The 114455-nt window shown below is 60.3% G+C and carries 104 protein-coding genes and 10 tRNA genes (2 of these 114 only partly in view); 28 read left to right on the top strand and 86 right to left on the bottom strand.

Going from position 1 to position 114455, the window contains the following annotated elements:
• The 5 genes from ACTJK7_RS03565 to ACTJK7_RS03545 form a co-directional block, all read right to left on the bottom strand.
• Positions 1-255: the start of an antibiotic biosynthesis monooxygenase gene (locus ACTJK7_RS03565; protein WP_011333415.1), read on the bottom strand. It extends 372 nt beyond the left edge of the window; only the first 255 of its 627 coding nucleotides appear in the window; the start codon lies at positions 253-255; its stop codon lies beyond the left edge, outside the window.
• Positions 248-664: a DoxX family protein gene (locus ACTJK7_RS03560; protein WP_039771512.1), complete on the bottom strand. Its 417-nt coding sequence runs from the start codon at positions 662-664 to the stop codon at positions 248-250. The genes ACTJK7_RS03565 and ACTJK7_RS03560 overlap by 8 nt, the downstream gene beginning before the upstream one ends.
• Before the next feature lie 145 nt (positions 665-809).
• Positions 810-1187 carry a DUF6124 family protein gene (locus tag ACTJK7_RS03555; RefSeq protein ID WP_064378892.1) on the bottom strand — a complete coding sequence of 126 codons (378 nt, stop codon included), beginning with the start codon at positions 1185-1187 and terminating at the stop codon, positions 810-812.
• A gap of 349 nt (positions 1188-1536) precedes the next feature.
• A complete protein-coding gene (locus ACTJK7_RS03550) occupies positions 1537-2460 on the bottom strand; it encodes a LysR family transcriptional regulator (RefSeq protein ID WP_011333412.1) in 924 nt (307 codons plus the stop codon).
• A gap of 45 nt (positions 2461-2505) precedes the next feature.
• A complete protein-coding gene (locus ACTJK7_RS03545; RefSeq protein ID WP_108560813.1) occupies positions 2506-3489 on the bottom strand; it encodes an MBL fold metallo-hydrolase in 984 nt (327 codons plus the stop codon).
• 248 nt (positions 3490-3737) lie between these two features.
• Here ACTJK7_RS03545 and ACTJK7_RS03540 point away from each other — a divergent pair, with 248 nt between their 5' ends.
• A complete protein-coding gene (locus tag ACTJK7_RS03540) occupies positions 3738-4139 on the top strand; it encodes a helix-turn-helix domain-containing protein (protein WP_064378890.1) in 402 nt (133 codons plus the stop codon).
• A 7-nt stretch (positions 4140-4146) separates the two neighbouring features.
• Here the strand turns inward: ACTJK7_RS03540 and ACTJK7_RS03535 are convergent, their stop codons facing one another.
• Entirely contained in the window at positions 4147-4716 is a 570-nt protein-coding gene (locus ACTJK7_RS03535) for a flavodoxin family protein (protein ID WP_108560810.1), read from the bottom strand.
• A gap of 333 nt (positions 4717-5049) precedes the next feature.
• Between ACTJK7_RS03535 and ACTJK7_RS03530 the strand changes: the two genes are divergently transcribed.
• Positions 5050-7836: an ATP-binding protein gene (locus ACTJK7_RS03530; protein WP_108560807.1), complete on the top strand. Its 2787-nt coding sequence runs from the start codon at positions 5050-5052 to the stop codon at positions 7834-7836.
• Here the strand turns inward: ACTJK7_RS03530 and ACTJK7_RS03525 are convergent.
• Both ACTJK7_RS03525 and ACTJK7_RS03520 read right to left on the bottom strand, forming a co-directional pair.
• Positions 7798-9270 carry an ATP-binding protein gene (locus tag ACTJK7_RS03525; RefSeq protein WP_108560804.1) on the bottom strand — a complete coding sequence of 491 codons (1473 nt, stop codon included), beginning with the start codon at positions 9268-9270 and terminating at the stop codon, positions 7798-7800. The two genes, ACTJK7_RS03530 and ACTJK7_RS03525, sit on opposite strands and share 39 nt — an antisense overlap.
• 90 nt (positions 9271-9360) lie before the next feature.
• Entirely contained in the window at positions 9361-10311 is a 951-nt protein-coding gene (locus tag ACTJK7_RS03520; protein WP_323151300.1) for a GlxA family transcriptional regulator, read from the bottom strand.
• Positions 10312-10522: 211 nt separating this feature from the next.
• On the opposite strand from ACTJK7_RS03520, the gene ACTJK7_RS03515 reads away from it, so the two are divergent.
• Positions 10523-11245, top strand: a complete 723-nt coding sequence (locus ACTJK7_RS03515) for a pirin family protein (RefSeq protein WP_108560798.1) — start codon at positions 10523-10525, stop codon at positions 11243-11245.
• A gap of 64 nt (positions 11246-11309) precedes the next feature.
• Here ACTJK7_RS03515 and ACTJK7_RS03510 read toward each other — a convergent pair whose 3' ends face one another.
• Positions 11310-12185 carry a LysR family transcriptional regulator gene (locus ACTJK7_RS03510; RefSeq protein WP_108560795.1) on the bottom strand — a complete coding sequence of 292 codons (876 nt, stop codon included), beginning with the start codon at positions 12183-12185 and terminating at the stop codon, positions 11310-11312.
• Between the two features lie 111 nt (positions 12186-12296).
• On the opposite strand from ACTJK7_RS03510, the gene ACTJK7_RS03505 reads away from it, so the two are divergent.
• The 4 genes from ACTJK7_RS03505 to ACTJK7_RS03490 all read left to right on the top strand — a co-directional run bounded on the left by ACTJK7_RS03505 (position 12297) and on the right by ACTJK7_RS03490 (position 16210).
• Positions 12297-13517 carry a YbfB/YjiJ family MFS transporter gene (locus ACTJK7_RS03505; protein ID WP_440780281.1) on the top strand — a complete coding sequence of 407 codons (1221 nt, stop codon included), beginning with the start codon at positions 12297-12299 and terminating at the stop codon, positions 13515-13517.
• A gap of 63 nt (positions 13518-13580) precedes the next feature.
• Positions 13581-14579: an NAD(P)H-quinone oxidoreductase gene (locus ACTJK7_RS03500; RefSeq protein WP_108560789.1), complete on the top strand. Its 999-nt coding sequence runs from the start codon at positions 13581-13583 to the stop codon at positions 14577-14579.
• A gap of 112 nt (positions 14580-14691) precedes the next feature.
• Entirely contained in the window at positions 14692-15636 is a 945-nt protein-coding gene (locus ACTJK7_RS03495; protein ID WP_108560786.1) for an alpha/beta hydrolase, read from the top strand.
• Between the two features lie 160 nt (positions 15637-15796).
• Positions 15797-16210 carry a VOC family protein gene (locus tag ACTJK7_RS03490; protein ID WP_108560783.1) on the top strand — a complete coding sequence of 138 codons (414 nt, stop codon included), beginning with the start codon at positions 15797-15799 and terminating at the stop codon, positions 16208-16210.
• 57 nt (positions 16211-16267) lie between these two features.
• Here ACTJK7_RS03490 and ACTJK7_RS03485 read toward each other — a convergent pair whose 3' ends face one another.
• The 5 genes from ACTJK7_RS03485 to ACTJK7_RS03465 form a co-directional block, all read right to left on the bottom strand.
• Positions 16268-16597: a hypothetical protein gene (locus ACTJK7_RS03485; RefSeq protein ID WP_064378879.1), complete on the bottom strand. Its 330-nt coding sequence runs from the start codon at positions 16595-16597 to the stop codon at positions 16268-16270.
• A 74-nt stretch (positions 16598-16671) separates the two neighbouring features.
• Positions 16672-17703 (bottom strand): RNA 3'-terminal phosphate cyclase, encoded by a 1032-nt coding sequence (gene rtcA, locus ACTJK7_RS03480; RefSeq protein WP_108560777.1) that lies wholly within the window; start codon positions 17701-17703, stop codon positions 16672-16674.
• Positions 17704-17711: 8 nt separating this feature from the next.
• Complete coding sequence (locus tag ACTJK7_RS03475; protein ID WP_108560774.1) at positions 17712-18500, bottom strand: nucleotidyltransferase domain-containing protein; 789 nt, start codon at positions 18498-18500, stop codon at positions 17712-17714.
• A 39-nt stretch (positions 18501-18539) separates the two neighbouring features.
• Positions 18540-19766, bottom strand: coding sequence for an RtcB family protein (locus tag ACTJK7_RS03470; RefSeq protein WP_108563658.1), 1227 nt, complete (start codon positions 19764-19766; stop codon positions 18540-18542).
• Between the two features lie 238 nt (positions 19767-20004).
• Positions 20005-21552 (bottom strand): RNA-binding protein, encoded by a 1548-nt coding sequence (locus ACTJK7_RS03465; RefSeq protein ID WP_440780280.1) that lies wholly within the window; start codon positions 21550-21552, stop codon positions 20005-20007.
• A gap of 205 nt (positions 21553-21757) precedes the next feature.
• Between ACTJK7_RS03465 and rtcR the strand changes: the two genes are divergently transcribed.
• Together rtcR and ACTJK7_RS03455 are read left to right on the top strand one after the other, a co-directional pair.
• Positions 21758-23359 (top strand): RNA repair transcriptional activator RtcR, encoded by a 1602-nt coding sequence (gene rtcR / locus ACTJK7_RS03460; RefSeq protein ID WP_108560768.1) that lies wholly within the window; start codon positions 21758-21760, stop codon positions 23357-23359.
• Positions 23360-23698: 339 nt separating this feature from the next.
• Positions 23699-23956 carry a hypothetical protein gene (locus ACTJK7_RS03455; protein ID WP_108560764.1) on the top strand — a complete coding sequence of 86 codons (258 nt, stop codon included), beginning with the start codon at positions 23699-23701 and terminating at the stop codon, positions 23954-23956.
• 88 nt (positions 23957-24044) lie between these two features.
• Here the strand turns inward: ACTJK7_RS03455 and ACTJK7_RS03450 are convergent.
• The 9 genes from ACTJK7_RS03450 to thrS form a co-directional block, all read right to left on the bottom strand.
• Positions 24045-24121, bottom strand: a tRNA-Pro gene (locus ACTJK7_RS03450).
• 89 nt (positions 24122-24210) lie between these two features.
• Entirely contained in the window at positions 24211-24567 is a 357-nt protein-coding gene (locus tag ACTJK7_RS03445; RefSeq protein ID WP_003179985.1) for a MerR family transcriptional regulator, read from the bottom strand.
• Positions 24548-24850, bottom strand: a complete 303-nt coding sequence (gene ihfA / locus ACTJK7_RS03440; protein ID WP_002553164.1) for an integration host factor subunit alpha — start codon at positions 24848-24850, stop codon at positions 24548-24550. The genes ACTJK7_RS03445 and ihfA overlap by 20 nt, the downstream gene beginning before the upstream one ends.
• Before the next feature lie 3 nt (positions 24851-24853).
• Positions 24854-27232: a phenylalanine--tRNA ligase subunit beta gene (gene pheT / locus ACTJK7_RS03435; protein ID WP_108560760.1), complete on the bottom strand. Its 2379-nt coding sequence runs from the start codon at positions 27230-27232 to the stop codon at positions 24854-24856.
• Between the two features lie 26 nt (positions 27233-27258).
• Positions 27259-28275: a phenylalanine--tRNA ligase subunit alpha gene (pheS, locus tag ACTJK7_RS03430; protein WP_011333387.1), complete on the bottom strand. Its 1017-nt coding sequence runs from the start codon at positions 28273-28275 to the stop codon at positions 27259-27261.
• Between the two features lie 109 nt (positions 28276-28384).
• Entirely contained in the window at positions 28385-28741 is a 357-nt protein-coding gene (rplT, locus tag ACTJK7_RS03425) for a 50S ribosomal protein L20 (RefSeq protein ID WP_002553161.1), read from the bottom strand.
• A gap of 30 nt (positions 28742-28771) precedes the next feature.
• A complete protein-coding gene (gene rpmI / locus ACTJK7_RS03420; protein ID WP_002553160.1) occupies positions 28772-28966 on the bottom strand; it encodes a 50S ribosomal protein L35 in 195 nt (64 codons plus the stop codon).
• A gap of 60 nt (positions 28967-29026) precedes the next feature.
• Entirely contained in the window at positions 29027-29578 is a 552-nt protein-coding gene (infC, locus tag ACTJK7_RS03415; RefSeq protein WP_169432615.1) for a translation initiation factor IF-3, read from the bottom strand.
• The gene (thrS, locus tag ACTJK7_RS03410) at positions 29578-31500 is read right to left on the bottom strand and encodes a threonine--tRNA ligase (protein ID WP_064378870.1); all 1923 of its coding nucleotides are present in this window, start codon (positions 31498-31500) and stop codon (positions 29578-29580) included. Before thrS ends, infC begins: the two co-directional genes overlap by 1 nt.
• Positions 31501-31871: 371 nt before the next feature.
• Here thrS and ACTJK7_RS03405 point away from each other — a divergent pair, with 371 nt between their 5' ends.
• Positions 31872-32174, top strand: a complete 303-nt coding sequence (locus ACTJK7_RS03405) for a hypothetical protein (RefSeq protein ID WP_011333385.1) — start codon at positions 31872-31874, stop codon at positions 32172-32174.
• A 290-nt stretch (positions 32175-32464) separates the two neighbouring features.
• Positions 32465-32677 carry a cold-shock protein gene (locus ACTJK7_RS03400; protein ID WP_007956027.1) on the top strand — a complete coding sequence of 71 codons (213 nt, stop codon included), beginning with the start codon at positions 32465-32467 and terminating at the stop codon, positions 32675-32677.
• 70 nt (positions 32678-32747) lie between these two features.
• Here ACTJK7_RS03400 and ACTJK7_RS03395 read toward each other — a convergent pair whose 3' ends face one another.
• Together ACTJK7_RS03395 and ACTJK7_RS03390 are read right to left on the bottom strand one after the other, a co-directional pair.
• Positions 32748-33065: an I78 family peptidase inhibitor gene (locus tag ACTJK7_RS03395; RefSeq protein ID WP_085655200.1), complete on the bottom strand. Its 318-nt coding sequence runs from the start codon at positions 33063-33065 to the stop codon at positions 32748-32750.
• Positions 33066-33230: 165 nt separating this feature from the next.
• Positions 33231-33536, bottom strand: coding sequence for a hypothetical protein (locus ACTJK7_RS03390; protein ID WP_064378869.1), 306 nt, complete (start codon positions 33534-33536; stop codon positions 33231-33233).
• Between the two features lie 129 nt (positions 33537-33665).
• Between ACTJK7_RS03390 and ACTJK7_RS03385 the strand changes: the two genes are divergently transcribed.
• A complete protein-coding gene (locus tag ACTJK7_RS03385; RefSeq protein ID WP_440780277.1) occupies positions 33666-33878 on the top strand; it encodes a hypothetical protein in 213 nt (70 codons plus the stop codon).
• Between the two features lie 33 nt (positions 33879-33911).
• Here ACTJK7_RS03385 and ACTJK7_RS03380 read toward each other — a convergent pair whose 3' ends face one another.
• From ACTJK7_RS03380 to ACTJK7_RS03345, 8 genes are all read right to left on the bottom strand, one after another.
• Positions 33912-34940: a nucleoside hydrolase gene (locus ACTJK7_RS03380; RefSeq protein WP_236195313.1), complete on the bottom strand. Its 1029-nt coding sequence runs from the start codon at positions 34938-34940 to the stop codon at positions 33912-33914.
• Between the two features lie 44 nt (positions 34941-34984).
• Positions 34985-35389, bottom strand: coding sequence for a D-ribose pyranase (gene rbsD / locus ACTJK7_RS03375; protein WP_085655202.1), 405 nt, complete (start codon positions 35387-35389; stop codon positions 34985-34987).
• Entirely contained in the window at positions 35386-36303 is a 918-nt protein-coding gene (gene rbsK, locus ACTJK7_RS03370) for a ribokinase (RefSeq protein WP_108560755.1), read from the bottom strand. Before rbsK ends, rbsD begins: the two co-directional genes overlap by 4 nt.
• Before the next feature lie 23 nt (positions 36304-36326).
• Positions 36327-37346 (bottom strand): LacI family DNA-binding transcriptional regulator, encoded by a 1020-nt coding sequence (locus tag ACTJK7_RS03365; RefSeq protein WP_108560752.1) that lies wholly within the window; start codon positions 37344-37346, stop codon positions 36327-36329.
• A 3-nt stretch (positions 37347-37349) separates the two neighbouring features.
• Positions 37350-38327 carry an ABC transporter permease gene (locus tag ACTJK7_RS03360; protein ID WP_007956013.1) on the bottom strand — a complete coding sequence of 326 codons (978 nt, stop codon included), beginning with the start codon at positions 38325-38327 and terminating at the stop codon, positions 37350-37352.
• On the bottom strand, positions 38324-39877 hold the full coding sequence (locus ACTJK7_RS03355) for a sugar ABC transporter ATP-binding protein (protein WP_064378864.1): 1554 nt from the start codon (positions 39875-39877) through the stop codon (positions 38324-38326). The genes ACTJK7_RS03360 and ACTJK7_RS03355 overlap by 4 nt, the downstream gene beginning before the upstream one ends.
• A 55-nt stretch (positions 39878-39932) precedes the next feature.
• The gene (locus tag ACTJK7_RS03350; protein WP_007956008.1) at positions 39933-40889 is read right to left on the bottom strand and encodes a sugar ABC transporter substrate-binding protein; all 957 of its coding nucleotides are present in this window, start codon (positions 40887-40889) and stop codon (positions 39933-39935) included.
• A gap of 200 nt (positions 40890-41089) precedes the next feature.
• Positions 41090-41542, bottom strand: a complete 453-nt coding sequence (locus ACTJK7_RS03345; protein WP_108560749.1) for a hypothetical protein — start codon at positions 41540-41542, stop codon at positions 41090-41092.
• 348 nt (positions 41543-41890) lie between these two features.
• On the opposite strand from ACTJK7_RS03345, the gene ACTJK7_RS03340 reads away from it, so the two are divergent.
• The 3 genes from ACTJK7_RS03340 (at position 41891) to ACTJK7_RS03330 (ending at position 44128) form a co-directional block, all read left to right on the top strand.
• On the top strand, positions 41891-42979 hold the full coding sequence (locus ACTJK7_RS03340; RefSeq protein WP_064378861.1) for an asparaginase: 1089 nt from the start codon (positions 41891-41893) through the stop codon (positions 42977-42979).
• 185 nt (positions 42980-43164) lie between these two features.
• Complete coding sequence (locus ACTJK7_RS03335; protein WP_371855269.1) at positions 43165-43434, top strand: DUF1654 domain-containing protein; 270 nt, start codon at positions 43165-43167, stop codon at positions 43432-43434.
• Between the two features lie 4 nt (positions 43435-43438).
• Entirely contained in the window at positions 43439-44128 is a 690-nt protein-coding gene (locus ACTJK7_RS03330) for an endonuclease (protein ID WP_108560746.1), read from the top strand.
• A 55-nt stretch (positions 44129-44183) separates the two neighbouring features.
• On the opposite strand, the gene ACTJK7_RS03325 is transcribed toward ACTJK7_RS03330, so the two are convergent.
• Together ACTJK7_RS03325 and ACTJK7_RS03320 are read right to left on the bottom strand one after the other, a co-directional pair.
• Positions 44184-45086: a siderophore-interacting protein gene (locus ACTJK7_RS03325; RefSeq protein ID WP_440780273.1), complete on the bottom strand. Its 903-nt coding sequence runs from the start codon at positions 45084-45086 to the stop codon at positions 44184-44186.
• Between the two features lie 87 nt (positions 45087-45173).
• Complete coding sequence (locus tag ACTJK7_RS03320) at positions 45174-45539, bottom strand: penicillin-binding protein activator LpoB (RefSeq protein WP_108560740.1); 366 nt, start codon at positions 45537-45539, stop codon at positions 45174-45176.
• Positions 45540-45789: 250 nt separating this feature from the next.
• On the opposite strand from ACTJK7_RS03320, the gene csrA reads away from it, so the two are divergent.
• Positions 45790-45984, top strand: a complete 195-nt coding sequence (gene csrA, locus ACTJK7_RS03315; protein ID WP_003179932.1) for a carbon storage regulator CsrA — start codon at positions 45790-45792, stop codon at positions 45982-45984.
• 207 nt (positions 45985-46191) lie between these two features.
• Here csrA and ACTJK7_RS03310 read toward each other — a convergent pair whose 3' ends face one another.
• The gene (locus ACTJK7_RS03310; protein ID WP_108560737.1) at positions 46192-46647 is read right to left on the bottom strand and encodes a DUF2214 family protein; all 456 of its coding nucleotides are present in this window, start codon (positions 46645-46647) and stop codon (positions 46192-46194) included.
• 57 nt (positions 46648-46704) lie between these two features.
• Between ACTJK7_RS03310 and ACTJK7_RS03305 the strand changes: the two genes are divergently transcribed.
• Positions 46705-46854, top strand: coding sequence for a hypothetical protein (locus ACTJK7_RS03305; protein WP_159085208.1), 150 nt, complete (start codon positions 46705-46707; stop codon positions 46852-46854).
• A gap of 343 nt (positions 46855-47197) precedes the next feature.
• Here the strand turns inward: ACTJK7_RS03305 and ACTJK7_RS03300 are convergent.
• Positions 47198-47274, bottom strand: a tRNA-Val gene (locus ACTJK7_RS03300).
• 184 nt (positions 47275-47458) lie between these two features.
• Here ACTJK7_RS03300 and ACTJK7_RS03295 point away from each other — a divergent pair.
• Positions 47459-48742 carry an NAD(P)/FAD-dependent oxidoreductase gene (locus tag ACTJK7_RS03295; RefSeq protein ID WP_440780272.1) on the top strand — a complete coding sequence of 428 codons (1284 nt, stop codon included), beginning with the start codon at positions 47459-47461 and terminating at the stop codon, positions 48740-48742.
• 52 nt (positions 48743-48794) lie between these two features.
• Here ACTJK7_RS03295 and ACTJK7_RS03290 read toward each other — a convergent pair whose 3' ends face one another.
• From ACTJK7_RS03290 to leuC, 23 genes are all read right to left on the bottom strand, one after another.
• Positions 48795-49766 (bottom strand): XdhC family protein, encoded by a 972-nt coding sequence (locus tag ACTJK7_RS03290; RefSeq protein ID WP_108560731.1) that lies wholly within the window; start codon positions 49764-49766, stop codon positions 48795-48797.
• A 2-nt stretch (positions 49767-49768) separates the two neighbouring features.
• The gene (locus tag ACTJK7_RS03285; protein WP_108560728.1) at positions 49769-51004 is read right to left on the bottom strand and encodes a c-type cytochrome; all 1236 of its coding nucleotides are present in this window, start codon (positions 51002-51004) and stop codon (positions 49769-49771) included.
• Between the two features lie 2 nt (positions 51005-51006).
• Positions 51007-51546 carry a (2Fe-2S)-binding protein gene (locus ACTJK7_RS03280; protein ID WP_007956473.1) on the bottom strand — a complete coding sequence of 180 codons (540 nt, stop codon included), beginning with the start codon at positions 51544-51546 and terminating at the stop codon, positions 51007-51009.
• Complete coding sequence (locus tag ACTJK7_RS03275) at positions 51539-54370, bottom strand: xanthine dehydrogenase family protein molybdopterin-binding subunit (protein ID WP_440780271.1); 2832 nt, start codon at positions 54368-54370, stop codon at positions 51539-51541. Before ACTJK7_RS03275 ends, ACTJK7_RS03280 begins: the two co-directional genes overlap by 8 nt.
• A 421-nt stretch (positions 54371-54791) precedes the next feature.
• Positions 54792-54868, bottom strand: a tRNA-Asp gene (locus tag ACTJK7_RS03270).
• Between the two features lie 93 nt (positions 54869-54961).
• A tRNA-Asp gene (locus tag ACTJK7_RS03265) sits at positions 54962-55038 on the bottom strand.
• A 55-nt stretch (positions 55039-55093) separates the two neighbouring features.
• Positions 55094-55169 (bottom strand) — tRNA-Val (locus tag ACTJK7_RS03260).
• 90 nt (positions 55170-55259) lie between these two features.
• Complete coding sequence (locus ACTJK7_RS03255; RefSeq protein ID WP_440780269.1) at positions 55260-56036, bottom strand: SDR family oxidoreductase; 777 nt, start codon at positions 56034-56036, stop codon at positions 55260-55262.
• A complete protein-coding gene (locus tag ACTJK7_RS03250) occupies positions 56033-57244 on the bottom strand; it encodes an O-succinylhomoserine sulfhydrylase (RefSeq protein WP_108560720.1) in 1212 nt (403 codons plus the stop codon). Before ACTJK7_RS03250 ends, ACTJK7_RS03255 begins: the two co-directional genes overlap by 4 nt.
• Before the next feature lie 80 nt (positions 57245-57324).
• A complete protein-coding gene (gene purF / locus ACTJK7_RS03245) occupies positions 57325-58830 on the bottom strand; it encodes an amidophosphoribosyltransferase (protein WP_007956466.1) in 1506 nt (501 codons plus the stop codon).
• 41 nt (positions 58831-58871) lie between these two features.
• Positions 58872-59432, bottom strand: coding sequence for a CvpA family protein (locus tag ACTJK7_RS03240; RefSeq protein WP_007956464.1), 561 nt, complete (start codon positions 59430-59432; stop codon positions 58872-58874).
• A gap of 98 nt (positions 59433-59530) precedes the next feature.
• A complete protein-coding gene (locus tag ACTJK7_RS03235; protein WP_440780268.1) occupies positions 59531-60199 on the bottom strand; it encodes an SPOR domain-containing protein in 669 nt (222 codons plus the stop codon).
• Complete coding sequence (gene folC, locus ACTJK7_RS03230) at positions 60183-61490, bottom strand: bifunctional tetrahydrofolate synthase/dihydrofolate synthase (RefSeq protein ID WP_108560717.1); 1308 nt, start codon at positions 61488-61490, stop codon at positions 60183-60185. Before folC ends, ACTJK7_RS03235 begins: the two co-directional genes overlap by 17 nt.
• A complete protein-coding gene (accD, locus tag ACTJK7_RS03225) occupies positions 61487-62407 on the bottom strand; it encodes an acetyl-CoA carboxylase, carboxyltransferase subunit beta (RefSeq protein WP_064378840.1) in 921 nt (306 codons plus the stop codon). The genes folC and accD overlap by 4 nt, the downstream gene beginning before the upstream one ends.
• Before the next feature lie 192 nt (positions 62408-62599).
• Positions 62600-63214 (bottom strand): phosphoribosylanthranilate isomerase, encoded by a 615-nt coding sequence (locus tag ACTJK7_RS03220; RefSeq protein WP_064378839.1) that lies wholly within the window; start codon positions 63212-63214, stop codon positions 62600-62602.
• A gap of 64 nt (positions 63215-63278) precedes the next feature.
• Positions 63279-64103, bottom strand: a complete 825-nt coding sequence (gene truA / locus ACTJK7_RS03215) for a tRNA pseudouridine(38-40) synthase TruA (RefSeq protein ID WP_199913022.1) — start codon at positions 64101-64103, stop codon at positions 63279-63281.
• A gap of 150 nt (positions 64104-64253) precedes the next feature.
• Positions 64254-66923 carry a FimV/HubP family polar landmark protein gene (locus tag ACTJK7_RS03210; RefSeq protein ID WP_108560711.1) on the bottom strand — a complete coding sequence of 890 codons (2670 nt, stop codon included), beginning with the start codon at positions 66921-66923 and terminating at the stop codon, positions 64254-64256.
• 209 nt (positions 66924-67132) lie between these two features.
• Entirely contained in the window at positions 67133-68143 is a 1011-nt protein-coding gene (locus ACTJK7_RS03205) for an aspartate-semialdehyde dehydrogenase (protein WP_440780266.1), read from the bottom strand.
• A gap of 273 nt (positions 68144-68416) precedes the next feature.
• On the bottom strand, positions 68417-69529 hold the full coding sequence (gene asd, locus ACTJK7_RS03200; RefSeq protein WP_003226428.1) for an aspartate-semialdehyde dehydrogenase: 1113 nt from the start codon (positions 69527-69529) through the stop codon (positions 68417-68419).
• 66 nt (positions 69530-69595) lie between these two features.
• The gene (leuB, locus tag ACTJK7_RS03195; protein ID WP_108560704.1) at positions 69596-70678 is read right to left on the bottom strand and encodes a 3-isopropylmalate dehydrogenase; all 1083 of its coding nucleotides are present in this window, start codon (positions 70676-70678) and stop codon (positions 69596-69598) included.
• Between the two features lie 69 nt (positions 70679-70747).
• Positions 70748-71512 (bottom strand): class I SAM-dependent methyltransferase, encoded by a 765-nt coding sequence (locus ACTJK7_RS03190; RefSeq protein WP_007956447.1) that lies wholly within the window; start codon positions 71510-71512, stop codon positions 70748-70750.
• Between the two features lie 145 nt (positions 71513-71657).
• Positions 71658-72302, bottom strand: a complete 645-nt coding sequence (gene leuD / locus ACTJK7_RS03185; RefSeq protein WP_007956446.1) for a 3-isopropylmalate dehydratase small subunit — start codon at positions 72300-72302, stop codon at positions 71658-71660.
• Positions 72303-72313: 11 nt separating this feature from the next.
• Entirely contained in the window at positions 72314-73732 is a 1419-nt protein-coding gene (leuC, locus tag ACTJK7_RS03180) for a 3-isopropylmalate dehydratase large subunit (RefSeq protein ID WP_011333350.1), read from the bottom strand.
• Between the two features lie 140 nt (positions 73733-73872).
• Between leuC and ACTJK7_RS03175 the strand changes: the two genes are divergently transcribed.
• From ACTJK7_RS03175 to ACTJK7_RS03165, 3 genes are all read left to right on the top strand, one after another.
• Entirely contained in the window at positions 73873-74763 is an 891-nt protein-coding gene (locus ACTJK7_RS03175) for a LysR family transcriptional regulator (protein WP_007956444.1), read from the top strand.
• 68 nt (positions 74764-74831) lie between these two features.
• Positions 74832-78110, top strand: a complete 3279-nt coding sequence (locus tag ACTJK7_RS03170) for a bifunctional diguanylate cyclase/phosphodiesterase (protein ID WP_064378833.1) — start codon at positions 74832-74834, stop codon at positions 78108-78110.
• A 107-nt stretch (positions 78111-78217) separates the two neighbouring features.
• Entirely contained in the window at positions 78218-79909 is a 1692-nt protein-coding gene (locus ACTJK7_RS03165) for a molecular chaperone HscC (protein ID WP_108560701.1), read from the top strand.
• Here the strand turns inward: ACTJK7_RS03165 and ACTJK7_RS03160 are convergent.
• The 12 genes from ACTJK7_RS03160 to gltX form a co-directional block, all read right to left on the bottom strand.
• Positions 79906-82602 carry a J domain-containing protein gene (locus ACTJK7_RS03160; RefSeq protein WP_108560698.1) on the bottom strand — a complete coding sequence of 899 codons (2697 nt, stop codon included), beginning with the start codon at positions 82600-82602 and terminating at the stop codon, positions 79906-79908. The genes ACTJK7_RS03165 and ACTJK7_RS03160 overlap by 4 nt on opposite strands.
• A complete protein-coding gene (locus ACTJK7_RS03155) occupies positions 82599-83294 on the bottom strand; it encodes a DUF1266 domain-containing protein (RefSeq protein WP_085747838.1) in 696 nt (231 codons plus the stop codon). The genes ACTJK7_RS03160 and ACTJK7_RS03155 overlap by 4 nt, the downstream gene beginning before the upstream one ends.
• Before the next feature lie 185 nt (positions 83295-83479).
• Entirely contained in the window at positions 83480-83923 is a 444-nt protein-coding gene (locus tag ACTJK7_RS03150; protein WP_011333344.1) for an Hsp20 family protein, read from the bottom strand.
• Positions 83924-84044: 121 nt separating this feature from the next.
• Positions 84045-85004, bottom strand: a complete 960-nt coding sequence (locus ACTJK7_RS03145) for a tRNA dihydrouridine synthase (protein WP_108560695.1) — start codon at positions 85002-85004, stop codon at positions 84045-84047.
• A 35-nt stretch (positions 85005-85039) separates the two neighbouring features.
• Entirely contained in the window at positions 85040-85501 is a 462-nt protein-coding gene (locus tag ACTJK7_RS03140; protein WP_011333342.1) for an acyl-CoA thioesterase, read from the bottom strand.
• Between the two features lie 47 nt (positions 85502-85548).
• A complete protein-coding gene (locus tag ACTJK7_RS03135) occupies positions 85549-86382 on the bottom strand; it encodes an alpha/beta fold hydrolase (RefSeq protein WP_440780263.1) in 834 nt (277 codons plus the stop codon).
• A 30-nt stretch (positions 86383-86412) separates the two neighbouring features.
• Positions 86413-86952, bottom strand: a complete 540-nt coding sequence (locus ACTJK7_RS03130; protein ID WP_064378827.1) for a TetR/AcrR family transcriptional regulator — start codon at positions 86950-86952, stop codon at positions 86413-86415.
• 183 nt (positions 86953-87135) lie between these two features.
• Positions 87136-87211, bottom strand: a tRNA-Glu gene (locus ACTJK7_RS03125).
• A 78-nt stretch (positions 87212-87289) separates the two neighbouring features.
• Positions 87290-87365 (bottom strand) — tRNA-Ala (locus tag ACTJK7_RS03120).
• 53 nt (positions 87366-87418) lie between these two features.
• Positions 87419-87494, bottom strand: a tRNA-Glu gene (locus ACTJK7_RS03115).
• 79 nt (positions 87495-87573) lie between these two features.
• Positions 87574-87649: transfer RNA gene (locus ACTJK7_RS03110), tRNA-Ala, on the bottom strand.
• A gap of 202 nt (positions 87650-87851) precedes the next feature.
• Entirely contained in the window at positions 87852-89333 is a 1482-nt protein-coding gene (gene gltX, locus ACTJK7_RS03105) for a glutamate--tRNA ligase (RefSeq protein ID WP_007956429.1), read from the bottom strand.
• A gap of 230 nt (positions 89334-89563) precedes the next feature.
• Between gltX and ACTJK7_RS03100 the strand changes: the two genes are divergently transcribed.
• Positions 89564-90613 carry an HlyD family secretion protein gene (locus tag ACTJK7_RS03100; protein ID WP_108560692.1) on the top strand — a complete coding sequence of 350 codons (1050 nt, stop codon included), beginning with the start codon at positions 89564-89566 and terminating at the stop codon, positions 90611-90613.
• Positions 90614-90662: 49 nt separating this feature from the next.
• Positions 90663-92153: an MDR family MFS transporter gene (locus ACTJK7_RS03095; protein ID WP_170928965.1), complete on the top strand. Its 1491-nt coding sequence runs from the start codon at positions 90663-90665 to the stop codon at positions 92151-92153.
• 60 nt (positions 92154-92213) lie between these two features.
• Here the strand turns inward: ACTJK7_RS03095 and uvrB are convergent, their stop codons facing one another.
• Complete coding sequence (gene uvrB / locus ACTJK7_RS03090) at positions 92214-94229, bottom strand: excinuclease ABC subunit UvrB (protein WP_108560689.1); 2016 nt, start codon at positions 94227-94229, stop codon at positions 92214-92216.
• 336 nt (positions 94230-94565) lie between these two features.
• Here uvrB and ACTJK7_RS03085 point away from each other — a divergent pair, with 336 nt between their 5' ends.
• Positions 94566-95762: an amino acid aminotransferase gene (locus ACTJK7_RS03085; protein WP_440780261.1), complete on the top strand. Its 1197-nt coding sequence runs from the start codon at positions 94566-94568 to the stop codon at positions 95760-95762.
• 112 nt (positions 95763-95874) lie between these two features.
• Positions 95875-96075 (top strand): hypothetical protein, encoded by a 201-nt coding sequence (locus tag ACTJK7_RS03080; RefSeq protein ID WP_007956421.1) that lies wholly within the window; start codon positions 95875-95877, stop codon positions 96073-96075.
• Here the strand turns inward: ACTJK7_RS03080 and ACTJK7_RS03075 are convergent.
• Entirely contained in the window at positions 96072-96302 is a 231-nt protein-coding gene (locus ACTJK7_RS03075; RefSeq protein ID WP_108560686.1) for a hypothetical protein, read from the bottom strand. The genes ACTJK7_RS03080 and ACTJK7_RS03075 overlap by 4 nt on opposite strands.
• A 228-nt stretch (positions 96303-96530) precedes the next feature.
• On the opposite strand from ACTJK7_RS03075, the gene ACTJK7_RS03070 reads away from it, so the two are divergent.
• Positions 96531-96606, top strand: a tRNA-Asn gene (locus tag ACTJK7_RS03070).
• Positions 96607-96729: 123 nt separating this feature from the next.
• On the opposite strand, the gene ACTJK7_RS03065 is transcribed toward ACTJK7_RS03070, so the two are convergent.
• A complete protein-coding gene (locus ACTJK7_RS03065; RefSeq protein ID WP_108560683.1) occupies positions 96730-98250 on the bottom strand; it encodes a nucleobase:cation symporter-2 family protein in 1521 nt (506 codons plus the stop codon).
• Between the two features lie 347 nt (positions 98251-98597).
• Here ACTJK7_RS03065 and ACTJK7_RS03060 point away from each other — a divergent pair, with 347 nt between their 5' ends.
• Positions 98598-98927: a BrnA antitoxin family protein gene (locus tag ACTJK7_RS03060; RefSeq protein WP_085655211.1), complete on the top strand. Its 330-nt coding sequence runs from the start codon at positions 98598-98600 to the stop codon at positions 98925-98927.
• A 3-nt stretch (positions 98928-98930) separates the two neighbouring features.
• Here ACTJK7_RS03060 and ACTJK7_RS03055 read toward each other — a convergent pair whose 3' ends face one another.
• From ACTJK7_RS03055 to ACTJK7_RS03040, 4 genes are all read right to left on the bottom strand, one after another.
• On the bottom strand, positions 98931-99758 hold the full coding sequence (locus tag ACTJK7_RS03055; RefSeq protein WP_108560680.1) for an arylamine N-acetyltransferase family protein: 828 nt from the start codon (positions 99756-99758) through the stop codon (positions 98931-98933).
• 101 nt (positions 99759-99859) lie between these two features.
• Complete coding sequence (locus ACTJK7_RS03050; protein WP_108560677.1) at positions 99860-100654, bottom strand: exodeoxyribonuclease III; 795 nt, start codon at positions 100652-100654, stop codon at positions 99860-99862.
• A gap of 75 nt (positions 100655-100729) precedes the next feature.
• Entirely contained in the window at positions 100730-102172 is a 1443-nt protein-coding gene (locus tag ACTJK7_RS03045; RefSeq protein ID WP_323151388.1) for a mechanosensitive ion channel family protein, read from the bottom strand.
• Positions 102173-102311: 139 nt separating this feature from the next.
• On the bottom strand, positions 102312-103178 hold the full coding sequence (locus tag ACTJK7_RS03040) for a pirin family protein (RefSeq protein WP_108563657.1): 867 nt from the start codon (positions 103176-103178) through the stop codon (positions 102312-102314).
• A 222-nt stretch (positions 103179-103400) separates the two neighbouring features.
• On the opposite strand from ACTJK7_RS03040, the gene dkgB reads away from it, so the two are divergent.
• Positions 103401-104204: a 2,5-didehydrogluconate reductase DkgB gene (gene dkgB / locus ACTJK7_RS03035; RefSeq protein WP_323151389.1), complete on the top strand. Its 804-nt coding sequence runs from the start codon at positions 103401-103403 to the stop codon at positions 104202-104204.
• A 4-nt stretch (positions 104205-104208) separates the two neighbouring features.
• Here dkgB and ACTJK7_RS03030 read toward each other — a convergent pair whose 3' ends face one another.
• The 7 genes from ACTJK7_RS03030 to ACTJK7_RS03000 form a co-directional block, all read right to left on the bottom strand.
• Complete coding sequence (locus tag ACTJK7_RS03030; RefSeq protein WP_108560670.1) at positions 104209-107421, bottom strand: ATP-binding protein; 3213 nt, start codon at positions 107419-107421, stop codon at positions 104209-104211.
• Between the two features lie 10 nt (positions 107422-107431).
• Positions 107432-108058, bottom strand: a complete 627-nt coding sequence (locus ACTJK7_RS03025; RefSeq protein WP_064378816.1) for a response regulator transcription factor — start codon at positions 108056-108058, stop codon at positions 107432-107434.
• A 108-nt stretch (positions 108059-108166) separates the two neighbouring features.
• Positions 108167-108601, bottom strand: coding sequence for a hypothetical protein (locus ACTJK7_RS03020; protein ID WP_064378815.1), 435 nt, complete (start codon positions 108599-108601; stop codon positions 108167-108169).
• Between the two features lie 109 nt (positions 108602-108710).
• Positions 108711-109427 carry an MgtC/SapB family protein gene (locus tag ACTJK7_RS03015; RefSeq protein WP_064594791.1) on the bottom strand — a complete coding sequence of 239 codons (717 nt, stop codon included), beginning with the start codon at positions 109425-109427 and terminating at the stop codon, positions 108711-108713.
• A gap of 55 nt (positions 109428-109482) precedes the next feature.
• Positions 109483-112182: a magnesium-translocating P-type ATPase gene (mgtA, locus tag ACTJK7_RS03010; RefSeq protein ID WP_108560665.1), complete on the bottom strand. Its 2700-nt coding sequence runs from the start codon at positions 112180-112182 to the stop codon at positions 109483-109485.
• A 588-nt stretch (positions 112183-112770) separates the two neighbouring features.
• A complete protein-coding gene (locus ACTJK7_RS03005; RefSeq protein ID WP_440780260.1) occupies positions 112771-114108 on the bottom strand; it encodes a lysine N(6)-hydroxylase/L-ornithine N(5)-oxygenase family protein in 1338 nt (445 codons plus the stop codon).
• A gap of 133 nt (positions 114109-114241) precedes the next feature.
• Positions 114242-114455: the end of a sigma-70 family RNA polymerase sigma factor gene (locus tag ACTJK7_RS03000; RefSeq protein WP_064378811.1), read on the bottom strand. The gene runs 269 nt beyond the window's last position; only the last 214 of its 483 coding nucleotides appear in the window; its start codon lies off the right edge, out of view; it ends in the stop codon at positions 114242-114244.

The raw sequence follows: 114455 nt of genomic DNA, 5'->3' as shown, positions 1-114455 counted from the left end.
CTGCGGCGAGTCGAGCCAGCGCTGCATCGCGTCGGTCGAGCAATAACGCAGCACGCAGGTGAACAGCGCGAGACCGCCCTGCTGGCTGCGCATCACATCCACGCCCAAGTGCCCTTCTTCGCGCCCCGCCACGCTGACGATATTGCGCAGCCACGCTTCGTACGGCTGTTCGAAACCGGCCTTGACCCGGTGCTTGACGATGAGCGTCACGGTTTCTTCGGGTCCCGGTTTTTTCGGGGTCTGGGCATCAGGCATAACGGAGCACTCCGGGCAAACGAACATTGAGCGCCAGCCGTCCCGGCCCGGCGATCAAAACAGTGGTAAACAGGATCAACAGCAACCAGCCGAACTGCCCTTCGGCCACACTCCATTGCGGATGCACAAGCAGCAGCGCCACCAGCAGCACAAAGAGAATAGGCAAGCACGCCAGACGCGCCAGCACCCCGGCGACGATCAGCAGCGGACAGAGGACTTCGGCGAAGATCGCCAGAATCAAAGTGAGGTGAGCACCGAGGTGGAACGGGTCTTCGATCAGTTGCAGCTGCGCGGTGAAGTCCAGCAGCTTGGGCAAGCCGTGGACGAACAGCAGAAACAACCCGCCGGTCACCCGCAGGAACAGCAGGCCGAGATCTTGCGCCTGGTCATTGCGTTGTACAGCGTTCATGGGCCCACCCTTGATTAATCATTGCAGGCCATGGTGCAGCGATTGATCGGGGGGAAATTGGATGGGTGTGCTCTATTTTTGAGACCACCGTCGATCGTTCCCACGCTCTGCGTGGGAACGATCAGGTGAGCAGTCGATCAGTCGATCAAGCTACAGCGGGCGCCTCAGCCTTCAGTTCCAGATTATCCAGCACTCGATTCACCGCCAGCTCCCCCAGCATGATCAATTGCGCAATCCCCAACAGCACATGCCGCTGCGGGCCGTCCACCAGCCCGGCGAAGTCATTGGCCATGACCTTGGCCGAGGTCAGGGTTTCGCAGGCGTCGGCCAGCAGTTCTTCGCTGTCGATGCCGGGGGCGATGAGGTAGCGGGTGTTGGGTTTGAGCAGCGGTTTTCTGGGGAGCAGCGGATTGAGGTAGTGGTCGAGGGCGCGCTCGGCGGCTTCGTGGAATTTCTTGGAATCGAGGGTTTCGTAGGGCGAAGTGGGGTCGGTTTCAGGCGGGTTTGGCGTTGGTTTGATCATGGATAAAGCCTCTAGAGTAGTGGAGGCGCCACGCTTCGCTGCTAAACGAAAGAGGTGGCGGCCGTACGCGGGTTAGCAGACCAGGACTCTAGAACCCGGCGCACCGAAGTGCCCCACGCAAAGCCGCCATAACGTGGACGGTCAGGCGTAAGCCTGATCACGAACGAAGGGCATTGTGCGTCTAGAGTAGATCCGGGCTGCTAAACCCGATCGCTGCTTTTCAGCGACCGCCAAACAATAGAACCCGCCCCCTAGGCGCACAAGCCGGCGGATTCTGGCGTACACGTAGGCAAAGGCGCAAGGCGTTGTGGCTTACCGGAAGTAACCTTAAACGCCTTTCAACACCGCGCTAAACCGCCGGAATATCCAGCGTCACCGACATGAACTGACTGATCCGCGACCGCAGCCATTTCTCCGCCGGGTCGTTGTCATGCACCCCGCTCCACGCCATCGACAGTTGCGCCGCATCAATCGGAAACGGCGGATCTTCAGCCCGCAACGCACAGCCTTCGACCAACGCACACGCCGCGTAATCCGGCACGGTGGCGATCATCTCGGTGCCCGCCAGCAGCGCGCGCAATCCGCTGAACTGCGGCACACCAAGCACCACGCGGCGGCTGCGGCCAACCTTGGCCAGGTCCATGTCGATGTTGCCGCTCAGGTCTCCGGAGAACGACACCATCGCATGAGGCCGCTCGCAGTATTCGTCGAGGGTCAGCGGGCCCGGACGGTTGTCGCCGCGCAGGACCTTGCAGGGAATGTCGCGCAATTTCTTGCGTTTGGCGTTGGCCGGCAGATCGGTGGTGTAGCTCACGCCGACAGAAATTTCTCCCGATGCCAGCAACCCCGGCATCAGCAGGTAATTGGCTCGACGTACCACCACGACAATCCCCGGCGCTTCTTCCTGCAATTGGCGCAGCAGCGGCGGGAACAGACCGAATTCGGCATCGTCAGACAAGCCGATGCGAAACACGTCGCAACTGGTCGCCGGATCGAATTCCTTGGCCCGGCTGACCGCGCCGGAAATCACGTCCATCGCCGGTTGCAGCTCCTGGAGAATCGCCAGCGCCCGCGCCGTCGGCTCCATGCCCCGGCCATTGCGCAGCAACAGCGGATCATCGAACAGATCGCGCAGACGCCCCAGCGCCGCGCTCACTGCCGGTTGGCCCATGAACAGTTTTTCGGCGACGCGGGTCAGGTTCTTTTCGAACATCAGCGCTTCGAAAATCACCAGCAGGTTCATGTCGACGCGGCGCAGATCGTTACGGTTCATGGGGCACGTTTTCCTTGTTTTAGCCTGACGTGAAAGGTGGGAACTTTACTCGATCAGCGGCACTTTGGCCGCGCGTTTGTAGGGGCCGTATTCGACCGGCACCCACTGGAAGTGCTTGTCGACCGCCGTGATGTGGCCGATGCCCGGGAATGGCAAGTGCGCGGCCGTGACCCAGGTCTTGCTGGCCGCCGCTGCACTGAACACGGCGTTACGACTCTTGATCGCCTGCTGACCGTTGACGTCGAAGCGGATCGACACCTCCGGATGATCGAACTGCACCGCCAGGTTATGCACCAGATCGCCCATGAACACGATGCTCTGGTTCTGCGAAGTGAAGCGGTAGGTGGTGCTGCCCGGCGTGTGCCCGGCTTCCAGTGTGGCTTCGACCACACCCGGCAAAGGCGACTGGCCCTCTGCGAACGTCTTGAAGCGCCCGGCCGCCACGTAAGGCGCAGTGGAATCCTGGGCGATCTTGAAAAACTCCCGGGCACCGGCCGGCGCCTTGGCCTCGGCCTGCGGATCGAGCCAGAAATCGGCTTCGGCCTTGGCTGCATAAACCGTGGCATTGGCAAAGATCGGCCGTTGCTGGCCGTCGACCAGCCCACAGACGTGATCCAGGTGCAGGTGCGTCAGCAGAATCGCGTCGACCTGCTCAGGCTTGTAACCCGCTGCCTGCATGTTCGCCGAGAGCTGGCCGGCGGTGGCGCCGATGCACTGGCCCGCGCCGGTATCCACCAGAATCAGTTGTTTACCGGTGTTGACCAGGAAAGCATTGAACGCGGTCTGCACGCCCGGCGTTTCAATCGAACGCCGGGCCAGCAGCGCGCGAATCTGGCTTTGACTCATGCCCTGCAACAGCTTCGGCGACAAATCGTTGTAGCCGTCGAACAGCGCCGTCACCTCGTAATCGCCCAGCGCCAGCCGGAAATAACCCGGCGCCTGCGTGCCGACCTGCGGTGCCTGCGCCATGGCGCCGGACATCACACCGACCAACGCCAAGCCGATTACGCCGCGTACCAAATCTTTCATATGCATCCCCTCGCCCGAGCCCGATTCTGCGGCCCCTTATGGCCCGCCCCCAATCGTCGCCATCCTGCCCGGTTCCCGTCATGGGGACTTGCAGCGGTGTGCTGAGTTGCAGCCGACGGTGGAATTAACAACGTTTAACTCGTCAGCACCCGCCCCTCGCCAAACAATGAATCCCTCTGCGCAGCGTTGTTTTTTTGACCTGAGGGAAAGCGCTGACCGTGCGTTCCCCACCGACACGGACCTTGGCCATGGCTCACTCACAGCAAACCGTCGCCCTCGCCCCTGCCAGCGAACCCCGCAAGCCCAGCACCGGCGGCCTCAGCCCGCAACGGGAACGGCTGGTGAAACAGCTGATTCTCGAACGCCTCGGCGACAGCCTTGAAGTCACCGAACTGGCCAACGCCTGCGCACTCTCGCGCAGCCATTTTTCCCGGGCGTTCAAATGCAGCACAGGGTACTCGCCGCAAGACTGGATCCGCACCCAGCGCATTGCCCGAGCCAAGCAGTTGATCCAGCACACCAACCACAGCCTCACGCAGATCAGCCTGGAGTGCGGCTTTTGCGATCAGGCGCACTTCTGCCACATCTTCACCCGCAGCGAAGGGATCAACCCGTTTGCGTGGCGTTGTCAGGTCATGAAAAACCGCTGAGGCGGTTTCACTCTCGAGCCATCCGCTGGGCCAGTCGCGCCACCCGCTCGCCCAGGTGTGCGGCGGTTTGTTGGTCTTCCAAAGGAGGTACCTGCTCGGGCGGTTGCTCGACGCAGGATTGGGACATCGCGCCGAGGGAGCTGCCAAGACGATTCAGTTGGCCATCGAAGACACCTGCGCACGCACGCGCCGGCAACAGATCGAGCCCGACCCAGATCATCGAATGCTGGGCCGCAAACACCGCCATTTGCAGCAAGGTATTGAGCTTGTCGCCGCACAGGCTGCCGGAATTGGTGAAGCCCGCCGCGAGTTTGTCGCGCCACGGCCGGGCGAGGTAGAACGAGGCCGTGGCCTCCATGAATTGCTTGAACGCCGCCGAAGCGCTGCCCATGTAGGTCGGCGCACCGAAGATGATGGCGTCGGCGCGATGCAGGTCATCCCAGTGGGCTTCCACGTCTTCCACGGCCAGCAACAGGCAGGTGCTGCCCATGTGGCGCTCCACACCTTGGGCCACAGCCTGGGCAATGACGCGGGTGTGCCCGTAGCCACTGTGATAAACCACTACTACCTTGCTCATCGCAGCGTCCTCCGGACGTATGCATTCCATTGCCGTGGAGTTTTGGCTCTGAAGCCGACGCGGACGAGTTAATCGTTGTTAATTTTCCCCGGCTATCGGGCAAAACGGCACGGGTTCCGGCCTTTGAATACAGTGGTGACGGTACTGGATGCCGAGTGATGCAAAGGCCCGAGTCCTTCGCGAAAGTTGCGCTGGCGTCAAATCCTGAGGAATATGCTCGGATACTGCGGATCAGACGGCTTGCGTGCCCCTCAAGCCTCTATTCGCCCTGCCCGTCACGGATTCTTCACCCTGACGGATCAGGATCATAAAAAGCGTCGAAGGAGTGAGCGGTTGAGTCTTTCCCCGAATCAGGCCATCGGTTTCGGCCCCTATCGGATCCACCCCGGCCAGCGGCTGGTGCTTGAAGGCGACCAGCCTTTGCGCCTGGGCCGGCGCGCCATGGACATTCTGCTGATCCTGCTGGCCCATGCCGGCGAGGTCGTGAGCAAGCAACAGTTGATCGCCGGAGTCTGGCCCGACAGCGTGGTGGAAGACATCAATCTGCGGGTGCACATGGCCGCGCTGCGCAAGGCCCTCGGCGACGGTCAGGCCGGGCAGCGCTACATCGTCACGGTGGCGCAGCGCGGATACAGTTTCGTCGCGCCGGTCGTGCTGCAATCGATTGAACAACGTCCCACCACCGCCAACCTCGGCCGGCATAACCTGCCGCTGCGCCGCACGCGGATGATCGGGCGCCAGTCGGTGGTCGACAGCCTGATGACGCAACTGCCGCGCCAGCGCTGCATCACCCTGGTCGGCCCCGGCGGCATCGGCAAGACCACCGTGGCCCTGCGCGTCGCCGAGCAACTGATCGGCCGTTATCGCGACGGTATTCGTCTGCTGGATCTGGCCCCGCTCAAACATCCGGGCTCGATCTGCTCGCACCTCGCCGCCCTGCTGGACCTTTCGCTGCACGACAGTGAACCGATGGCCTGCCTGATCAACAGCCTGCGCGAGCGGCAGATGCTGCTGGTGATCGATAACTGCGAGCACTTGATCGACGCCGTGGCGATGCTGAGTGAAAACATTCTGCGCGGCGCACCGCAGGTGCACATTCTGGCCACCAGCCGCGAAAGCCTGCGTGCCGAGGGCGAGTATGTGCAGCGCCTGGAATCCCTCGACTGCCCGCCGCCGATTGCGGTGCTGGATCGCGATCAGGCGATGGAATTCTCCGCGCTGCAGTTGTTCGTCGAACGGGCGATGGCGGCCCACGAACATTTTGAGCCGGGCAACGCTGATCTGCCCTTGATCATCGACATCTGTCGCCGACTGGACGGCATCCCGCTGGCACTGGAACTGGCCGCTGCGCAGGTGGCGGGCCTCGGGCTGGAGGGTTTGCTGAGTCAACTTCAGGGACGCTTGCCGGCGGGCAATCAGACTCGTCTGGGTCGGCATGAAACCCTGCGCGCTACGCTGGACTGGAGCTTCAACCTGCTCAACAGCTGCGAACAGACCGGGCTGCGCCGACTGGGGGTGTTTCGTGGTGCGTTCACGCTGGAGTCCGCGGCGGCGGTTATCGTCGGTCAGCACATCGAGTCGAACGAAGTGTTTGCGTCGATCACGCAACTGGTCGCCAAGTCGCTGCTCAACGTCGAGGTTGGCGATGAAGAAGTGTTCTATCGCCTGCTCGACACCACCCGCCGCTATGCGCTGGAAAAACTCGACCAGGCCGCCGAACTCGGCGAAACCCGCGAACGCCATGCCGAACGCAGCCTGGCGCTGATGTATCAGGCCCAGGCCGATTGGGAGAACACGGCGACTGAAGTCTGGATCGAGCGTTACGCCCGTGGCCTTGAAGACTTGCGGGCGGCCCTTGAGTGGACGCTGAATGACGAAGGCTCGCGCGCGCTCGGCGTTCGACTGACGGCGACCTCGGCGCCGTTGTGGCAGGAACTGTCCTTGCTCAAGGAGTACGGCGTTCATGTACGACGGGCACTGGCGCTGCTGGCTTCATCCGACGAGCCCTGCCCGCGACTGGAAATCGCCTTGAAACTGGCCCTGGGCAGCGCCTGCTATCACACCTGGGGCGGCACGCCGGAAACCATCGAGGCCTTCGTCAGCGCCCGGCTGCTGGCACAACAGCACGACGACATGGCCGGTCAGTTGCGCGCCGTGTCGGGGCACATGGCGGTCAATCTCAGTTGCGGGCATTACCGGATGGCGCTGGAGCAGAGCGAGCAATTCGAAAGCCTCGGAGTGCACGGCGATGCGCAGCTGTCCCTGAGTACCCACCGCTTGCGGGTGCTCGCGCTGCATTACGCCGGCGATCAGCACCAGGCGCGAATCCACGCCGAACAGGTCATTCAGCGCATGGCCCACAGCGGCCACCTCAACCGCTTCACTCACGGTTTCGGCGTGCAATACGACCAGAGCGTCGCTTCGCTGACCGTCCTCGCCCGTGTGCTGTGGCTGCAAGGTTTCCCCGAGCAAGCCTGGCGTACAGCACGGCAGGCGCTGGACATCGCGGTGCAGATCAATCACGGCACCTCGATCTGCTACACCCTGGCACTCGCTTCGTGCCTGATCGCCCATTACAACGGAGATACACAGAACGCCCGGGCGCTGCTGCAACTGTTGCTCGAACAGGCGCAGAAGCATTCGGTGCTGCTGTTCTACACGTGGGCGCGGCACTACGCGCAGGTGATCGACGCCGACAAATCCCCCACCATCCCGCCCGCCGACAGCGGTCTGGTCAGGGAAATCATGGTCACGCTGGATCCGGGCTTCGTTGACGATGCCCTGCTTGAACGAGCACAAAGCGGCGCGGCCGGCTGGAGTACTGCGGAAATTTTGCGGGCCCGGGCCGAGCGATTGCTGGCCGCTGAATCGCCCTGTCATCACACGGTCGAAAGCGCCTTGCAGCAATCGCTCGAGATTGCCCGGACTCAAGGTGCTCTGGCCTGGGAGTTGCGCAGCGCGACTTCGCTGGCACAGTGGTGGCAGCGCCAGTCGCGTTATCGTGAGGCTATCGAATTGCTGGCGCCGGTCTACCAGCGCTTCACCGAAGGCTATGCCACCCCGGACTTGCGCAAAGTGCGCTTACTGCTCGACGAACTGCGCGGTCAGTCGGCCGCTTGAGACGGGTCGGGTACGGCCCAGGTAACGCGCGTGCCGACGCTCGACATCATTGAGTTCGCCGCCCTGCTCCAGCTGTTCGCGGGCATAGCGGCGCGTGATGTTGAGCATTCGATAGCGCAGTGCTCCGCCGGACCGGTCCGTTGTCAGCAGCGATTTGGCCGCTAACTGTTCGACCACGCCCACCAGCGTCGAGGGCGGCAGTTGTGCGCAACTGATCACGCCGATGGCGGCATCCAGGGTGAATGCCATCTTGAACACCGACAACCGCTGCAGCACGCGCTGTTCCTGCTCGCTCAAGCGCTGATAGCTCCAGTCCAGCGCAGCCTTCATCGACTGGTGGCGCGGCACGGCGGTGCGGCGACCGTGACTCAGGACTTGCAGGCCTTGGTCCAGTTGCGTCTGCAATCCGACCAGCGCCAGCGCATCGATCTGCGCGGCTGCCAACTCGATCGCCAGCGGCAGACCGTCGAGCCGGCGACAGATATCGCGCACCGTTTCCAGATCCTGCTCACGCAGACTGAAGCCGTGTTGACGGGCGCGGGCACGACTGACAAACAGCTGCACCGCCGAATAGCCCATGACCTCGGCGACACTGTTGAGGGCCGAGGCTTTGGGAAGGGTCAGGGGCGGCAGTGGCTGCAGGACTTCCAGAGCGAGACGCAACGGCTCGCGGCTGGTGGCCAGGATCGACAGACGCGGCGCAGCATCGAGCAATGTTTGCAGCAGGCTCCGGCAGGCCTGGTGCAGGTGATCGCAGTTGTCCAGCACCAGCAAGGCATGGCGCGCTGCCAGAGTGGGGAAATCGAGGTCGAGGGTTTTCAGCAAGTGATCGAGGAGCGGGATGTTTTCATCGATCAGCGACAGATCCACCTGCCACACGCCGTCACGAAAATGTTGCAGCAGCAGTTCCGCTGCGCGCAGCGCCACGGTGCTCTTACCGACACCGGCAGGCCCCGTCACCGTCAGCAGCCGGGACAACGGCAGTTGGCGCACCAGACCGCCGACCAGTGAATCGCGCCCGGTGACCGGCGTCAGTCGTGCAGGCAAATTGTGCTGGGGCGCTTGCAGGTTTTCGAACACCACTTGGGTGACGCTGTCGCCCTGCACCGGAGCCACGAAGCTGTACCCGCGTTGCGGCACATTGACGATGTAGCGCTGACCGTTTTCACCATCTCCGAGGGCCCGGCGCAGCGCGGCGATGTGTACCCGCAGGTTGATCTCCTCGACCACCGAGGTCGGCCACACCAGCGCGATCAATTGTTCTTTGCTGACCACCTGGCCGGCGCGCTCGACCAGCACTTGCAGAATGTCCAGCGCACGACCGCCCATGCGCAATTGCCGATCCCCTTCGAGGATCAGCCGTTGGCGCAAATGGAAGGCGTACGGCCCGAAACGCAGGACCGACGCCGAGTTCAATTCGTTGAGGCTGTTCATGTCCGTTATCTTCGCAGGCCTCGATGACGGTACAACCACCACGCGGGGTCCAGCACGGACATCCGGATGCCCGTAACGGACAGAACCGCTCTAGCTGAACTGTTCGCGATACTGCGTCGGGGTCAGCCCGAGCTTTTCGCCGAACAGAAAACGCATGTGCCGCACGCTGCCGAAACCGCTTTTGTAGGCCACGGTTTTCAACGGCAGATCGCTGGTTTCCAGCAGATTGCGCGCGCAATCGATGCGCGCACTTTGCAGGAATTCCATGGGTGTCATGTTGACCTCACGGGCAAACACCCGGGCGAAGTGCCGCGCACTCATGTTGGCAAGACTTGCCATGCGCTCGACGGTAAAAGCTTCTTCAAGGTGCTCCAGCACATGGTTCTGCACCCGGGTGATCGGGGTTTCCTGGGGCGCCACTGCCGCCATCAACGGGCTGAACTGCGCTTGCCCGCCCTGACGTTTCATGACGACCAGCAGCACCTTGGCCACGTCCTGGGCAATCTTTTTGCCATGATCGCGAGCGACCACCGCCAGCGCCATATCGATCCCGGCGGTGACACCTCCGGAGGTGATCAGGTTGCGATCTTCAATAAAAATCTGGTCGGTCGCGACGTTTGCCTTCGGAAAGCCCTTGATCAAGCGTTCAGTGTAATTCCAGTGAGTGGTCACACGATAGCCGTCGAGCAGTCCGGCATGGCCCAGCACGAAGGCGCCGGTACAGATCGAGCCATATTGCCCGACGCGCGTGACCGCACCTTGCAGCCAGGCGAGCAACGGCGGGTGTTTTTCGTTGTAGGCGCCGGGGCCGCCCGGCACCAGCAGCAAGTCGTAGCGCTCATCGGCTTCGTCGATGTGCCGATCGGTGTGCACGAGCACGCCATTGGACGCACGTAACGGCCCGCGCTCGGTGCCCAGGGTGGTCAGGTGATAGTGGGATTGCGGTTTCAGGTAGCGGTTGGCAACCGAAAACACTTCCAGCGGCCCGGCCATGTCGAGCAGCAGAAAATCGGGAAACAGCACCATGGCCACGGTCTTCATGGGGGTATCACCAAAATCCATGCAAAGTCATAAGTTCGCGCATTATGGCCGGAACAGGCGAAATCGTTGGAAAAGAATGCGTGATCCAGCCCACACAACTGTCAACCATAAAGGGACAGTATTTCAATTTTCATCTACTTATTGCATCGCAGGGTAACCAGTAACCTTCTCCTCACTCGGACGAATCAACGTCCTGAAAGGAGATTTCATCATGCTGACCCTTCGCAAAGCTTCCGACCGTGGTCTGGCCAATCATGGCTGGTTGAAGTCGTTCCACACCTTTTCCTTCGCCAGCTACCGTGACCCGCGTGAACAGGGTTTCTCCGACCTGTTGGTCATCAACGATGACCGCGTCGCCGCTGGCAAAGGCTTCGGCCAGCACCCACACCGTGACATGGAGATTTTTTCTTATGTGCTCGAAGGTGCGCTGGAACACAAGGACACCCTCGGCACCGGTTCGGTGATCCGCCCCGGCGATGTGCAACTGATGAGCGCCGGCAGCGGCGTGGCCCACAGCGAGTTCAACCATTCGGCAACCAAGCCGGTGCACTTTCTGCAGATCTGGATCGTGCCGGACGTCAGCGGCGCGAAACCGCGCTACCAGCAAGAGCACTTCAGCGAACAGAAAAAACGCGGTCGCCTGCAACTGATCATTTCGCCCGAAGGCAGTCACGGCTCGCTGAAAGTACGGCAGGATGCACGGGTGTATGCCGGGCTGTTCGATGACCAGGAAAGCGCCACCCTCAAGCTGCCTGCCAACCGCTACGCCTATGTGCACGTTGCTCGCGGCAGCGTGGAATTGAACGGCATGCAGTTGAAGGAAGGCGACGGCGTTCGGGTTCGTGAAGAACAGGCACTGACCCTGAGCAATGGCCAGGATGCCGAAGTCCTGGTGTTTGATCTGCGCCCGCAGGAATTGCCGGAAATGCCATGAGGCGCAGGTTTCGGCGCCCACAAAAACGGCCTTCACTGAAGGCCGTTTTTTATTGGCAGAACAACTACTCGTTTTCCAGCACAAACGCTTCGACAATGTGTTCGATCACCGCCCTGACCCGCGCGGTGTGGCGTAAATCCGCATGGGTCACCAGCCACACTTCATAAGGTAACGGCCGCGTACGTTCCGGCCACAGCCTGACCAGACCATCACGCTCGCCCATGTAGACCGGGATTTCTCCTACACCCAGACCGGCGGCAATCGAGCGCCGCACCAACAGACTGGAACTCAGACCGGCGACGATCCGCCCGCGAGTCATGGGCTCGGACACCAGGGTCAGATCCTTGTTGCCCTGCAGATACGGCTCGTAGACCACCAGATCGTGGCCCTCGAACGCACTGCCCGGTGCCGGTACGCCATGGCTGTCGACATAGGTCTGCGAGGCAAACAGCCCCACCGGCCAACGTGCGATGCGCCGGGCGATCAAGTCCGGATTGTCCGGACGGGTATTGCGCACGGCGATGTCCGCTTCGCGTTTGGCCAGGCTGAGGATCTGTGTGGAGGCGTCCAGTTGCACGCGCACGTCCGGATGCTGTTCGTGCAACTGCGCCATCGCCGGGATCAGAAAGTCGATGGCCAGCGAATCGGTGGTGCTGACCCGCACGCTGCCGGTCAGGCGATCGTCCAGGCCCTGGATACGCCGCTCCAGTTCCAGCGCCGAATGCTCCATTTTTTCCACCGACTTGAGCGCCGCTTCGCCGACTGCCGTCAGTGCATAGCCCTCGGAGGTGCGCAGGAACAAGGTCGCGCCCAGCGACTTTTCCAGTGCCGTGATGCGGCGCCCGACTGTCGCCTGATCCACGCCCAGTACACGCGCGGCCCCGCGCAACGTCGACTCGCGACAGACCGCAAGAAATACCCGTGCGTCATCCCAGTTCATACCGTTCTCCATTGATGCATAAACGCATCACAACCACGCAAACTCGCTGCATTAACGCAGCAACGATAGCCGATATGCTGGGCGCCATAAACCTTTCAAAGGATTGCCGTGATGCACACTTCAATTGCTTCGCCCGAACGTCCGGACACAAGTGTCTGGCTGGCGATCTTCGCCGGACTCTGCGCCAGCCTGGTCAGCATCGGTCTGGCGCGTTTCGCCTACACACCGCTGATCCCTTCGCTGATTCAGGCGCAGTGGTTTTCCGCCCATGATGTGGTCTATCTCGGCGCGGCCAACCTGGTCGGTTACCTGATCGGCGCTCTCCTTGGCCGACCGCTGGCACGTCGGCTTACCCAGAGAAACGCTCTGCGCCTGATGATGCTGGCGGTGACCGTGGCGTTTTTCGCCTGTGCGTACCCGGTATCGGTGAGCTGGTATTTCGGCTGGCGCCTGCTGTCGGGAATCGCGGGCGGCGCGATCATGGTGCTGGTGGCCGCGACCGTACTGCCCCATGTACCCGCCGCACGCAAAGGTCTGGCCAGTGGCGCGATTTTCCTCGGCATCGGTGTGGGCATCGCCGGCTCGGGGACGATTGTTCCGTTGCTGTTGGGTCTGGGTCTGCAAGCGACCTGGCTGGGCTTGGGCGCTCTGTCGCTCGCGCTGACGGCATTGAGCTGGTTCGGCTGGCCCTCGGAGCTGCCCCATGCAACCACCGCAATGGCTGAGGTGGAACCGGCAGAACCAACACCGCCTGCTGTTTATCTGCTGTTTGCCCAGTATGCATTCATGGCTGCCGGGCTGGTACCGGCCATGGTCTTTCTGGTGGATTACGTCGCCCGTGGCTTGGGTGCCGGGGCGCACGTCGGCGCGCTGATCTGGGTCATGTACGGTCTGGGCGCCATCGTCGGCCCGGTGAGTTATGGCTTTCTCGCTGATCATCTCGGCGCGCGGACCGGCATTCGTCTGGTGCTGGCGGTGCAGGCGATCACCCTGGGTTTGCTGGCGGTTTCGCATTCGTTCCTGGCGTTGGCGCTGCTGGCGGTGGTCCTTGGTTCATTTCCACCGGGCATTGTGCCGCTGGCATTGGCTCGGGTGCATGAGCTGGTGCCGGATCACCATCGCCAACAGGTGGCGTGGAGCCGGGCCACAGTGTCGTTCGCCACGTTTCAGGCGCTGGCCGGGTTCGCCTATTCGGCGCTGTTCAACGCCACGGGCGGACAGCATGTGTTGCTCTTCGTGATAGCCGGCGGTGCCATCTTGATCGCTCTGATACTTGAGTACGCCATGAAATTGCTGCCCTCCTCCGTCGAACAACGCTGCTGCGCCGAATGACGGGAATCATTGCGCCCTGACTGCGTTCCCATCTACTGATCACTTTTTCAAGAGGAATCGAAAATGACGTTGCCCACTGAAATGACCCGAATCGAAATCACCGAACCGGGTGGGCCCGAGGTTCTGCAATCCCGACGCGTGCCGCTGCCGGTTGCCGCAGAAGGCGAAGTTCTGATCCGCGTGCACGCCGCCGGCGTCAATCGCCCGGACGCCCTGCAACGCGCCGGCAAATACCCGATGAAGCCCGGCATGAACCCGATTCCGGGCCTTGAAGTGGCCGGCGAGGTGGTGGCGATTGGCAGCGGTGTCAGCACATTCGCGGTGGGTGACCGGGTGTGTGCGCTGACCAATGGCGGCGGTTACGCCGAATATTGCGCGGTTCCGGCGGGCCAGGCCCTGTCGATTCCCGAAGGGCTGGACTGGATTCAGGCTGCGGCTATTCCTGAAACCTTTTTCACGGTGTGGGCCAACCTGTTCGGCCTCGGCGGCGCCAGCCGCGGTCAGCGCGCCTTGATCCACGGCGGCACCAGCGGCATCGGTACCACCGCGCTCATGCTGTGCCGCGAGTTTGGCATTGAAGCTTTCGCCACCGCCGGCAGCGCCGACAAATGTGCAGCGATCCGCAATCTGGGCGGCGACGCGATCAACTACCGAGAACAGGAGTTCGCGGCGGTCATCGCCGAGAAAACCGCCGGCCAGGGCGTGAATGTGATCCTCGATATCATGGGCGGCTCTTACCTCAACGGGAACATCAGCGCATTGGGCATGGATGGGCGGTTGGTGATGCTCGGGTTTCTCGGTGGCGCGCGGGCCAATGACATTGACCTGCTGGCGATCCTCGGCAAGCGTGCGGTGGTCACCGGTTCCCTGCTTCGCGCGCGTACCTCGGCGGAAAAGGCCGCCATCGCCGATCAATTGCGCGAACACGTCTGGCCGGTGCTGGCCGCCGGACGCTGCCTGCCGATCATCGACAAGGTCTACCCGCTCGCCGACGCAGCCAAGGCCCATGCGCACATGGAAGCGGGCGACCACATCGGCAAGATCGTGCTGAAGATCGACTGAGTCGTTGCAGCATTTTGTAATCGTTGCAGGCGTGCGGTGGTCGAAAATGTCACGCGCGGGTCCAGGCATCTGGTAAAAAGCGTTCTTTGTCCACGCCCTGGTGAAACGTTTAATGTTCCTTGCCTTCATGACCCGACTTCGACGCCGCCGTCTGGCGTTCGCCTGCATGGCCGCCCTGATCGTCGGCGTGCCGGCGAGTTGTGCCGTGCTGGAACACACCGAGCGCAAGCTGCTGTTTCGCATTGAACCGGGCACCGCCGGCTGGTATCACGGCTTGCCCGGCAGCGTGCAGGAACTCGACCTGCAACCGAAAAGCTTCAAGGCCGGGCAAAACATTCACGCATGGTGGTGGCCGGCAGAGCGCGCCGATGCACCGGCCATTCTTTATTTGCATGGCGTACGCTGGAATCTGACAGGGCAACTGTTTCGTATCGAACAATTGCGCGCGGCAGGTTATTCGGTATTGGCCATCGACTATCGCGGTTTCGGCCAGAGCCGTGGCGATCTGCCGTCGGAAAGCACGGTGTACGAAGATGCCCGGGTAGCCTGGGAACGCTTCCAGCTGTTGCAACCCGATCCGAACAAACGCCTGATCTACGGGCATTCATTGGGTGGCGCGGTCGCCATCGATCTGGCTGCCGAACTCGGTCGCGACGCCATCAGAAACCACACCCCACTGCCGGTGCGCGGACTGGTTATCGAATCCACCTTCACTTCATTGGCGGATGTTGCGGCAGCCGTGGCCAACACCTCCCTTCCAGTCCGCTGGTTGCTGTCGCAGAAATTCGATTCCATCGACAAGATCGCCGAAATCCACATGCCGTTGCTGGTGGTGCACGGACTGGCCGACGCATTCGTGCCGTCACGCTTCAGCGAGCAACTGTTCGCCGCCGCCCGGCAGCCGAAACGCCTGTTGCTGGTACCCGGCGCCACGCACAACAACAGCATGGCGCTGGGCGGACAGAACTATCGCAAGGCGATCGATGCGCTGATGCAAACCCGACCTGCCGCACGGGTGGCGGGTGCTGCGGTGCAAAAGAATCCGCGCGATTCCTGACGTCCCTCCCCCGCAGACCATCGGTCACCCCGAAAGGAAATTCTTGCAGCATCGGCTGGCAATCCGGCGATCTGACGCTTTGCTGGATGGAGTCCATCCATGACGCTGCTTCGGCACACCCGGCCGCGCAGCGTTCCACTGCCTATTCGGGAGCACCACCATGAAAATCAACCCGTACCTGATCTTCAACGGCGACTGCCGCGCGGCCTTCACGTTTTACGAGCAATGCCTGCAAGGCAAGCTCGAAGCGATGATGACCTTCGGCGAAACGCCAGCCGCTGAACATGTGCCCACAGAGCACCACAACCTGATCATCCACACCTGCCTGAAAGTCGGCGATCAGATGTTGATGGCCTCGGATACCACACCCGACCGCCCGACCCAGGGCATGAGCGGTTGCTCGATTTCGCTGAATGTCGACAGCATCGCCGAGGCCGAACGGGTGTTTAACGCCCTGGCCAGGGACGGTCGCGTCGACATGCCATTGGAAGCCACCTTTTGGGCCGCACGTTTTGGCATGCTGGTGGATCGTTTTGGTGTGTCGTGGATGGTCAATTGCGAAACTGACAGGTGACGCTGTCATTGCAGCGGACATGAAAAAGCCCGACCTCTTCAGGTCGGGCTTTTGCGTTCAACGCTGGGCCAGCTCGTGCCGTACGCACTGCTCGTAGTAGGTCTGCTTGACAGCCGCCGGCTTGAGCCGCGACGCGCTGTCATAGGTCTGCTCGGTAATGCCCATGGCGGTCATGCGCATCCACGGTTGCTGAAACTTGCGTGCCTGCAAGCGTTTGCGCGCGCCATACAGGGAAATTCCTGACAACTTCGATTGTTGCGCGCCGGCGGCGATGTCCGAACCCCAGGTACACGCGAAACGATGGCTCTTGCTCAGTTCCCTGGCCTGGGCCTCCACCGCGAACAGAGCGAGGGAAAGCGTTGCTACGGTGATGACAATCGTCCGCATATAGCCCACCTAACCTTTTGAAAAAAGGCGAGTTTGCCGGGACTTGAAACACTCGGGGGCCAGCAGTTTGCCGCCTATTGCTCCCGGGCGCAGACTTCAACCTTCAATCGGTCTGTGCCTTCTTCCCGGCACTGGATGACGATCGGGACAAAACGCTGGATTACCGAGATATTGCTGTGCAAATGCTCGGTCATCCTGGGCGTGCTAAACGATCCACCTCCGGCCAGCACCATCGGCAACAGCAACTGGTCGGCCAGATGCTCTGCCACCGCTGCACCGCTATGCAACCAATCGGCTGCCTGATCGATAGCGGCGTCCGCCACCTTCTCCAAACGCAGTGAAGCCTGACCGAAAGCGCTGAAAACCTCCGTGACGTGTTCAAACGCATATTCCAGCAGCAACACGTTGCCCGGGCCACAGGCCGGATCAAGGATGACGGCGTTCAATTCTGCTGAAGCCATGTTCAAACGACGCGCCACCCGGTCGAGCTCGCGTACACCGACACTTGGCGCCAGCCCGGCCGTCAGCGCGAACGCCTGTCGCGAGAGCGGCAAGCCGCGCTCACACAAGTGCAGTGCTGACAGTTTCGATGGTTGCACCCTGACGTCGATTTCACCGCCACCCGCCGGTACAAACCCGTGGCGCAGCAACGTCAGTTCAACCTCCGCGCCCATGCGTCGCAGCAACGGTAGCCAGCTGCGGCTGAGAAAATCGGTCGGGGGCGCCAGCGGATTATGCGTGCCGCCGCTGATCCGCACGCGGCTGGCTTGCGGCGCCAGTAACAAGGCGGGCAGCAAGGTTTGCAACACCAGGGTGCAACTGCCGGCGGTGCCAATGGCAAAGCGATAATCGCCGCCACGGATCGGCCCTGGCTCGAAGCTCAATGTCTGCGAACCCAGTTCAGCCCCCTGGACCTTCGCACCGCAGACCTGCGCCGCCGCCATCACGGCGGTCAGGTGCTGGCGCAACAGGCCGGGACGACTGCGCCGGGCCCGAATCCGCACTATTCGAAACGCCTGGCCCGTCACCATCGACAGACTCAGCGCACTGCGCAACACCTGGCCACCGCCGATCGCGCCGTCCAGTTCAATAACGTCCTGTTTCATTTTTTTCCTTAGGCGTACAGGCCAACGGTTTCCCGCAGGTATCGATCGAGCTGCCGCGAATCCTCCCGGGTTCTGGGCAATGTCGGCACCGCACGCTCAAGCTCCGCCTCGATGAACGCATGCAGCGCCGGACGACGAGGACCGTATGCGCTCTCATCGGCATTGCGCTTGAGCGCGAGCAGTTCATCAACTTCATCGAGCAAGGCTCGGTCATCGACGGTACTCAGCAGATCGCTGAACGTCATCGGCGGCCGACCTCGCCCCTGATCGATCCAGCGCACCGACAGCAGCGGCCGCAGTACGTAAAAGTACTTTTTGAACCGCACGCTTTCGCCTTGCAGATAACCACGGAAGTTCTTCTTCGCCATCGACAGATAATGATTGCGCGCGGCTGGCGGGCTGTAGAACGCCTCGGCCAGTGCCCGCAGCTGAGAAACCGCTGCAGTCTCGCTGCGATAAACCAGCGGGGAGTCGAGCCATTCGAGCAAGGTCGGGTTGGATTTGCGCAACAGCCCGAGGGTCTTGCGCAGCTCCCAACCACTGACATCCAGCTCGTCATCCAGCGGGCGCTCGATCACATCACTTGGTGCATCGACCTGGACGAACCACTCCGGTTTCTCCACATAAACGAAGCGCACATCGTAATCACTGTCCGGCGAGGCAAAGCCCCAGGCACGGCTGCCCGATTCGCAGGCATACAGCACCGTGACATTGCGTTCGCGCTCTATGCGCGTCAGTTCTTCCAGTACCCGGGCACGCATGGTGTTGCACAGCGGGTGACGTTCTTCGAATTTCATGTCCTTTAATCCTTGTTCCGGCGTGCCTTGCGGCACGCGTTATCCCTTGACGCACACCACCTGACGCAGGGTGTGCAGCACTTCAACCAGCTCACGCTGGGCGTGCATGACTTTGTCGATGTCCTTGTAGGCCATCGGAATTTCATCGATCACCGCAGCGTCCTTGCGGCATTCAACGTGCGCGGTGGCGCGGATCTGGTCTTCGACGGTGAAGGTGTTTTTGGCCTTGGTTCGGCTCATGGTCCGGCCGGCACCGTGGCTGCAGGAGCAAAACGATTCTTCGTTGCCCAGACCGCGCACGATGAAACTCTTGGCGCCCATCGAACCGGGAATGATCCCCAACTCGCCCTTCTTCGCTGACACCGCGCCTTTGCGGGTGACCAGAATGTCCTCACCGAAATGCCGCTCTTTCTGCACGTAGTTGTGGTGGCAGTTCACTGCCTCCAGCGCCACTTCAAACGGTTTGCGGATAATCTGCCGCGTGGCCTGAATCACCGCTTGCATCATCAGCGCACGGTTCTGTTTGGCGAAATCCTGGGCCCAGCCCACGGCTTCGACGTAATCGTCGAAATGCCGACTGCCTTCTTCGAAGTACGCCAGGTCACGATCCGGCAGATTGGCGATGTGCTGCCGCATATCCGCCTGGGCCATCTGGATGAACAGGTTGCCGATGGCGTTGCCGACACCGCGCGAGCCGCTGTGCAACATGAACCAGACCCGGTTGGCCTCGTCCAGGCACACTTCGATGAAATGATTACCGCTGCCCAGTGTTCCGAGATGCCCGCGGTTGTTGGTGTTGGCCAGTTTCGGGTACTTGTCGGTGATCGCCTTGAACCGTGGATTCAGCGCCGCCCAGGCCTGATCCGCCTGTTGCGGAATCTCGTCCCAGGCGCCTTTGTCACGGCGCGAGCGGGTCGAACTGCGGCCATGAGGCACCGCTTGCTCGATGGCACTGCGCAGCCCGTGCAGGTTGTCCGGCAGATCGGCCGCCGTCAGCGAGGTTCGCGCGGCAATCATGCCGCAACCGATGTCCACCCCGACCGCAGCCGGGATGATCGCGCCGACCGTGGGAATCACGCTGCCGATGGTCGAGCCCTTGCCCAGATGGACGTCCGGCATAACCGCCAGATGCTTGAAGATGAAGGGCATCTTCGCCGTGTTCATCAACTGCTCGCGCGCTTCGCTTTCCACCGGGACGCCTTCGGTCCAGAGCTTGATCGGTTTGCCGTTGGCGACTTCCAGCAGTTGGTAAGTGTGTTCTTTCATCATCTCGATTCTTCAGGTAGTCCCACCGGCAGTCGCCGGCAGCTTCTAAAAAGGTGGCACGACAAAGGTTGATGACTGTTGCGCGTTGCCGCGCACCGGGGTTAGCCGGCCTCAGATGTACAGCCATCGGCATTCGTGCCGTCACGCGCACTGACAAGGGTTTGGTGAGACGTCTTGGATGTAGTCCCACCGGCATTCAGTGCCCGTGACAAATCAATTCTTTGGGCGGCTCATCGCCTCACCCCATGCGTTCAATCGCTTCGACCCAGTGCTGCGGCCCATATCGGCCGGCAGTGAACTGTTCGATCACATCAAACACCGCGTCACTGAAACCGCCGACATTCAGGATGTCGTCACGATCCGCCGCCGGTGTCGCCCAGCCCGGTTGCAGGTCAATGCAGACCAGACGTGCCTGGGGGTTGATCCGCTTTATCCGTTCCCATTGCAGCATCGTCTCGCTGGCGCCCTGGCGTCGCGCATCGATCCAGGATTCGTTGTCCGACACCATGATCAGCGTATCGACCCTGGCCTTGCTGTCCGCCAGCTTCTTCAACGGCGCCGAGCAGCAGGTTCCGCCGCCGAAAATGCCCGCAAGCTTTTCGGCATTGCTGATCACACTGTCGCGCGGGTTGAGGGTGATATCCACCACCTTCCATTCGAACGGCATCACCCGCGCCGTCGTCTGTTTACGCAACACCGCCGCCGTAATCAGCGCCGCCACATCGATGCAGCGCACCGCGGTGGTCGCGCCCTGACGATAACCGGTCAGCGGGCTCCCCATCGAGCCGGAAACATCCGGGCAAACCACCACCGCACCTTGCAGCTTCGGCACATTGGTCAATGACAGCTCCAGCGCATCCTGCAAAGCCTCGCGTATCAGCGCCGGCACGTCATCGCCGACCATCCGGTACGCCGCCAGCAACTGGTACGGATACACCCGCGCCTTCGCAACGGCTTCAGGATCCGCCAACCGCGCGGCCACGTATTCGGTGCAACCCGGTACTTCAAAAGCACCGTGGCGCGCCAGCGTATTGAGGTTGATGCGCAGGCCCTGCCACCCCATATTTCGTGCCTGAGCCGCCCATTGCTCCTTGCTCAATGTTTCGTTACCGAGCAATTGAAAAGGCACTTCAGGCAATTGATCACTCGCACCGCTGCGAAAGGCCAGCAAATCGCGAGTCAGTGCGGGCAACGCCTGTGCATCCACCGATTTGCCGATCACCCAGGCGAAAAACGCTTCGCGCCAGGCCTCGGACGGTTTTGGGTGAACCATCTTCAGCACATCTGCCAGCGAAGGCTGATTGCCGATCGATGCCTGCAAAAGCTGTCGCTCGGTCGCGCTGTTCAGCCAGTTCTGCACCAGACGCTTGGGTTGGGAGCCGAGGGAGCGGCGACCGGTGGCGCCACTGCGCAGGATCTGCACGAAGTTGCGCAGCATCTCGCCGCTGTCCACGACCTGCCCGAACACCTCCGGCACCAGCGCCGAGCGCTGAGCCGCCAGCGCCGCCAGCAACAAGGCCGGCATGTCTTTCATATGACCCTTCTGGCGAGCATAAAGAGCGGCATTCGCCACGAAGCGGCTGTCCAGCTCTGCCACCAGTTTCAACACCTGATCCAACTGACTTTGAGCGGATGCGTAAAAGGTCGAATTCAGGCAACCGGTGACTGCCAGCTGGGCCAGCTGATGCTTGGGCGTGTAGGCATAAGCCGCAGCCCCGGAAGCATTCAAGGTGTCGCACGCCGGCAGGTTTTTCGATTGCGTGTTGAAGAGGTTGAAGTTGGCCATCGTGGCGTCTCGCTGTGTTGTCCTGTTCGTTGTGACAGGTATTGCAGCCGCTGTGCCAGCTTTTGAAAATGTTCATTAATCATTTTTATCTATTTGATTTTAAAGGTTTTTATTTTAAATCCGAGCATCTCTGAATTTTCGCCACGACAAATAACGCCGTCGAACACTATCATTGGTTATCGTTACTTATCTTTCAGGATAATCAATGTCCAGCAAGCGCACTGTCGCCATCGGTTTCATAGGCGCCACCCTCGATCGAGTAGGCAAAGGCGCCAACCGCTGGAACCATTGGCGGCCTAGCGTGGGCCTGTGCCAGCAGCCGGATGTCTTGATCCATCGACTGGAACTGATACACGGCACGGACGCCCGGGACGCGAGCCTGGCCGAACGCATTCGCGAGGACATCCGTCAGGTATCGCCGGACACAGAGGTACGGCTGCACCCGATGGCGTTGCGCAACCCCTGGGATTTCGAAGAGGTCTACGGCGCACTCCACGACTTCACCTCCGAATACACCTTCGATACCGAGCGTGAGGACTATCTGGTGCACATCACCACAGGAACCCACGTCGCGCAGATCTGCTGGTTCTTGCTGACCGAGGCGCGCTACCTGCCTGCGCGCCTGATCCAGACCTCCCCCGCCCGCCGCAAGAGCGATGAAGAGCCGGCCACCGGCACCCACGCCCTGATCGACCTTGATCTGTCGCGCTACGACCGGATTGCCTCGCGCTTCACCCACAAACGTCTGGAAGGCCTGGAGTTTCTCAAGTCCGGCATCGCCACTCGCAACACCGCGTTCAACCGTTCCATCGAGCAGATCGAACGCGTGGCCGTGCGCTCCAAAGCGCCGATGCTGCTGATCGGCCCGACCGGCGCCGGCAAGTCCTTTCTTGCCCGACGCATCTATGAGCTCAAACGCAGTCGCCATCAAATGCAGGGGCGTTTCGTTGAAGTCAACTGCGCCACCTTGCGTGGCGACGGAGCAATGTCCGCGCTGTTCGGCCACGTCAAAGGCGCCTTTACCGGCGCACAAGGCGCCCGCGACGGCCTGCTGCGGGCGGCTAATGGCGGCATGTTGTTCCTCGACGAGATCGGCGAACTGGGGGCAGATGAACAAGCTATGCTGCTCAAGGCCATCGAAGAGAAGCGCTTCTTCCCGCTGGGCTCGGACAAGGAAGTCGACAGCGACTTCCTGATCATCGCCGGCACCCACCGCGACCTGCGCAGTCGCGTCGCCGAAGGTCTGTTCCGGGAAGATCTCTACGCACGGATCAACCTCTGGACGTTCGACCTGCCAGGCTTGGCCGGACGCCGCGAAGACATCGAACCCAATATCGATTTCGAGCTTGAACGTCACGCACGCGAATACGGCCAACTGGTGCGCTTCAATCTTGAAGCCCGACGGCGCTACCTGAGTTTCGCCAGCTCACGGGAAGCTGCGTGGCTGGGCAACTTCCGCGAACTCTCGGCCTCGATCACGCGCATGGCGACGCTGGCCGACAGCGGGCGAATCGATGAAGCGCAAGTGGAAGAGGAAATTGACCGGCTGCGGTATGCGTGGGGGCTGGCGCAACCGGCCAGTGCGACGACTGACCTGCCGGGCGATGCCGACACGCTGGATCTGTTCGATCGATTGCAATTGAAGGCGGTACTGGAGGTTTGCAAACAGGCAGACAGCTTGTCGGATGCCGGCAGACGCCTGTTCGGCGTGTCGCGACAGGCCAAGGCGCAGCCCAATGATGCGGACCGATTGAGAAAATACCTTGGTCGGTTCGGCATTGACTGGAGCAAGTTGCGCGAGCAGTGAAGCGCGGCCGCAATCAACTAAGCCGTTGAGATAAACTGCGCCACACCGCAATACAAACATCGAGCGAAGGGCAGACACGGATGAGCTTACTGGAATTTTTCTCAGACCTGCTATCACTGTGCAGCTTCGAAACGTCCGGCCAAAAGCCTCGCAGAGTCTTCACCCGCGGATTTGTCGTGACCTGCGTCTTTGTGGCGATCATCGAGCTGTTCTTGCTGAACCACATCTATAGCGGGCGTCCGTGAACGAATAGCTATGAGTTCCCGCCCGTCAGTTGACCGGCACTTTACCCCGAGTCAGAACTTCCAACGCCTATCCACCTGACGCGGAAGCCCGACGATGAACAGAACCATTGCAGCCCTCATGCTTGGAAGTCTTTTATCTGCCACCGCACCGCTGGCGATGGCGGGAAGCACCGTTCCGCCTACGGGCATTCCAGGGGTCAATCAGGGAGGCACCGAATCCAAGGAAGACAAGGCCGATAAAAAGGGTGAAGAAGCCTCGGGGTCGAACTCCGGCGCAGAGGCCCATGAGACCGAGAAGGATGCGCAAACATCCAGCGGATCGAATGATAGGGTTAAAGAAAAGAAACTTTGAACGGTATTGCTGCATCAGTAGTTTTGCGCAGGCACAAAAAAGCCGATCTAGCTGATCGGCTCAAGTGTCTGATTTTACTCAGGAATTATGGTCGGGACGGAGTGATTCGAACACTCGACCCCTAGCACCCCATGCTAGTGCGCTACCGGACTGCGCTACGCCCCGACTAGGCGTGAAACTCGTTCTCCGTCTCGAAGAACGCTCAAGAATATATCGCAAGCTTTTGAAAACTGGAAGTATTTAAAAGCAGGAAATTATTTCTTGAGAACCACCAGAACATCTTCGAGCTCGGCGATCATCTGGCGGATCATTTGCTTGTATTGGGTGGTGTCGTCTTTGGCCTCATCGCCGGACAGTCGCAGACGCGCACCGCCGATGGTGAACCCCTGATCGTAAAGGAGCGCACGGATCTGCCGGATCATCAGCACGTCCTGGCGCTGATAATACCGGCGGTTTCCGCGGCGTTTGACGGGGTTGAGCTGAGGAAACTCCTGCTCCCAGTAGCGCAGCACGTGTGGTTTTACCGCACACAGCTCGCTGACTTCACCAATGGTGAAGTAGCGTTTGCCCGGGATGACGGGTAGTTCGTCGTTATGACTTGGTTCCAGCATAAGCCTCAACTCGGGCCTTCAATTTCTGCCCTGGACGAAAGGTGACCACACGGCGAGCCGTGATCGGGATTTCTTCCCCCGTTTTCGGGTTGCGGCCAGGCCGCTGGCGTTTGTCCCGAAGGTCGAAATTGCCGAAACCCGACAATTTGACCTGCTCGTTGTCTTCAAGAGCGTGCCTGATTTCCTCGAAAAACAGTTCCACCAACTCCTTGGCTTCCCGCTTGTTCAGGCCCAGCTCTTCATACAGACGTTCCGCCATCTCAGCTTTCGTCAAAGCCCCCATACGTCACTTCCTTAACGTGGCGTTCAACCTTTGTTCGAGCGAGGTGAGGATATCTTGCGTCGTCGAATTCACCTCATCGTCATTAAGAGTGCGCGATGGATGCTGCCAGGTCAAGCCGACTGCGAGGCTTTTTCTATCAGGATCAATGCCTTTACCCTGATACACGTCAAATAGCCTGAGGTCTGTCAGCCATTCGCCTGCATTTTCACGGATTACGTCCAGTACAGCCGAGGCTGCAACGTCTTTGTGCGCAATCAGTGCCAGGTCACGACGCACTTCAGGAAAGCGCGACAACTCGTGGAATTTCGGCATTTTCCCCAGAGCGACTTCAGCCAGAACCAGCTCGAAGACGAACACTGGACGGTCGAGACCCAGGGATTTCGACAGCTCAGGGTGAATCGCGCCGATAAAGCCGACTTCACGCCCTTCCCGCTCGATGCGTGCGGTCTGGCCTGGATGCAGTGCAGGATGCTTGCCCGGTGCAAAAGTGAACTGATCCAGCGCACCGGCAAAGCCCAGCACCGCTTCGACGTCAGCCTTGACGTCGAAGAAGTCGACGGTATCGCGGCCTTGCGCCCAGCCTTCCGGCAGACGGCTGCCGCACACCACACCGGCGATCATCGGTTCTTGCTTCAGACCTTCCAGCTGACCGACAAAGCGCAGACCGCTCTCGAACAGACGGACGCGATCCTGCTGACGATTGAGGTTGTGCTGCAGCGCCTTGACCAGACCCGGCCACAGCGACGAACGCATCGCAGCCATGTCGTTGGAGATCGGGTTCGCCAACAGCAGCGGCTCAACGCCCGGGTTGAACAGCTCGAACTGCTTCGGATCGATGAAGCTGTAAGTGATCGCTTCCTGATACCCACGAGCGACCAGCAGACGACGCAGTTCCGGCAGATCGCTGCGCGCTTCGGCCTTGGCCTGTGGCGCCAGACGAGCTTGCGGGTAACGAACCGGCAGGCGGTTGTAACCGTACAGACGCGCCAGCTCTTCGATCAGATCGACTTCCAGGCTGATATCGAAGCGATGGCTCGGCACTTCTACGCGCCACTGCCCTGCTCCGTCGGCGGAAACCTTCAGACCCAAAGCATTGAGCAGGCGCTCGACTTCGGCCGAATCCATTTCCATGCCCAGCATCTGGGTGATGCGCTGCGCACGCAGGGTGATCGGCGCGATCGACGGCAAGTGCTGCTCGTTGACGGTTTCGATGATCGGGCCGGCTTCGCCACCGGTGATTTCCAGCAGCAGGCCAGTGGCGCGCTCCATGGCTTCACGGGCCAGTTGCCAGTCCACACCGCGCTCGTAGCGGTGCGAAGCGTCGGTGTGCAGACCGTAGGAACGAGCCTTGCCCGCCACCGCGATCTGGTCGAAGAACGCACTTTCAAGGAATACGTCGCGAGTGGTCGCAGATACACCGCTGTGCTCGCCACCCATCACGCCAGCAATGGCCAGAGCGCGAGTGTGGTCGGCGATCACCAGCGTATCGCTACGCAGGCTGACTTCCTGACCGTCGAGCAGCACAAGCTTCTCGCCCTCTTCTGCCATGCGCACACGGATGCCGCCATTGATTTCGGCGAGATCGAAAGCGTGCAGCGGCTGGCCCAGCTCGAGCATCACGTAGTTGGTGATGTCGACGGCGGCGTCGATGCTGCGTACTTCGGCGCGACGCAGGCGCTCAACCATCCACAGTGGCGTCGGTTTGGACAGGTCAACGTTACGGATGACACGGCCCAGATAACGCGGGCAGGCAGCAGGTGCCAGGACTTCGACGGAGCGCACTTCGTCGTGCACTGCAGGAACGGCCATCACCACCGGGCGAGTGACCGGAGCGTCGTACAACGCGCCGACTTCACGGGCCAGACCGGCCAGGGACAGGCAGTCGCCGCGGTTTGGAGTCAGATCGACTTCGATGCTGGCGTCTTCCAGGTCCAGATAAACACGAAAATCTTCGCCCACCGGCGCATCAGCCGGCAGCTCCATCAGACCGTCATTGCCTTCGCCGATCTGAAGTTCGGCTTGCGAGCACAGCATGCCGTTGGACTCGACGCCGCGCAGCTTGGCCTTCTTGATCTTGAAGTCGCCCGGCAGCTCGGCACCGATCATCGCGAACGGAATTTTCAGGCCCGGACGCACGTTTGGCGCACCACACACAACCTGGAAAGTTTCCGCGCCATTGCTGACCTGGCAAACGCGCAATTTGTCGGCATCGGGGTGCTGCTCGGTGCTCAGCACCTCGCCCACCACCACGCCACTGAAAACACCGGCGGCCGGCGTAACGCTATCGACCTCAAGACCGGCCATCGACAGACGGGCAACCAGCGCGTCGCGATCTACCTGCGGGCTGACCCAGCCACGCAGCCATTGTTCACTGAATTTCATCCTGCTCTCCTAAGAATTCGTTACGACTAGCGAAATTGCGCGAGGAACCGCAAGTCGTTGTCGAAGAACAGACGCAAGTCGTTCACGCCGTAACGCAGCATGGCCAGACGCTCAACGCCCATGCCGAAGGCGAAGCCCGAGAACTCTTCCGGATCGATTCCGGACATGCGCAGCACGTTCGGATGAACCATGCCGCAGCCCATCACTTCCAGCCAGCCGGTCTGCTTGCAGACGCGGCAGCCTTTACCGCTGCACATCACGCATTCCATGTCGACTTCGGCGGAAGGCTCGGTGAACGGGAAGTACGAAGGACGGAAACGCACGGCCAGTTCTTTCTCGAAGAACACCCGCAGGAACTCTTCGATCGTGCCTTTTAGGTCGGCGAAGTTGATATCGCGATCGACCAGCAGACCTTCGACCTGGTGGAACATCGGCGAGTGGGTGATATCGGAGTCGCTGCGGTACACACGGCCTGGGCAGACGATGCGGATCGGCGGCTTTTTCGATTCCATGGTGCGGACCTGTACCGGCGAGGTATGGGTGCGCAGCAACATGTTGGCGTTGAAATAGAAGGTGTCATGCATCGACCGGGCCGGGTGGTGGCCTGGGATGTTGAGCGCCTCGAAGTTGTGATAGTCATCTTCGACCTCAGGGCCTTCGGCAATGCCGTAGCCGATATGAGTGAAGAACTGTTCGATACGTTCCAGAGTCCGGGTTACCGGATGCAGACCACCGGAGGTCTGACCACGGCCCGGCAGGGTCACGTCAATGGATTCGGCAGACAGCTTGGCAGCCAGTTCGGCTTCCTCAAACAGAGCCATGCGCGCATTGAGAACGCCTGTGACACGTTCCTTGGCAACGTTGATCAGGGCGCCGACCTGCGGACGCTCTTCTGCCGGCAAATTCCCCAGGGTCTTCATCACCTGAGTCAATTCACCTTTTTTGCCAAGGTATTGAACCCGGATTTGCTCCAGGGCATTGATATCTTCAGCGCTTTGCACAGCCTCTAGTGCTTGAGAGACCAGCGCATCCAGGTTTTCCATGTACAGACTCCAGATACAAAATAGGGGAAGAGCTTGAAGGCTCTTCCCCTATTTATGACGTTTAACACCTGGCCCCACAGAGGTGAGGCCGGGTGACTGTCGGGGGTACTTAAGCCAAGGTGGCTTTAGCTTTCTCGACAATCGCAGCAAACGCCGCTTTTTCGTTCACTGCCAGATCAGCCAGAACCTTACGGTCGATCTCGATGGACGCTTTTTTCAGGCCAGCGATGAAACGGCTGTAGGACAGACCGTTAACACGAGCACCAGCGTTGATACGAGCGATCCACAGAGCGCGGAACTGACGTTTTTTCTGACGACGGTCACGGTAGGCGTATTGGCCTGCCTTGATTACCGCTTGCTTGGCAACACGGAATACGCGGGAGCGTGCGCCGTAGTAGCCTTTAGCAAGTTTCAGAATTTTTTTGTGACGTTTACGGGCAATGACGCCACGCTTTACACGAGCCATGAGTTACTTCCTCTATTCTTGATCCAAAAATTAACGAAGGCGCAGCATGCGCTCGACTTTTGCCACGTCAGACGGATGCAGCAAGCTGCTACCGCGCAGTTGACGCTTACGCTTGGTCGACATTTTGGTCAGGATGTGGCTCTTGAAAGCGTGCTTGTGCTTGATACCGTTAGCAGTTTTCAGAAACCGCTTAGCAGCACCACTTTTGGTTTTCATCTTTGGCATGTTCGGATACTCCGCATTCAGTTGATAAACATAATCAGAAGGCCTGCCGTGCCCTGTTGATTACTTCTTCTTTTTCGGGGCGATGACCATGATCAGCTGGCGTCCTTCCATCTTAGGATGCTGTTCGACCGAACCGTACTCGAGCAGGTCTTGTTCAACCCGCTTGAGGAGTTCCATCCCCAGCTCCTGGTGGGCCATCTCACGGCCGCGGAATCGCAAGGATACCTTGGCCCTGTCCCCGTCACTCAGGAAACGTACCAGGTTGCGCAGTTTTACCTGGTAATCCCCTTCCTCCGTCCCTGGACGAAACTTGATTTCTTTTACCTGAATCTGCTTCTGGTTTTTCTTCGCCGCAGCAATCTGCTTCTTCTTTTCGAAGATCGATTTGCCGTAGTCCATCACACGGCAAACCGGTGGGACTGCGTCGGCAGAAATTTCTACCAGATCAAGCTTTGCTTCTTCAGCAATACGAAGCGCTTCATCAATCGAGACGATGCCAATCTGCTCGCCATCAGCGCCAATTAACCGAACCTCGCGTGCCGAGATATTCTCGTTGATCGGGGCTTTCGGTGCAGCTCGTTTATCTTGTCTCATTTCACGCTTAATAATAATTACTCCGAATCTGGGCGACCACGCCGGGAAACCGCTTGCGCGAGAAACTCAGCGAACTGGGCGACGGGCATCGAGCCCAGGTCAGCACCTTCACGAGTACGCACAGCGACAGTCTGCATCTCGACTTCCTTATCCCCAATAACCAAGAGATATGGAACCTTGAGCAAAGTATGCTCGCGGATTTTAAAGCCGATCTTTTCATTTCTCAAGTCGGACTTGGCACGAAACCCGCTTTCGTTGAGAGTTTTTTCGACCTGAGCGACGAAATCTGCCTGTTTATCAGTGATATTCATGATCACTGCCTGGGTTGGCGCCAGCCACGCAGGGAACGCACCTTCGTAGTGCTCGATCAGAATCCCGACGAAACGCTCGAACGAACCGAGGATCGCACGGTGCAACATCACCGGATGCTTACGGCTGTTGTCTTCGGAAACGTATTCGGCTCCCAGACGCACAGGCAGGTTGAAATCGAGCTGCAAGGTACCACACTGCCACACGCGGCCGAGGCAATCTTTCAGCGAGAATTCGATTTTCGGACCGTAGAACGCGCCCTCACCCGGCTGCAGATCGTACGGCAGACCCGCGCTGTCAAGGGCTGCAGCCAGTGCTGCCTCGGCGCGATCCCACAACTCGTCGGAACCGACGCGTTTTTCCGGACGAGTGGACAGCTTCATCTCGACGTCGGTAAAGCCGAAGTCGCGGTAAACATCCATGGTCAGCTTGATGAACGCAGCGGATTCAGCCTGCATCTGCTCTTCGGTGCAGAAAATGTGAGCATCGTCCTGAGTGAACGCACGCACACGCATGATGCCGTGCAGCGCACCCGATGGCTCGTTACGGTGGCAGGCGCCGAACTCGGCCAGACGCATCGGCAGCTCGCGGTAGCTCTTCAGGCCCTGGTTGAACACCTGCACATGGCAAGGGCAGTTCATCGGCTTGATGGCGTAGTCGCGGCTTTCCGACTCAGTGGTGAACATGTTGTCGGCGTAGTTTGCCCAGTGCCCGGATTTCTCCCACAGGCTGCGGTCAACGACTTGCGGCGTCTTGATCTCGAGATAGCCGTTGTCGCGCTGCACTTTGCGCATGTACTGCTCGAGTACCTGGTACAGCGTCCAGCCGTTCGGGTGCCAGAACACCATGCCCGGCGCTTCTTCCTGGGTATGAAACAGGCCCAGGCGCTTGCCGATCTTGCGGTGATCGCGCTTTTCAGCTTCTTCAATACGCTGGATGTAAGCAGCCAGTTGCTTCTTGTCAGCCCACGCGGTGCCATAAACGCGCTGCAATTGCTCGTTTTTGGCATCACCGCGCCAGTAGGCGCCGGACAGCTTGGTCAGCTTGAAGGATTTCAGGAAGCGAGTGTTCGGCACGTGCGGACCGCGGCACATGTCGACGTATTCTTCGTGATAGTACAGGCCCATGGCCTGCTCGTTCGGCATGTCTTCGACCAGGCGCAGCTTGTAGTCTTCGCCACGAGCCTTGAACACTTCGATCACTTCGGCACGCGGAGTGACTTTCTTGATGACGTCATATTCTGTATCGATCAGCTGGTGCATGCGCTGTTCGATGGCCGCCATGTCGTCCGGAGTAAAAGGACGCTCGAAGGCAATGTCGTAATAGAAACCTTCGTCGATAACCGGCCCGATGACCATTTTTGCAGTCGGGTACAGCTGCTTGACCGCATGGCCGACCAGGTGGGCGCAAGAGTGGCGAATGATCTCCAGCCCCTCTTCATCCTTTGGCGTGATGATTTGCAGCGTCGCATCGCTGTCGATGATGTCGCAGGCGTCGACCAGCTTGCCATTGACCTTGCCGGCTACGGTGGCCTTGGCCAGACCTGCACCGATGGAGGCGGCGACCTCGGCTACGGAAACCGGGTGATCGAATGAACGTTGACTGCCGTCGGGAAGAGTAATAGTTGGCATGGCGCCTCCTCTCCTAGTGGTGACCCCTACCAAAGGTCACGTGGGTTGGGATGAGCCAGTACAAGATCCGATCCAGGCCATTCAATGACGAACGCCTGCCTTACAGCGGCAGGAGCCTTGCGGCCAACCGGAAAACCGAACCAGAGTGACTGGGATTCAAATCGGAAAATTCGTGCGCTGCCGCTACCGGGACTGAAGGTCATCCGGAGCCTGCGAACGCCCGAGCCAGGCATGCTAGCACAGATGAACGGTCACCGATGCACTCAGGTTTTAGCGAGAGGCAAATCGTCTGTTTTATGCCAGAGTGCTGAACTTGATCGGCCTTTGGGCCCTCAGATAACAAGACATTGACCCACAAGGAGCATCCTCGCATGCGTCTTAACACCCTGCTTGCTGCAGTCGCCCCCCTCGTTTTGCTGCTGCCGCTGAGCGCCCACGCCGACTGGCCAAAGGGCGAGCGTGAGAAATACATGGCTCAGTGCACCCAGGCGGCCACTCCGCAAATCGGTGCCGCTGCCGCAAAATCCCACTGCGCGTGCGGTGCCGATGCCATCAAGTCCTACCCGGCCAGCGATATTCAGGCATTGATGGACAACAAGGCCACGCCTGAACTGCAACAGAAAGCCTTGGGGCAAATTGCCAAATGCAAGGCCAATACCCCGGCGAAAAAATGATGAAACAGGCCTTTTCACTGCCTCCAGCACCGCTGAAAAGCATCTGATTCAGGCCATTTCGTACGATTTATGCAGGTTTTACAGGTTTTTTTATTGTCTTTATTTTTCGCTCAAAGCCTTTTAAACCGGGGCCTCCAGCCGAAACAGGCAGTAAAGAAAACACGACTGATTGGCAAACAGCACGTCCGGGGGGCTACCAAAGCGAACATTTCGACTATGATACCCCGGTGTGCCCAGTTGGCCTGAGCAGCACAGTACTACTGAAAATATATGTTTCTTGGAGATACACCATGTCTAATCGCCAAACCGGCACCGTTAAATGGTTCAACGATGAAAAAGGCTTCGGCTTCATCACTCCTCAAGGTGGCGGTGACGACCTGTTCGTACACTTCAAAGCTATCGAAACTGACGGTTTCAAAAGCCTGAAAGAAGGCCAGACCGTCTCCTTCGTGGCTGAGAAAGGCCAAAAGGGTATGCAAGCTGCACAAGTTCGCCCAGAGTAATTTCCCGGCGCACTAAAAAAACCCCGTCCATGTGACGGGGTTTTTTATGGGTGAGACAAATGCCCGAAACTCAGCCGCAGCTGACGCGAGTGACCACCAGGTTCTGATCGGTATTCAGATTGAGGCGATCGGAGCGGTACTCCAAAGTAATCATGTCATTCGGCTTGAGGAACCGGGCGTTCTGCGCACCGGCTTTTTTGCGTGCTTGCTCCAACAGCTCTGGCGAAGCTTTCTTGCCGAGAGCGAACTCCGCAGCCGATACTTCACAACGACCATGTCCGGCCTCAGTCGCCACGGGATCCTTTTGCGATTCGCTGGAGGTCGTGGTGCAACCAGCCAACAAAGCAACGGCCATCAATGCACCCAGTGACGCGAACTTCCAAGGCATGAAGCCTCCTTATTCAATTTTTACCAGAGATCGTGCGACCACCAATACGGCGATTGGTTTCCCGATGAGTGCCATCACCCTGCCCCACCATCGGAAAAACGCCGAGTGTGCCTGAGCAACACCTGAAGCATCACCCCGAAAAACGTCACTGAATATTAATGACGCTCAGTAGACATCAATGTAGTCGTAGGGCGGATTCGGCCAGTTGTCCTTGAGCGCATTGAAAATCTGCATGACCCAGACTTCGTCGCTGGCTGCGACATTTCCCACATACCCTGAGCCTTTTGCCCAGGTCTCCAAGCGAAACAGCAGGCCATCAATGTCCTGACCACCAGTGACACCCGAAGATATATAGGCGATCCCGCCCTTGGTTACGCGCAGCTGGGTATGTTCGTCATCACTGGCCGACGCAAGCATCTGGCGGACAGCATCAAGGGTCAGGCCGTCGGGGCTATTCAAATCGATCTGCACAGCGCAATCCTTGTTTTTCTGCGTAAACGACCAAGTGTCGCATAGCGCTGTGCTCATGCCTAAGTCGCAGTGCCAACCGCCCGACAAAATGGTTAACTCAAGACTTCAATCCCGAGACCGAGCCTTGCCATGACCACCGTAAGCATTACCGCCGACATCAAGGCCACCTGGCCACAAGGGCACAGTTCTTACAGTCCGGGCAGTCCCGAGGAATTGGCATTGATCAGCATTGACTTGCTGGTGAAGACGTTGGGAACGCAACGCGCGCAGTCATTCATCGCCCAGCTGTTCGAGAAGTATCCCGATGACTTCAAAGGAACATCGGACACCGAGAGGGAGTAGAAGCCCGCAAGCTGGCACCTGCGGGCGTATGGCTTACTTCAGACGCTTCAGACGCTCGGTCAGCAGATCGAAGAAGCCCTGGGCATCGCCGTTCTCCACCCAGAACGCATTCTTCGGCGCCTTCAGGCCGTCATACCAGTCGACAACGGTCTGGCCGAAGGTCGGGCCTTCACGACTGTCGATCACCACATTCACCGAACGACCCGTGAACAGCTCGGGCTTGAGCAGGTAAGCCACGACGGTGGCGTCATGCACCGGGCCACCCGGAATACCGTAGTGCTCCATATCCCCTTTGATGTACTCGTTGAGGATGCCGCCGACAATCTTGCTCGCATTGTTGTTCAGCGCCGCAATCTGCTTCAGGCGCGCATCGCTGGTCAGGATCTTGTGGGTCACGTCCAGCGGCAGATAAGTCAGTTTCACGCCGCTTTTGAGCACAACTTCCGCGGCTTGCGGGTCGGCGTACAAGTTAAATTCGGCCACTGGCGTGATGTTGCCGCCATTGAAGTGAGCGCCACCCATGATCACGACTTCCTTGATGCCCTGAACGATCTCCGGCTCCTGGATCAGCGCCAGGGCCAGGTTGGTCTGCGGGCCGAGCATCGCGATGGTGATGCTGTGCGGCTTGGCTTTTTTCAGGGTGTCGATCAGATAGTTGACCGCATTGCCTTCGGCCAGGCCTTTCTTCGGCTCATGCACGGTGACACCCGACAGGCCTTCCTTGCCATGGATGTTTTCAGCGTAGATCGGCGTACGCATCAGCGGTTTTGGCGCCCCGGCGTACACCGGAATATCTTCCCGCCCAGCCCACTCACGGGCCAACCGGGCATTGCGCGAAGTCTTGTCCAGACGCACGTTGCCGGCCACGGTAGTCAACGCACGAATGTTCAGCTCCTCCGGAGAGGCCAGGGCAAACAACAGGGCGACCACGTCGTCGGCGCCCGGATCGGTGTCGATGATCAGGTCGATCTTTTCCGCCGCCTGGGCGCCGGTCGCGGTTATCACGGACAAAAGCAGCAGACTCCGAATCAATTGATGCAATTTTTGAGCATAGCGGTGCATGGCGCATTCCTTGTGCAGATGAAATCAAAAGGGGCGAACCCTGTTTAGAACGTAACTCCAGACACCAGCACGATGTTGCAGTACGGCTGGCATTCGCCCGTACGAACAATCGCTCGTGCCTGTCGGCTGAGTACCTTGAATTGCTCGTGACTGAGCAGGTCACGCCGCCCCAGCGAGCCTTCGTCATTCAGCTCGTCCAGCGTGGACAGCGCGGTCGGTTGCCTGTCGAAAATCTCCTTGGCCAGCGCGTGGCTTTCCACCTGCATTTCGCTGAGCACGACTTTCAGGGTGCTGACGAAATCCGGCACGCCGTGCGTCAACGCCAGGTCGATCAGCTCGACACCCGGCGGCACCGGCAGGCCGGCATCACCGATCACGACCATGTCGCCGTGGCCGAGGGAAGCAATCAGCCGCGACAGGGCGACATTGAGCAAAGGAGTCTTTTTCATGCGGGTTTGAATGCCTGTACATCGGAGGTGGTGGGAATGGACGGCTGGGCACCTGCCCGGGTGACCGACAAGGCCGCAGCAATCTGTCCAAAACGAATGGCCTCGGCCTCCGTTTTGCCGGCCGCCAGTGCAGCGGCAAATCCGCCGACAAAGGTATCCCCGGCGGCAGTGGTATCGACAGCCTTCACTTTGGGTGCAGGAAAATGCTGGTAACCCATACCGTTGGCGAACAAAGAGCCTTGAGCCCCCAGCGTGATGATGACCTTGCCGGCCCCCAGCGAAATCAGGTGCGCGGCGGCTTTCTCAGCGGTCTCCAGCGAGTCCACCGGCAATCCGCTGAGGGCGGCGGCCTCGCTCTCGTTGGGAATCAGGTAATCGATGGCGGCAAACCAGTCTGCCGGCAGCGGATGACTGGCCGGCGCCGGGTTGAGGATGACTGTCTTGCCCAGCTCACGTCCGCGCTTGAGGGCATGGCCTACGGTGGCATCAGGGATTTCCAGCTGGCAGATGATCACGTCGGCCGCTTGCAGCACGGCGTCGAACCGGTCGATGACCGCCGGGGTCATCGAACCATTGGCACCGGCAACGATGACAATCGCGTTCTGACTGTTGTCATCGACCACGATCAGCGCCACGCCACTGGAATCCTCGACCACGCTGACAGCCTGGCAATCGATCTGTTCGGCCAGCAACGCCTCGCGCAATTGCACGCCATAAGCATCGTTGCCGACGCAGCCGACCATCGACACTTTCGCACCCAGACGCGCAGCGGCCACCGCCTGATTGGCACCCTTGCCACCGGACACGGTCGCGAAGGAATGGCCGATCAGCGTCTCACCACCCCGGGGCAAGCGAGGCGCCCGGGTGACCAGATCCATGTTCAGGCTACCTATTACCACTACATTTGTGGACATACATCACTACTCTTCAATTCGTTTCAGCGGTATTCGGTGAACACGCCGGACAGCGGTGCAGTCGATTCACGCAAGACAATACTCGGCGTCACGATCCGTTGATCCGTCGCCAGACCCGGGGTGGCAATTCTTCGCAACAAGACTTCCGCGGCCATTTCGCCCAGTTGCAGGATCGACTGGCCCACAGTCGTCAGCGCTGGATACACGTAGCGGCTCATCTGGATATCGTCGAAGCCGATCACCGACAACTCGGCAGGCACGCGCACGTTGCGCTCCGCCGCCGCTCGCAGCACACCGATGCCGATCATGTCGTTACCGGCAAAAATCGCGCTTGGCGGTTTTCGCTCGAGCAGGACCGAGGCCGCGCTGTAACCGCCAGTGCTGGTGAAGTCGCTTTCCAGCATGCGCGACGGGGACACCTCAACACCGGCCTCTTCCAGCGCGCGACAAAAACCGGCCTGACGCATTTGCGCAACACTGGTACTGGCCGGACCACCGATCGTGGCGATATCGCGATGACCGAGCTCAAGCAGATGCCGCGTCGCAAGGTAGGCGCCATATTCGTGATCGATCCGCACCAGATCGGCATCCACGCCTTCGAGTCCACGGTCGACGATCACCATAGGCGTCTTCACACCCGCCAACCCTTGCGCCAGACCGCTGTCGCCACCCGCAGAGGCGACGATCAAGCCGTCGATGCGTTTTTCCAACAGGACCCGCAGGTAGCTGCGCTGCTTGTCCGGGTTGTCGTCGGAGTTGCAGAGAATCACGCAGTAACCGTTACGCTCGCAGTAATCCTCGATCCCGCGCGCCAGTTCGGCGAAGTATGGGTTAAGGCTGTTGGGCACCAGCAAACCGATGGTGGCAGTGGTTTTCGCCTTCAGCGAACGGGCCACGGCGCTCGGCACATAGTCGAGACTCTTGATCGCCGCCTCGACCTTGACCCGCACCTCTTCGCTCACCGGTCGGGTCTTGTTTACTACGTGGGACACGGTCGTATAGGAAATTCCTGCGAGTGCCGCCACATCCTTGATCGTTGCCATTTATCAGCCCCGTCGGCTTGCGCGTTGACTGCGATAGGTATCGAGCACCACGGCGATTACGATCACCGCGCCGGTGATGATGCGCTTGGTCGGCTCGGTCGCGCCAATCTGCGCCAGACCGGCCGCCAGGACGGAGATGATCAACACGCCGAAAAAGGTGCTGATTACCGAACCACGTCCGCCCATCAGGCTGGTGCCGCCGATCACCACGGCAGCGATCACTTGCAGCTCAAGGCCGGAACCGGCATTCGGGTCGGCCGCTTCCAGCCGGGAAATCTGGAACAGCGCCGCAATGCCGGCGAGCAGCCCCATCAGACTGAAGACCAGGATCTTGTAGGGTTTTGGATTGATCCCCGCCAGACGCACCGCTTCTTCGTTGGTGCCAATGCCGATCAAGTAGCGACCGAACACAGTACGGGTCAGAACGGCCTGGGCAATAAAGATGACCAGCAAGGCAATGATGAACGACGGCGAAATGCCGAAGGCGATCGGGTTCGACAGCCAGGCGAAGGAATCACCGATGTAGGCCGTACGCGAACCGGTCATCTGATAGGCCAGGCCACGGGCCATCTCCAGAACACCCAGAGACACGATGAACGACGGAATTCGCCACGCCACGGTAATCGAGCCAGTTACCGTGCCAGCCAACGCCGCGACAGCCATACCCAGCAAGGCCGCCGGCAGTACGCTCCAGCCCCAGCCAAGAATCGCCACGCTGACAGTGGAGGCCGCGAGTGCCAGTACCGAGCCCACCGACAGATCGATCCCGCCGATGATCAGGACGAACGTCATGCCCACTGCCAGCACCATCAGGTCGGGAATCTGGTTGGCCAGGGTGCTGAAGGTGTTGTACGACAGGAAATGGCTGCTCATGACCGAGAACAGCGCAATCATTGCCAGCAAGGCGCCGGCGAGGCCCAGATAAGTGCCAAGGCCGTAGAAATTGCCACTGGATTTGCCGGCGGAAGATGCAGTTTTCATGGGAGATCCCTAGGCGCTGCTTCGTTGAGCAACGCATCACGTTTCTGGTAGCCGGCGAACGCGGCGGCAAGCAAGTCATCCTGGGTCCAGCTGTCGCGCTCGAACGTGTCGATCAGGCGCCCTGCCGACAACACACCGATGCGGTCGCAGATCAGCATCAGCTCGCGCAAATCGCTGGACACCACGACCAGCGCCTTGCCCTGCCGAGTCAGTTCGCCGAGCAGGGCATAAATATCGAACTTGGCGCCGACATCGATACCGCGAGTCGGCTCGTCGAACAGCAGCACCGAACAGTCGCGCTCGAGCCAGCGACCGATCACCACCTTTTGCTGATTACCGCCGGACAGCTCGGACACCAGTTGCGTCGGGCTGGAACTGCGTATGCGCATGGCGTCGATCTGGCGTTGCGCGAGCTTCGTTTCATCGCCGTTGTTGACGAACCCGCCGCTGGAAATCTCCGGCATGTTGCCCAAAGCAATGTTGGCGCTGATCGATTGGCTCAGCAGCAGGCCTTCGCCCTTGCGATCCTCGGTGATCAGGGCGATGCCGTTGCGCACCGCATCGACTGGCGAGCGAATGCTCACCGTTTTCGCCGGTGAACCGAGTGCCACAGTGCCGCAGTCCGCGACATCGGCACCGAAGATCAGCCGCAAAAGCTCGGTACGCCCTGCCCCGATCAGACCCGAGATGCCAAAAATCTCACCGGCGCGAACCTCAAAGGACACGTCGCGCACCTTGTCGGAGCGGGTCAGGCCTTTGACCGTCAGGGCCGGCGCGCCGATGTTGCGAGTCCCCAGATCGATATGCTCGCCCAACTCGCGACCGACCATCAGGGTGACCAGTTGCTCGCTGTTGTAGTTGGCCATCGGTTCGACACAAACCAGATTGCCGTCACGCAGCACGGCAATGCGCTGTGCGACCCGGGCCAGTTCTTCGAGGCGATGGGAGATATAGATGATCGAGACGCCGCGCGCCTGCAAGCGGGTAATCTGCTCGAACAGCATCTCGACTTCACGGGCGGTCAGCATCGCGGTCGGCTCGTCGAGGATCAGCACGTGGCAATCGCCGATCAGGTTACGGGCGATTTCGACCATTTGCTGATGACCGATGCCCAGCTCACCGACCAGTGTGTCCGGATCGATGGCATCGAGGCCGACCTGAGCCATGGCTTCAATGGCGGCCTTGCGCAGCTGCTTGCGGCTGATCCAGCCACCGTTGCTCGGCAGGTTGTCAAGGAACAGGTTCTCCGCCACCGAAAGCGTCGGCAGCAGATTGAGCTCTTGCATGACCATGCGCACACCCAGCTCTTCAGCCTGCGTGCGGCTGCCGGGGCGATATTCCTTGCCCTGGAACTGCATCTGGCCGGTGGTAGGCGTGACCAGTCCACCGATGATCTTCGACAGAGTGCTTTTGCCGGCACCGTTCTCACCGGTCAGCGCCAGCACTTCACCGCGCATCAACGTCAGGTCGATGCCGGTCAGAACCGGTTGCGCATAGGTCTTGCCGATACCGCTGACCGAGAGGACAGCGTTCGGAGCGGAAACTGACATAAAAATCTCCATGCGCTCGCCCGGACGGACGAGCGCCATTGTGTCGCCAAAGAACTTACTTGGTGACCAGCTCGACCGGCGTTTCGATCACGCCATTGGCACCACTGTCGACTTTCTCGCCCTTGATGATTTTCAGCGCGGTCTCGATGCCGAACACCGCCTGCTTCGCAGCGTACTGGTCGGCCGTCGCCAGGACGCGACCGTCCTTCAGCATGGGCTTGATGGCGTTGATATTGTCGTAACCGACAACCTGCACCTGACCGGCCTTGCCGGCAGCGCGCACGGCGGAAACGGCACCTACGGCCATGCTGTCGTTGCCGGCCAGCAGCGCCTTCACGTCCGGGTACTCGCTGAGAATCGAAGCGGCAACCTTGTTGCCCTTGTCGATTTCCCAATCGCCGGACTGCAGCGAAACAACCTTGATCTGCGCGGCCTCCATCGCATCCTTGAAGCCTGCGGTACGCTGCTGGGCGTTGGTGGTCGTGGAGACGCCTTCAATGATGCCCACTTCGTCACCGGCCTTCAGTTGCTTGGCCAGGTATTCACCCACCAGACGCGCGCCTTTGCGGTTGTCCGGGCCTACGAAAGGAACGCTGATGTTCTTGCTTTTGATCACAGCCGGATCCAGCTGGTTGTCGATGTTGATCACGGTGATACCGGCATCGACGGCTTTCTTGATCACCGGCACCATGGCCTTGGAATCAGACGGTGCGATGACCAGTGCATTGACCTTCGCCAGAATCATCTGCTCGACGATGCGCGTCTGCCCCGCCGTATCGGTTTCATCCTTGATGCCGTTGGAGATCAAGTCGAAATCGGCGGAATGTTCTTTCTGGTAGGCCTTGGCGCCGTCTTCCATGGTCAGGAAGAATTCGTTGGCCAGGGATTTCATGACCAGGGCAACTTTGGGTTTTTCAGGGGATTCGGCGAAAGCCGAAGAGACAGGCAGTGCAGCGGATGCGGCAGCCAGCATGGCGACAGCAAGAAGACGTCCAGCGAATGGCAGCTTCATGGGTTCACTCCGATCTTATGATTATTGTGAGCAACGCTTGCGCTGGCGTAAGCTCGCTGCACCCCACGAAAATTCAATCCATCGCGAAGACCGCGCAAACGTTTGCGTAGACCGAACTATGCGAATCAGGCCGACATTTGTCAACAATCAGAAATCGGTATCTTATTGCAGGGCGAATCCACGGATTCGCCCTTGAGTGTTCAAGCCGTAGTGTTGACCACATTACCGGCAGAAGAACCCTTCGACATTTCCTTCACCAGTGCAGCCGAGACTTCCAGCAGGGCACCGCTGGTTTGAGCGATCTGCCCCTGGATGGACATCACCGCTTGCGACTTGGCTTCGGGGGTTGGATAACTCGCAGCCTGCGCGGCGGCCAGTTGTTGCTGCTGCTCCTGAAGCTGCTTCTGCAATTCCTGCATGCGCTTGAGCAACGTCTTGATAGTGACGCTCAGATTGTCACCGCCTTGAGCCTCGCTCGCGCTTGCTTCCTGGGCAGGACCACCGGTTCTGACCTGATTGGTTTTAACCTTTTCCGTACCCAGCGCCTCGGCGGACGCATCGGCCTCAGCTTCACTCATTGCATTGATCGTCGCTGCAGTTTTGCCGCCGATCGTGACCGAACCGGGATTTGAAAAACCGATCGTCAGTGACATGTGAACTCCCTAAGTTGCAGTGTCCTTTAGCACGCATCGGCCTGATTGACGGTTTCTTTAGCAGAAAACTCGAAACCGGCAACCTGATTGCGTCGACAGATGCAGTGGTACTTTTCGGAGAGCCGAACATGAAAGCTTCCATTGTTCGGAATACCGGATAAACGATTGCTGCAAAAAATCGTCAACCCGATAAATACTGATATAAATCAAAAAGTTAAACACTTCGCCAAAGCAAAGTGCGACTGGTACAGATCCTGCTCCCTCCCTGCACCCCTGGCATTCAGATCGGCCCGGGGCGCATCTAGATGAACCTGCATCAGCACCGTCTCACTACTAGAGAGAAAAATAATGACATCTGCTTTGAAGAGTTTCGTTCCGGGCGCTTTGGCCCTTCTGCTGCTCCTGCCAACCGCCCTCCAGGCAAAAGAAGCTGAAACCCAGGCCAAACTGGCCAACGTGGTGGTACTGGCCACCGGCGGCACTATTGCCGGTGCCGGCGCCAGCGCAGCCAACAGTGCGACCTATCAGGCTGCGAAAGTGGGCATCGAACAGTTGATCGCCGGCATTCCCGAGCTGAGCACGCTGGCCAATGTGCGTGGCGAACAGGTCATGCAAATCGCCTCGGAAAGCATCACCAACGAAAACCTCCTGCAACTGGGTCGTCGTGTTTCCGAACTGGCCGAGAGCAAAGACGTCGATGGCATCGTCATCACACACGGCACCGACACCCTGGAAGAGACCGCATACTTCCTGAACCTGGTGGAAAAAACCGACAAGCCGATCATCGTCGTCGGCTCCATGCGCCCGGGCACCGCCATGTCGGCGGACGGCATGCTGAACCTGTACAACGCCGTGGCCGTCGCCAGCAGCAAAGAAGCGCGCGGCAAAGGCGTACTGGTGACCCTGAACGATGAAATCCAGTCGGGTCGCGATGTCAGCAAGATGATCAACATCAAGACCGAAGCGTTCAAAAGCGCCTGGGGCCCGCTCGGCATGGTAGTCGAAGGCAAATCCTACTGGTTCCGCCTGCCAGCCAAGCGCCACACCATGGATTCGGAATTCGACATCAAAAACATCAAGAGCCTTCCTGATGTAGAAATCGCCTATTCCTACGGCAATGTCAGCGATACAGCCTACAAGGCTTTCGCCCAGTCCGGCGCCAAGGCGATCATCCATGCCGGCACCGGCAACGGCTCGGTTTCCTCCCGCGTGGTTCCGGCCTTGCAGGCTCTGCGCAAGGACGGCGTGCAGATCATTCGCTCGTCTCACGTCAATGCCGGCGGTTTCGTTCTGCGCAACGCCGAACAGCCTGACGACAAATACGACTGGGTGGTCGCTCACGACTTGAACCCACAGAAAGCCCGCATCCTGGCCATGGTCGCGCTGACCAAGACCAACGACAGCAAAGAGCTGCAACGGATGTTCTGGGAATACTGATTCGTCTTCGTCTGATCCTTCCTGATCGGTCACTGACTTCACCCTTCGTCAACTTGACGGAGGGTGGAGCTCCCACCTCCGCCAAAGAAAAATTACACCTGCGCGACACCAAAACCCGAAAACCGGTGTCAGAGGATTTTCTTGAATTTTAAGCAGTTGCGAAAATGCCTACAGTTAAATACTGTATGCACGTACAGCTTAATAAGGATAACCTCGTGGCCACTTCCCCTGATGCTCCTGACGCTTACGAACGTATGGGCATGCGCGTTCAAAAAATCATCAACTCCCCCACCGCACAAAAAGCCAAAGCCGCACTGATCTTCCGCCTTCCGGACGAACCGGCGGACGAGTGGGAGCGCTTACTGGAAGAGATCGACGAGAACGACAACGTCACCCTCGCCTACCGCGACGACGGTGGCGTACAGATTTTCTGGGTTGTGCCGAAGGAAGATTGATTCAATGATTCTGCGTTTTGCTGCTGTGCTGTTGCTGTTCATTTGCCTGGGTGCGCAAGCTGGCGCACCGCGTACGTTCACCGAGGCCAAGAAGGTCGCCTGGAAGCTGTACGCTCCACAATCGACCGAGTTTTATTGCGGGTGCAAATACACCGGTAACAAGGTTGATCTGGCCGCCTGCGGCTACGTCCCACGCAAGAACGCCAAACGGGCCTCCCGCATCGAATGGGAACACATCGTTCCCGCATGGCAGTTCGGCCATCAACGTCAATGCTGGCAGGAAGGCGGTCGCAAGAATTGCACCCGCTACGACCCTGGCTATCAGAAAGCCGAAGCCGACCTGCACAACCTGGTGCCGAGCATTGGCGAGGTGAATGGCGACCGCAGCAACTTCAGCTATGGTTGGCTGCCGGTCGAAAAGGGTCAGTACGGCTCATGCCTGACTCAGGTCGACTTCAAGGCGAAGAAGGTCATGCCCCGCCCTTCGATTCGCGGCATGATCGCCCGCACCTACTTTTACATGAGCAAACAGTACGGCTTGCGCCTGTCGAAGCAGGATCGGCAGCTGTACGAAGCCTGGGACAAGACTTATCCGGTGCAAGACTGGGAGCGTCAGCGCAACCAGAGCGTGGCGTGCGTGATGGGACGCGGCAACGAGTTTGTCGGCCCGGTGAACCTGAAAGCCTGCGGTTGATTGTTTGATCAAAAGAAAAGGCCTTGAGCGATAAACTCAAGGCCTTTTTTTGTACTCAACCTCCGGACTTGTTGTAACGCCAGTAGCCCATCAGATTGAGTGACTCTCGAGGGATGCCGCGCTCCTTGATCAGGTATTTGCGCAGGCTCATGACCGCTGCAGATTCTCCGGCGATCCAGCCATAGAATCCCTCGGTAGCCGTGTCGGCGATCTCCCAGAGAATCTCCTCTTCGATGTCGACATCCGCCAGTTCGACCGCTTGCCCAACAGGCGATGCATCCACAGGCAGCTTTGCCTGCCGCACGGCGTCCACCATCAACCTGCCAGCAACTGCATGATCGCGGATCAGCCATTGCACCGAAAGTCCGGGCCAGTCAGGAACGGCCAACCTGTCTTCACGACTGTCGACCTCAAAAAACGCCTGGGTCTGCGGCGGCTCAGCCAGAGTCGCCAGCTCTTCCAGAATACCCATGGCGGCCGGCAAGGCAGTCGCATCGGCGACCAATAGAAGTTGCTTGAGCGTTTGCGGTGGCTTCCATTCAAATCCCCCGGCCTCTTGTGCCGAGAATTGGCTGTCAGGTGCCAGAATCTGCATCGACTCGCCAGGCTGGGATCGCAACGCCCATCGGGAGGCCGGGCCGGTTTCGCCGTACAGGACGAAATCGATATCCACTTCGCCCGCTTCGGCACGCAAGTGGCGGATGGTGTAGGTGCGCATCGTCGGGCGACGATCAACCAGCATCGAGCGAAAACGGGCGTACCATCCTTCCGCCTGAGAAAGCCTGGCGGGTGAGCCGTCTGCTGCCGGGAAAAACAGCTTCACTCGCTGATCCGGCGCCCAGGTAGCCATCTCGGTGACCGCCGGGCTTGCGAGGGTGATCCGCATCAGATGCGGGCTCAGATGTTGCTTGTGACGCAAAACAACGTCGAACAACTTGTAAGGATTGGCGGAGGCCATGCGGAGCTCCTTCTGGGTATCTTCGGTGATTGCTTTAAAAACGAATCACGGGGGACACCCTTTAGTCAGCTCCGCCGAATGGATCGCTTATTGCGCCGACGTGCGCTCGATCACCAGCGTCTCGATGTTCTGCTTCTTCGCCTTGATCAGCGCTGCATTCACATCCGCCTGACGCGCCTCGGCGTCAGCCTTCGAATTGAAAGGACCGAGGAGAATCCGAGTCTTGCCGCTGGCATCCTTGACAACACTGGCCACAAAAGCATGCTCGATCAGCCAACCACTGAGATCGCTCACGGCTTGAGGGGTTTCACCGCGCACTTCCAGATCCCATTGAGGACCCACCGCAGCAGGCGCTGTTACCACAGCCGGTTTCGGCTTTTGTGCGTCCACACTCTTGCCTTCGCCACATCCTGCCAATGCCAGTGCCGCGACTACCCAGACCAATTTGCGCACAACGCTTCCCTCTGAATTTTCAAAGCGGCGATCTTAACATTCGAGAATACTTTCGCAGCCCCGCAAAATGGGCACAAAACTACGAGATTGATGCTGGCAGCCCCTGTATAGTTACGCGCTGGGAATTAATGCCGCTGCTGCGCGTCAGAAAGAGGCACCCAAACTGTAAGACTTCGCACTAATCTATACGTACCACCGACCTCTGCACTGTCTGAATCAGGTGCCCTACAAAGCAATCAAGGAGAAGACCATGCTGATACTCACCCGCAAAGTCGGTGAAAGCATAAACATCGGTGATGACATCACGATCACCATTCTAGGCGTCAGCGGCCAGCAAGTTCGAATCGGCATCAATGCTCCAAAGAACGTTGCAGTGCATCGGGAAGAAATCTACCAGCGCATCCAGGCTGGCCTGACCGCCCCGGACAAGCCACAAACGCCCTGAGCCCTATCGCAGTCAGTAGCCAGTTCGTTTGCCTGCGCGCAATGACTGGCTAAAGATTCAAGCGCCGTATTGCCATTCCCCCACCTCTTTGGTGACGGCGCGTGCTACGCCCCTTCCTGCCTCAACCCTTCTCGCAACCGATACTAACCGTCATTCCATGGACTGGCTGTCGGACATTTCCGAATAGCGGTTGGGAATCTCGCCCGCCTAGCCGAATGTAACGCCACGGGCCATCCCGGTGGCTGCCACGACCATCAATATCAACAGCAGCGCTTCGGCATGACTGATCCGTGCGAACACCTTCGCACGCCCTGTATCAGGGACAACGCCGCGCGCCTTGGTCAAACGCCATTTGACCAGGGTGATCATCGGCACCAGCTCCAAAAGCAGAATCAGCACAAACAGCGTCATCTTCAGATGGAACAGCGGCTGATGCAGGTAGTAGTCGGTTCCCTTCTCATAACCGGCAAAAGCGCGCATGCCACCGGTGATAAGCAACACCAGCGCCGAAAGCCCCCACAGATTGTCGGCAAGCAACACGCGCCCGACCTCAACCGCGCCGGACGCCAGACGACTGAAGGCAGCCCCACGCGTCAACACCGCCCAGAAACCCATGGCAAACGCCAGTAAATGAATCGCTGCAAGAAACCAATGAACCAGCATCGATGAACTTCCGTCCGGCAGAGTTGAAATCAGCCTGACAGTAGTAGTTGAAAAATTGTGAGCCTGCTTGTCACTCCTCCCGGAAAAACAGAAGCGGGCGAAGCGAGAGACTGGACAGAGGTGCAGGAAAGGCAAATCGCGGGCAAAAAAAATCCCAAGCAGCTGATGGAAGCTTGGGATTTAAAAATGCATAAACCGTGGTGGTGAACGCGGGGCGGATACTACTGATTTATTTGCCTCGTAACAACGATTTTTTGATAACCGGATGGTTAATAAAATCCGTAACCCCTTAAATATCCACACTATTTAAAAGGTCGCTCATGACATTCAGCGGACGAATGGATCAGAATCCATTGCGATCAGTACTTTCGATACCACCCGGGCCGGCGCGCCTGAGCTGGCGACTCATGAATACATCCCTGCAAATGCGCGAAGTGTAGCTGCGGTCGACCAAACCGGATTTTGCAAAGGTTTTGCAAATCGCAAAATGCAAAAAGGGGTCACCGTTTCCGGTGACCCCTTTAGACCGCCCAGCAGAGCGGATTTTGTTTGGTAGGCGCGATTGGACTCGAACCAACGACCCCCACCATGTCAAGGTGGTGCTCTAACCAACTGAGCTACGTGCCTGCTGTGAGGCGGCATTCTACGGAATTCCGGAGGGGTGTCAACACCTTTTTTTCACCTAACCCTATGAATATGCAAAATATTTAATTTCGACCCGGCGCAAGAAGATTTCCCGGTAGCTGGCGGAGGTTTTTCAACTGGGGTAGGATCGCTGCACTCGTAAAATATATTAAACAGAGGCTGCAGGATGGCGAACACCCCTTACCCAGAGTCTTATTACGCTGCGTCGGCCAACGCCGTACCACCACGCCCTGCTCTGCAGGATGACGTGGAGACGGATGTCTGTGTGATCGGCGCTGGCTATACGGGACTTTCCTCGGCCCTGTTCCTGCTTGAGAACGGTTTTCGCGTGACCGTGCTGGAGGCCGCCAAGGTCGGTTTCGGCGCTTCGGGGCGCAATGGCGGGCAAATCGTCAACAGCTACAGCCGTGACATCGATGTGATCGAACGCAGCGTCGGCCCGAAGCAGGCGCAACTGCTCGGGCAGATGGCGTTCGAAGGCGGCCGGATCATTCGTGAGCGCGTCAGCAAGTACAACATTCACTGCGACTTGAAGGACGGTGGCGTATTCGCCGCCCTCACCGCCAAGCAAATGGGCCACCTCGAATCGCAGAAACGCTTGTGGGAACGCTTCGGCCATACCCAACTGGAACTGCTCGATCAACGCCGCATCCGTGAAGTGGTGGCTTGTGATCAATATGTCGGTGGCATGCTCGACATGAGCGGCGGCCACATCCACCCGCTTAACCTGGCGCTGGGCGAAGCAGCCGCCGTGGAATCCCTGGGCGGCACCATCTATGAACAGTCGCCGGCCGTGCGCATCGAACGCGGCGCCAACCCGGTCGTGCACACACCGCAGGGCAGAGTCAGGGCCAAATTCATCATCGTGGCCGGCAACGCCTACCTCGGCAATCTGGTGCCGGAGCTGGCGGCCAAATCGATGCCATGCGGCACTCAGGTCATCACCACCGAGCCTCTGGGCGATGAGCTGGCGAAATCCTTGCTGCCGCAGGACTACTGCGTCGAAGACTGCAACTACCTGCTCGACTACTACCGCCTGAGCGGCGACAAGCGCCTGATCTTCGGCGGCGGCGTTGTATATGGCGCGCGGGATCCGGCAAACATTGAAGCGATCATCCGCCCGAAAATGCTCAAGGCCTTCCCGCAGCTCAAGGACGTGAAAATCGACTACGCCTGGACCGGCAATTTCCTGCTGACCCTGTCGCGCCTGCCTCAGGTCGGACGTCTGGGCGACAACATCTATTATTCTCAAGGCTGCAGTGGCCACGGCGTGACCTATACACACCTGGCCGGCAAGGTACTGGCCGAGGCTCTGCGCGGACAAGCCGAGCGTTTCGATGCGTTTGCCGACCTGCCGCACTACCCGTTCCCCGGCGGGCAACTGCTGCGCACACCGTTTGCCGCACTGGGCGCGTGGTACTACGGACTGCGCGACAAGCTCGGTTTCTGATGCGCGAAAAAAAGGGCCGCTGAAAAGCGGCCCTTTTTACATCCGGCATCAATCACAACTGATCCCGTGCAATCCCGCTGCGAATCCGCAGGATATCTGCGAGCACCGCCAAAGCAATTTCCGCCGGCGTCTTGCTGCCAAGGTTAAGACCGATCGGCGCATGAATCCGCGCCAGCTCGCCCTCCCCCAGACCGCCAATCCTACGCAAACGCTCGAAGCGCTTCTGCGACGTCTGCTGCGAGCCCATCACGCCGATGTAGAACGCTTCGGTGCGCACGGCCTCCATCATCGCCAGATCGTCGATGCGCGGATCGTGGGTCAACGCCACCACCGCTGTATCACGGTGGCAACCGCCATCGGCGATGAACACCGACGGCAATTGTCGGCGAATCTCCACGCCATTGAGCACCACGCCTTCCAGCACTTCATCACGCGGGTCGCAGAGAATCACTTCGAAGCCGAGACCGACCGCGAACTCCGCACAGGCCTGCGCCACGCTGGAATAGCCGGCCAGCAGCAAACGCTGGGCGGCCCCGATGCGGATCCGTACCCGGTCGATTTCACGCTCGATCCGCGCACCCTGCTCGCGATCGGCAAACAGGTTGCGCGCTCCGGTGGTCAGATCGACCTCGCGAATCAACCGGCGCTGCCCCAGCAACGCCGATTCGAGTTCACGCAGGTGCGCCTGCACATCGCAGCCGGCGTCAAATTTCTCTACCAGCACATCGAGAATACCGCCGCACGGCAGGCTGACCCGCGAACGCGGATCGTCACCTTCGCCATAACGCACGACATTGATCGAATCGAGAAACGCACCTTCGGCGACGCGCTCGAGAAAGTCTTCCTCGACGCAACCACCGGACAACGACCCGATCCACTGCCCGCCGTCGTTCACCGCCAGCAGTGAACCCGGCGCGCGGGGCGCCGAACCATAGGTGGTCAGCACGGTGCAGAGCCAGATGCGCTGCCCCGCCGTCGACCACTCCAGCGCCCGACGCACAACCTGCAGATCGAGATGCTGCATGATCAGTGCGCCTTGTGCTCGATGGACGGAGCGTCAGCCTGGAGCTTCTGCACATCGCCGACCGCCAGCTCGGCCGACTGACCACCCCAGCCCTGACGCAGGTAGTTCAGCAGATCGGTCAGTTGTTCGGCACTGAGCTTGTCGGCAAAACCCGGCATCGGCTGCATGTGTTCGAACCCGGCGAATTTCTGTTCGCCGATGCCATCCTCGATCACGCGCAACAGGTTGCGTGGGTCTTCCAGACGCAGCGTGGTGTTGCCGCGCATGGCCACCGCGATGTGCGGCTTGCCCTCGCCACCGGCCGCGTGACAGCCGGCGCAGACGTTCAAGTATTCCTGGCGGCCGCGTTGAGCGCTGGCACTGAGTTTTTCCACCGGCACGTCGGTCAGTTCTTTCGCTGCCGGAGGCTGATCGCCGAGCAGGAAAGTCGCCATCGCCGCCAGATCAGGATCACTCAGGCCCTGAGTGCTGTTGTGGAACACCGGAAACATCTCGTTGAACATCGTGCCTTGGGCGCTCATGCCATGCTTGAGGAACGTGCTCAGGTCCTGATGGTTCCAGCCACGCGCCGCCAGATCCGTTGCCAGCAGGCTCGGCGCCAGATAGCCATTGAGGATGCCGCCGGTCAGGCGCTTGTCCAACTGCATCGCGCCCGGCAGGCCGCGTGGCGTATGGCATTCGCCGCAATGGCCGAGCACTTCGACCATGTACTGGCCGCGTTTCCAGGCGTCGCTTTTGCCTTCGGCAGGCTCCAGCTTCAAGGCTTTGCCATACATCATGTTCCAGCCGATCAAGCCCGGACGCACGTTGAACGGGAAGCTCAGGCTGGTCACCGGTGCGGCACGCTCGATTGGCTCAATGGTTTTCAGATACGCGTGAATCGCATCCGAATCCGCACGCGGCATCAAGTGATACGAGGTGTACGGCATCGCCGGATAGAGGTTCGCGCCGTCACGACGCTTGCCTTCAGTCAGCGCAGCGAAGAATTCATCATCGGTGTAGAGACCGATGCCGTGCTCTTTGCTTGGAGTGATGTTGGTGCCGTAGATCGTGCCGAACGGCGACACGATCGGCAGCCCGCCGGCAAATGGCGCGCCACCCGGTGCGGTGTGGCAGGCCATGCAGTCGGCCGCGCGGGCAAGGTACTCGCCGCGCTTGACCTGATCATCCGCGTGCGCTGCCAACACAGGCGCAGCCAGCCCGACCGCCAGGGCCAGGCGGGTCAGTAGTTGCTTCATGCTTAACCCTCCTTGACCAGGCCGAGATCGGTCAACACGTTGCGGGTGGCGTTGTAGTAACGCACGTACCCGGTGCAACGGCAGACGTGATGGCCGAGGCTGTCCTCGATGACTTGTTCCAGCTTGCTTTTGACGATCGGCTGGCGTTGCAGCTTTTCCACCAGCACGGTCGCGGCGTTGACGAAGCCCGGTGCGCAGTAGCTGCACTGGAAGGCGAATTCGTCGACGAAGCGCTGCTGGATCGGGTTCAGCTCGGTCACCTGGCCTTGCTCGTCACGCTTGGCGTGGCCTTCGATGGTGCGGACTTTCTTGCCCTCGAAGTAATGCGCGCCGGTGATGCAGGTGCGCACTTCCTCGCTGGTGCCGTCCGGATTGTCGACGATCACCACGCAGGCGTGGCAGATGCCCTGGCCGCAACCCAGGCGCGAACCGGTGAGGTTCTTGTATTCGTGCAGGTAATCGATCATCGGCAGGTCATCAGGGATGTCCACCGGGCCGACGGATTGACCGTTGAGGGTCAGTTGAAGCGGACGGTTAGCCATTGAGGGCCTCCTTGATGCGCGCAGCAGTGATTGGCAGATCGCGAACACGTTTACCGATGGCGTGGGCCACGGCGTTACCGATGGCACCGACCACCGGGATCATCACCACTTCGGCGATGCCTTTGGACGGGTCGCTCGGGGACAGCGGCGGCAGGATTTCCGACGTCTGCTTCCACACCGCCACATGGCGCGCCATCGGCAGGCGATAACGGTTGAAGTTCCAGTCACCCTCCCCCGGCCCGCCTTCGTACAGCGGCATCTCTTCCATCAAGGCGTGACCAATGCCCATGGCGATCCCGCCTTCGAGCTGGCCACGAACCAGTTCTTCGACCAGCACCCGACCGCATTCCAGCCACGAGTGATGGTTCAGGACTTCGACTTCTGCCGACCCTTTGTTGACCTTCAACTCGACCAGCGTCGCGACCGGGCTGTAATAGGTCACGGCGGCGTTGTTCAGTTGAACCACCGGATAGGCAACATTCTGCCGATCCAACAGGTGGAAACCGGCACTGGTCATCTGTGCCTTTTTCGCTTTCGGGGCGCCGTCGCCGTACTTCACCGCCAGACCGTCGAGCGGCAAACGCTCGCGCACGCCATCGATGCTGTATTCGGCTTCAGCCCAGCTCCAGCGGTTGAAACCGTGAACCGTGGCGCCAGTGACCAGACCGCGCTCGTGGGCACGCTTGGCCAGCTCTTCGAAAGTCAGTGGCTGCATGCCGTTGGCGGTGAGTTTGCCGTCGACCCAATGCGCATCTTCGCGACGCACCACGTAAGGGTTGGCCTGACCGCCGTACGGGCCCTGACGCCAGATCTCCAGCGCTGCCGGCCACAGACCGTGGTTGAACAGCACGCGCGCCGCTTCACGGGTGGCGTGACTGAAGTAATAGGCGGAGTTGGTCGCGGACGAGGCCGACGCCAGTTTGCCGACCCAGCGCGGGTTACGCAGGAAGTTGTCCTGCTCGGCCTGGCTCATGATGTAAGGGTTGCCGGCGGTCACCAGCTGCATCTCATCCCACTCGGTTTCGCCGGTCTTCACATCGTGAGCCGCGCTGCCGAGGAAATCAGCCACCACCAATGCTTGCGAGGTGGACATGCCGGTGCCGATCTCGATGCCGATGTGACGCAGGGAAATGCGCCCGTCAGCGGTGAACTCGATGCTGGCCATCGGCGCTTCGGAACCGGTGCCGAAGTCTTTCTGGCAAATGGCGAAACCTACGCCGTACCAGTTGTCCGGGTCTGCAGCTTCGCGCTGCTTTTTGATCGCGTCGCGATTTTTCCAGACTTCGTGCAGCGAAGCCTTGTCGAGAATCTCGTGCAGGCGCAATGCACCGGCCGGGATCGCGCCCTGAGTGTTTTTCATTCCCGAGCGCAGCGCGTTCTTGCGGCGCAGATCAATGGCATCGACACCAAGGCGATCGGCGATTTCGTCGACCATCATCTCGGTGGAAGCCATGCTCTGCAGGGTGCCGTAACCGCGCATCGAACCCGCTTCAACGGCGCGGGAATGGTAAGCGGTGACCTGCAGGTCGTTCTGCGGCATGTAGTAGATCGACTGCGCCGCCGTAGCGCCAACGGCGGCCACCGACGGGCTGTAGTTGATCCGACCGCCACCGTCGACGCTCATCTCGGCACGGAAAATCTTGAAGCTGTGATCGGTCTTGTCCACTGCCAACTGGTAGCGGATGTCGAACGGGTGGCGCTTGATGCCGCTCTGGAACTGCTCGTAGCGGTCGTTGGCCAGGCGAATCGGTACACCCGCACCGTACAACGCCGCCAGGGCTGCGTAGTAGACGAAAATGTTGTGGTCCTTGGAACCGTAACCGACGGTGTAGCCCGGGTGCATGTTCAGGTTCGCCAGGCCGAAACGCGACGGCCCGATCATCTTCGCGGTCTCGGTGGCGGTTTCCAGCGGGCATTGAGTGGCGACGACGAAATGCAGGGTCTTGGTCGCCGGGTCGTACCAGCCGTTGCCGTTGTCCGGCTCCATCGCGGCCGGTTCGATCGACGGGGTTTTGTAGCGCTCGTCGAACACCAGCCAGTTGTCCGGCGGGGTATCGATCTCTTTCTTCATGCGGTCGGCGTAGAACAGGCCGCGCTCGGTCAGGTTGCCGTGCAGGTTCGGCTGGGAATTCCACACCGGACGACGGTTCTTCAGCATCGGGAACAGGATCGAGTCCTTGAGGCTGGCGAACTCGTCTTCGTCTGCCGACGTCGGGCCACCGACGCGCACGTAGCGGAAACTGCCATAGGGATCGCCTTCGTAGAACGGCACTTGCGCACCGTAACGAATCGCTTTGTCATTGAATTTGAGTTTGTTCTTGGCCTGACGGAACCGCTCGAAGTCGTTCCAGATCAGGATCGCAACCGGGTGGCCGATGAACATCGGCACTTTGCCTTCCGGCAGCAGCGGATCCGGCGCGTGCTCTTCAGGGAACACAATGCCGTCCTTGTCCAGGTCGGCGGCGGTGACGATGCGATCAGGCTGCAGATCAGCGCCGAGCCACGACAGGTCATAGCCGTCGTAGATGCGGTCAGCCTTGATGGTTTTCAGCAACATGGCGTGGCCTTGTTGCTGGGGCCAACCCGGCATGTCCTTGGAACGGATGTCGCGGGCAAACACTTTGCTGCCGCAGACCTTGGACAAGGCATCATTACGCTGGCGTGCCTTGCCGTTGCTGCCGAGCCATTGCTCGGACGGCACAGTCACGCTGTTTTCCATCAAGGCAGCCAGCGCCTGACTGCTGAGCGGCGTGAGCGTGACACTCACACCCGCCACCAGCCCGCCCTGGAGGAACGAGCGCCGGGATATTTCACGGTTGGACATGGATCATCCTCTGGACGGTTATGGATCCGCCCTTCTGGTTATCTACTGGGAATCTCGAGTCTTGCAGAAGCCCTTTTTGACGAAGCAAAGGGCGTGATGACAGTGCAAAGCTGACCGAAAGGTTAACTTTATAGGTTTCTGAGCTCGCAGCAAACAACCAGTTACAAAAATTTGACCAAAGAATCAAAAAATCAATGCGGCATTGCATCGCAGCGACTCAGAGACGCAGGTAGATTGCCCGGCGGCATCGAACGAGCCACGGCCAGGCTTCGTCGCCGGCTACAAGGGAGGAATTTGGGAAAGGTCAAATTTCAGACACAAAAAACCCCGGTCTTTCGACCAGGGTCTTTGCTATCGATGCCGAATCAACCAGAAGTTGCTTTCGGTGGTTCAAGGCGTTCAGTAGTCCTTGAAACAGATATGGCGCAGCGGACGGGACTCGAACCCGCGACCCCCGGCGTGACAGGCCGGTATTCTAACCGACTGAACTACCGCTGCGTATCGCTTTGAGCTTGCGCTCAAGTAACTCGTTTGACTGAAAGCTTCGGTGCTTTTCAATCGCGAACCAGACAGTGTCTGATTCGTTAAATATGGCGCAGCGGACGGGACTCGAACCCGCGACCCCCGGCGTGACAGGCCGGTATTCTAACCGACTGAACTACCGCTGCGCGTCGGTGCAGGCACTTTCAGCCTACGTTCTTGCTTGCGCAAGTCTCTCGGGAGTGGTGGGTGATGACGGGATCGAACCGCCGACATTCTGCTTGTAAGGCAGACGCTCTCCCAGCTGAGCTAATCACCCGTTTGCATCTCCGAGGCCGCGAAATTTACGCAGGTAGCGAACCTAAGTCAATAGCAGGATTGAAGTTTTTCTAAAAAAGACGAAATTGCTTCATTCCGTATAAATCATCTTCTTGGTCATGCCGCCATCGACCACGAATTCCTGGCCTGTCACAAACCCTGCATTCTTCGAAAGCAACCAAGCCACCATCGCCGCCACATCCTCGACCGTCCCTACCCTGCCCGCCGGATGCTGGGCATGATCGGTATCGGTCAGCGGTTCCGCGCGCCGCACGGATGGATCCCGCGCATCGATCCAGCCCGGGCTGACCGCATTGACGCGAATCTCCGGCCCGAGACTGATCGCCAGCGCGTGGGTCAGCGCCAGTAAACCACCCTTGCTCGCCGCATAGGCTTCCGTATCAGGTTCCGACTGCGCCGCACGGGTCGAGGCCAGATTGACGATCGCCCCGTTGTGCGCACGCAGATACGGCGCGCAGTGCTTGGCCAGCAACATCGGCCCACCGAGGTTCACCGCCAGCACCCGATTCCAATAAGCCAGGTCGAGGCTTTCCAGTGTGATGTTGTGCGGATCGGCCACGGCAGCGTTGCACACCAGCGCATCCAGGCGGCCAAACTGCCCCAGCACCTCAGCGACACCGAGCGCCACCTGACTTTCGTCCGCGACGTCCATGGCGATGAACCAGGCGTTTTCGCCGAGCACCTTCGCCACTTTCGAACCTCGCGCTCGATCCAGATCCGTCAACACCACCTGCCAGCCTTCGCTGATCAGCCATGCCGCGATGCCCAAGCCGATCCCGCGCGCGGCACCCGTGACCAATGCAACGCGGCCATGGGTGCCGATCTTTGGCGTAGACAACTCGATCACAACGCCGCCAGACCGCGCGACAGGTCGGCTTGCAGGTCAGCCACGTCTTCCAGACCGACCGCGATGCGGATCAGGCTGTCACGAATGCCGGCAGCTTCACGCTCCTGCGGCGCCAGACGGCCGTGGGATGTGGTGCTCGGGTGAGTGATGGTGGTTTTGCTGTCACCCAGGTTGGCGGTGATCGAGATCAAACGGGTCGCATCGATAAAGCGCCAGGCGCCCTCTTTGCCGCCCTTCACCTCGAAGCTCACCACCGCGCCGAAACCTTTCTGCTGACGCTGGGCCAGTTCGTGCTGCGGATGGCTCTTGAGACCGGCGTAATGCACTTTCTCGATACCGTCCTGCTGCTCCAGCCACTCGGCCAGTTGCTGAGCGTTGGCACAGTGCGCCTTCATCCGCAGATTCAGGGTTTCCAGGCCTTTGAGGAAGATCCAGGCATTGAACGGGCTGAGGGTCGGCCCGGCGGTACGCAGGAAGCCTACGATTTCCTTCATCCGCTCACTGCGACCGGCAACCACGCCGCCCATGCAACGGCCCTGGCCATCGATGAACTTGGTTGCCGAATGCACAACGATGTCTGCGCCCAACTTCAGCGGCTGCTGCAAGGCAGGCGTGCAGAAGCAGTTGTCGACTACCAGCATCGCACCCTTGGCGTGCGCGATTTCCGACAGCGCGGTGATATCCACCAGTTCAGCCAACGGATTGGACGGCGACTCGACGAACAGCAATTTGGTGTTGGACTTGATCGCTGCGTCCCAGGCCGACAGATCGGCCAGCGGCACGTAATCGACTTCCACGCCAAAACGCTTGAAATACTTCTCGAACAGGCTGATGGTCGAACCGAACACGCTGCGCGACACCAGCACATGATCGCCAGCGCTGCACAGGCTCATCACCACCGCCATGATCGCGGCCATGCCGGTGGCCGTGGCCACCGCCTGCTCGGCGCTTTCCAGCGCGGCAATGCGCTCTTCGAACGCGCGCACGGTCGGGTTGGTGTAGCGCGAGTAGACGTTGCCCGGCACTTCCCCGGCAAACCGTGCGGCCGCGTCAGCAGCGGTACGGAACACGTAGCTGGAAGTGAAGAACATCGGATCACCGTGCTCGCCTTCCGGCGTACGGTGCTGACCGGCACGTACGGCCAGGGTGTCGAACGCTACGCCTTCGAGGTCGCTGTCCAGCCGACCGGCATCCCATTCCTGACTCATGCTGTCACTCCTTGCCCTGTTCTCGATAAATAAAAGTCTTTTGCCAGATACAAAACCGGCCCCTAAGGGCCGGTTGAAACTCAGTTGTTGTACAGATCGATGATCGCACTGACCGCCTGGGTCTTGACCTTCGAGGCATCGTTGCGTGCCTGTTCGATCTTGTTCAGGTAAGCCTCGTCGACATCGCCGGTGACGTACTTGCCGTCAAATACTGCGCAATCGAAGTTTTCGATCTTGATCTTGCCGCCACCGACCGCTTCGATCAAGTCAGGCAGGTCCTGATAGATCAGCCAGTCGGCGCCGATCAGATCAGCGACATCCTGAGTCGAACGATTGTGCGCGATCAGCTCGTGAGCGCTCGGCATGTCGATGCCGTACACGTTCGGGAAGCGAACAGCCGGAGCCGCCGAGCAGAAGTAGACGTTTTTCGCGCCGGCTTCGCGGGCCATCTGGATGATCTGCTTGCAGGTGGTGCCGCGAACGATCGAGTCGTCCACCAGCATCACGTTCTTGCCGCGGAACTCCAGCTCGATGGCGTTCAGCTTCTGGCGTACCGATTTCTTGCGCGCGGCCTGGCCAGGCATGATGAAGGTACGGCCGATGTAACGGTTCTTGACGAAGCCTTCGCGGAATTTCACGCCCAGATGGTTGGCCAGCTCCAGCGCGGCAGTGCGGCTGGTGTCCGGAATCGGGATGACCACGTCGATATCGTGCTCTGGACGCTCGCGCAGAATCTTCTCGGCCAGCTTCTCACCCATGCGCAGACGGGCCTTGTAGACCGACACGCCGTCGATGATCGAGTCCGGACGCGCCAGATAGACGTGTTCGAAGATGCACGGAGTCAGGGACGGGTTGGTTGCGCACTGACGGGTGTGCAGTTTGCCATCTTCAGTGATATAGACCGCTTCGCCCGGTGCCAGGTCGCGGATCAGGGTGAAGCCGAGTACGTCCAGCGAAACGCTTTCGGAGGCGATCATGTACTCGACGCCTTCGTCAGTGTGACGCTGGCCGAACACGATCGGGCGGATGCCGTGGGGGTCACGGAAACCGACGATGCCGTAACCGGTCACCATTGCCACGACCGCGTAACCACCGACGCAACGGTTGTGCACGTCGGTCACGGCGGCAAACACGTCTTCTTCGGTCGGTTGCAGCTTGCCGCGCTGGGCCAGCTCGTGGGCGAACACGTTGAGCAACACTTCCGAGTCGGAGCTGGTGTTGACGTGACGCAGATCGGATTCGTAGATCTCTTTGGCCAACTGTTCAACGTTGGTCAGGTTACCGTTATGCGCCAGGGTGATGCCGTACGGCGAGTTGACGTAGAACGGCTGGGCCTCGGCCGAGGTCGAGCTGCCGGCAGTCGGGTAACGGACGTGGCCGATACCCATGTGGCCGACCAGGCGCTGCATGTGACGCTGCTGAAACACGTCACGCACCAGGCCATTGTCCTTGCGCAAGAACAACCGGCCATCATGGCTGGTCACGATACCGGCAGCGTCCTGGCCGCGGTGCTGGAGCACGGTTAGCGCGTCATACAGCGCCTGATTGACGTTCGACTTACCGACGATACCGACGATGCCACACATGCGACGCAACCCCTACTTAATGGATCTGAACTGAACAACACTCACTGAGGCGTTTTGGCCGACGGCAAGAGTTGCTCCTTGAACGGAATATCAGCGGGTACGCTGATTCCGCTGGCAAGCCACTGACTGCTCCACCCGAGAATCAGGTTCTTGGACCAGTCTGCGACCAATAGAAACTTTGGCACGAGCTGTGATTCTTTCCACCACCCGTCCTGCTGTACCGGCCCCAGGCTCAACAGCCCGACTGCCACGACCACCAGCAACACGCCACGCGCAGCGCCGAAGGCCATGCCGAGGAATCGATCGGTCCCGGACAACCCGGTGACGCGAACCAACTCGCCGATAAGATAATTGATCATTGCGCCCACGATCAGTGTGGCGACAAACATGATGGCACAGCCCGTGATCACACGAGCCGACGGTGTTTGAATGTATCCGGCGAGGTACTCGGACAGTGAGCCACCGAACATCCAGGCAACAGCTCCTGCGATGATCCAGGTCACCAGCGACAATGCTTCTTTGACGAAGCCGCGGCTCAAACTGATCAAAGCGGAGATGGCGATGATTGCAACGATCGCCCAGTCAACCCAGGTAAATGGCACAGTGCAGCCTACAGACGGATAAGGCGGCGCATTTTAGCAGAGCGCATGGCTGTCGGTAAGCTGCGATTTTCAGTGCATTTCTATCGAAGTGATAGATATCAGCCGCGTTCGGGCTGGAAGCGCACCACAAACCCCTTGAGGTTCTGCTGGCGGCTCAACAGATCACGCAGACGATCGGCTTCGGCGCGCTCGATCAGCGGGCCGACAAACACCCGGTTCTTGCCATCGGCCGAACGGATATAAGCGTTGTAACCCTGGCTGCGCAGGGTTTTCTGCAGACTTTCGGCGCTGGCGCGGCTCGACAGACTGGCCAGTTGCACCGACCAGCTCACCGACAGGCCATTGGCATCGACGCGGCTCTGGGTGGTATCCGGCTTGGTAGACAATGCAGCGATCGGCTGGGCCGGGGCCGTGGTTGGCTTGGCCGCTGAAGCCGGAGCAGGCGCCGGCGCAACCGGTTTGGCCACCGGCGCCGGAGCCGGGGCTGGCGCGGCGGAAGCAATCGGCGCCGTTGGCACAGCCTGCTCGGCGACTTCGTCATCGCTCGGCACTGGCTCTTGCGGCAGAACCTGAGGCTCCGGCACCGCAACGGTTTCCATCTGGATCTGCGCCACGGCGGGCGCTTGCGGCGCAGCCGGCGCCTCGACGGTCACCTGACGCTGTTCATCCTGACGGGAAAACAGCATCGGCAGGAAAATCACCGCCAGCGCCACCAGCACCAGGGCACCGACCATGCGCTGCTTGTACGCTTTATCCAGCAAAGCCATTTGCCGCTTCCTCCGTGGAGCGCCGAGACAGCCATTCAAGGGCCTCGGCGACACAATAAAATGATCCGAACAGCAAGATCTCGTCGTCGCTGGTGGCCACTGCACACTGCCCTTCCAGGGCGGCCGCCACGCTGTCATAAGACGTGACCGAGGCGCCAAGGTTCTGCAATGCCTGTTTCAATTCATCCACCGGACGCGAACGCGGCGAATCCAGCGGCGCCACCGCCCAGTGCTGGACGCTGGCATTCAACTCACCGATGACACCGTCCAGATCCTTGTCCGCCAACAGGCCGAACACCGCCAGACGCTTGCCGACCGGTGGACGAGCCGCCAGACGCCGCGCCAGATACTCCGCCGCATGCGGGTTATGGCCGACATCCAGCAGCAGGTTCAGACGCTTGCCGTTCCATTCGAACGAGCGACGATCAAGGCGACCGACCACGCGAGTCGCCTGCAGCGCCGCTGCAATCTGCCCGGCATCCCACGGCAAACCGAGCAGCAGATAAGCCTGCAACGCCAGCGCAGCGTTTTCCATCGGCAGGTCGAGCAGCGGCAAATCGCGCAGCTCGACAATCTGACCGTCAGTATCGGTACCGCGCCACTGCCAGAATTGATCAGTGATGCCGAGATCGAAATCGCGCCCGCGCAGGAAGAACGGGCAAGCCAGCTCGCGCACCTTGTCCAGCAGGGGTTGTGGAGGATTCAGATCGCCGCACAGCGCAGATTTGCCCTGACGGAAAATCCCGGCCTTCTCGAAGGCCACGGATTCGCGGGTATTGCCCAGGTAATCGGCGTGATCGACACCGATGCTGGTGACCAGCGCGATATCGGCATCGACCACGTTGACCGTGTCCAGACGCCCGCCCAGCCCGACTTCCAGCACCACCGCGTCGAGCCCGGCCTGTTGAAACAGCCAGAACGCCGCCAGGGTGCCCATTTCGAAGTAAGTCAGGGAAGTGTCGCCGCGCCCCGCTTCGACCGCCGCGAAGGCTTCGCACAGCTGCGCGTCAGTGGCTTCGACGCCATTGAGCTGCACCCGCTCGTTGTAACGCAGCAGGTGCGGAGAATTGTAGACACCAACGCTCAGGCCCTGCGCCCGCAGCAATGAAGCCACGAAAGCGCAGGTCGACCCCTTGCCGTTGGTGCCGGTGACCGTAATCACCCGTGGCGCCGGCTGGCCCAGTCCCATGCGGGACGCTACCTGTTGCGAACGCTCCAGCCCCATGTCGATGGCCGATGGATGCAACTGTTCAAGGTAGGCGAGCCACTCGCCAAGGGTGCGCTCGGTCATACGTTGGCAGGCACCGGCGGAACGACGATCGGCTCGATCGGCGCAGCAACGAATTTAGGCGTCGGTTTGCCGGTCAGTTGCGCCAGCAGGTTACCCAGACGCGGACGCAGTTCGCGACGGTCGATGATCAGGTCGATTGCACCGTGCTCCAGCAGGAACTCGCTGCGCTGGAAGCCTTCCGGCAGTTTTTCGCGCACGGTCTGCTCGATCACGCGCGGACCGGCGAAGCCGATCAGGGCTTTAGGCTCGCCGACGATCACGTCGCCCAGCATCGCCAGACTGGCGGAAACGCCGCCGTAAACCGGATCGGTCAGTACGGAGATGAACGGAATGCCTTCTTCACGCAGACGCGCCAGTACGGCCGAGGTCTTGGCCATCTGCATCAGCGAGATCAGGGCTTCCTGCATCCGCGCGCCACCGGAGGCGGAGAAGCAGACCATCGGGCAACGGTTTTCCAGCGCGTAGTTGGCGGCGCGTACGAAGCGCTCACCGACGATGGCGCCCATGGAACCGCCCATGAAGCTGAATTCGAACGCCGAAACCACGACCGGCATGCCCAGCAGGGTGCCGCTCATGGAAACCAGTGCGTCTTTCTCGCCGGTCTGCTTCTGGGCGGCGACCAGACGGTCCTTGTACTTCTTGCCGTCGCGGAATTTCAGACGGTCAACCGGCTCCAGATCGGCGCCCAGTTCGGCACGGCCTTCGGCGTCCAGGAAGATGTCGATGCGCGCACGTGCGCCGATGCGCATGTGGTGGTTGCACTTAGGGCAAACGTCCAGGGTCTTTTCCAGCTCCGGACGATACAGCACAGCCTCGCAGGACGGGCATTTGTGCCACAGACCTTCAGGGACCGAGCTCTTTTTGACCTCGGAACGCATGATCGAAGGGATCAGCTTGTCTACCAACCAGTTGCTCATGCTTTCTTTCTCCAGTACCGGCGGCCCGAACGCTCTGGTTCGCGGCCCCGCGTATGCCCTTCAGCTAAATTCATGTGTGGCGATGATCGGCCGGGCTGCCGGGTCAGCGGAACTGACCTGCGTACACCCCGAAAAGACCCTCAGCCTCTTTTCTACAGAGCTGTGGACGGCGGCAGTCTGCCAGCCGTCACATCAGCGTACGGCGTTGATGAATGCACGAATCTTTGCGTGATCCTTGATGCCCTTGCTCGCCTCTACCCCGCCGCTGACATCCACGGCATACGGCCGCACTTGGGCGATCGCATCGGCGACGTTCTCCGGCGTCAGGCCGCCGGCCAGAATCAACGGTTTGCTCAAGCCTTGCGGAATCAATGACCAGTCGAACGCCTCGCCGGTTCCGCCGGGCACGCCTTCGACATAAGTGTCGAGCAGCACGCCGCTGGCACTTGGGTAGGCATCGCAGGCAGCGGCAATGTCATCGCCCGCCTTGACCCGCAAAGCCTTGATGTACGGCCGGTGCCAGCCTTCACACTCGGCGGCGGTTTCGTCGCCGTGGAACTGCAACAGATCCAGCGGCACGGCATCGAGGATTTCCCCGAGCTCGCAGCGACTGGCGTTGACGAACAGCCCGACCGTGGTCACGAACGGCGGCAATGCGGCGATGATCGCCCGCGCCTGCTGCACGGTCACGGCCCGGGGACTTTTAGCGTAGAACACAAAACCGATGGCATCGGCCCCGGCCTCGACGGCTGCCAACGCATCTTCCATGCGGGTAATCCCGCAAATCTTGCTGCGAACGGCTGACATGTCGATAAAAACCCCAAGGCAAATCCGAGAAAGTCCCGGATGGTAACAAATGCGTTCGAGGGCGTCAGCCGTCAAGTTCCGCGAAACCCGTAAGGAAATGTGGCCCGATGAAACGCTCGGGCAACGGGAACTCGTCGTGATACTCGACCTGCACCAGATACAGGCCGAACGGATGCGCCGTGACCCCGCCGGAACGCCGCTCGCGGCTCTCCAGCACTTCTTTCATCCACTCCACCGGCCGCTCGCCGGCACCGATGGTCATCAGCACGCCGGCGATGTTGCGCACCATGTGGTGCAGGAACGCGTTGGCGCGGATGTCCAGAACGATCATTTTGCCGTGACGGGTCACGCGCAGGTGATGCATCTGCTTGATCGGCGACTTGGCCTGGCACTGGCCGGCACGGAAGGCACTGAAATCATGGGTACCGATCAGGTACTGCGCGGCCTCGGCCATGCGTTCGACGTCCAGCGGACGGTGATTCCAGGTGATTTCTTCGTTGAGATGCGCCGGGCGGATCTGATCGTTGTAGATCACGTAGCGATAGCGCCGGGCAATCGCCTTGAATCGCGCATGGAAATGCGCCGGCATGACCTTCGCCCAACTGACGCTGATGTCGTGGGGCAGATTGATGTTGGCGCCCATGACCCAGGCTTTCAGCGAACGGTCGACCTGGGTATCGAAATGCACCACTTGCCCGCACGCATGCACACCGGCGTCGGTGCGCCCCGCGCATTGCAGCGAGATCGGTGAGTCGGCGACCTTCGACAGGGCTTTTTCCAGGGTTTCCTGCACGGTGAGCACACCGGTGGACTGGCGCTGCCAGCCGCTATAGCGCGAGCCCTTGTATTCAACGCCCAGCGCGACGCGGAAAAAGCCTTCGGGTGCCATTTCGGCGGCCGGGTTATCTATGTTTGCCAAGTCGGTACAGCCTGCTGATCTACAAAGGCGGGCATTATAAGGCGGCGGGACGGGGAAACCAGACCCAAACAAAAACGGCAGCCTCATGGGCTGCCGTTCTGTTTAGCGCTCAATGCCGACTCAGGCCAGATGCGAAAGCATTTCGCTCGCTTCGCTCTTCTGCTTGTCGTTGCCCTCGCTGATGACTTCATTGAGGATGTCGCGCGCACCGTCGTTGTCGCCCATGTCGATGTAGGCCTGCGCCAGATCGAGCTTGGTCGCGGCTTCGTCGGTGCCGGACAGGAAGTCGAAGTCATCCTCACCCAGATCATCACCCAACGCAGCATCAGCTTCGGTGAAGCTTGGCTCGTTGATGCTGCTCGACAGGCGATCCAGCTCAGCGTTGACGTCATCCAGCTCGGCGGCGAACGCATCCGGCTCGGCTGGCGCAGCGTCCATTTCGTCAGCCAGGGACAGGTCGAAATCGGCTGGCAGCTCCAGATCGTCCTGCGGCACGTCGGTCACGGCCGGGGTTTCGACCAGCGGCAGATCCTTCACGCCTTCGTCCAGATCCAGCAGGAAGTCATCGTCTGCCAACTCGACCGGCGCAGGCGCAGGGTCGGCACCGAGATCCAGATCCAGGTCGAAGTCCGACAGGTCGTCGAGGTTTTCCTTGATGTCGGTTTGCTGTTGCAGCACCGACTCGAAGCTCAGGTCGTCGTCAGTCGGGAATGCGTCCAGCTCGACCGGCGTTTCCGGCTCGACAGCCGCCACAGGTTCAACTGGCGTGATGTTGTCGAGATCGTCGAGGCTCAGGTCAAAAGCGCTGTCCAGATCGTCATCTGCCGCAGCAGAAGCAGCCGGCGCTTCAGGCTCGTCGAGCAGCAGCTCCTTGACGTATTCCGCGTCCAGTTCGGCGGCAATCGCCGCTGCCGCCAGACCGCTGGCCGCGACGACCGCCATGGCCGGGAAGCGGCTTTTCAGCTCTTCGACCTTGGCGAAGTTGTCGCCATTGGCAACCAGTTGTCGCTCCTGGCCGACGAAGGCATCGCGATCACCCTGGCGACCGTAAACCTCCATCAGCTTCAGACGCAGATCGCTGCGCTGCGGCTCCAGGCTCACGCCCTCCTCCAGCAACGCGGCGGCTTGATTCAAACGACCGCCGTCGATGTGCGACTGCGCCTTGTCCAGCACGTCGTCGGAACGCTCGGCGGCCGGCGCCACCAGCGGCGCGGCGATCGGCTCGGCCATCACGACGGGCGCAACTACAGCAGCGGCGGCAGGCGCCGCAGCTGGAGCTGGAGCTGGAGCTGGAGCTGGAGCTGGAGCCGGGGTCAGCTTGACGCTGGCGGCTGGCACCTCCAGACCTTCGAAGCTGCTTTCCGGCAGATCGAGATCCTGGGAGAAGGACTGCTCCTCCAGCGCACGTGCCATACGCAGGTGTTTTTCGGCTTCCTGTTGCGCCTTGCGGCGACGGGCCAGCAGCAACAACAGGAGCAGCAGGACCACTGCACCGCCACCGACCAGACCCAACAGGATTGGATTGGTCAGCAGTTCATTGAAGGTTTTTTCGTCATTGGCGGCCGGCGTCGTTTCAACCACAGGCTCGACAACCGGCTCGACCGGGGCCGGAGCAGCGGCCTCAGGCGCAGGTGCGACTGGCGCAACCTCTGCAGCAGTCGCCGGTGGCGTGGTTGCCAGTTCCGCAGTGATCGCAGGAACAACAGGGGCCGTTGTGGCCGGAGCCGAGCCCGAACCTTCGGCCTGCATTTTCGCCAGTTGATTGTTCTTCAGCTCGATCAGGCGTTGCAGCTTGTCCAGCTGGCTTTGCAGATCGGCCATGCGGCTTTTCAGCTCTTCGTTGTCACGACGGGTGGTGTCGAGACTTTCCTGAGTGACCGCCAGTTTGTTGCTCAGGGCCTTGGCATCGCCGGCCGGACCCTTGCCACGCGCCTTGGCGCTTTCGGCTGACACCAGGCTCAGGTTGTCCTTGGCGTTTTGCGCAGCACCGGTATTGGCGCGACCACGATTGGTCGCATCGAGCTGCTGCTGACCGGTGCCCGGCTTGGCCACATAACGACGACCCTGCCGCCAGGCTTCGTTCTGCGCCGCCACTTCGGCAATCGCTTTGGACTGCGGCAGTGCGGTGCTTTGCACCTGGTCCGGCAGACGCAGCACCTGACCGGTTTTCAGGCGGTTGATGTTGCCGCCGATGAACGCGTCCGGGTTCAGGGCCTGGATCGCCAGCATGGTCTGCTGCACCGAACCGCCGGTGCGCGCCTTCGCGGCGATTTCCCACAGGGTGTCGCGCGGCGTGGTGGTGTGGGTTGAATGCGTGGCGCCGGTGGTCGGAGCGGTGATGGTTTGCGCCGGCGCAGGCTGGGCGGCGGCATCAGCGGTCTGCGGCGAGAACTTCGATGGATCCAGCAACACGCTGTAATCACGCAGCAGACGGCCGTTCGGCCACATCACCTGCACGAGGAATTTCACCATCGGTTCCGACAGCGGTTTGCTCGAGGTAACGCGCAGCACACTTTTGCCGCTGGCGTTGAGCACCGGCGTGAACGTCAGATCATTGAGGAAGGCCTGGCGATCGACGCCAGCCTTGGCGAAATCTTCCGGCGAGGCCAGGCTCGGCACCACTTCTGCAGCGGTCAGATCCTTGACATCGAGCAGCTCGATTTCCGCCACCAGCGGCTGGTTCAGGGTCGACTTCAGGGTCAGCTCCCCGAGCCCGAGGGCATGCGCCATACCGGAGGACAGCGCCGAGGCGGCCGCTATTGCTAACACCAGTTTGCGAACTTGAACCATAGCCTCTTCCTTTGTTTGAACGTTCCTCGGCCAGCGAGAAGATGTTGATAGTCGCTGCCGTAAGGCATTGCGCGCGACGACGACAGCATGCCGCGCGCGATCATTTCTTTGATGCCCCGGAAAGTCCCGGAGGGTGTCGCGTCATCAAGCGATCTGGCCAAGCATAGCGCCCGGCTAGAATCAGTCGACAAATTGTTGCCAAGTATCTTTTACAGCAGGTCTTTTATCAACAACTCGGCGACCTGCACGGCGTTGAGGGCCGCACCTTTGCGTACGTTATCTGACGTCAGCCACAGATTAAGTTCCGACGGCTCGTCGACACCGGCGCGCACCCGCCCGACGTAGACCACGTCCTGCCCGACCGCGTCACCGACGGCGGTCGGATAATCGCCCGCCTCGACCAGCTCGATGCCGTCGGCCTCTTCAAGCGCGGCGTTGACCTTTTCCAGGTCGACCGCGCTCGCTGACTGCAAGGTCACGCTAAAGCTATCGCCAAAAAACACCGGGGCTTGAACGCAAGTTGCGGAAATCTTTAATAAAGGCTTGGCCAGCACCTGACGCAGCTCGCGCACCAGACGTTTTTCCAGCAGCGTGTGACCTTGCGCGTCGGGCGTACCGACCTGGGCCAGCAGGTTGAAAGCCATCTGCCGGTCGAAGAATGTCGGCTCCAGCGGACGCATGTTCAGCAGCTCGGCGGTCTGGCGCGCCAGTTCGGTCATGGCTTCGCGGCCCTGGGCGGAAACCGCCAGATTGGCGGTGACGTGCACATATTGCAGCTCGATCAGATCGAGCAGCGGCGCCAGCACCACGGCCAATGTGGTGGCCGACGGGCTCGGGCTGCTGACCTGGAACGGTGCTTTCAAACCGGCCAGCACCTCGGCATTGGCTTCCGGCACCACTTGCGGCGCCTGATCCGCCGGCAAGGCGCCGGACAGATCGACCAGCGAGCAACCTGCCGCGTGAGCGCGGGCGGCGTAACTCAGGGTGATGGCAGGGCCGGCGGCGAAGAACGCCAGCTTGACCTTGCTGAAATCGAACTCGTCGACTTCACGCACGCGCACGTTCTTGTTGCGAAACAGCACCGAGCTGCCGGCGGATTCGCTGCTGGCCAACAGGTGCAAGGTGCCGACCGGGAAGTCGCGCTCCTCGAGAATCTGCACGAGGGTTTCGCCGACAGTACCGGTGGCGCCGATCACGGCAATATCAAGGGTCTGGGTCATGTTGCTACCTCTGGCGAAACGGGGGGAGCGGCACTTTACCGGCAGACTGGCGCACAGGCAATTTCTGCCGGGGATTAGTGCCACCTGTACCGACCTCATCGCTGGCAAGCCAGCTCCCACAGGTTTCTATGGTGCAATAAAAACCGGGGCCGACACCAAACACTGTGGGAGCTGGCTTGCCAGCGATGGGACCAGACCAGGCACCCGAGCACAGTCAGGCATAAAAAAACCGTACCTCTCACAAGGCACGGTTTTTTTCACAGCTTCAAGCGATCAACGCTCAAGCAGGATCCGCAGCATGCGACGCAGCGGTTCGGCCGCGCCCCACAGCAGTTGGTCGCCGACGGTGAAAGCACCGACGAACTGCGACCCCATGTTCAGCTTGCGCAGACGACCGACCGGTACGTTCAGGGTGCCGGTAACTTTCGTCGGACTCAGCTCCTGCATACTGATATCGCGATTGTTCGGCACCAGCTTGACCCAAGGGTTGTGCTGACTGATCAGCCCTTCGATGTCGGCGATCGGCACGTCTTTGTTCAGCTTGATGGTCAGCGCCTGGCTGTGGCAACGCATGGCGCCGATGCGCACGCAGATACCGTCGACCGGGATCGGGCTCTTGAAGCGACCGAGGATCTTGTTGGTCTCGGCCTGGGCCTTCCACTCTTCGCGGCTCTGGCCATTCGGCAGTTCCTTGTCGATCCACGGGATCAGGCTGCCGGCCAGCGGTACGCCGAAGTTTTCGGTCGGGTACGCGTCGCTGCGCATGGCTTCGGCCACACGACGGTCGATGTCGAGGATCGCGCTGGCAGGATCGGCCAGTTGATCGGCGACAGCGGCGTGGGTCGCACCCATCTGCTTGATCAGTTCACGCATGTTCTGCGCGCCGGCACCGGACGCCGCCTGATAGGTCATGGCGCTCATCCACTCGACCAGACCGGCTTCGAACAGACCGCCCAGGCCCATCAGCATCAGGCTGACGGTGCAGTTGCCGCCGATGTAGTTCTTGGTGCCCGCGTCAAGCTGCTGGTCGATGACCTTGCGGTTGACCGGATCGAGGATGATGACGGCGTCGTCATTCATCCGCAGGCTCGAGGCCGCGTCGATCCAGTAACCCTGCCAGCCGGCTTCGCGCAGCTTCGGGAACACTTCGCTGGTGTAGTCGCCGCCCTGGCAGGTCAGGATCACGTCGAGGGTCTTCAGCTCTTCAATGCTGTAAGCGTCCTTGAGCGGAGCAATGTCCTTGCCCACGGACGGGCCTTGGCCACCGACATTGGAAGTGGTGAAAAACACCGGCTCGATAAGATCGAAATCCTGCTCTTCCAGCATCCGCTGCATGAGCACGGAACCGACCATGCCGCGCCAACCGATCAGACCTACACGTTTCATCGCAACTACACCTTCTTGAAAAGTGGGCCGCTGCTTTGTATTGAATTTCGCAGCGGGCCCGAGAGATTACAGATTCCGCAGCGCGGCGACTACTGCGTCACCCATTTCCTGCGTACCGACTTTAGTGCAACCGGTCGAAAAGATGTCGCCGGTGCGCAGACCCTGATCCAGCACCACGCTGACCGCTTTCTCGATGGCATCCGCCGCGTCCTGCAGATTGAAGCTGTAACGCAGCATCATCGACACCGAGAGAATGGTCGCCAGCGGGTTGGCGATGCCTTTGCCCGCGATGTCCGGTGCCGAACCGTGGCAAGGCTCGTACATGCCCTTATTGTTGGCGTCCAGCGAGGCCGACGGCAGCATGCCGATGGAGCCGGTGAGCATCGACGCTTCGTCGGACAGAATGTCGCCGAACATGTTGTCGGTGACGATCACGTCGAACTGCTTCGGTGCACGCACCAGTTGCATGGCGGCGTTGTCGACGTACATGTGGCTCAGTTCGACGTCCGGGTAATCCTTGGCGACCTGCTCGACCACTTCACGCCACAGTTGGCTGGACGCCAGCACGTTGGCCTTGTCCACCGAGCACAGTTTCTTGCCACGCACGCGGGCCATGTCGAAACCGACACGGGCGATGCGGCGGATTTCACTCTCACTGTACGGCAGGGTGTCGTAGGACTGGCGCTCGCCGTTTTCCAGGGTACGGGTGCCACGCGGCGCGCCGAAGTAGATGCCGCCGGTCAGCTCACGGACGATCAGGATATCCAGGCCGGCAACGATTTCCGGCTTCAGGCTCGAAGCCTCGGCCAGTTGCGGGTACAGGATCGCCGGACGCAGGTTGCCGAACAGGCCCAGTTGCGCACGGATTTTCAGCAGGCCGCGCTCAGGGCGGATGTCACGCTCGATGGTGTCCCATTTCGGGCCGCCCACGGCGCCCAGCAGCACAGCGTCGGCAGCGCGGGCACGATCGAGGGTTTCGTCGGCCAGCGGCACGCCGTGCTTGTCGATGGCGGCGCCACCGATCACGTCATGGCTCAGCTCGAAGCCCAGGCTGTACTTGTCGTTGGCCAGCTCCAGCACCTTGACCGCTTCGGCCATGATTTCCGGACCAATACCGTCGCCTGGGAGAATCAGAATCTGCTTGCTCATGCTTTCCTCGTGTCTTCAGTCGGTGCGCCATCGACTGGCGCGCCCGGAAAAATACTTATCGTTTCAGGATTACTTTTCAGCCCAGAGCACCAGTACATCTGTACTGAACGAACCATCGGCCTCAATCTCAAAATATTCGCGCACTTCGTTGCCCATTGATTGCTGCAACTGGCGGATCGCGGCGCGCATCACCTCAGGCGTGCGCATCCGTTCGACCCAGCTGTTGTACTCCAGACGCAGGCGCTGACGCGTGGTGCTGCGGGTGTGCAGCCCGGCCTCGCTGACCTGGCGCAACCACTCACCGGCGGAATAATCGCGCACATGGCTGGTGTCGCGCAGCACTTCGACGCTCTGCAAATAGGTGTCGAACAGCGGACTGCCCGGCGACAGCACATCGATGAACGCCGCCACGCCACCTGGTTTCAGCACCCGGCGCACTTCGCGCAAGGCCACGCCGAGATCGCTCCAATGGTGCGCCGAATAGCGGCTGAACACGAAGTCGAATTCGCCATCGGCAAACGGCAGACGCTCGGCGGCGCCGTTGACCGTGGACACGTTGCTCAAGCCGCGATCAACGGCAGCGGCGGCCACCACGTCGAGCATCTGCTGCGACAAGTCGTAGGCCACCACTTCTTTCACCAACGGGGCGACGTGAAAACTCACGTGCCCGGCGCCACAACCCAGATCCAGTACCCGTGCCTCGCCCTGCCCCGCCAGCTCAGCCTGCAGCAGCGCAAATTCAGTGCCTTGAGCGTGAACGGCGCTGCTCAGGTAGGCGGCGGCCTGTTCACCGAATTGCTTTTGTACAACCTGACTGTGGGCGGTGCTGGTCATGGGGACTTCCCTTTGATCTTGGGTTGCTTGATCCGGCCTCATCGCTGGCAAGCCAGCTCCCACAGGTTTGATGAACACCGCAAACATTGTGGGAGCTGGCTTGCCAGCGATGGGGCCGGACCTGACTACATCAATCTCGAATCAATCACGCGTCGCGGAACAACCAAGGCTGGCTCGCGCGATGTTTGGCTTCGAATGCGGCAATCGCATCGCCGTCCTGCAGGGTGAGGCCGATGTCGTCCAGGCCGTTGAGCAGGCAGTGTTTGCGGAAGGCGTCGATCTCGAAGCGATAGACCTTGCCGTTCGGGCTGGTCACGGTCTGCTCGTGCAGATCGATCTGCAACTGATAGCCCGGCGCGGCCTCGACCTGCTTGAACAGCTCGTCGACTTCGGCGTCGCTCAGGATGATCGGCAGCAAACCGTTCTTGAAGCTGTTGTTGAAGAAGATATCGGCATAGCTCGGCGCGATGATGCTGCGGAAACCGTACTCTTCCAGCGCCCACGGCGCGTGTTCACGGCTGGAGCCACAACCGAAGTTCTCGCGGGCCAACAACACGCTGGCGCCTTGATAACGCTCGGCGTTGAGCACGAATTCCTTGTTCAGCGGACGTTTGGAGTTGTCCTGATACGGCTGACCCACATCGAGGTAACGCCACTCGTCGAACAGGTTCGGGCCGAAACCGGTGCGTTTGATCGATTTCAGAAACTGCTTCGGAATGATCTGGTCGGTGTCGACGTTGGCACGATCCAGAGGCGCAACGAGACCAGTGTGCTGGGTAAAAGCTTTCATGCTGCGCTCCTTTAGATCAATTCACGAACGTCGATGAAACGACCGTTCACCGCCGCCGCAGCGGCCATGGCCGGGCTGACGAGGTGGGTACGGCCACCGGCGCCCTGACGGCCTTCGAAGTTACGGTTGGACGTCGAGGCGCAATGCTCGCCGGACTCCAGACGGTCCGGGTTCATCGCCAGGCACATCGAGCAACCCGGCTCGCGCCATTCGAAACCGGCTTCGAGGAAGATCTTGTCCAGACCTTCGGCCTCGGCCTGAGCCTTCACCAGACCCGAACCCGGCACCACGATGGCCTGCTTGATGGTCGACGCAACCTTGCGACCCTTGGCGATCACCGCCGCAGCACGCAAGTCTTCGATCCGCGAGTTGGTGCAGGAGCCGATAAATACGCGGTCGAGCTGAATGTCGGTGATCGCCTGATTGGCGGTCAAACCCATGTATTTCAAGGCGCGGACGATCGAGTCGCGTTTGACCAGGTCCATTTCCTTGGCCGGGTCCGGCACGTTCTGATCAACGGCCAAGACCATTTCCGGCGAAGTGCCCCAGCTGACCTGCGGCTTGATCTGCGTGGCGTCGAGCTCGACCACGGTGTCGAAATGCGCATCGGCGTCGGACACCAGGTCTTTCCAGGACTCGACCGCCAGATCCCACTCGGCACCTTTCGGTGCGAACGGACGACCCTTGACGTAATCCACAGTCTTCTGGTCCGCCGCCACCAGGCCCACGCGGGCACCCGCTTCGATGGACATGTTGCAGATGGTCATGCGGCCTTCGATCGACAGATCGCGGATCGCGCTGCCGGCGAATTCGATGGCATGGCCGTTACCGCCGGCAGTGCCGATCTTGCCGATCACCGCGAGGACGATATCCTTGGCGGTCACGCCGAACGGCAACTGGCCTTCGACGCGCACCAGCATGTTCTTCATTTTCTTGGCGACCAGGCACTGGGTGGCGAGCACGTGCTCGACCTCGGAAGTGCCGATACCGTGGGCCAAGGCGCCGAACGCGCCGTGGGTCGAGGTGTGCGAGTCGCCGCAAACCACGGTCATGCCCGGCAAGGTCGCACCCTGCTCCGGGCTGATCACGTGAACGATGCCCTGGCGCACGTCGTTCATCTTGAATTCGACGATGCCGTATTCATCGCAGTTGTCGTCGAGGGTCTGGACCTGCAAACGCGAGACCTGGTCGGCAATGGCTTCGATGCCGCCCTTGCGCTCCGGGGTGGTCGGTACGTTGTGGTCCGGGGTGGCGATGTTGGCATCGATGCGCCACGGCTTGCGCCCGGCCAGACGCAGGCCTTCAAAGGCTTGCGGCGAGGTCACTTCGTGAATGATGTGACGATCGATATAGATCAGCGCCGAGCCATCGTCGCGCTGCTTGACCAAATGCGAATCCCAGAGCTTGTCGTAGAGCGTTTTGCCGGCCATCAGACGGTTCCTCATCAGCTTGTTTCTATGCCCTGGGCTTATCAATAACCCTTTGGCTTGTGAGGCCGATCCTATGGGGTTAGATTAAATAACTCAAATTCATATTTTTTATGCTTTGGATAACCAACTGGAATACGAACATGGACCTGGCCAACCTCAATGCTTTTATCGCGATTGCCGAGACGGGAAGCTTCTCCGGCGCCGGTGAACGGCTGCACCTGACGCAACCGGCGATCAGCAAACGTATCGCCGGGCTGGAGCAGCAATTGAATGTGCGGCTGTTCGACCGGCTGGGTCGTGAAGTGGGTCTGACCGAGGCCGGCCGGGCCCTGCTGCCACGGGCCTACCAGATTCTCAACGTACTCGATGACACCCGTCGCGCCCTGACCAACCTGACCGGTGAAGTCACCGGTCGCCTGACCCTGGCCACCAGTCACCACATCGGCCTGCACCGTCTGCCGCCCTTATTGAGGGAATACACCCGCCGTTACCCACAGGTGGCGCTGGATATTCAGTTCCTCGATTCGGAAGTGGCCTACGAGGAAATTCTCCACGGCCGCGCGGAACTGGCAGTCATCACCCTTGCGCCGGAGCCGCACACCCTGGTCAAGGCCACCCCGGTGTGGGATGACCCGCTGGATTTCGTGGTCGCCCCGGAACATTCATTGATCAGCAACGGCGCCGTCACATTGGCGGACATTGCCGGCCATCCGGCGGTTTTCCCCGGCGGCAACACCTTTACCCACCATATTGTCCAACGGCTGTTCGAGGCTCAGGGGCTGACGCCGAACATCGCCATGAGCACCAACTACCTGGAAACCATCAAGATGATGGTGTCGATCGGCCTGGCCTGGAGCGTTTTGCCGCGCACGATGCTCGATGAGCAGGTGGCGCGCATACCTTTACCGGGCATACAGCTCAGTCGCCAGCTAGGCTATATCCTGCACACTGAAAGGACGCTGTCGAATGCTGCACGGGCGTTTATGGCCCTGCTGGACGCTCAAATCGATCTGCCAGGGACTCTCGGCTAACTTGTGCTACTCCTATAGAGCTGCCGCCCCTGTGCCAAACGCCCAAATCAGCTCAAGGCCCCTTAACAATGCCGAAATCTGTTGACCGTATTCCGCCGATGCCGCGTATTCAGGCCATTGATCCACGGCGATCCGAGCAGAGCTGGGAGAGTGCGCCGCAATTGCTCGCGGCGCTCAACGGTGCCCGCCTCGGCGCCTGGTATTGGGACATCGAGCGCGGGCAGATCAGCTGGTCGCGCGGCACTCAGGCCTTGTTCGGCTTCGACCCGCGGCAACCGCTGCCCGAAGACCTGGAATACCTTGACCTGCTGCCGCCGGAAGACCGGGCGAAAACCATCCGCGCCTTCCACGCGGTGATTGCCGGTGCGCCGCTGGAACAGGCAATGCACCACCGCATCCGCTGGCCCGACGGCAGCCTGCACTGGCTGGAGATCAACGGCAGCCTGCTCCCCGACAAACACGGTCGCCCCCGAATGATCGGGGTGATCCGCGAAATCACCCACCAGCGGCAACGGGAACAGGCGCTCAGCAGTTCGGAGAAACGTTTTGCGACACTGTTTCATCTGTGCCCGAACATGGTGCTGCTGACCCGTCAGGAAGACGGCCTGATCAGCGAGGCCAACCAGTATTTCGAAAGCCTGTTCGGCTGGCCGGTACAAAGCGCCATCGGGCGCACCACCCTGGAACTGGGCCTGTGGGTGCATCCCGAGCAACGGGCGGAGCTGGTCAAGAAGACCAAGGCCAAGGGCGAACTGGTCAGCATGGAGGTGCAGTTTCGCGCCAGCAATGGCCAGATCCACGACGGCATCCTCAGTGCGCAAAAGGTCGAACTTGAAGGCCAGCCTTACCTGCTCAGCACTTTTCTCGACACTACCGAACGAAAAGCCGCCGAACATGCCCTGAAAGACAGCCAGGAACGCCTCGACCTGGCGCTGGATTCGGCGCAACTCGGCACCTGGGACTGGCACATTCCCAGCGGCATGCTCTACGGTTCGGCCCGCGCTGCGCAATTACACGGCCTGGAGCCGAAACCGTTCCATGAATCGTTCGAAGAGTTTTTCGAGGGCGTACCCGGCGAAGAGCGCGACAGCATGCGCGACGCCTATCGCAGCCTGCGCGAAGGCCCGGCGGGCAATTATCAGCTGACTTACCGCGTGCAATTGCCGGACGGCAGCTCGCGCTATCTGGAAAGCCGCGCCCGCCTCTATCGCGACGACAACGGCGTACCGCTGCGGATGGCCGGCACCCTGCTGGACATCACCGATCAGGTCGAGCGCGAGCAACGGCTGGTGGCTTCGGAAGAGAAATTCGCCACGCTGTTCCAGGTCAGCCCCGATCCAATCTGCGTGACCCGCCAGGAAACCGGGGAATTCATCGAGATCAACTCCAGTTTCTCCCAGACTTTCGGCTGGAGCGCCGCTGATGTGATCGGCCATACCGCCGAAGAAATCGGCCTGTGGGACGCCTCGGCGAAAAGCCTGCAACGCATCGAACGGGTGATCCGCGAACAGGGCCTGAGCAATGTCGCGATCATCGTCCAGCACAAGGACGGCCAGTCGCTGACCTGCGTGATTTCCAGCCGTCAGATCAGCGTCGGCAACCAGCCGTGCATCGTTACCACGCTGCGCGACATCACCCAGCAACAACGCTCGGAAGCGGCGCTCAAGGCCAGCGAAGAGAAATTCGCCAAGGCGTTCCACTCCAGTCCCGACGCCATCACCATCACCGAGCGCGACACCGGACGCTATCTGGAGGTCAACGACGGTTTCTGCCGCCTCACCGGCTACCGCGCCGACGAAGTGGTGGGCAAAACCGTGTACCAGGTCGGCATCTGGGCCGAGGAAAAACAGCGCTCGGCACTGCTGGCCGAACTGCAGATCAAGGGCCGCGTACACCATCAGGAAATGCTCGGGCGCAACAAGCGCGGCGAGATCCTGACGGTGGAAGTCTCGGTCGAACCGATCACTCTCAACGAAACCGCCTGCCTGTTGCTCACGGCCCGGGACGTCAGCCTGCTGAAGAACGCCGAGGCGCAGATCCGCCATCTGGCCTATCACGACCCGCTGACCAACCTGCCCAACCGCGCGCTGCTGATGGATCGCCTGAGCCAGCAAATCGCCCTGCTCAAGCGCCACAACCTGCGCGGCGCACTGCTGTTTCTCGATCTGGATCACTTCAAGCACATCAACGACTCGCTGGGGCATCCGGTCGGCGACACGGTGCTGAAAATCATCACCGCACGACTTGAGGCCAGCGTGCGCATGGAAGACACCGTGGCGCGGCTCGGTGGCGATGAATTCGTGGTGTTGCTCAGCGGTCTGGAGGGCACGCGCAATGAAGTCAGTGCCCAGGTGCGCGAGCTGGCCGACACCATTCGCGAGTTGCTGTCGGAGCCGATGTTCCTCGACGGCCAGCGCCTGCAAGTGACGCCGAGCATCGGCGTGGCGCTGATTCCCGATCACGGCTCGACCCCGACCGACCTGCTCAAACGCGCCGACATTGCGCTGTACCGGGCCAAGGATTCCGGGCGCAACACCACGCAGATGTATCACAACACCATGCAGAAAGCGGCCAGCGAACGGCTGCGCATGGAGACCGACCTGCGCCTGGCGCTGTCACGGGGCGAATTCGACGTGCATTACCAACCGCAGATCGACGCCCGGGACAATCGCATCATCGGCGCCGAAGCCCTGGTGCGCTGGAATCACCCGGAACTCGGCGCGCAATCACCCACCGAATTCATCAAGGTGCTGGAAGACAGCGGGCTGATTCTGGAGGTCGGCACCTGGATCCTCGACGAGGCGTGCGAAGCCTTCAAGCAGTTGATCGCCGAAAAGCTGATCGATCCCCTGGCCTTCAGTCTGTGCGTCAACATCAGCCCCCGGCAGTTCCGCCAGAACGACTTCGTCGAGCGCATCGAACACAGCATGAGCAGCCACGGCCTGCCCTGCTCGTTGCTGAAACTGGAGATTACCGAAGGCATCGTCATTCAGAACCTGGAAGACACCATCAGCAAGATGCGTCGTCTGAAAAAACTCGGCGTGAGTTTTGCCATGGACGATTTCGGCACCGGCTATTCATCGTTGACCTATCTGAAGCGATTGCCGGTGGACACGCTGAAGATCGATCAGTCGTTTATCCGCGACGCCACCAGCGATCCCAACGACGCCGAAATCATCCGCGCCATCGTCGCCATGGCCCGCAGCCTGGAATTGGAGGTGATCGCCGAAGGCGTGGAAACCCCGGAACAGCTGGCCTTCCTGCAGGGGTTGGGCTGCCATTTGTATCAGGGTTATCTGCACAGCCGGCCGTTGCCGCTGGAGGGGTTGAAGGGATTGCTGGAATGACCCGACACCTGCGATTGCTTGTCGCAAGTATTGACCCAGGCCGGTAATTGCCAGGGTTGGCGGCAACCTGTAGGGTCGCGTTTTTTCGCGCTGTTTCGAGATCGATCATGCAGGATGCAACCCTCCCCCGCCCGGCCCTGCTGGGCATTGACCTTGGCACCACCAACAGTTTGATCGCCGTGTGGCAGGACGGTCAGGCCCGATTGATTCCCAACGCCCTCGGCGACGTACTGACCCCGTCGGTGGTCAGCCTCGATGAAGACGAGACCATTCTGGTCGGCAAAGCCGCACGCGCACGCCTCACGACCCACCCGGAACGCACGGCCGCCGCGTTCAAGCGATTCATGGGCAGCGACCGGCAGATTGAACTCGGCACCAAAACCTTCAGCCCGGAAGAATTGTCGGCACTGGTGCTGGGCTCACTCAAGCAGGACGCCGAAGCCTTTCTCGGTCATCCGGTTTCTGAAGCGGTGATTTCCGTGCCGGCGTATTTCAGTGACGAGCAACGCAAACGCACGCTGTTCGCCGCCGAACTGGCGGGCCTGAAGGTTTCCCGACTGATCAACGAGCCGACCGCCGCTGCAATGGCGTACGGGCTGCACGAGCAAAAATTCGAACGCACGCTGATCTTCGATCTGGGCGGCGGGACGTTCGATGTCACGGTGCTGGAATATGCGTTGCCGCTGATTGAAGTGCATGCGTCCACCGGTGACAACTTTTTGGGTGGGGAGGACTTTACCGCTGCACTGCTGAACGCCTGTCTGAAAAGCTGGCAACTGGCCCCGTCGATGATTGATCCGCAAGGCATGGCCAGCCTGGGCGATGCCCTGGAACAACTCAAATGCAAACTCGGCGAAGGACCTCAATCGCTGAGCTGGCGCCATGCCGACGAACTGTACGAATGGTCGCTGGATGAAGCCGCTGCCGTGAAGATCTGGGAACCGTTGCTGGCACGATTGCGCGCGCCGATCGAACAGGCCCTGCGCGATGCGCGCCTGAAACCACGGGATCTCGACAGTCTGGTGCTGGTCGGTGGGGCAACGCGGATGCCTGCGGTACAACAGTTGGTCGCCACACTGTTCGGACGCCTGCCCTACCGGCATCTTGATCCCGACACCCTCGTTGCACTGGGTGCGGCCACGCAAGCGGCCTGCAAGGCGCGCGATGGTGCGATCGAAGAACTGATTCTGACCGATGTCTGCCCGTATACGCTGGGCATCGCAACCATGCGTGACAAAGGCATCGACGGCGCCTTTTCACCGATCATCGAACGCAACACCATCATCCCGACGTCACGGGTCGAGCGCTACCACACAACCCATCCCCGGCAGGAGCTGCTGCGCATTGCCGTTTATCAGGGTGAGCGGCCGTGGGTACGTGACAACATCCTCATTGACGCTTTCGATGTCACCTTGACGCCCACCGATAACATTCAGGAGTTGGACGTACGCTTCAGTTACGACATCAACGGTTTACTCGAGGTCGACGTCACGCTGCTAGAGACCGGCGAACGCCACAGCCACAGCATCGATCGCAGCCCCACCGGGCTGGATGAACAAGCACGCATAGACAGCCATAACCGTCTGTCGACTCTGAAGGTCCATCCACGCGACGCATTGCCCAACCGCACACTGCTGGCCCGTCTGGAGCGGGCATGGATGCAAAGTCTGGGCACGCAGCGCGAACACATTGCCGAGTGGCTGCACAACTTCACCACGGTACTCGGCGGACAGCAGCCGGCCGAGATCGCCAGCCACCGCTCAGAGCTCAACAAGGCGCTGGATCAACTGCGCCTCTAACCGTTGAGTCGCCGCAGAGCAGCCTGCAGACCACCGGACAGCATCTCGCCACCGCCGCTGTCCGGTGGCACCCCGTACCGGTTGGGCAACTTGTCACCGGGAAAGCCGAACAGCAGCAGCGGCAGAAACGGCAAGACCGGCGACACGGCCATGAATATCAGCAATGTGGGCAGGCCTCGTCCCATATCATGCAAACGGCGCAGAGTGGCACCGAATAACAGCAGAACACCCAGTAACAGGATCAGAATGCCAAAGAATGTGGTACCGCTGATCAATCCTGCCACCGGCGTAATCACCACACACCCCAGGACCTGGGCGATAAAAGCCTTGCGCCCCAGCCGCGACCCCAGGCGCCAGATCGCCCCTGCCGGCACCGGCTGAATATCACTTTTGGCCAACATCAAACGCTCCGACCAGGACAGCAAGGCACACAGCGCCAGGCGCAAGCCGATACTGTTCTTCACGTCATCCTTGCCCTGCTGCAATTGGCGCAGCACTCGCGTTTTCGGCACTCCGGCAGCGCCATAGCGAACCATGGCCTTGAGCGAATCGAGGGCCTCGTATGCCAACAGTTTGTCGACCCCAAAATCCGTCAACACCTTGCGCGGCGGCCACACCGGCTCGCCCTTGATCAAGCCGTCACGAAACCCTTCGAACCAGTCATCCTCGCAACTGACTGCCGCGATGGACTGCAGCAAGGCACGATGCTGCTCGGCGCTCAGGCTCGGGTCGTGATAGAGCACGCCCCAGAACATCAACAGCCCCAACAGATCGTCGCCACACGCAGCGCGGTCGCTCTCGATGCAGGTGTAAAGCAGGGTATTGGCAGGCAATCGGGCGCTGTCGAGTGCCTGCTGCACGCTGAACAATTGCTGCACCAACAAGCCGTGCACCGGATCATTGCCTTGCAGCCAGCCCAGTAAACCGTCGCAATTGCCTTGCTCGCGTTGCAACCGCCGCAACAGTGGCTGCAGTCGACTCAAAGGATGAGCCGGACTGAACGGCAGACGCTCCAGGCACTGCCCATCGATCATTGGCAGCCAGCGCTCCGGCTGATCCAGCAACGCCAGCAAAAACACGGTTTGAGCGTGCCACTCCCAGGCAGCCTCGCCCAGCCCGACCGGCGGCAACCCTATCCCGCGACGGCTCAACTGAAGGAGCAGATCGAGCTCGGACAAATCACAGTCGTCTTTGACGGCGCCCAATTTGAATGCTTCGGCGATGCGCTCCAGGGCGGTGTCACTGTAGGGCCGCAAGCGACGCAGCCACAGGCGACAGACCTTGTGCAGCTCGCCTGTTGTCAGTGCCTGCGGCAATTGCTGCGATATTGAATCCGCTTCGCTGAATACGCTCATAGCCTGCGCAATCGGCGCATTCTCCAACCAGCGCAGATGTTGTCCGGCCTGAACTTTGAACCCGCTCAACACCAGGCATTCAAGCGCATCGACCGGGAGCGGCTGATCCAGAATCCGCTGCAGCAAGACCGCATCACCGCGATGCAGCGCCCAGGCATGCCGGTACAGTTGCAGCAGCCTGCTGTCGGCATTCTCACCCAGCAGTTGGGCAAGCAACGGGAGCTCATCGCCTGTCATGCGCCAATCGACAAAACTTTGCGCCAGGCTATCGAGCTTCAACCGTCCAACACCCAACCAACGGTTCAGCGTCTCGGGGCGTTGTGACGGACTGCCGTATACCTGCGCGTCATCCCCGAGATCCGCAGGCCACTCGGAGAAATCGCCCAGACAATCGAACGCCTGAATCAGCAGAGGCAGAAAAGTCGGTTGCCGCTTGGCGCACAATTCCAGCAGACGACTTTCGGCCATCGGATGGCGGAACTCGTTCCACAGTCGGATCCAGCACGGCAATGCCTGATCGTCCCGCCCCAGCAGACTGCTCTGACACGCCAACAGGTAAAGCCAGTCCACGTCATCCGGTGCTTCCAGCTGTTTTTCGACACAGCACTGCAAAAATATCGGTGCACCGATGCCCGCTTGGGTGAACTGCACCAGTAAACGTTTCATGAACACAGCATCATCCGGCAACGGCAGACACGTGTGCTGGCTGGCGAAGTCGGCGAATTCATGGAGTGGACGCTGGGTGAAAATAAAGTCGAGGCTGCGTGCGTACCAGAGTGTTTCGGTCTGCGCAGCCTCTGACCAAGCGCTCATCAGATCGGTATCGAACGGGTCAGGCGTTTCAATTCGTTGCAGAAAGGCTTCAACCCGCTGTGCGTCTTCGAATTCCAGATCCAGCAACTGCTGATCCCAGGCCATTCGCCTGGCCAACAGATTCGCGCAGCGGTAGGACAGCGGACCGGCGTCGGCCAGCCGGTGGTAGAGCCCCCAACTGAGTTCATCAAGCTGTTCCAGCGACAGCTCATCAAGCGCCCGGACAAATGCCTGCCATGCCACGACATTGAACCGCCGCGCGGGATCGTCAAGTAATTCGCAGAAATCCACGAACGCCTGCGGGACCTCGACAACCTCCTGCCCTGACTCTTCAGTTTCTTCCTCGGGCGCTTCTTCCTCGCCTTCCCGCGCCAGACGCAACGCGTTTTCGTAGGCCATACGCAGCGCCTGAAAACCTTCCGGATCGGTTTCCGGATGATGCGACGGCAATCGTGCGCGGTAGGCATCGCGAATCAGGGTTTCGTCGGAGGTGGGCTCGATGCCCAGGCGAATCCAGCAACTCATGACCAGTCGAACTCCTTGAGCGATGCCGGACGGGGTAACGAATCAATTTCCATGTGCCAGGGCAGGTCGGCCAGAAAGTGCGGGATGTTCTGGGCGAGGCCGCGGGTGATCCGCAGGTTATGAGCACTGTCCCCCTGCCGCTCCAACTCCCAGGCTAACTCGTCGTCGCTTGTGTTCAGGCAGCACCAAAAGCTGCGACCCACAACAAAGCCATTGAAGTAGGACATCCAGTTACCGTAGTGAAACTGCGCCCTGACGGCCAAACGACTGTGCAGCCAGTTGCTTTCGGCCAGATCAATCCACTGATTGCGCACTGCGCAACGCAAGAGAAACCCCATCCGCCCGTAATCCCAGGACAAGATCCCTCCTGGACCACAACCGCCAAAAGTGCGACTGGCAAACTCATGCAGAACACGCTCGCGAGGGCTCAGCTCTTCGAGCAGGCGTTGCCATTCATTCGGCAGACAACGTTGCCACGCCGAATAGGCGCCACTCAGGTGCTTGGCATGTCCGTCGTCCGTCATCCATTGAAGCATGTCGAACAATTGTCGCCGGTCATCGATTCCCCAGCTGCCTTTCAGATCGATGTAGCGGTCGTCGCAGAAGGCAGGGTCGTCATACCCGGCGCCGGTGTTGAGCGCTGCCATTGGCGCAGAAAGGGCGCACAGCCAGCGCTGTTGAATATCGTCCATGAAAAAAGGCTCCAGGCCGACCGCTAAGGATGGGGTCGGCTAAACTGCGGCGGATTGTAGAGAAACCGCCGCTGGGGGCAAAGTCGAACAGCCATTTTTCTACGCCCACAAAAAAGGCCCCGACGTATCGGGGCCTTCATTCAGCGGCTTATCGCCCGTTCAGACGATTTGTTTCTGCAAGTGACTCAGTGTTGCAGAGCCGGCTGCGCCCCGTTGATCGGGATGCGCTTGGCTTTCGCCTCTTCCGGAATCACGCGCAACAGGTCGATGCTCAACAGACCGTTGCTCAAGCCGGCGGCCTTGATCTCGATGTGATCGGCCAGGCGGAAGGACAGCTTGAATGCACGCTGGGCAATGCCCTGGTGCAGGAACGTGACGCCTTCGTTGGCATCGCGCTTGCCGCCACTGATGGTCAGCACGCCTTTTTCGACTTGCAGTTCCAGGTCTTCTTCCTGGAAACCGGCCGCCGCCACGACGATGCGGTATTGATCGTCACCGTGTTTTTCCACGTTGTAAGGCGGATAGGTGCTGCCTGGCTCGTTGCGCAGGGCGGTTTCGAACAGGTCGTTGAAACGGTCGAAACCTACCGAGGAACGGAACAGTGGTGCGAGAGAAAATGCAGTACTCATGATTCAAATCTCCTGAAAACAATCAGCAAGTTTTTTTGTCTCCGCGACCCGAATTCGGCATCGCGTAACCCTTAGATAGGGACCTGCGTTTTGTTTTCAAGAGATCGTTTGAAGATTTTTTTCAGGCGGCTTCGGCGACCGGCAAACCCAGCAAACGCGAGACCTGATCCGGCTCGGTCTCCCGGCGCAGCACGGTGAAAAGCTCGACGGCTTCGGGATAATTGCGGGTCAGCATGGCCAGCCATTGCTTCAAACGGCCCGGCGATTGGCGCGCGGTCATTTGCGCTTTGGCTTGCAGCCAGAAGTCCTGAATCAGTGGCATCAGCTCGGCCCAGGTCATCTCGACGACGTCCTCGCCTGCACGGGCGGCGGCGATCTGACGGGCCAGGTCCGGGCGCGACACCAGACCGCGACCGAGCATGATGTCTTCGACGCCGCTGATTTCCCGGCAGCGTTGCCAGTCCTCGACGCTCCAGATGTCGCCGTTGGCAAATACCGGCACCTTGACCACATCTTGTACGCGCGGGATCCACTCCCAATGGGCCGGTGGCTTATAGCCGTCGACCTTGGTCCGGGCGTGAACCACGATGTGCTCGGCACCGCCCTCGGCCAGCGCCGTGGCGCAGACCAGCGAGCCGTCCGGGCTGTCGAAACCCAGGCGCATCTTGGCGGTAACCGGAATGTGTGCGGGTACGGCGCGACGCACGTGTTCGACAATCTGGTTGAGCAGTTCCGGCTCCTTGAGCAGTACCGCACCGCCACGGGACTTGTTGACGGTCTTGGCCGGGCAACCGAAGTTCAGGTCGATCACTTCGGAGCCCAGCTCGCAGGCCAGCGCCGCGTTTTCCGCCAGGCACACCGGATCGGAACCCAGCAACTGCACGCGCAGTGGCACGCCGGACGCCGTGCGCGCACCGTTGAGCAGTTCAGGGCCGAACTTGTGGAAATAGGCCGGAGTCAGCAACTGGTCGTTGACCCGGATGAATTCGGTCACGCACCAATCAATACCGCCGACACGGGTCAGGACATCGCGCAGGATGTCGTCGACCAACCCTTCCATCGGCGCCAGAGCAATTTGCATGGGAAACACACACTCAAGGAAAAACGTGCGGCAGTTTACTGGGTTTCGCGGGTTAAACCCATGTCCGCCGTCTGTATGGCCGGGCCATAGCCTTCGATGAATTCGGCGGGCATGCGCTTGGGCCGGCCGGTGGACAGCTCAATGCAGACGAAGGTGGTCTGGGCGCGCAGCAGCGTGGCGTTGTCGCTGGGGCGGATCAGTTGGAAGTGACGGGTCATTTTCAGGCGCTGGTCCCAATCAACGATCCAGGTCGCCAATTGCAGCTCGTCGCCTTCGTAGGCGGCGGCCAGGTAATCGATTTCGTGGCGTACAACGGCCATTGCCCGATCCAGCCGCCGGTACTCGACCAGATCCAGGCCCAGGCGCTGTGAGTGGCGCCAGGCGCAGCGCTCGAGCCAGGTCACATAGACCGCGTTGTTGGCGTGGCCCAGCCCGTCGATGTCCTCGGCGCCCACTTGCAGATCAATGGTAAACGGCGTTGCCCGATCCCAGCCCATGCCCTACTCCCGGTCAAATGATTCAACCGGGGCAGTGTAACGGATGACTAGGCCGATTGCCGCGCCTGAAGGCTGCGCCCGGCCAGCAGTGATAACACGCCATCAATCACCCGAGGGTCGGCCAGTACGCGTTGATGGCCGCCGGCCTCCAGGCGCAGCAAGCGACTGTCGAACCAGGATTCGTGGATCAATTGGGATTCCTTGACCGAAACGAAGGTGTCGTCCTCGGCATGCACGATCAGGCCTGGCATATCCAGTTGATAGTGGGCGACATCGAGGGTGGCGGCGCGCATGCCGACGTCCTGTTCAACCTCGCGAATGAACGCGGAACGAGCTCTGGGCGGCATGCCGACGTAGCGGGCAAATCCGCGCAACACCCCGAAAATTCGCGCTGGAGCGGCGATGCTCACCAGGGTTTCGGTGCGCAAGCCCAATTGCACCGCGAGCATGGCACTGGCACCGCCCATGGAATGGCCGATGACCGCTTGCAACGGCGGCAATTCGGCCGCGGCCTCAAGCATCGCACGGGCGAACAGCACCACATTGGCTTCGCGCCCCGGCGAGCGACCGTGGGCCGGACCATCCAGCGCGACAACCGTGTAGCCCGCGTCGACCAGCGCCGTGATCAACGCGGCAAACTGGGTGGGCCGCCCTTCCCAGCCGTGCATCAGCAAGACAGTCGGGCCTTGCCCCCAACGCAGGGCCGAAAGACCGAAACGCAAGGTGATGCGTTCGGATCTCGCCAGCAGCGGCAACTCCCAATCCCGCGGTGTATTCGCGCGAGGCGTCATGAACGCCAGCCGCATTTTGCTCGCCACCAGTTTCGGTGCGAACCAGCCCAAGGTGCCATTAACGCCGCGAACCCACTTCAACGTGCTCATCGCTCTCTCCTCGGGCTTGTAGCCTTCAGGTCAACGCACCGCCGACTTGGCAGCGCGCAGCAATCGATCGGATAAATCCCCAGGGCCCAACGCCCTGGCGAGCGCCAGGCCACCCACCATCAAGGCCACGTCGGCCAACGCTTTGTCGGTGTCTTCCGGCGTTGCGGCCAACTGCGCAATCATCAATTCCAAGTGTTCGTTCAACGCGATCCGGAACGCCTCTGGCAAACGGCCCAACTCGCCGATGGAGGCTGGAATCGGGCACGCCGAATCGCTGGAATCACGATGCTTGCGCGACAGGTAGAACGCAGCCACCAGCGCGCGCCGCTCTTCACCTGTCAGCTCGCTGTCCATTTCGGCAATCAGGTCGCGACGGCGACCGAGCAATTGCTTGAACGCCTCAAGCATCATTGCGTCCTTGCTTTCGAAGTGGGCGTAGAAGCCACCGACGGTCAGGCCGGCCGCCCCCATCACTTCACCCACGCTCGGTTCAGCCGGGCCGCGCTGGATCAGTGCAGCACTGGCGGCCTTGAGAATGCGTTCGCGGGTTTGAGCTTTCTTGTCGTTCATCGTCGCCTCCGAATATTACGATAGCAATATTATTCTCATAATAATATTCCGCAAGTCACAAGCGTGACCGCTGGTCTGAAGCACAGTGTTAAGGAAAAAGAGGATTTGGCCAAACGCCAGACAAACAAAAGGGCCATTCAATAATTGAATGACCCTTATAAAATCCCGCAGAGCGGGTAATCGTGGCGTCCCCTAGGGGACTCGAACCCCTGTTACCGCCGTGAAAGGGCGGTGTCCTAGGCCACTAGACGAAGGGGACACAAACCTTCTATACAACTGATCAGCGCTGAGAACTGATCGATTCAAGGCCGGTGTGGCCAGACCTTGAACTGTAAATTGGTGGAGCTAAGCGGGATCGAACCGCTGACCTCCTGCATGCCATGCAGGCGCTCTCCCAGCTGAGCTATAGCCCCGGATTTTTCGCCTCTCGGCGGAGCGACATCTTGCAACATCGCTTCTGTAAAACTGGCGTCCCCTAGGGGACTCGAACCCCTGTTACCGCCGTGAAAGGGCGGTGTCCTAGGCCACTAGACGAAGGGGACGCAAACCCTTCTATACAACTGATCAACGCTGAGTGTTGATCGCTTCGAAGCCGGTGTGGCCAGGCTTCGAAGTGTAAATTGGTGGAGCTAGACGGGATCGAACCGTCGACCTCTTGCATGCCATGCAAGCGCTCTCCCAGCTGAGCTATAGCCCCTCATCGTTGATGTCATCGCTGAGGACGGGGCGAATCTTAAGGGCGTATCGAAAGGCTGTCAAACTTATTTTTGAAAAATTTCAAAATTTTTTGTCGGCATTACAATCACTTACCGCCCTCCCCCCGTAAATTCGGGGGAAAACACCGAAGGACAGGATCAAAAGATCCTGACCTTCGGCGCGTCCTGCAGAGTCAAACGCAATCAGGCGATGGCGCCCAACAGCTTTTCCCACTCTTTGTTTTCTTTCTTCGACACGCCGCCCAGCAGGTCAATCGCCTGGCGCAGACGGAAACGGGTCAGGTCAGGCCCGAGGATTTCCATTGCATCGAGCACCGACACCGAACTCGCCTGCCCGGTAATCGCGGCAAACATCAGCGGCATCGCGTCACGCAGCTTCAGCTCAAGGGATTCAACCACCGCCTGAATCGTTGCGGTGATGCTGTCCTTCTCCCACTGACGCAGGCTTTCCAGCTTCCACAGGATCAATTGCATCAACTGACGAACCTGATCGCCCGAGAGCTTTTTCGATTCGAACAGCTTGGCATCCGGGTTCACGCCACCGGCAAAGAAGAACCCGGCCAGCGGTGCAACCTGGCTGAAGGTTTCGACACGGCCCTGAACATGCGGCGCGATCTTCATCATGTACTCGGAGTTGAACGCCCACTTCTGTACCCGCGCGGCGAACTCTTCCACCGGCAGATCACGCAACCACTGGCCGTTGAGCCACGACAGTTTCTCGATATCGAAAATCGGACCGCCCAGCGACACGCGCTTGAGGTCGAAGTTGTCGACCATTTCCTGCAGCGAGAACTTCTCGCGCTCGTCCGGCATCGACCAGCCCATGCGGCCCAGGTAGTTAAGCATCGCCTCAGGCATGAAACCCATGCGCTCGTAGAACGTCACCGAAGTCGGGTTCTTGCGCTTGGACAGCTTGCTCTTGTCCGGGTTACGCAGCAGCGGCATGTAGCACAGCTCCGGTTGTTCCCAGCCGAAATACTCGTAAAGCAGGATCAGTTTCGGCGCCGACGGCAACCATTCTTCGCCGCGCAGCACGTGAGTGATGCCCATCAGGTGATCGTCGACCACGTTGGCCAGGAAGTACGTCGGCAGGCCGTCGGTCTTCATCAGCACTTGCATGTCCATGCGATCCCACGGGATCTCGACGTCGCCACGCAGCATGTCCGGCACCACGCAGACGCCTTCGCTCGGCACCTTCATGCGGATCACGTGGGGTTCACCGGCAGCCAGGCGCCGGGCGACTTCTTCCTTGGACAGCAACAGTGCACGGCCGTCGTAACGCGGGGTTTCGCCGCGCGCCATTTGCTCGGCGCGCATCTGGTCCAGCTCTTCAGCGGTGCAGAAGCACGGGAAAGCATGGCCCATGTCGACCAGTTGCTGGCAATACTTCTGATAGATATCGCCGCGCTCACTTTGACGGTAAGGACCGTGCGGACCGCCAACGTCCGGGCCTTCGCTCCAGTCGATACCCAGCCAGCGCAGGGCATCGAAAATCTGCTGTTCGGACTCGCGGGTCGAACGCAACTGATCGGTGTCTTCGATCCGCAGGATGAACTCACCGCCATGCTGCTTGGCAAAGCAGTAGTTGAACAGTGCGATGTAAGCGGTACCTACGTGGGGATCCCCGGTAGGCGATGGCGCGATGCGAGTGCGGACGGTGGTCATGGCATGTCTCGAAAAGAATGAAAAGCAAAGAACGATCAAGCGGCGAATGGTAACAGGCGACACCCGCCCCGCTCCAGCGGGCAGGGCATTTAAGCCAAGTTTGCGCCTGGAACGCCCGTTGGCCGTGGTGAATGGCCGAATATCAACAGACGGCATTTACCGTTCATCGGCTGTATGCCAGATTCGCCTGCTGATAACTTTCCTTACAATTCCTCGACTACAGTTTGCCCATGCCTGCCCAACTCAAGCGTCGCCTGTTCATTTTCCTGCTGCTGGTCCTGCTGATTGCCGGGGGCTTTTTCGCCCATTGGTTTTTCAAGGGACGCTTTTATGAAAGCACCGACAACGCCTATGTCCAGGGTGAAATCACCCGCGTGTCGAGCCAGTTGAGCGCACGCATCGACGAAGTCCTGGTGCAGGACAACCAGCATGTGGAAAAGGGCCAGTTGCTGATCCGTCTCGAACCGAATGATTTCCGCCTCGCCGTCGATCGTGCCAATGCCGCCCTCGCCACACGCGAAGCCGAGCGCCTGCAAGCCCAAAGCAAACTGACCCAGCAAGCCAGCCTGATCGCCGCCAGCGATGCACAAGTGGCAACCACACAAGCCACCCTTGGGCGCTCGCAGATGGACTTGTCGCGGGCAGAAACCCTGCGCAAACCCGGCTACGTCTCCGAGGAGCGGGTCACCACCCTCTCCGCCGACGCCCATATCGCCCGCTCGCAGGTGGCCAAGGCCCAGGCCGATGCCCAGAGCCAGCGCCAGCAAGTCAACGCACTGACGGCCGAAATCAAACGCCTCGACGCGCAGATCGCCAACGCCCGCGCCGACCTCGCCCAGGCCGAACTGAACCTGACCCGCAGCGAAATCCACGCGCCGATCAGCGGCCTGATCGGCCAGCGTGCCGCGCGTAATGGTCAAGTGGTGCAGGCCGGTGCGTACCTGCTGTCGATCGTTCCGGACGAAGACATCTGGGTGCAGGCCAACTTCAAGGAAACCCAGATCGGCCACATGCAGCCAGGCCAGAAGGCCGAGCTGATTTTCGACGCCTATGGTGATACGCCGATAGAAGCCCGGGTCGACAGTCTGTTCGCCGCCTCTGGCGCGCAGTTCAGCCTGTTGCCGCCGGACAACGCCACCGGCAACTTCACCAAGGTGGTACAGCGGATTCCGGTCAAACTGACCTTCAAGGCCGATAACCCGTTGCGCGGCAAGATCCGTCCGGGCATGTCGGTCACCGCCACCGTGAATATCAAAGACGCCCCGGACAATGGCCGGTGATCAACTGATCCGCCCGGTCGGCGAACCGACCCGGCGGGACTGGATTGCGGTGATGAGCGTGATGCTCGGCGCCTTCATGGCGGTGCTCGACATCCAGATCACCAACTCCTCGCTCAAGGATATTCAGGGCGCCCTGTCGGCGACGCTGGAAGAAGGCTCATGGATTTCGACGTCTTATCTGGTGGCGGAAATCATCATGATTCCGCTGACCGCCTGGCTGGTGCAGTTGCTGTCGGCACGGCGGCTGGCGGTGTGGGTGTCGCTGGGGTTTCTGATTTCTTCGCTGTTGTGCTCGATGGCCTGGAGTCTGGAGAGCATGATCGTGTTTCGCGCGATGCAGGGCTTCACCGGCGGCGCGCTGATCCCGCTGGCCTTCACCCTGACCCTGATCAAACTCCCCGAACACCACCGTGCCAAAGGCATGGCGATGTTTGCCATGACCGCCACCTTCGCCCCGTCCATCGGCCCGACCCTCGGCGGCTGGCTCACGGAAAATTGGGGCTGGGAGTACATCTTCTATATCAACATCCCGCCGGGGCTGATCATGATCGCCGGGCTGATGTACGGTCTGGAGAAGAAAGAAGCGCACTGGGAGCTGCTGAAAAGCACCGATTACACCGGTATTCTCACCCTGGGTGTCGGCCTCGGTTGCCTGCAGGTTTTCCTTGAGGAAGGCCATCGCAAGGACTGGCTGGAATCGAGCCTGATCGTGACGCTGGGCAGCATCGCCCTGCTGAGCCTGATCACTTTCGTCATCGTGCAGATTTCCAAGCCCAACCCGCTGATCAACCTCGGCATCCTGCGCAATCGCAACTTCGGGCTGTCGAGTATTTCCAGCCTCGGCATGGGCGTTGGGCTGTACGGTTCGATCTATCTGCTGCCGCTGTACCTGGCGCAGATCCAGAACTACAACGCCCTGCAGATCGGCGAAGTGATCATGTGGATGGGCGTGCCGCAGCTGTTTCTGATTCCGCTGGTGCCGAAACTGATGAAATTCGTCTCGCCGAAATGGCTGTGCACAATCGGTTTCGGGCTGTTCGGGCTGGCGAGTTTTTCATCCGGGGTGCTCAACCCGGATTTCGCCGGGCCGCAGTTCAACCAGATCCAGATCATCCGTGCCTTGGGTCAGCCGCTGATCATGGTGACCATTTCGCTGATCGCCACGGCGTACATCCTGCCGCAAGACGCGGGCTCAGCATCGAGCCTGTTCAACATTTTGCGCAACCTCGGCGGCGCCATCGGCATCGCCCTGCTCGCTACTTTGCTGGATGCGCGCACCAAGACCTATTTCGATTATTTGCGTGAAGCGGTGGTGCCGACCAATCCGCAGGTGGCCGAACGCCTGGCGTCGCTGACCGATCGTTTCGGCAGTGACACGGCGGCGTTGGGCAAGTTGAGCGAGATCGTGCATCAGCAGGCGCTGATCATGGCCTACAACGATGCGTTTCATTTTGTCGGGATTGCGCTGGGGATCAGCATGTTGGCGATTTTGCTGACCAAGAAATTGCCCGCCGGACTGAAGGCCGGCGAGGCACATTAACCTTGAGCGGACGCAGAGCGTCCTGGGCTGCACTCCCACGCAGAGCGTGGGAACGATCCGTTAAACGGCCAACAGCCGCTCACGCAGCTTGGCGATTTCGTCGCGCATCTGTGCTGCCGCTTCGAATTCCAGATCGCGGGCCAGCTGGTACATCTTCTCTTCCAGTTGGCGAATGCGCTTGGTGATCTCGCTCGGCGAGCGCAGTTCGGCTTCGTACTTGGCGTTCTCTTCGGCGGCCTTGGCCATGCCTTTGCGCTTCTTGCTGCGCGAACCGGGCACGGTGGCGCCTTCCATGATGTCGGCGACGTCCTTGAACACGCCCTTCGGCGTGATGCCGTTGGCCAGGTTGAAGGCGATCTGCTTTTCGCGACGGCGCTCGGTTTCGCCGATGGCGCGCTCCATCGAACCGGTGATGCGATCGGCGTAGAGAATCGCCCGGCCATTGAGGTTACGCGCCGCCCGGCCGATGGTCTGGATCAGCGAACGCTCGGAACGCAGGAAGCCTTCCTTGTCCGCGTCGAGAATCGCCACCAGCGACACTTCCGGCATGTCCAGACCTTCACGCAGCAGGTTGATCCCCACCAGCACATCGAACGTGCCCAAACGCAGGTCGCGGATGATTTCGACCCGCTCGACGGTGTCGATGTCCGAGTGCAGATAACGCACGCGTACGCCGTGATCGGCCAGGTAATCGGTCAGGTCTTCGGCCATGCGCTTGGTCAGCGTGGTAACCAGCACCCGCTCCTCCAGCGCCACACGCTTGGTGATTTCCGACAATAGATCGTCGACCTGAGTCAGCGCCGGGCGTACTTCAACCTGCGGGTCGACCAGACCGGTCGGGCGCACCACTTGCTCGATCACCCGACCTGCGTGTTCGGCTTCATAATTGCCGGGCGTGGCCGAGACGAAAATCGTCTGGGGGCTCACCCCTTCCCACTCGTCGAAGCGCATCGGCCGGTTGTCCAGCGCCGACGGCAGGCGGAAGCCGTACTCCACGAGAGTTTCCTTACGCGAGCGGTCGCCCTTATACATCGCGCCGACTTGCGGCACGCTGACGTGGGATTCGTCGATCACCAGCAACGCATCGGCCGGCAGGTAATCGTAGAGCGTCGGCGGCGCCGCACCGGCGGGACGACCCGACAGGTAGCGCGAGTAGTTTTCGATGCCGTTGCAGTAGCCGAGTTCGAGGATCATCTCCAGGTCGAACCGGGTGCGCTGCTCCAGACGCTGGGCTTCCACCAGTTTGTTGTTGTTGCGCAGGTATTCCAGGCGCTCCTGCAACTCGACCTTGATCCCCTCGATGGCGTCGAGCAGGGTTTCCCGGGGCGTCACGTAGTGGCTCTTCGGGTAGAACGTGAAGCGCGGCAGCTTGCGGATGACTTCGCCGGTCAGCGGGTCGAACGCAGAAATGCTCTCCACCTCGTCATCGAACAGCTCGATGCGGATTGCTTCGAGGTCGGATTCCGCCGGGTAGATGTCGATCACATCGCCGCGCACACGGAAGGTCGCACGGGCGAAATCCATGTCATTGCGGGTGTATTGCAGGTCGGCCAGGCGCCGCACCAGCGCACGCTGGTCGAGCTTGTCGCCGCGATCGACGTGCAAGACCATTTTCAAATAGGTTTCCGGGCTGCCCAGACCGTAGATGCACGACACCGTGGTGACGATGATCGCGTCCTTGCGCTCGAGCAATGCCTTGGTCGCCGACAGCCGCATCTGCTCGATATGGTCGTTGATCGACGCATCCTTCTCGATGAAGGTGTCGGACGACGGCACATAGGCTTCGGGCTGGTAGTAGTCGTAGTAGGAAACGAAGTACTCGACGGCGTTGTTCGGGAAGAACGACTTGAACTCGCCGTACAACTGCGCGGCCAGGGTCTTGTTCGGCGCCAGCACCAGCGTCGGACGCTGCACCTGGGCGATCACGTTGGCGATGCTGAAGGTCTTGCCCGACCCGGTAACCCCGAGCAATGTCTGGTGCGACAACCCGGCTTCGATGCCTTCGACCATCTGGCGAATGGCTTCGGGTTGATCGCCGGCGGGGTCGAAACGGGTGACGAGCTGGAATTCAGACATAAACACCTCTGGAATCGCGACGCTGCGGACAAACCGCAGCACCACGAGAATGACCGCAAACGACCGATGTCGCGCAAGGAAAAACGAAGATTGTGCTGAATGTGGAGCCGATTGCCTCGCCTTTCAAGGCAAACGTCCTACATCCGGTAAAGTCTCTGACAGGTTCATTCGACTAACGGTCGAGAAATAATCGGAAAAACTTACCTTAAAAGCCGAATCGCCTGTCGCCATTGATCGATGATGGCCTCTATACTAGCTCCCCGTTTGTGCACCGCTCTAGTGCATTCGGCTGGAGCGCCACACGTCCCTCCACTCTCCAATAGAGCTGCCGTAAAAATGAGCCTGTTCTCCGCTGTCGAAATGGCACCCCGCGATCCAATCCTGGGCCTCAACGAAGCATTCAACGCCGATACCCGGACCAACAAGGTCAACCTCGGGGTGGGTGTGTACTGCAACGAAGAGGGGCGAATTCCACTCCTGCGCGCCGTCATCGAAGCCGAAACCCTTCGCGCCGCTCAGCACGCCTCCCGTGGCTACCTGCCGATCGACGGCATCGCGGCCTACGACCAGGCCGTGCAAAAGCTGCTGTTCGGCAATGATTCGCCACTGCTGGCAGCCGGCCGCGTTGTCACCACTCAAGCCGTCGGCGGTACCGGCGCACTGAAAATCGGTGCCGACTTCCTCAAGCAACTGCTGCCCAATGCCGTCGTGGCGATCAGCGACCCGAGCTGGGAAAACCACCGCGCGCTGTTCGAAACCGCCGGTTTCCCGGTGCAGAACTACCGCTACTACGACGCCGCCACCCACGACGTGAACCGTGCCGGCCTGCTGGAAGACCTCAATGCCCTGCCGAACGGCTCGATCGTTGTGCTGCACGCTTGCTGCCACAACCCGACCGGCGTCGACCTGAGCCCGGCGGACTGGAACAACGTGCTGGAAGCGGTCAAGGCCAAAGGTCACGTGCCGTTCCTCGACATGGCTTACCAGGGTTTCGGTGACGGCATCGCCGAAGACGCCGCTGCCGTGCGTCTGTTCGCTGAATCCGGTCTGACCTTCTTCGTATCGAGCTCGTTCTCCAAGTCGTTCTCGTTGTACGGCGAGCGCGTCGGTGCACTGTCGATCATCAGCGAATCGAAAGAAGAAAGCGCCCGCGTCCTGTCGCAAGTCAAACGCGTGATCCGCACCAACTACTCTAACCCGCCGACCCACGGTGCAAGCATCGTTGCCGCTGTGCTGAACAGCCCGGAACTGCGTGCTCAGTGGGAAGCCGAACTGGCTGAAATGCGCCTGCGCATTCGCGGCATGCGCGAGCAGATGGTTGCTCTGCTGGCGAAGAAAGCCCCGCAGCGTGACTTCAGCTTCGTCGGTCGCCAGCGCGGCATGTTCTCCTACTCCGGCCTGACCACCGAACAGGTTCACCGCCTGTGCAACGAGTTCGGCATCTACGCCCTGGACACCGGCCGCATCTGCGTCGCCGCGCTGAACCAGAGCAACATCGAAGCCGTGACGGACGCCATCGTTCAGGTCATCTGATCCGGCGTGGCAATGAAAACGGGAGGCTTTCGGGCTTCCCGTTTTTTATTTGTCTGAAGAAAACCCGCCATACCCTCTAGACTGCACACAGACGATATTTCAGAGAGACAACATGAAAAACGATGACCTGCGCGCCGACCGCGACGATCTGGATGACTTCATCCCCCGCGCTCCGGCCAAGCGCGGCAACAACCTGGTGCTGCAAGTCGCGGCCGGGGTGTTTCTCGGTGGGCTGGCGCTGTGGCTGGTGCAACTGGGCGCAACGATGCTGTACGCCAAACTGATGCTCGGCACCTTCACCTTCGGCGGCTAAACCAGTTCTGTTGCACGCTGAGTCGCCGCATCGTCATAAACGACGTAGAGCGATTCGGCGATCTGGCTCTTGATGGCCTTGGTGCTTTCCAGGCCGAGGACAAAACCTTCGGCCTTGCCGCCTGCGCGGTTCAGCTCTTCAGCCGTGGCGGCCTGGGTGATCGCGTCGAAGAGTTTTTCGGCGTGCGGGCCGACGCCTTTGGGCAGGCTGATTTGTGCGGTGCTCATGCGAACACCTCGACAGGACAATGGGTGAGGATGGGACTATTCATGGCGCATACCTTTTCGGCGAATGGCCGGCAGCGCGTGTGACCACTTCCGGGCGGCCATGGTAGACCTCTGCTACGGTTCTGGTAACCGCCAATCGCCGATAAACCGCCGCCCGTCCTGACCTTTCCAACAAATTTACATCTCGCGCTTGACTAGTCTTTTTAAATCAGTAACATACGCACCAATTCCGCAATAGCTCAGTTGGTAGAGCAAGTGACTGTTAATCACTGGGTCCCTGGTTCGAGTCCAGGTTGTGGAGCCAAATACAGAGCCCCTGAATCGAAAGATTCAGGGGCTTTTTAGTGGGCGCTGAAAAAAACGGCGGCATAGAAAAAGGGCCGATCAGTTTTCCATCTGATCGGCCCTTTTCATTCAACCACAACGGTCAGACGTGCTCGCTGCTCTTGGCATGTGCCTTCGGTACCCCATGACCGTGATCTGCATCCGGATCGATCACCGGCACTTCGTTGCCGTCGCAGTCATGCAGCTTGCCGTCGCTGAAGTAGTCGCCTTCACGCAACGCTGCCAGATCGCGATAACGCAGGGTCCGCTCTTCTGCTGCCGCGAACACCGACTGCTGATCCGAGTTACCCGCCGTGAAGTGGTTGAATGCCAGGTTCAGCAGGATCGCCATGATTGCCGACGAGCTGATGCCCGAATGGAAAATGGTCGCGAACCAGCTCGGGAAGTGATCGTAGAAGTTCGGCGCGGCAATCGGGATCATGCCGAAGCCGATCGAGGTGGCGACGATGATCAGGTTGACGTTGTTGCGGTAATCGACCTTGGACAGCGTGCGGATGCCGCTCGCCGCCACGGTGCCGAACAGCACGATACCGGCGCCGCCGAGTACCGAGGTCGGCACTGCCGCGATGACCCGGCCCATGAACGGCAGCAGGCCGAGGATCACCAGGAAGATACCGCCGGTCGCCACCACATAGCGGCTCTTGATCCCGGTCACCGCCACCAGCCCGACGTTCTGGGCGAAGGCGCTTTGGGTGAACGAGCCGAAGATCGGCGCAAACATGCTCGACAGCATGTCCGCCCGCAGGCCGTTGCCCAGACGCTTGGAGTCGACCTTGGTGCCGATGATTTCACCGACCGCCAGGATGTCCGCCGAGGTTTCCACCAGGGTCACCATGACCACGATGCACATCGACAGGATCGCGGCGAAGTGGAAGGTCGGCATGCCGAAATGGAACGGCGTCGGGAAGCCGAACATCGGGCCTTGGGTGACGCTTGAGAAGTCCGCCATGCCGAGGAACACCGCCAGCACAGTGCCGATCACCATGGCCAACAGGATCGACAGACGCGAGATGGTGGAGCTACCGATCTTGCTCAGCAGCAACACCAGCACCAGCGTGACCGCCGCCAGGCCGATGTTCTGCATGCTGCCGAAATCAGGGGCGTGACTGTTGCCGCCCATGGCCCAACGTGCGGCCACCGGCATCAGCGTCAGGCCGATGGTGGTGATCACGATGCCGGTGACCAGCGGCGGGAAGAACTTGGTGATTCGCGAGAACACCGGCGTGATCAGCAAGCCGATCAGCGACGCCGCAATCACCGCGCCGAGCACCGACTGGAAGCCGCCCTCCCCGCCACTGCTGACAATCGCCACCATGGTGGCAACGCCGGAAAACGACACGCCCTGCACCAGCGGCAACTGACAGCCGAAAAATGGTAAACCCAGGGTTTGCAGCAACGTGGCCAGCCCCCCCGCAAACAATGAAGCAGCAATCAACAGACCGATGTCCGCCGGCGAAAGCCCGGCGGCCTGACCGATGATCAGTGGCACCGCGACGATACCGCCATACATGGTCAGAACGTGTTGCAGGCCGTAAGCCATATTCGCGCCGACCCCGAGATTCTCGTCCTCGGGCCGTTGGTGTGAAACATGGGGCGTTTTCATGGTGGGGGAGTTCCCTGGTTTTTGTTATGCACACACTGTATGCAAGAGTCAGGACAAATGTCCATAGACTTGTATACAACTTATCAGTCACATAATGGTTAGCTAGCCACCCAACGTTCTATCCCGCTGCTTTCATCCCCCACAAATCCGGCAACACATCCCCGATCGAGTGCACGTTTTATCCGCCTGGGCTGAAGTGTTCATGGCGACCGACGGCGCGGTCGCACCCTTTTATACATATAAAGTATGCATAATGAAGTCATTCAAGATTCAGTTCGACAAAAGCAAGAATGCTGCCAACGCATTCGAGCCCAGCGAGCGATGGCAACTTTGCGCAGAGGTGATGAATGAAAGATGGATACAATTTCAGCGACGGTAAACGCGGCGACATTGCTCCCACCAAGGGTAAAACGCGCATCACCATCATGCTCGATGACGCGGTGATCGAAGCCGCGCGCGAGGTCGCTGAAAGCGAGGGGTTTGGCTATCAGACGGTCATCAACAACACCCTGCGCCACGCATTGCTTAACAGCCGTGGGGCGGCTGTTGAACTCGAAGATTCAAGCGGGCAATTCAAGCAAGGCATCACCGCCACCGACCTCAAGAGCCTTGAGAAAAAACTGTCGGCGGCCGTGAACGAGATCCGGCGAGTACTGGAACCGGACGTCAAACCGTAGCGTTCAAACTGGCTGAATCAAGCGCGCCAGAGCCTCTCGCGCACCGAGCTGGTGCGGCAGGCGCAAGCCGAATTCCCGTTCCAGCAATTCGATCAGTTCATCGACATCCGTCACTTCACGCCGCTCGCTCTCGGCGCCGATACGGTGGATCGCGAAACTGCCGTTGTTCAAGGTGCGCCGCCAGCCGTCGCCCGTACGCGCGACCATCAGGCGCTGGGCAAATGGTGAGTCCGGGTGGGTCGAGACGTACCAGTTGCCGAGGGTGTAATCGATGTCTTCCTGGCGCTGCAGATCGAACAGGTACATCGGCCGCCATTCGCCAGCGACTCTGGCCCGCAGCATGTAGCCATCGGCCTGCACTTCGATGCGATACGGTTCGTGCGGCGTGGATTGCTCGGCGTCGGTATCCAGCACCAGCGGCGCGGTCGGGACCATGCCGCCGAAGCCGACGTCGGTGATGTAGCGCACCCCGTCAATGGTCACCAGGCTCAAGCGATGGGTGCGCGCGGTCCAGCTGCCTTCGGGCTGATTCATGACCACTCGCCCGCTGATCCCCCGCGCATCGAACCCCAGCTCGAGCAGCAACGCCAGGAACAGATTGTTCAGCTCGTAGCAGTAACCGCCACGGGCGTTGTTCAGGACCTTGCGCTCAATGGAGGGCAGATCGATCAGGACGGGTTCGCCACTGAGCGTCGACAGGTTTTCGAATACAAAGGCGCCGGTATGGCGCAGTTGCAACAGGCGCAGGGTTTCAAGGGTCGGCGCCGGGGGCGCATCGAATCCCAGGCGTTGCAGGTACTGTTTCAGATTCGTCAGGCGTGGCTCGCTCATGGCTGGGTCCTTTTGCATGGGGGCGCGGATCGTTCCGCCGATGGTCGCCATGTATACGGGATCCGGGCATCGAATCGACAATTGAATTAACCAATCACCGGCTAGCGTCTTTTACGCGAATCGATGCGAATCCACGTCGGCGCGTGGTCGCTGGCATGCGGTTCGTTGCGCACCCAGGCATCCACACCGGCCTCGTGCAGATAAGGGCTCAGTGTCGGATTGAGCAGCAGATGGTCGATCCGCAGCCCGGAGTTCTTCTGCCAGTGCTGACGGAAATAGTCCCAGAACGTGTACAGCCGATCTTCGGGATACAGATGCCGCAAAGAGTCCGTCCAGCCCTGATCCAGCAGGCGCTGGTAGCACTCGCGGCTCTCCGGTTGCAACAACGCATCCTTGAGCCAGGACCGGGTGTTGTAGATATCCAGATCGGTGGGGACTACGTTGTAATCGCCGGCCAGCACCACCGGGTGGTCGCTGCTTTGTAGATCCCGGGCGTATTTGATCAGACGCTCGAACCAGGCCAGCTTGTAGTCGAACTTCGGCCCCGGTTGCGGATTGCCATTGGGCAGATACAGGCACCCCACCAACACCCCATGCACCGCCGCTTCGAGGTAGCGGCTGTGTTTATCGTCGGGATCGCCGGGCAAACCGCGCCGGCTCTCCAGCGGTTGCGCATCGCGGGCAAGAATCGCCACCCCGTTCCAAGACGCCTGACCGTGCCAGATGGCGCCGTAACCGGCGGCCTCCAGATCAGCAGCGGGAAACGCGCTGTCCAGCATCTTGAGCTCTTGCAGACAGACGATGTCCGGCTGCTCGCGCCTGAGCCATTCCAGCAGATTTGGCAGACGGGCACGCAGGCTGTTGACGTTGAACGTGGCAATGCGCATTTTTTTCATCGTCCGGGCTCCTGCCATTGACCGATAGAACCTGTGACACCGATTCCCCCGCGACGGTTGCGTTGGATCCTCCGTTTACACGCGATTGCGCAGCCATTGCAGGAAGCCTTTTTTCGGCACGACCACCGGCGTATCTTCCGTCAGGGATTGCGCCTTGTGCAGGCGGAAATCGAGCAGCGCCTTCATCGCATCGTTGATGTCGTGACGGGCATCAAGGCACGGCTTGAGATAAGACTTCTCGATGCGGTACAGCGCGCAGAAGGTCTTGGCGGAGAAGTCGGCCGGCAATGAGGTATCGGACACAATCCCCGCCTCGCCGATCACTTCGCCCGGCCCCATCCGTCCGGACTCGAACGGCGTGCCGTGGCGCTTGAGCGTCACCGAGACCACGCCGGACTCAATGATGAACAAGTGATCGCTGACCTCCCCACCCGCCAGAATCATCTCGCCGGCACGGAAGGTTTGCAGGGTCATGTTCTGGCTGAAGGTTTCTTTCTCCTCCTGACGCAGGGTGGAGAAAATCGGCGAGCTGTCGAGCAACGCCCGAGGTCGCGAGAGATTGCTCGGAACACCCGGCTCATTACTCGACAGCAGATTGACCCCGGACGCTTGCAGATGCCGGTAGGCCAGGTCGAACAGCTGATTGCGCACCACGCGCTTTTCACTCATCGAGGCGACGAACCCGCTGATTTCATATTCGGTGCCTGCACTGCTGGAGCTCTTCAGCGCAACACTCGGCGCGGGGTTCTCCAGCAGTTGGCGACAGCCCTGCATCGCGCGCTCCAGGGCATCGATCACCGAGCTCGGCCGCGCATGGGGGCTGACCTGCACGCTGACGGCAACCCCGAACATGTTGCTCGGCCGGCTGAAGTTGATGATCTTGGCCTTGGCCGCCAGCGAGTTGGGAATCACCGCCATGCTGCCCTGACTGGTTTGCAGGCGCGTGGCGCGCCAATCAATGTCGGTGACCCGGCCTTCGGTGCCGTCGATGGAAATCCAGTCATCCAGTTGATAAGGCTTGGTGGTGTTGAGCACGATCCCGGAAAACACGTCGCTCAGGGTGCTCTGCAAGGCCAGACCGACGATGATCGCCAACGCCCCGGACGTTGCCAGCACGCCTTTGACCGGCAGATCCAGCACGTAGGCCAGCGCCGCGATGATCGCAATCAGGAAGATCACCGCACCGAGCAAATCCTGCAACAACCGCCCGGTATGCCCGACCCGCTGCATCATCACCGCGCCGATCAACACCGTCAGAGTGCGCGCGCCGAACAGCCACCAACCAATCTGCAAACCGGTCGCCGCCAGATGCAACGGCACGTTGTCGGCCCACGGCGCAGGCTCCATCGGGTTGAGCCCTTCGTTGAACAACAGGATGCTGAACAGGGCGAAAATCAGCACCCGCACCAACAGTTTCCACGCGCTGCCGTGGGCGCTGATCAGACGCCACAGACCGAGATCGATCAGGATCAGGATCAAGGCGCAAAACAACGGATGATCGGTGAGCAGAGACAGCATCAAACAACTCCGACAGGGGCCAGTCGCGAGAAGATCGCACAGATTGGGCTCAGTGTAGGAGTAATTGATTTGGCGGGATGAGCGCCACTGCGCGTGCGCAAAAAAAACCGGCAGGCGCACGTGGCGCCTGCCGGTTTTTTCAGCCGTGCATCTGGCCGAAGCGACCGGACTGGAAGTCGGCGAAAGCCTGGTGGATTTCCTGCTCGGTGTTCATCACGAACGGGCCGTGACCGACGATCGGCTCGTCGATCGGCTCGCCGCTGAGCAGCAACACTACCGCGTCCTGGCTGGCTTCGAGGGTGATGCGATCGCCATCACGCTCGAACAGCGCCAGTTGCCCTTCGCGCATCGACTCCACACCGTTGATCTGTACCGAACCCTTCAACACCACCAGCGCGGTGTTGCGGCCTTCGTGCAGATCCAGCGTAAGCAGCTTGCCGGTGTTCAGGCGCAGGTCCCACACGTCGATTGGCGTAAACGTGCGGGATGGGCCCTTGTGACCGTCGAACTCACCGGCGATCAGGCGCAGGCTGCCGGCACCGTCCTTGAGCGCGATTTGCGGGATATCACTGTCCAGGATGGTCTGGTAACCCGGCGCGGCCATTTTGTCCTTGGCCGGCAGATTCACCCACAGCTGCACCATTTCCAGATTGCCGCCGGTTCGAGCGAAGTTTTCCGAGTGGAATTCTTCATGCAGGATGCCGGAAGCCGCCGTCATCCACTGCACATCGCCCGGACCGATGGTGCCGCCGCTGCCGGTGGAATCACGGTGCTGCACTTCGCCCTCGTAAACGATGGTCACGGTTTCGAAGCCACGGTGCGGATGCTGCCCCACGCCACGGCGCTCAGTGGTCGGGGTGAAATGCGCAGGCCCGGCATGATCCAGCAGCAGGAACGGGCTGATGTGCTTGCCCAGGTTGTCGTAGGAAAACAGGGTGCGCACCGGAAACCCATCGCCGACCCAGTGGCCGCGAGGGCTGGTGTAGATACCGATCAGTTTTTTCATGGTGGGCTCCGAAATCAGGTTGATCATGGGCTGATCATAAATTCGCCACGTATTTAGTACTAGTCAGCCAAAACCGTCCTCATCGTTCTATTGATGGAACGATGAGCGATCGCTGTGATTCGTGCTTTTCAGTCAACAGTACTTTGCCCCGACAGCGGTTTTTCCCAAGGAATCAGACGCGGATACTCCTGCCCATTCCCACTGCAACCCTGGAGTTCCTGCATGTCTGTTCCCGCTTTCGGTCTTGGTACGTTTCGCCTGCAAGGTCAGGTGGTCATCGATTCGGTGAGCACTGCCCTTGAACTGGGTTACCGGGTCATCGACACCGCACAGATCTACGAAAACGAGGCCGACGTCGGCGCAGCCATCGCTGGCAGCGGCATTGCCCGTGAAGAGCTGTTCATCACCAGCAAGATCTGGATCGCCAACTTCCCCAGGGATCGCCTGATCGAAAGCCTCAAGGCGAGCCTGCAAAAACTGCAGACCGACTACCTCGACCTGACGCTGATCCACTGGCCGTCGCCGGAAGATCAGGTGCCCGTCGAAGAGTTCATGGGCGCGCTGCTGGAAGCCAAACGCCTGGGTCTGACCCGGCAGATCGGCGTGTCCAACTTCACCATCGACCTGATGAAACAGGCGATTGCTGCGGTCGGCGCGGAAAATATCGCCACCAACCAGATTGAACTGCACCCTTACCTGCAAAACCGCAAGGTCGTGGAATTCGCCCAGAGTCAGGGCATTCAGATCACGTCCTACATGACCCTGGCCTACGGCGAAGTGTTGAAGGATCCGCTGATCGTGCAGATCGCCGAGCGTCTGCAAGCCACCCCGGCGCAAGTCACCCTGGCGTGGGCGATGCAATCGGGCTACGCGGTGATTCCGTCGTCGACCAAACGCGCCAACCTGCAAGGCAACCTCAGCGCCACGGCGCTGACCCTGAGCGACGCCGACATGGCGCTGATCGCCACACTGGATCGCGGCCATCGCCTGACCAGCCCCAAAGGCATCGCGCCGCAGTGGGACTGACCGATCAGGCCTGAAGCTGCTGCGCGAGGTCGCGCATGGCCACGCGCAGCGAATCGATGGCGGCCGTCAATGCCGCTGCGGGCTGATCGTCACGGCAGGCCTGCTCGAGTACCCGACACGCCGAGACCACGCGCTCGGCACCAATCATGTGCGCCCCGCCCGTGACGTGATGCGCCAGATCACGCAAGACATCACGATCAAGACCTGATGCGTCCAGACGCTGCAGGTCGAGGCGCAGACTGTTACGTACCTCCTCACGCAATTGTTCAATCAGCGGGTTGTCCGCGCCTGCCAGTTGCAACAGCGCACTCAGATCGAACTCGGCCACCGCCGACTCGTCCGGGCTCTCGACCTGCGTCTCTGCCCCGGCGGCCATCAGCGCCTGACTCAGTTCGCGCAGCAGCACCGGCTTGAACAGGCAATCGTTCATTCCGGCCGCCCGGCAGCGCTGCCTTTCTTCGATTTGCGCATTGGCGGTAAATCCGAGAATCAGGCAGGGCGCCCTGCCCGTCGCGGCTTCTTCCTGACGCACCGCGCGCGTCAGCTCATAACCATTAAGCCCCTGCATGTTGATATCAGTGATCAAAGCATCGAACGATTGCCCGCGCCACAGTGCCAGCGCGCGCTCACCGCCATCGGTATCAACGGGGCGATGGCCGAGTTCACTCAACTGCCGGCACAACAGCAGGCGATTGACCGGATGGTCGTCCACCACCAGCACGTTCAGTGAATTTGTCATTGTTACCGCAGGTGCCGCTGCGTCCTTCTGCACCCGCGGCGCCAGCACTGGCAGCTCCAGTCGCAGCATGACCTGCGTCCCCCTCTGCGGCTCGCTGGTCACCCACAAATCGCCGCCCATCATCCGGCACAGATTGCGACTGATCACCAGCCCCAGGCCGGAACCGCTCTGCGCCACAGAGTGAACGTCGCCGACCTGGACAAACGGGCGGAACAACCGCTGCTGATCGTCGCGACTGATCCCCCGACCGCTGTCTTCAATGATCACGCCCACATCAATCTGCCCGCTCTGCTCGCCGAACACGCGCAAACACAGGCTCACTTCCCCGGCATCGGTGAATTTGATTGCATTGCTCAGCAGGTTCGACAGCACTTGCTTGAAACGCAGGGGATCGATCATCACCTCGACGTTGCTGCGCTCATCGAGCTCTACGTTCCACAATAACGGCTTCTGTCGGGCCAGGCCTTCGAAAATCCGACACACCGACGCCACCACCTCGCGCAGGTTGGCGCGTTCGGGGGCCAGCGACAAATGTCCGGCCTCGATGCGGGCAATGTCGAGGATATCGCCGATCAATGCCAGCAACTGCTGCCCGGCGCTGGACGCCACTTCGATCGCCTGGCGATCGGTCACGCCTTCATCGGCACGCTTGAGAGCCAGTTCAAGCATGCCGATCAGGGCATTCATCGGTGTGCGGATTTCATGACTCATGGTCGCCAGAAACGTGCTTTTGGCACGATTGGCCTCATCGGCCGCCTCCTTGGCCTCACGTAACTGCAACAACCATTGCTGGCGCTGGCGAATCTGCCGGCGCTGAAAGGCGATCCAGCCCAATGCCAGCAACAGCAGACCGGCGGCTACGGCAAACCCGCGCAATATCTGCTCTCGATGGCGCTGCCAATAGCTGTCCTGCAGCACCACGTTACGACTCCATTTCGCGACCAGACCGTCGATTTCCTGAGGTGCAATGCCCAGCAGCGCCTTGTTCAGAATCGACTGCAGCTGCGGGGCATCGGGCGCCGTGGCCATGGCGATCCGGGCCGGTTGATCCCCCAGCGTAGAGGCTATGCGCAAGCGCTCACGGTACTGGTGATCGATCTGATAACGCGCCACCAGCAACGAGCTCAATGTCGCATCGGCCCGACCATCAAACAGCGTCCGCGTACCGTCCGCCGGGCTCGGCAATTCGATCAGGTTGATCTGCGGCACGTGTTCCAGCAGGTAATCACGCAGCGGATTGCCGCGATAGAGCGCCAGACGTTTACCCGCCATCTCTTCGAGACTGCGCGGTGCCTGCGCCTTCGACTCGGTGATCAAGACAAAGGGACTGTTGGCGTACGAGCGAGTGAACAACATTTGCGTTTCGCGCTCGCGGCTCGGTGTCATCACCGGCAACAGGTCCAGCTCACCGTTTCTGAGTTGCTCGACCTGACGATCCAGAGATTGACCGCGCACCACCTCGAATGTCAGGCCACTGCGCTGACTGATCAGGTTGAGCAATTGTGCGACCAGACCACTGAAGCGGCCATCGGTGTCGAAGAATGTCAGTGGCGCAAAATCATCGACAGCGCCGACCCGCACCACCGGGTGCTGATCCAGCCATTGTTGCTCGCTGTCACTCAGGCTCACCCGCGACTGCGCCGCTATGTCGGCTCGACCGGCGCTCCAGCGCAGTTCCATGGCCAGGCGCTGCTCCATGGGAATGGCCAGCAGGGCCTTGTCGACCAGACGTTTCAAGCGGATGTTGCTGCGAGCCAGGGCAAAGCCGAACGGGTTGGCGTCGAGGCCCGAGGGCCCGGCCAGTTGCAGGTCGTTTTGGAAATGGGTGTTGATCAGGTAGCTGGCGCTGATGAAGTCGCCGAGGTAGAGCGCATCCCGACCGAACGCGACAGCGCCGAGGGCATCGAGAATCGAGCGGTAACGCTGCAGGGAGGCATGCGGGTAAGCCTGCTCGATGGTCGAGGCTGGCAGGTAGTCGTCCACCATGGCGATTCGCTTGCCGGCCAGATCGCCAGGCAAAGGTTCGTCGAGCCGGGTCACCCACATCGGCTGATCCTCGGCGTAGGCACGGGACAATATCAAGTCCGGGTCGGCGAGTTCGAAGTTGTTCGAAGTGCCCAGCAGATCCAGATCCCCGGCCTTGAGCGCCACCATGGCGCTTTCGCGGTCCGGATAGCACCAGACCTCAACAGCGATGTTCAGCACCTGCGCGATCGCATCGGCGTAATCAGCCGTGAGACCTTCCAGTTCATGGCGCTTGCGGGTCTGCTCAAAGGGGGGGTAATCCGGCCAGGAGGCACCGATGCGCAATACCGGATGCGCGCTCAGCCACTGTCTGTCCTGCTCATCAAGGCGAACCTGCACGCCTTCCAGGCGGGTGCGGGAAACGATTTCAAGCCTTTGAGCGCCCGTCGCCGCCTGCGCTGTGCCCGCAAGCAACAGCATCAGCAGCAGGACGCATCGCAACAGGCTCTTCATGCGGATCCTCTCAGAGCAAATGATTGCGCAGGGCAAACTCTCGCAATACCACCGATGACTTGATCCCGAGCTTTAGCATCAAGCGGGTCTTGTAGGTGCTGATGGTTTTGTGACTTCGGTTCATATCCTCGGCAATCTGCTTGTTCGATATCCCTCGAGCCAGCTCCCTCAGGATGTGCAATTCGCGGTCTGACAGTGACGCGATCAGCGTGCGTTCATTACTGTGCACCTCGGGTTGCCCTGTAGTGACATTGGGCAAGTCCAGGAAATAGCTATAGCCCGCGCGGACAGCCTTGATCGCGTTCTGCAACTGCTGCAACTCGGCTGATTTGGTGACAAAGGCCATTGCACCGGCACGTCGACAGCGAACCAGATAATGAACAGGATCGGCAGAGGTAAAAACCACGACCTTGCAGAGCAACCCGGTGGCCTTTATATGCTCCAGCGTTTCCAGGCCTCCCTGGCCCGGTAACTTCAGATCGAGCACGATCAGATCCGGCCCGTGCAAACGAACCAGAGACACCACCTCGCTACTGTCTGAAGCGACGTAAATCGGACTGTAGCGGAATGACTCCAGCACCATGCGAACGGCATTTACCACCACCGGATGATCATCAACGATCAATGCTGAACCCATGACCACTCCCGGTGCGAATACATAGTGATGACGCCACCGATCTTGCATGAACGGGACTATTGATAACTGCGCTACAACTGTTGCACGGTGTGCACGCTGAATCACCTGTCAGATCTGACAGTTGCGCGCCAGACTGATCTGTGATCGGACACGCGATGGGCGCCCGAACGAAGCCTCGACCGAGGTCATCAACTGTTCGATGGCGCGGATTGAGGGCAAAGGCGCAGGGCTGGTGATGATCTTTGTCAGAAAATGCTCGGGAACACGTGAGGAATCCGCCGGCTCACCGTAGATCAGCGCACGACGGACTTGTGGATTATCGAACAGGAACCCCCGCAGATCCGCGATCCCGGTCGCCAGCTCGGCATTAATCACCAGGACATCAAACGGCTGACAGCCGTAATCGACCAGCGTCAGCAGTTCGGCAAGGCTCTGTACCGGTGCAATGCGGTAGTAATCGAGACCATTGAACAGCCGCTCGATCTTCATCCGGTGAAAATGCTGCAGATCGGCGATCAGGATGCGCAGGGTTTTGTCGGTCAACGTGAAAGTCCGGGTAGTTGCTCCAAGTGGCGGCAAGACTACCCAAGCATCGGGACACACTCTGTAGGACTTTTCCGAAAAACACAGTCATTCATCCGGATCGAATGTTTTATTCGGTCGTACTCGGACTCCAGAACGCCTGCACCACCAGCGCCGAGGTCGAGATTCGCGCCACCAGTGCGTCCAGCTCATCACCGTCCACCGAGGTGGTTGCCAGCGTCGCTTCGATCTCGATTTCATCGGCACCGAAGGCGTGCACATCGACATCGCTGGCCGGGTAATTGCTGCGTTCCAGCTCGGCCTCGAGCAAGGCGAACACGGCTTTCTGCTGCGAGCGCCGGGCAATGACATAAACGATATTGGTGACTTCTGCCGACACCACGTCCAGCGGCTGACGGTTGATGTTGTTGACGATCGGCCGCAGCAAGGTATTGGCGGCGAGCACGAACAAGGTGCCCAGCACCGCTTCGGCCAGCAGGTCGGCACCGGCACAGGCACCGACGGCTGCCGAGGTCCAGAGCGTGGCGGCGGTGTTGAGCCCGCGTACGTTGCCCTCTTCGCGCATGATCACCCCGGCACCGAGAAAACCGATGCCGGAGACCACATACGCGACCACCCGCACCGCGCCTTCGGCACCGGCGAGACGGTTGGCCATGTCGACGAAAATCGCCGCGCCGACAGCTACCAGCACGTTGGTGCGCAAGCCGGCCGTGCGTTGCCGGTATTGGCGTTCGAAGCCGATCAGGCCGCCGAGGATGAACGCTGCGCTGAGGCTGACCAAAGTGTCGAGCAATGAGGTGAGGTTGAGATTGTTGATCGCTTGCATATCGAACTCCTTGAAACCGCCCCCCTTGCTCCCACAAGGGGGGAATTCTTGCCTGTTACTGCCAGCCGAACCGGCGGATGTAGAAGCCTTTGACGGCTTGAGTCAGGGCCATGTACGCCAGCAGGATCACCGGCAGGAACACGAAGTACATCGACGGCAGCGCCTGCAATTTGAAGTAGTGCGCCAGCGGCCCCATCGGCAGGAAGATGCCCACGGCCATGATGATTGCGGTCATCACCAGCAGCGGCATGGCCGCGCGGCTTTGCAGGAACGGAATCTTCGGCGTGCGGATCATGTGCACGATCAGCGTCTGGGTCAGCAGCCCCACCACGAACCAGCCGGACTGGAACAACGTCTGGTGATCCGGGGTGTTGGCATCGAACACGTACCACATCAAGGCGAACGTTGTGATGTCGAAGATCGAACTGATCGGCCCGAAGAACAGCATGAAGCGCCCTACGTCGCCTGGCTGCCAGCGTTGCGGCTGTTTCAGCATCTCGTCGTCGACGTTGTCGAACGGGATCGCGATCTGCGAAATGTCATACAGCAGGTTCTGCACCAGCAGGTGCATCGGCAGCATCGGCAGGAACGGAATGAACGCACTGGCCACCAGCACCGAGAACACGTTGCCGAAGTTCGAGCTGGCGGTCATCTTGATGTACTTGAGCATGTTGGCGAAGGTCCGGCGCCCTTCCAGCACGCCCTCCTCCAGCACCATCAGGCTCTTCTCCAGCAGGATGATGTCGGCCGCTTCCTTGGCGATATCCACCGCGCTGTCCACCGAAATCCCGATGTCTGCGGTGCGCAGTGCCGGGGCGTCGTTGATGCCGTCGCCCATGAACCCGACCACGTGGCCGTTGCCCTTGAGGATGCGCACGATGCGCTCCTTGTGCGATGGCGTCAGCTTGGCGAACACGTTGGTGGTTTCCACCGCCACGGCGAGTTCAGCATCGCTCATGCGTTCGATGTCGTTGCCCATCAGCAGGCCTTGCTGGGCCAGGCCCACTTCGCGGCAGATCTTGGCGGTCACCAGCTCGTTGTCGCCGGTCAACACTTTCACCGCCACGCCGTGTTCGGCCAGGGCCTTCAGCGCTGGTGCGGTGCTTTCCTTCGGTGGATCGAGGAACGCCACGTAACCGATCAGCGTCAGTTCCTGCTCGTCGCTCAGGCTGTAAGTGTCACGACCTTGCGGCATCGAGCGTGCCGCCACCGCGACCACGCGCAAGCCTTCAGCGTTGAATGCTGCGGTGACCTGACGGATTTTCGCCAGCAATTCATCGCTCAAGGCTTCGTCGACTTCACCGTGACGCACCCGGCTGCACACCGCCAGCACTTCTTCCACTGCGCCCTTGCAGATCAGTTGATGCGGCTGGCCGCGCCCTTCCACCACCACCGACATGCGCCGGCGATTGAAGTCGAACGGGATCTCATCGACCTTGCGAAACGCCGTGCCGACCTTCAGCTCACGGTGGATTTCCACGTGTTCCAGCACCGCCACGTCCAGCAGGTTTTTCAGACCGGTCTGGTAATAGCTGTTGAGGTAGGCCATTTCCAGCACGTCATCGGAGTCTTCGCCCCAGACGTCGACGTTACGCGCCAGGAAAATCTTGTCCTGGGTCAGTGTGCCGGTCTTGTCGGTGCACAGCACGTCCATGGCGCCGAAGTTCTGGATCGCATCCAGGCGTTTGACGATGACTTTCTTGCGCGACAGGAACACCGCGCCCTTGGCCAGCGTCGAGGTGACGATCATCGGCAGCATTTCCGGGGTCAGGCCCACGGCAATCGACAACGCGAACAGCAGCGCTTCGGTCCAGTCGCCCTTGGTGAAACCGTTGATAAACAACACCAGCGGCGCCATGACGAACATGAAACGGATCAACAGCCAGCTGACTTTGTTCACCCCTTGCTGGAACGAAGTCACCGCGCGATCCGTCGCCCCGACCCGCTGCGCCAGCGCACCGAAATAGGTGCTGTTGCCGGTGGTGAGAATCACCGCCACCGCCGTCCCGGACACCACGTTGGTGCCCATGAACAGGATGTTGTCGAGCTCCAGCGGATTGCGCGTGTCACGATCGGCCTGACGCGGGAATTTTTCCACCGGCATCGATTCGCCGGTCATCGCCGCCTGGCTGACGAACAGATCCTTGGCGCTGAGCACCCGGCAATCGGCAGGAATCATGTCGCCAGCCGACAGCACGATCAGATCGCCGGGCACCAATTGCTTGATCGGCAATTCAGCGCGCGGCGCGTCCCGGCGCAGCACGGTGGCGGTGTTGCTGACCATCGCCTTGAGCGCGTCGGCGGCCTGGTTGGATTTGCTTTCCTGCCAGAAGCGCAACAGCGTCGACAGCACCACCATCGAGAAAATCACGATGGCGGCCTTGAGGTCTTCGGTCAGCCACGAGATCACCGCCAGCAAGGTCAGCAGCAGATTGAACGGGTTCTTGTAGCAGTGCCACAGGTGGGTCCACCACGGCAGCGGCTGCTCGTGCTCGACTTCGTTGAGTCCATGCTGCGCACGCAGCACATCGACTTCGAAATCGGTGAGGCCGTCGGTGTGAGTGCCGAGGTTCGACAGCAGCACGCCGCTGTCGCAATGGGCGGCGTCTACCAGCGTATTGGCCAGGGTGGGTGGCACTTCACGGCTGACCGTGGTGTCGTTGAGGGTTTCAAGCAAGGCCAGGCGACGGAAATGCCGGGCGATGTGGCGGGTCCGCAGGAAGCCTGCGAAAAATTCCTTGAGCGTAAGTTTCATGGCTGTTGCCCCTATGGTCAGCCGGGAAACCGTCGAGCAGGTACGTCCTCGTCCCGGGCACCGGAAAACCGGCACGGCAAGGCGTGGCGCGCCGGTCAGAAAAGACAGGCGTGTCGATAGGGCTGCAATGACGACGATGAAGTCGACTTCACAGGCTTTTCAGTGTCGATGAGAAGGACGTCGGGACATGACCGGGACCGGTCATGATCGGGATGCCGCTGCTCGCTGTTCGGCGAGACAACGGCACAAAGGAATGCGCGTTATCTTGCCGAGAATCCGCCGGTTACAAGGACCGGCCGACAACTGTCACTCGAACAAGTACCCACTGTGGGTCTCCGCTATTGATGAAAACGCGCGAAGCTTACGCCCCGATGTCTGGAGAGTAAACCCGCAAAAGGAAGTGTGTCGGGGAATGTGGCGGGTGTTCAGGAAGGGTTCAGGATTGCCCCCAAGATCGCCGAGATCGTTCCCACGCTCTGCGTGGGAATGCAGCCGGGGACGCTCTGCGTCCCATTGGAACGCGGAGCGTCCCTTGAGGCATTCCCACGCAGAGCGTGGGAACGATCAGTGTGGAGGCTGAAAGGATACTTAGCTGGCAGTTGCCAACAACAAGTCCATCACCGAACGGCTGTGCCCGCGGTTCTTGCCATGCTCATACAGCGAGCCGGCAATTTCGTCCGCGCGGATCGGCAGGATCGACAGCAGTGTATCGCTCAGACCGTGGCTGGCCTGGCAGAAGCCCTGCATGTACAGACCGGCCTTGCAGCGCTCGTCGGTGATCAGTTTGTAATTGCGATCGACCTCGAAATCGCCCAGGTACTCCTCCAGCGGCGCCAGCAGTTTGCGGTGCATCTGACGCTCGTAACCGGTGGCCAGCACGACCGCGTCATAGACTCGTACGGTGACTTCACCGGTGGCATTGTTGCGCACGGTCAGTTCAATGCCATGTTCGGTGGCAGTGGCTTTCTCGACCGTGGTCAGGGTGCGGAACGCATGGCGCGCAATCCCGGAAACTTTCTGCCGATAGAAGATGCCGTAGATGCGCTCGATCAGGTCGATGTCGACCACCGAGTAGTTGGTGTTGTGGTACTCGGTGACCAAACGCTCACGCTCGCTGCTGTTCTGCTGGAAGATCAGGTCGGTGAATTCCGGCGAGAACACTTCGTTGACGAACGGGCTGTCGTCCGCCGGCTTCAGCGCCGAGCCGCGCAGGATCATGTCGACCTGCACCGACGGGAACGAATCGTTCAGATCGATAAAGGCTTCCGCTGCGCTCTGCCCGCCACCGATGATTGCGATGCTCATCGGCTGGTTGTTCACGCACGGCTGCTTGGCCATTTCCGCCAGGTACTGCGAGTGATGGAACACTCGGCCATCCCCCTTCAGCGCCTTGAACGCCTCGGGAATGCGCGGCGTACCGCCGGCGCTGACCACCACCGAACGCGCGGTGCGTACGAACTGCTGGCCGTCGGTGCCTCGCGAGATCACCCGCAGCGCTTCAACCTGATGGTTGTGCAGCACCGGCTCGATGGTCAGCACTTCTTCGCCGTAGCGGCTCTGTTCGGTGAACTGTGCAGCCACCCAGCGCAGGTAGTCGTTGTACTCCATGCGGCACGGATAGAAGGTGCCGAGGTTGATGAAGTCCACCAGACGGCCGTGGTGCTTGAGGTAGTTGACGAACGAGTACGGGCTGGTCGGATTGCGCAAGGTGACCAGATCCTTGAGGAAGGAAATCTGCAACTCGCTCTGGGTCGACAGGGTGTTGCCGTGCCAGCTGTAGTTGGGTTGCTTGTCGAGAAACAGCACATCCAGTTCCCCCTGGGTCGGGCCGCGCTCTTGCAGAGCGATGGCCAGCGCCAGGTTCGAAGGGCCGAAACCGACGCCGATCAGGTCGTGAACGATGGGCGATGCAATTGCCTGTGTCATTTCCAGTGTCCTCTGGATGAACCCCCGAACAGCGCGGAGGAAGAGCTTGGGTGACCGGCCAGCCCGGAGCAGGACAGCAGGTCGTCTGTTGAGTAGGAACGAGGACAGTGAAATAAAATTTAACGACGACTTCTCAATGGGCATCCCATTGTTTGATTCGCAAGCGGCAATGTTTCATGGCGTTGACGATGTGCTTTTCCACCAGAGCCTTGGAAATCCCAAGGTGCTCGGCGATCTCGGGATGCGACAGGCCCTCGATCTTGCGCAACAGAAAACTCTCGCGGCACAGCGGCGCAAGCTCGGCCAGCGCACGCTGCAACATGTCCAGGCGCTGGCCATGATCGAGG

The organism is Pseudomonas sp. 22085 (assembly GCF_052045815.1).
Lineage (GTDB): Bacteria > Pseudomonadota > Gammaproteobacteria > Pseudomonadales > Pseudomonadaceae > Aquipseudomonas > Aquipseudomonas glycinae.
Note: the sequence above shows the minus strand (reverse complement) of the source record. Positions and strands in the feature narration are given on the sequence as shown.

Excerpts from the sequence above, each read along its gene's own strand:
- ACTJK7_RS03560 (WP_039771512.1), bottom strand. The coding sequence starts at position 664 with ATGAACGCTGTACAACGCAATGACCAGGCGCAAGATCTCGGCCTGCTG.
- ACTJK7_RS03555 (WP_064378892.1), bottom strand. The coding sequence starts at position 1,187 with ATGATCAAACCAACGCCAAACCCGCCTGAAACCGACCCCACTTCGCCC.
- ACTJK7_RS03550 (WP_011333412.1), bottom strand. The coding sequence starts at position 2,460 with ATGAACCGTAACGATCTGCGCCGCGTCGACATGAACCTGCTGGTGATT.
- ACTJK7_RS03545 (WP_108560813.1), bottom strand. The coding sequence starts at position 3,489 with ATGAAAGATTTGGTACGCGGCGTAATCGGCTTGGCGTTGGTCGGTGTG.
- ACTJK7_RS03540 (WP_064378890.1), top strand. The coding sequence starts at position 3,738 with ATGGCTCACTCACAGCAAACCGTCGCCCTCGCCCCTGCCAGCGAACCC.
- ACTJK7_RS03535 (WP_108560810.1), bottom strand. The coding sequence starts at position 4,716 with ATGAGCAAGGTAGTAGTGGTTTATCACAGTGGCTACGGGCACACCCGC.
- ACTJK7_RS03525 (WP_108560804.1), bottom strand. The coding sequence starts at position 9,270 with ATGAACAGCCTCAACGAATTGAACTCGGCGTCGGTCCTGCGTTTCGGG.
- ACTJK7_RS03520 (WP_323151300.1), bottom strand. The coding sequence starts at position 10,311 with ATGAAGACCGTGGCCATGGTGCTGTTTCCCGATTTTCTGCTGCTCGAC.
- ACTJK7_RS03515 (WP_108560798.1), top strand. The coding sequence starts at position 10,523 with ATGCTGACCCTTCGCAAAGCTTCCGACCGTGGTCTGGCCAATCATGGC.
- ACTJK7_RS03510 (WP_108560795.1), bottom strand. The coding sequence starts at position 12,185 with ATGAACTGGGATGACGCACGGGTATTTCTTGCGGTCTGTCGCGAGTCG.
- ACTJK7_RS03505 (WP_440780281.1), top strand. The coding sequence starts at position 12,297 with ATGCACACTTCAATTGCTTCGCCCGAACGTCCGGACACAAGTGTCTGG.
- ACTJK7_RS03500 (WP_108560789.1), top strand. The coding sequence starts at position 13,581 with ATGACGTTGCCCACTGAAATGACCCGAATCGAAATCACCGAACCGGGT.
- ACTJK7_RS03495 (WP_108560786.1), top strand. The coding sequence starts at position 14,692 with ATGTTCCTTGCCTTCATGACCCGACTTCGACGCCGCCGTCTGGCGTTC.
- ACTJK7_RS03490 (WP_108560783.1), top strand. The coding sequence starts at position 15,797 with ATGAAAATCAACCCGTACCTGATCTTCAACGGCGACTGCCGCGCGGCC.
- ACTJK7_RS03485 (WP_064378879.1), bottom strand. The coding sequence starts at position 16,597 with ATGCGGACGATTGTCATCACCGTAGCAACGCTTTCCCTCGCTCTGTTC.
- rtcA (WP_108560777.1), bottom strand. The coding sequence starts at position 17,703 with ATGAAACAGGACGTTATTGAACTGGACGGCGCGATCGGCGGTGGCCAG.
- ACTJK7_RS03475 (WP_108560774.1), bottom strand. The coding sequence starts at position 18,500 with ATGAAATTCGAAGAACGTCACCCGCTGTGCAACACCATGCGTGCCCGG.
- ACTJK7_RS03470 (WP_108563658.1), bottom strand. The coding sequence starts at position 19,766 with ATGAAAGAACACACTTACCAACTGCTGGAAGTCGCCAACGGCAAACCG.
- ACTJK7_RS03465 (WP_440780280.1), bottom strand. The coding sequence starts at position 21,552 with ATGGCCAACTTCAACCTCTTCAACACGCAATCGAAAAACCTGCCGGCG.
- rtcR (WP_108560768.1), top strand. The coding sequence starts at position 21,758 with ATGTCCAGCAAGCGCACTGTCGCCATCGGTTTCATAGGCGCCACCCTC.
- ACTJK7_RS03455 (WP_108560764.1), top strand. The coding sequence starts at position 23,699 with ATGAACAGAACCATTGCAGCCCTCATGCTTGGAAGTCTTTTATCTGCC.
- ACTJK7_RS03445 (WP_003179985.1), bottom strand. The coding sequence starts at position 24,567 with ATGCTGGAACCAAGTCATAACGACGAACTACCCGTCATCCCGGGCAAA.
- ihfA (WP_002553164.1), bottom strand. The coding sequence starts at position 24,850 with ATGGGGGCTTTGACGAAAGCTGAGATGGCGGAACGTCTGTATGAAGAG.
- pheT (WP_108560760.1), bottom strand. The coding sequence starts at position 27,232 with ATGAAATTCAGTGAACAATGGCTGCGTGGCTGGGTCAGCCCGCAGGTA.
- pheS (WP_011333387.1), bottom strand. The coding sequence starts at position 28,275 with ATGGAAAACCTGGATGCGCTGGTCTCTCAAGCACTAGAGGCTGTGCAA.
- rplT (WP_002553161.1), bottom strand. The coding sequence starts at position 28,741 with ATGGCTCGTGTAAAGCGTGGCGTCATTGCCCGTAAACGTCACAAAAAA.
- rpmI (WP_002553160.1), bottom strand. The coding sequence starts at position 28,966 with ATGCCAAAGATGAAAACCAAAAGTGGTGCTGCTAAGCGGTTTCTGAAA.
- thrS (WP_064378870.1), bottom strand. The coding sequence starts at position 31,500 with ATGCCAACTATTACTCTTCCCGACGGCAGTCAACGTTCATTCGATCAC.
- ACTJK7_RS03405 (WP_011333385.1), top strand. The coding sequence starts at position 31,872 with ATGCGTCTTAACACCCTGCTTGCTGCAGTCGCCCCCCTCGTTTTGCTG.
- ACTJK7_RS03400 (WP_007956027.1), top strand. The coding sequence starts at position 32,465 with ATGTCTAATCGCCAAACCGGCACCGTTAAATGGTTCAACGATGAAAAA.
- ACTJK7_RS03395 (WP_085655200.1), bottom strand. The coding sequence starts at position 33,065 with ATGCCTTGGAAGTTCGCGTCACTGGGTGCATTGATGGCCGTTGCTTTG.
- ACTJK7_RS03385 (WP_440780277.1), top strand. The coding sequence starts at position 33,666 with ATGACCACCGTAAGCATTACCGCCGACATCAAGGCCACCTGGCCACAA.
- ACTJK7_RS03380 (WP_236195313.1), bottom strand. The coding sequence starts at position 34,940 with ATGCACCGCTATGCTCAAAAATTGCATCAATTGATTCGGAGTCTGCTG.
- rbsD (WP_085655202.1), bottom strand. The coding sequence starts at position 35,389 with ATGAAAAAGACTCCTTTGCTCAATGTCGCCCTGTCGCGGCTGATTGCT.
- rbsK (WP_108560755.1), bottom strand. The coding sequence starts at position 36,303 with ATGTCCACAAATGTAGTGGTAATAGGTAGCCTGAACATGGATCTGGTC.
- ACTJK7_RS03365 (WP_108560752.1), bottom strand. The coding sequence starts at position 37,346 with ATGGCAACGATCAAGGATGTGGCGGCACTCGCAGGAATTTCCTATACG.
- ACTJK7_RS03360 (WP_007956013.1), bottom strand. The coding sequence starts at position 38,327 with ATGAAAACTGCATCTTCCGCCGGCAAATCCAGTGGCAATTTCTACGGC.
- ACTJK7_RS03355 (WP_064378864.1), bottom strand. The coding sequence starts at position 39,877 with ATGTCAGTTTCCGCTCCGAACGCTGTCCTCTCGGTCAGCGGTATCGGC.
- ACTJK7_RS03350 (WP_007956008.1), bottom strand. The coding sequence starts at position 40,889 with ATGAAGCTGCCATTCGCTGGACGTCTTCTTGCTGTCGCCATGCTGGCT.
- ACTJK7_RS03345 (WP_108560749.1), bottom strand. The coding sequence starts at position 41,542 with ATGTCACTGACGATCGGTTTTTCAAATCCCGGTTCGGTCACGATCGGC.
- ACTJK7_RS03340 (WP_064378861.1), top strand. The coding sequence starts at position 41,891 with ATGACATCTGCTTTGAAGAGTTTCGTTCCGGGCGCTTTGGCCCTTCTG.
- ACTJK7_RS03335 (WP_371855269.1), top strand. The coding sequence starts at position 43,165 with ATGCACGTACAGCTTAATAAGGATAACCTCGTGGCCACTTCCCCTGAT.
- ACTJK7_RS03330 (WP_108560746.1), top strand. The coding sequence starts at position 43,439 with ATGATTCTGCGTTTTGCTGCTGTGCTGTTGCTGTTCATTTGCCTGGGT.
- ACTJK7_RS03325 (WP_440780273.1), bottom strand. The coding sequence starts at position 45,086 with ATGGCCTCCGCCAATCCTTACAAGTTGTTCGACGTTGTTTTGCGTCAC.
- csrA (WP_003179932.1), top strand. The coding sequence starts at position 45,790 with ATGCTGATACTCACCCGCAAAGTCGGTGAAAGCATAAACATCGGTGAT.
- ACTJK7_RS03310 (WP_108560737.1), bottom strand. The coding sequence starts at position 46,647 with ATGCTGGTTCATTGGTTTCTTGCAGCGATTCATTTACTGGCGTTTGCC.
- ACTJK7_RS03295 (WP_440780272.1), top strand. The coding sequence starts at position 47,459 with ATGGCGAACACCCCTTACCCAGAGTCTTATTACGCTGCGTCGGCCAAC.
- ACTJK7_RS03290 (WP_108560731.1), bottom strand. The coding sequence starts at position 49,766 with ATGCAGCATCTCGATCTGCAGGTTGTGCGTCGGGCGCTGGAGTGGTCG.
- ACTJK7_RS03285 (WP_108560728.1), bottom strand. The coding sequence starts at position 51,004 with ATGAAGCAACTACTGACCCGCCTGGCCCTGGCGGTCGGGCTGGCTGCG.
- ACTJK7_RS03280 (WP_007956473.1), bottom strand. The coding sequence starts at position 51,546 with ATGGCTAACCGTCCGCTTCAACTGACCCTCAACGGTCAATCCGTCGGC.
- ACTJK7_RS03275 (WP_440780271.1), bottom strand. The coding sequence starts at position 54,370 with ATGTCCAACCGTGAAATATCCCGGCGCTCGTTCCTCCAGGGCGGGCTG.
- ACTJK7_RS03250 (WP_108560720.1), bottom strand. The coding sequence starts at position 57,244 with ATGAGTCAGGAATGGGATGCCGGTCGGCTGGACAGCGACCTCGAAGGC.
- purF (WP_007956466.1), bottom strand. The coding sequence starts at position 58,830 with ATGTGTGGCATCGTCGGTATCGTCGGTAAGTCGAACGTCAATCAGGCG.
- ACTJK7_RS03235 (WP_440780268.1), bottom strand. The coding sequence starts at position 60,199 with ATGGCTTTGCTGGATAAAGCGTACAAGCAGCGCATGGTCGGTGCCCTG.
- folC (WP_108560717.1), bottom strand. The coding sequence starts at position 61,490 with ATGACCGAGCGCACCCTTGGCGAGTGGCTCGCCTACCTTGAACAGTTG.
- accD (WP_064378840.1), bottom strand. The coding sequence starts at position 62,407 with ATGAGCAACTGGTTGGTAGACAAGCTGATCCCTTCGATCATGCGTTCC.
- ACTJK7_RS03220 (WP_064378839.1), bottom strand. The coding sequence starts at position 63,214 with ATGTCAGCCGTTCGCAGCAAGATTTGCGGGATTACCCGCATGGAAGAT.
- truA (WP_199913022.1), bottom strand. The coding sequence starts at position 64,103 with ATGGCACCCGAAGGCTTTTTCCGCGTCGCGCTGGGCGTTGAATACAAG.
- ACTJK7_RS03210 (WP_108560711.1), bottom strand. The coding sequence starts at position 66,923 with ATGGTTCAAGTTCGCAAACTGGTGTTAGCAATAGCGGCCGCCTCGGCG.
- ACTJK7_RS03205 (WP_440780266.1), bottom strand. The coding sequence starts at position 68,143 with ATGACCCAGACCCTTGATATTGCCGTGATCGGCGCCACCGGTACTGTC.
- asd (WP_003226428.1), bottom strand. The coding sequence starts at position 69,529 with ATGAAACGTGTAGGTCTGATCGGTTGGCGCGGCATGGTCGGTTCCGTG.
- leuB (WP_108560704.1), bottom strand. The coding sequence starts at position 70,678 with ATGAGCAAGCAGATTCTGATTCTCCCAGGCGACGGTATTGGTCCGGAA.
- ACTJK7_RS03190 (WP_007956447.1), bottom strand. The coding sequence starts at position 71,512 with ATGACCAGCACCGCCCACAGTCAGGTTGTACAAAAGCAATTCGGTGAA.
- leuD (WP_007956446.1), bottom strand. The coding sequence starts at position 72,302 with ATGAAAGCTTTTACCCAGCACACTGGTCTCGTTGCGCCTCTGGATCGT.
- leuC (WP_011333350.1), bottom strand. The coding sequence starts at position 73,732 with ATGGCCGGCAAAACGCTCTACGACAAGCTCTGGGATTCGCATTTGGTC.
- ACTJK7_RS03175 (WP_007956444.1), top strand. The coding sequence starts at position 73,873 with ATGGACCTGGCCAACCTCAATGCTTTTATCGCGATTGCCGAGACGGGA.
- ACTJK7_RS03170 (WP_064378833.1), top strand. The coding sequence starts at position 74,832 with ATGCCGAAATCTGTTGACCGTATTCCGCCGATGCCGCGTATTCAGGCC.
- ACTJK7_RS03165 (WP_108560701.1), top strand. The coding sequence starts at position 78,218 with ATGCAGGATGCAACCCTCCCCCGCCCGGCCCTGCTGGGCATTGACCTT.
- ACTJK7_RS03160 (WP_108560698.1), bottom strand. The coding sequence starts at position 82,602 with ATGAGTTGCTGGATTCGCCTGGGCATCGAGCCCACCTCCGACGAAACC.
- ACTJK7_RS03155 (WP_085747838.1), bottom strand. The coding sequence starts at position 83,294 with ATGGACGATATTCAACAGCGCTGGCTGTGCGCCCTTTCTGCGCCAATG.
- ACTJK7_RS03150 (WP_011333344.1), bottom strand. The coding sequence starts at position 83,923 with ATGAGTACTGCATTTTCTCTCGCACCACTGTTCCGTTCCTCGGTAGGT.
- ACTJK7_RS03145 (WP_108560695.1), bottom strand. The coding sequence starts at position 85,004 with ATGCAAATTGCTCTGGCGCCGATGGAAGGGTTGGTCGACGACATCCTG.
- ACTJK7_RS03140 (WP_011333342.1), bottom strand. The coding sequence starts at position 85,501 with ATGGGCTGGGATCGGGCAACGCCGTTTACCATTGATCTGCAAGTGGGC.
- ACTJK7_RS03135 (WP_440780263.1), bottom strand. The coding sequence starts at position 86,382 with ATGAGCACGTTGAAGTGGGTTCGCGGCGTTAATGGCACCTTGGGCTGG.
- ACTJK7_RS03130 (WP_064378827.1), bottom strand. The coding sequence starts at position 86,952 with ATGAACGACAAGAAAGCTCAAACCCGCGAACGCATTCTCAAGGCCGCC.
- gltX (WP_007956429.1), bottom strand. The coding sequence starts at position 89,333 with ATGACCACCGTCCGCACTCGCATCGCGCCATCGCCTACCGGGGATCCC.
- ACTJK7_RS03100 (WP_108560692.1), top strand. The coding sequence starts at position 89,564 with ATGCCTGCCCAACTCAAGCGTCGCCTGTTCATTTTCCTGCTGCTGGTC.
- uvrB (WP_108560689.1), bottom strand. The coding sequence starts at position 94,229 with ATGTCTGAATTCCAGCTCGTCACCCGTTTCGACCCCGCCGGCGATCAA.
- ACTJK7_RS03085 (WP_440780261.1), top strand. The coding sequence starts at position 94,566 with ATGAGCCTGTTCTCCGCTGTCGAAATGGCACCCCGCGATCCAATCCTG.
- ACTJK7_RS03080 (WP_007956421.1), top strand. The coding sequence starts at position 95,875 with ATGAAAAACGATGACCTGCGCGCCGACCGCGACGATCTGGATGACTTC.
- ACTJK7_RS03075 (WP_108560686.1), bottom strand. The coding sequence starts at position 96,302 with ATGAGCACCGCACAAATCAGCCTGCCCAAAGGCGTCGGCCCGCACGCC.
- ACTJK7_RS03065 (WP_108560683.1), bottom strand. The coding sequence starts at position 98,250 with ATGAAAACGCCCCATGTTTCACACCAACGGCCCGAGGACGAGAATCTC.
- ACTJK7_RS03060 (WP_085655211.1), top strand. The coding sequence starts at position 98,598 with ATGAAAGATGGATACAATTTCAGCGACGGTAAACGCGGCGACATTGCT.
- ACTJK7_RS03055 (WP_108560680.1), bottom strand. The coding sequence starts at position 99,758 with ATGAGCGAGCCACGCCTGACGAATCTGAAACAGTACCTGCAACGCCTG.
- ACTJK7_RS03050 (WP_108560677.1), bottom strand. The coding sequence starts at position 100,654 with ATGAAAAAAATGCGCATTGCCACGTTCAACGTCAACAGCCTGCGTGCC.
- ACTJK7_RS03045 (WP_323151388.1), bottom strand. The coding sequence starts at position 102,172 with ATGCTGTCTCTGCTCACCGATCATCCGTTGTTTTGCGCCTTGATCCTG.
- ACTJK7_RS03040 (WP_108563657.1), bottom strand. The coding sequence starts at position 103,178 with ATGAAAAAACTGATCGGTATCTACACCAGCCCTCGCGGCCACTGGGTC.
- dkgB (WP_323151389.1), top strand. The coding sequence starts at position 103,401 with ATGTCTGTTCCCGCTTTCGGTCTTGGTACGTTTCGCCTGCAAGGTCAG.
- ACTJK7_RS03030 (WP_108560670.1), bottom strand. The coding sequence starts at position 107,421 with ATGAAGAGCCTGTTGCGATGCGTCCTGCTGCTGATGCTGTTGCTTGCG.
- ACTJK7_RS03025 (WP_064378816.1), bottom strand. The coding sequence starts at position 108,058 with ATGGGTTCAGCATTGATCGTTGATGATCATCCGGTGGTGGTAAATGCC.
- ACTJK7_RS03015 (WP_064594791.1), bottom strand. The coding sequence starts at position 109,427 with ATGCAAGCGATCAACAATCTCAACCTCACCTCATTGCTCGACACTTTG.
- mgtA (WP_108560665.1), bottom strand. The coding sequence starts at position 112,182 with ATGAAACTTACGCTCAAGGAATTTTTCGCAGGCTTCCTGCGGACCCGC.
- ACTJK7_RS03005 (WP_440780260.1), bottom strand. The coding sequence starts at position 114,108 with ATGACACAGGCAATTGCATCGCCCATCGTTCACGACCTGATCGGCGTC.